The sequence below is a fragment of the Thermomonas sp. XSG genome, from assembly GCF_014678725.1.
Taxonomy (GTDB): Bacteria; Pseudomonadota; Gammaproteobacteria; order Xanthomonadales; family Xanthomonadaceae; genus Thermomonas.
The window spans coordinates 1,750,286-1,859,554 of sequence record NZ_CP061497.1; the positions used below are offsets into that span (position 1 = coordinate 1,750,286).

Below are 109,269 nucleotides of genomic sequence, written 5' to 3' on the forward strand. Positions count from 1 at the left end.
CGTTTCCCGCCCGGCTTCGCAGTGGGGCGGGTGGGCGCGCTGCGGGCAGACGACAGACGTGCCTTCCTCGAGGCGGAAGTGAAGCCGGCCGCGCAGCTGGACCGCGGTCGCGACGTGCTGTTGCTGCGCGGCTACCGCCCGGCCCTGGCCGCATCCGCCGGGGCGCCCGGCGCCGCCGCTGCCGTCCCGGTGCCGCCGCCAGCCGCGCAGCCCGTGGAGCCGGCCCGATGAGCCGCGCGCGCAACGGCTGGGTGCTGCCGGTCAGCCTGCTGCTGGCGCTGTTGCTGGGTCTGGTGCCCCTGCCCGGCGCGCTGCAGGCGCTGCGGCCGTACTGGCTGGCGCTGGTGCTGGCGTACTGGCTGCTGGAAACCCCGGACCGGGTTGGGCTGGGCACGGCGTTCGTGCTGGGCCTGCTGGCCGATCTCGCGTTCGGCGGGTTGCTGGGCGAACAGTCGCTGCGGCTGGTGGTGCTGGCGTTCATCCTCGAGCGCTTCCGCGCACGGCTGCGCTTCTTCCCGGTTTCGCAGCAGGCGCTGACCATCGGCGTGCTGTTGCTCAACGACCGCGTCATCAGCGCCGGCCTGCACCTGCTGACCGGCGTGCCGCAGCTGCCGTGGCTGTACTGGGCGGCGCCGCTGGCCGGGATGTTGCTGTGGCCGCCGCTGCACCTGCTGCTCGATTTCCTGCGGCTGCGCCGGCCCGGCTGAGCGATGATGCGCCGCGCCCGCCAGATCAAGGACCATGCCGCCGAAGCCGCGCTGTTCCGCCGCCGCGCGCTGGCCGGCTTCCTGGTCGCGCTGGCCGGGCTGGGCGGGCTGGCCGGCTGGTATTTCCGGCTGCAGGTGCTCCGCCACGACGAGTTCGCCACCCGCTCCGAGGCCAACCGCCTGCGGTTGGTGCCGGTGGCGCCGGCGCGCGGGCTGATCTACGACCGCAAGGGCCGCATCCTCGCCGACAACGTGGCGGCATGGCGGCTGGAGGCGGTGCCGGAGCGGGCCGGCGACCCTGCAAAGCTGCTGGCAAGTCTGCAAGACGTAGTCGCCCTGGACGACGAGCAGAAGGCGCAGTTCCTGCGCGACTACAGGGCGGCCCGGCCGTTCAAGCCGGTGACCATCAAGCTGCGGGTGCCGGACGAGGAAGTCGCGCGTTTCGCGGTCGACCGCTGGCGCTTCCCGGGCGTGGAGCTGGTGCCTTACCTCGGCCGCGTCTACCCCTATGGCGACCTGTTCGCGCACGTGGTCGGTTACGTCGGTCGCATCGACGACAAGGACCTGGCCGCGCTGGGCGATGCCGGCGGCGCCTACACCCACACCGGCAAGACCGGGCTGGAGCGCTACTACGAGGCGCAGCTGCGCGGCCGGCCCGGTTACCGGCGGCTGGAAACCAACGTCGCCGGGCGCACCGTGCGCGCGCTCGACACCGTGCCGGCGGTGCCCGGCACCGACCTCAAGCTGTCGATCGACACTGAGCTGCAGCAGGCGATGGTGGATGCGTTCGGCGAACTGGAAGGCACCGCGGTGGCGCTGGACCCGCGCACCGGCGAGATCCTGGCGATGGTCAGCCTGCCGTCCTACGACACCAACCTGTTCGTCAACGGCATCAGCCATGCCGACTACCGGGCGCTGAACGACAACCCCTCGCGGCCGCAGTTCAACCGCCTGGTCCTGGGCGGCGTGGCGCCCGGCTCGACGATCAAGCCGCTGACCACGCTGGCCGGGCTGGACAGCGGACTGCGCAGGCCCGAGGACAAGGTCCTGTCCACCGGCGTGTTCCGCCTGCCGGGAATGAGCGGCCGCGGCTGGCTGGATGGCGTCCACGGCTGGACCGATGCCCGCAAGGCGATCTACGAATCGGTCAACACCTACTACTACAGGCTCGCGATGGACCTGGGCGAGAAGCGCTACGGCGAATACATGGCGAAGTACGGCTTTGGCCAGCCGACCGGCATCGACCTGTCTGGCGAAATCGCCGGCATCGTGCCGTCGCCGGCATCGAAACGGCAGTACGCGAAGGACCGCTGGTATCCCGGCGACATGGTTAACGCCTCCATTGGCCAGGGCTTGTGGAAGGTTACGCCGCTGCAACTCGCGCGCGGCACGGCGGCAATTGCCGACGACGGCCGGTTGCGCCGGCCGCACCTGGCGGCGCAACAGCGCGCGCGCTTCGATGCGGCCTGGCATTCGATCCCGCAGCCGGCACCGTCGCGGATCAGCGAGGATGCCGGGCATCTGCGGGTGGTCCAAGAAGGCATGGCGCTGACCACCACCCACGGTACCGCGGCCAGCGTGTTCCGCGGCGCGCCGTATCGTTCAGCCGGCAAGACCGGCACCGCGCAGGTCGTCAATCGCGGCGCGCGCGCGGTCGATCCGCGGTCGTTGCCGCTGTGGAAACGCCATCGCGCGCTCTACATCGGCTACGCGCCGGTCGAAAGCCCGAGCATCGTGATTGCGGTGGCGGTCGAGGGCGGCGGCTTCGGCGCGTCCAGCGCCGCGCCGATCGCGCGCAAGGTGTTCGACGCCTGGCTGCTGGGCAAGCAGCCGTTGCCCGCCGCCGCGACCGTCGGCGTCGCCGCCCGGTCGGTCCTGCCGGATTTCTCCGACGTGCGCGGCAGCCCGGACGCGGTGCCGGTCGCGCCTGCGTCGGCGCGGGAGGCGCGATGAAGGGCCTGTTGCGGATCCTGCTGGAGCTGCTGCAGCGCTTCGCGCGCACGCTCGACCTGCCGCTGCTGGCGGGGCTGCTGGCCCTGATGGGGATCGGCCTGGCCACCCAGTTCAGCGCCGGCAACGAATCCCTGCGCGGGGTTGCGATGCAGGGCGCGTTCTACTGCGTCGGCCTGGGCGCGCTGTGGGTGGCCTCGCGGCTGCCGGCGCACCTGCTCAAGCAGGCGACCCCGGCGATCTTCCTGCTGTCGCTGGTGCCGCTGGTGCTGGTGCTGTTCATCGGCAGCGGCAAGTACGGCAACCACTGGATCAACCTCGGCTTCTTCAACTTCCAGCCGTCGGAGCTGGCCAAGCTGACCCTGCCGATGATGCTGGCTTGGCATTTCGACCGCCAGCGGCTGCCGCCGCGCTTCGGCGTCCTGCTGGGCGGGGTGGCGATCATCGCGATGCCGGTGGGCCTGACCCTGCTCCAGCACGACCTCGGCACCGCCGCGCTGGTGTTGGCCGCCGGCGTGTTCGTGCTGTTCCTGGCCGGCACCTCGTGGTGGTGGTGGAGCGCCGCCGCGGTGATCGGCGGCACCGGCTTCGCGCTGGCGATGTTCGCGCCGATCGAATGGCTGGGCTTCCTGCGGCCCTACCAGCAGGATCGCATCCTGACCTTCCGCAACCCCGAGAACGACCCGATGGGTGCGGGCTGGAACATCCTGCAGTCGCAGATCGCCATCGGCGGCGGTGGGATGACCGGCAAGGGCTGGGGCCAGGGCACCCAGTCGCACCTGAACTACCTGCCCGAGCACACCACCGATTTCGCGTTTTCGGTGCTGGCCGAGGACTTCGGCTGGATCGGCGTGGCGCTGACGCTGGCGCTGTACCTGTTCGTGGTCGCGCGCTGCCTGTGGATCGCCGCCGACTCGCGCGACGGCTACGCGCGCCTGCTGGCCGGCGCCATCGGCCTGTCGCTGTTCGTCTACGTGCTGGTCAACGGCGCGATGATTTCGGGAGTGCTGCCGGTGGTTGGCGTGCCGATGCCGCTGCTGAGCTACGGCGGCACCTCGGCGGCCACCCTGCTGCTGGGTTTCGGCGTGGTGATGGCGCTGAAATCGCGTCGCCAGGTACACCGCTGAGCCGCATCGCGGCTGCGTTTGCGGCTGCGGCGCGGGCGGGGTTTTGCGCCGCTTAACCTGAATGCGACGTTCCGATTTTGCCGGGAGCGCGTGCTACCCTCCGCGCCGATGATCCGACGCATCCTGACCAGCCTCGCCGTGCTCGCGCTTGCCGCCTGCGCGGGAACGCCCCGGAAGCCGACGCCAGCACTGGTGCCGGAACCCCTGCCACCCCCCGCGGCACCGGCACCGGCCGAAACGCCGCGCGACATCGCCGCCGCCCGCGCCGAATTCGTGCGCAGCACCGCGCAGCGGTTTGCCATTCCGGCTGCCGACATCGAAGCCGTGCTGGCACGTGCGCAGATCCGCGATGCCATCATCAAGGCGATGTCGCGCCCTGCCGAAGCCAAGCCGTGGCGCGACTACCGGCCGATCTTCATCCAACCGGCACGCATCGACGGCGGCCGCGCCTTCCTCGAAGCCAACCGCAGCGCCCTGCAGCGCGCCGAGGACAGCTACGGCGTGCCGAAGGAAATCGTGACCGCGATCCTCGGCGTGGAAACCAGCTATGGCGGCAACAAGGGCAGCTGGCCGGTGGTCGATGCGCTCTACACGCTGGCATTCGCCTACCCGCGCAGCGGCGACCCGGCGCGGGTGGCCTACGAGGACAGGCGCGAGGCCTTCTTCCGCGACGAACTGGCGCAGCTGTTCGCGCTGGGCAAGGAAGAGGGGCTGGACATCACCACCCTCAAGGGCAGCTATGCCGGTGCGATGGGCTGGGGCCAGTTCATGCCGTCCAGCTATCGCCAGTACGCGGTGGACGGCGATGGCGACGGCCGTCGCGACCTGTTCAATGATCTTGATGACGTGTTCGCTTCGGTCGCGAACTACTTCGCGAAGAAGGGCAATTGGCAGCCCAAGGGGCCGGTGATGGAGCGCGCGGTGCGCGATCCGGCCGCCGCCGATTTCGTCAACCCGGGCAACGCGGTCACCCTGGACCAGCGGGTGGACGCGCTGGCCGCGCTCGGTTACCGCGCCGCCGACCCAGTGGCCGTGCTGCACATGGACGGCGGCCAGCCGGTGACGCTGATCACGCTCGAGGGTGTTGCCGGTCCGGAGTACTGGATCGTCTACAACAACTTCAAGGCGATCACCACCTACAACATCTCGCGGCTGTACGCGACCGCGGTGTACCAGCTCGCCCAGGCCATCGCCGGGCGCGAGGTGGACGGCGCATGACGCCGCCGCTGCGCCTGCTGGTGGCGCTGCTGCCGCTGGCGCTGGCGGCCTGCGCGACCACCGGTGGCAGCGCCTCCCGCGGCGCCCCGGCGGACGCCGCGGCACGCAGGCCGGTCGATGCCACGCCCGCGGAGGGCATCGCGCCCACCCCGCGCCGGGTGTCGCCCTACGCGCCGGCGCAGGAGGATCCGAGCAAGCGCGGCGATTACGTCGCCGGCGGCCTGTTCCGTCCCGGCGTCGCCGACACCGTGCCCGACGAGATTCCCGACGTCGACTTGATTCCCGAGCCGGAAGTGCGTGACGAGCCGCGCGCGCGCACCGGCAACCGCGACTATGCGGTGCTCGGCCAGAAGTACCGGGTGTTGGACGACCACGAGGGCTATGCCGAGGAAGGCGGCGCGTCCTATTACGGCAAGAAGTTCCACGGCCGCCGCACCTCCAGCGGCGAGGTGTACGACATGTACGCCTTCAGTGCCGCCCACAAGAGCCTGCCGCTGCCCAGCTTCGCCCGCGTCACCAACCTCGACAACGGCAAGTCGGTGGTGGTGCGGGTCAACGACCGCGGCCCGTTCCACAAGGGCCGGATCATCGATCTCAGCTACGCCGCCGCGGTCAAGCTGGGCTACCGCGAGCGCGGCACCGCGCGGGTGCGGGTGGAGGCGCTGTCGCCGGACGCCGTTGCGACCGCTGCTGCCGCCCCCGCCGCGCCATCGGCGATGGACAAACTGGTGCAGGCGCTACCCGAGCAGAAGCCGGTTGCCGACAACGGCAATCGCTTCGACATGCACCAGGACGGCCGCACCATGAGCGCCGACGAGTTCGATGCCTGGATGCGCGCCCGCCAGATCCGCGTGGCGACCGGCAAGCCGACCCCGGTCGCCGCAAGCGCCGCCCGCGCGCCGGCCCCGGCCGCGCCGGTGGCAGCCGCTGGCGCGCCGGTGGCAATCGCCGCGCAGGCCACCCCGACCGCCGAAGGCATCACCCTGCAGGTTGCCAGCTTCAGCAACCAGCGCAACGCCGAGCAGGCGCTGTCGCTGCTGCGGGGCGCGGCGATCGCGCAGGCCCAGCTGCAGGATGCCGACATCAACGGTCGCAAGGTCTGGCGGCTGCGGATCGGGCCGGTCAGCGAAGCGGCAACCCCGGAACTTGCAGCGCGCATCGTGGGTCTGGGTTTCGGGCAGCCGCAGCGCATCCGCAACTGACGCCCGCCATTCGCAGGCATGGCCTGCATTCCCGGGCGGGCATCCTGTTGTCGCTAGAATGACCGCCAGCATGTTTTTGCGTCGCGCCTGCGCGACCCTCAGGAGTATTGATCGATGCGTTCCCTGTTTTCCGTCGTCCTCGTTTCCGCCGCACTGGCCGCCGGTTCCGGCTTCGCCATCGCCCAGACGCCGGCGCCCGCCCGCCCGGCCGCGCTGAGCGACAACCTGCCGGTGCCGGACGCGCCCGCGCCCAAGGTCAGCAAGGCCTGGCTGGTGATGGACTACGCCACCGGCCAGGTGCTGGCCGGCGAGAACGTGGATACCCCGGTGGAGCCGGCCAGCATCACCAAGGTGATGACCAGCTACGTGATCGCCGCAGAAATGGCCGCCGGCAAGATCAAGGCCACCGACCAGGTGATGATGAGCGAGAACGCCTGGCGCAGCGGTGGCGCCGGTACCGACGGCAGCTACAGCGGCTTCGAGGTCAACAAGACCGCGCCGCTGGAGCAGATGGAAAAGGGCATGGTGGTGCAGTCCGGCAACGATGCCGCGATCGCGCTGGCCGAACACGTTGCCGGCAGCGAGCAGGCGTTCGCCCAGCTGATGAATGCCTACGCCAAGAAGATCGGCATGAAGGCGTCCCACTTCGTCAACCCGCACGGGCTGACCGCCGAGGGCCATGTCACCACCGCGCACGACCTGGCGCTGCTGGGGCGCGCGCTGATCCGCGACTTCCCCGAGGCGTATTCGTACAACAAGATCAAGGAATTCACGGTTGGCCCGATCACCCAGCCCAACCGCAACCTGCTGCTGTGGCGCGATGCGTCGGTCGACGGCATCAAGACCGGCCACACCTCCAGCGCCGGCTATTGCCTGATGGCCTCGGCCAAGCGCGGCGACCAGCGCCTGATCACCGTGGTGATGGGCGACACCAGCGAGAACCAGCGCGCGGTGGACTCGCAGGCGCTGCTCAACTGGGGCTTCCGCTTCCACGAGACCCATCGCCTGTACGAGGCCGGCAAGGCGCTGGCCTCGCCGAAGGTGTGGAAGGGCGAGGAGGACGTGGTGCAGGTGGGCGTGGCGCAGCCGCTGCTGGTCACCACCGCACGCGGCAAGTACGACCGCCTGAAGGCCACCATGGACCTGCCGAAGTCGCTGGTGGCGCCGATCGCCAAGGGCCAGAAGATCGGCACTGTGAAGGTGACCCTGGATGGCAAGCTGGTGGCGCAGGCGCCGCTGGTGGCGGTGAGCGCGGTGGAGGAGGGCGGCTTCTTCAAGCGCCTGTGGCACGAGTTGCTGATGTGGTGGCAGAGCTGAGCCAGCCCCGGCTTGCCCGCGCGCGGCGGCTCCGCGCAGGGTTGGGGATGTCCCGCGGCGTCCCCATAATGCGTGTATGAACACGATCCATTCCGACAATCCCGAGCACGGCTTCCAGTTCCCCGGCACCTTCGAGCTGTCGGCGATGGGTCCCGCCGACAAGCATCTGGAATCCGACCTGCCGCAGCACCTGCTGGCCGCCGGCATCGACGTGCTGCACGAAGACGTGACCTGGCGGCACTCGACCAACGGCAAGTACGTGTCGGTGCGGATTTCGTTCCGTGCCCGCTCGCGCGAGGAATACGACCGCGCCCACGCCGCCCTGCGCGACCACCCTGAAGTGAAGTGGACGCTCTGAGTCCCGCTGTGCTCCCCGCCTGTGGGGAGAAGCGGCCGCAGGCAGATGCGGGGCGCCCCGCCATCGTCCGCGACCTTGGCCGCCGCCCCTACGAGCCGGTCTGGCGCGCCATGCAGGCGTTCACCGACGCACGCACCGAGGACAGCGCCGACGAACTGTGGCTGGTCGAGCACGAGCCGGTGTTCACCCTCGGCCAGGCCGGCAAGCCCGAACACGTGCTGATGCCCGGTGACATCCCGGTACTCCATGTCGACCGCGGCGGCCAGGTGACCTATCACGGGCCCGGCCAGATCGTCGCTTATCCACTGCTCGACCTGAAGCGGCTGAAGATCGGCGTGCGCGATTACGTCTGCCGGATTGAACAGGCCATCATCGACACCCTCGACGAATGGAACATCGGCGCCGCCCGCAAGGACGGCGCGCCCGGCGTGTACGTGGGCGGCGCCAAGATCGCCTCGCTGGGCATCCGCGTGCGCCGCGGCTGCACCTTCCACGGGCTGGCCTTCAACATCGAAGGTGGCAGCACCGCCGCGTTCGCGCGGATCAACCCATGCGGTTACGCCGGCCTGCAGGTGGTGGCGCTGTCCGACCTCGGTGGGCCGTCGTCGCTGGACGCGGTGAAACCGGTCCTGCTGGAACAGCTGGGCCGGCAGTTCGGCCTGGCATGGCGACATGAGGCCGCGCCGCCGGCCTGAGCCTGCCCGCCAGCCCGATGTGCGCGATAATCGCGCCATGAGTACTCCCCCCCGCAGCATCCCGCTCGCCGTCGTCGACGGTGCGGCCTCCCTCGAGCCCGGCGTGCGCCAGGTTGCCGACCAGAAGATCGCCCGCTCGCCGGTGCAGTTCGCCGACGCGCCGACCCTGCGCAAGCCCAGCTGGATCCGCGTGCGCATCCCCAGCGGCAACGCGGTGCAGACGCTCAAGGCCAAGCTGCGCGAGAACCGGCTGGTGACGGTCTGCGAGGAGGCCAGCTGCCCCAACATCCACGAGTGCTTCAGCCACGGCACCGCCACCTTCATGATCCTCGGCGAGGTCTGCACCCGCCGCTGCAGCTTCTGCGACGTGGCCCATGGCAGGCCCAAGCCGCCGGACCCGGTGGAGCCGCTGCGGCTGGCGCAGACGGTCAAGGACATGGGCCTGCGCTACGTGGTGGTCACCAGCGTCGACCGCGACGACCTGCGCGATGGCGGCGCCGGCCACTTCGTGGACTGCATCGCCGCCATCCGCGAAATCGCGCCGGGCACGAAGATCGAGATCCTGACCCCGGACTTCCGCGGCAAGGGCCGGATGGAGCGCGCGCTGGAGATCCTCGCGCTCAACCCGCCGGACGTGTTCAACCACAACGTCGAAACCGTGCCGGACCTGTACCGCAACGTGCGCCCGGGGGCCGACTACCAGTGGTCGCTAACCCTGCTGCAGAAGTTCAAGCAGCAGCATCCGGCCATCCCGACCAAGTCCGGCATCATGCTGGGTCTGGGCGAGACGATGGAGCAGGTGCAGGCCACCCTGCGCGACCTGCGCGCGCATGACGTCGAGATGGTCACCATCGGCCAGTACCTGCAGCCCAGCGCCCATCACCACCCGGTGCTCCGCTACTGGACCCCGGACGAATACCAGCAGCTGGCCGATTACGGCAATGCGTTGGGCTTTGCCCACGTCGCCTCCGGGCCGATGGTGCGCTCCAGCTATCACGCCGATCGCCAGGCCGCCGCCCGTTTGGGCACCGGCGAGGGCCGCGCGTCGGATTGAGGCGCGGGCGTGGAGGTGGCGTTCACCCAGGGCGCAGCCGGGCAGGTACAGTGGGATGGAACGCAGTAGTGCAACTTCCAGCACTGTTGCGGGGTCGAAACCTTCGCCATCCTGCCCGTGTACCTCCCACAGCGGCCCCACGCCGCGGAATCCAGATGATCCGCAACCGCCCCCTGATCTTTCTGTCCATCGCCGTGGCGCTGGCCACGCCGCTGGCCCTGCTGGCCGGCAGCAGCGACATCGCGCTGTCGTCCGGCCCCACCCAGGACCAGTCCACCACCGCGCGCATGGTCCACGGGCTGCTGTCCGACAGCCGCTACGCCTACCGGCCGCGCGCGCTGGACGACGCGCTCTCGCGCGAGATCCTCACCGAATACCTGAAGACGCTCGACCCCGGCAAGGTGTTCCTGACCGCGCAGGACGTGGCCGGCTTCCAGCGCTACGCCACCACCCTGGACGATGCGATCAAGAGCGGCCAGGTGGACCCTGCGTGGACGATCTTCGGCACCTACCGGCGCCGCGTCGAGGACCGCATCGCTTATGCGCGCGGGCTGCTCAAGGGCGAGTTCGATTTCACGAAGGACGAGCGCTACCAGTACGACCGCGAGGACGCGCCGTGGGCGGAACCGGCGGCGCTGGACACGCTGTGGCGGCAGTCGGTGAAGAATGACTGGCTGCGACTGAAGCTGGCCGGCAAGCCCGCCGACGAGATCCGCAAGACGCTGGACAAGCGCTACGCCAACCTGCTGACCAGCGTGAACGAACTGAAGGGCGAGGAAGTGTTCCAGAGCTTCCTCAACGCCTATGCCGGCAGCATCGATCCGCATACCGACTACATGACCCCGCGCAGCGCGGAGAACTTCAACCTGTCGATGTCCAATTCGCTGGAAGGCATTGGCGCGGTGCTGTTCCGCCAGGACGATGTGGTGGTGGTGCGTGAGATCGTTCCCGGTGGGCCGGCGGCGCGCAGTGGCCGGCTCAAGCCCGGCGACCGCATCGTCGGCGTCGGTCAGGGCAGCGCAGGCGAGATGAAGGACGTGATCGGCTGGCGCATCGATGACGTGGTGGCGCTGATCCGCGGCGCGGCCGACACGCAGGTGCGGCTGGACACGGTGCCGGCGGAGGCGCCGCTGGACAGCAAGCCGCAGACGCTGCGGCTGACCCGCGCCAAGGTGCGGCTGGAGGACGCCCGCGCCAAGGCAGAAACCATCGTGGTGCCTGCCGACGCCGGCGCGCCAGCACGCCGGATCGGCGTGATCAAGCTGCCGGGCTTCTACCAGGATTTCGAGGCGCGGCGCCGCAACGAGGCCAACTACGCTTCGGCCACCCGCGACGTGGCGAAGATGCTGGTCGACTTCCGTGCGCAGAAGGTCGATGGCGTGGTGCTGGACCTGCGCGGCAACGGCGGCGGTTCGCTGACCGAGGCGGTGGAGCTGACCGGCCTGTTCATCGACAAGGGTCCGGTGGTGCAGGTGCGCGAGTCCGGCGGCCGGGTCAACGTGCAGTACGACCAGGACGCGGGCGTGGCTTGGGACGGCCCGCTGGCGGTGCTGATCAACCGCGGTTCGGCTTCGGCTTCGGAAATCGTGGCCGGTGCGATCAAGGACTACGGGCGCGGGCTGGTGATCGGCGAGACCACCTTCGGCAAGGGCACCGTGCAGACCATGGTCGACCTGGACCGCTGGCCGGCCAACGAGAAGCCGCGCTTCGGCGAGGTCAAGCTGACCGTGGCGCAGTTCTTCCGCCCCGACGGCAGCAGCACCCAGAACAAGGGCGTGGCGCCGGACGTCGCGTTCCCGGCCAGCGTGGATGCCGCGGAGTTCGGCGAGAGCACCTATCCCAACGCGCTGCCGTGGACCCGCATCGCCGCTGCGCCGCACGCCCGTTACGGCAATTTCGCGCCGTTGCTGGGCCAGCTGCAGGCGCGCCACCAGGCGCGTTCGGCCAAGGACGTGGAGTTCCAGTGGTGGGCCGAGGACGTGCGCCGCTTCCGCGAGGAGCAGGCGAAGAAGTCGATCTCGCTCAACGAGGCCGAGCGCCGCGCCGAGCGTGACCGTTTCGATGCGCAGCGCAAGCAGCGTGCCGAAGCGCGCAAGCGCCTGGGCATCGAGCTGGACCCGCTGCTGGATGCGCGCGCGGACGACGGCCTGGCGGCCGACGAGCGCAACGTCGCCGAATCGGTGGCGCGCGAAGAGGCGGCGAAGAAGGCGACCGATCCGCTGCTGCGCGAGTCCGCGGCGATCCTGGCCGATGCGGTGGCGCTGCTAGGCAAGGACGCGGCGCTGGCGGCGCAGGTGCTGCCGGTCACCCGCAACGGTGCGGGGCACTGGGCCGACTGACCCGGCGCGCACGCGTTTCTCCTGTGGTTCCTGGCGGGCACCTTCGGGTGCCCGCCGCTGTCTGAAGGTCCAGCCGATGCCTGCTTCCCCCGTTCCCGCGGCGCCCGCCGCCCGCGTCGCGCTGGCGCTGGCGGCGGTGTATGTCATTTGGGGTTCCACCTACCTTGCCATCCGCTTCGCACTGGAGGGCGGCTTCCCGCCGTTCCTGCTGGGCGGCGTCCGCTTCCTGATCGCAGGCGGGCTGATGTTCGCTTTCCTGCGCTGGCGCGGCGTGCCCGCGCCCACCCGCGCGCAGTGGCGCAACCTGGCGGTGATGGGCGTGCTGCTGCTGCTGATGGGCAACGGGCTGGTGAACTTCGGCGAGCAGAGCGTCTCGTCGGGGATGACCGCGGTGATCGTGTCCTCGTCGGCGCTGTGGATGGGCGTGTTCTCGGCGGTGCGCGGGCACCGGCCCAACGCGATGGAGTGGACCGGGCTGTGCATCGGTTTCCTCGGCGTGCTGTGGCTGAGCGCCGGCGGCAGCCTGTCCGCCACCCCGGCGGGGCTGGTCGCGCTGCTGCTCGCGTCGGTGGCGTGGTCGTACGGTTCGATCTGGAGCAAGGGCCGCGACCTGCCGTCGCCGTTCATGACCTCGGCCGGTCAGATGCTGTGCGGCGGCGTGGCGATGTGCCTGCTCGGCGGTGCGCTGGGCGAGCGCTTCCACGGCCTGCCAACCACGCATGCGATCGGTGCGTTCTGGTACCTGGTGGTGATGGGCTCGCTGGTCGGCTTCTCGGCCTATATCTGGCTGCTGCACCACGTGCGGCCGGCGCTGGCGACCAGCTATGCCTACGTCAATCCGGCGATTGCCGTGGTGCTGGGCGCGCTGCTGGCGCACGAGCGCTTCGGCATGCGCGAGTCGGTGGCGATGGGAGTGATCCTGCTCGGCGTGGTCACCATCACCTTCGCGCGCACGGCCAAGCCGCGGCCGGCGGTCGGGGACGCGGCGTGAGCGCGGCCGGGAGGGCCGATGCCGCGCGCGGCACCTGGGTGGCGGTGGGCACCTTCGTCCTGTGGGGCCTGGCGCCGCTGTACTGGCACCTGCTGAAGGCGGTGCCGTCGCTGCAGATCGTGCTGCATCGGGTGGTGTGGAGCGCGCTGATGGTGGGGGCGTTCCTGTTCTGGCGCGATGGCCGCCACTGGTTCCGCGCGGTGCTGGCCGGGCATCCGCGGCTGTGGTGGATGCTGCTGCTGAGCGGCGTGCTGATTTCCTGCAACTGGGGCCTGTACATCTGGGCGGTCAATGCCGGCCACGTGGTCGAGACCGCGCTGGGCTATTTCATCAACCCGTTGCTCAACGTGTTGATCGGCGTGCTATTCCTGCGCGAACGGCTGCGCCCGCTGCAGTGGGCGTCGGTGGCGATCGCCTTCGCCGGGGTGCTGTGGCTCACCGTCCAGTACGGCAGCTTCCCGTGGATCGCGCTGACCCTGGCGCTGTCGTTCGGCATCTACGGCGTGCTGCGCAAGCTGGCGCATGTGGATTCGGTGGCCGGGCTGGGAGTGGAGAGCGCCTACCTGTTCCTGCCGGTGCTGGGCTGGCTGCTGTGGAGCGAATTCCACGGCACCGGCGGCTTCCTCGCGCTTGGCGACGGGCCCGGCTACGGCATGACTGCCAACCTGCTGCTGGTGCTGTCGGGGCTGGTCACCGCCCTGCCGCTGGTCGGCTTCGCCTACGCGGTGCGCAGGATCTCGCTGACCAGCGTCGGCATCCTGCAATACATCGCGCCGACCCTGCAGTTCCTGATCGGCGTGTTCGTGTTCGCCGAGCCGTTCGACCGCGCCCGCCTGGTCGGCTTCGCCTGCATCTGGCTGGCGCTGGCGGTGTTCGTGGTCGACGGCCTGCGCAACAGCCGGCGCATGCGCGAGGCGGCGCTGGCCGAACTGGCCTGAAGCGCCGCGGTCAGGCCGACCGCAGCGCTTCCGTGACCGGCAGCCGCGCGGCGCGCAGCGCCGGGAACAGGCCGCCGACCAGACCGATCCCCAGCGCCCACTTCAGCCCGGTCCACGCCAGTTCCGGACTGACCTTGAACTGGAACACCACCTGGCTGAAGTTCTGCCCCAGCGTGCTGACCGTGTAGCCGTTGAACACGATCCACGCGATGGCCGCGCCCAGCAACCCGCCCAGCAGCGCCAGCAGCATGGTTTCCAGCATCACCGCCGTCACCACCGGCACGCTGCGGAAGCCCAGCGCGCGCAGGGTGGCGATCTCGCGGGCGCGCCCGGCCACCGCCGCGTACATGCTGTTGAGCGCGCCGAATACCGCGCCGATCGCCATGATCGCGCCGATCACCGAGCCGAGGATGCGGATCAGCTTGGTCAGTCCTTCCGACTGCTTGCCGTAGTAGTTGCGCGTGGTGTCCACGTCCAGCTTCAGCCGCGGGTCGCCGGCCAGCGCGGCCTTGAGCTGCTTGAAGCCGGACTTGCCGTCCAGCTTCACCGTCATCGACTGGAACGCGCTGCGCTGGTAGGCCGGGCCGAGCACGTCGGCGTCGGTCCACAGTTCGGATTCGTGCGAATCCTTCGACTCGAACACGCCCACTACCGTCCACATCTGGTTGGCCAGCTTCAGCTGGCGGCCCACTTGCAGGCCGCGGAACTGCCGCTGCGCGCCCTTGCCGATGACGATTTCACGCAGGCCGGGATTGAACCTGCGGCCCTCGACGATCTTCAGCTGCGGGCGGATCGCCCAGCCGGCCGGGCCGACGCCGCGGAACTGCACGTTGGCGTCGGTGCCGTCGGCCATGGTCGGCAGGTTGACCACCTGCGACAGCTCGGGCGAGGCCAGCGGCTTGCCATCGGCGCCGCGGGCGATGCCGGGCAGGGCGGACACCAGCGGCGCCTGGTCGCGGGTGATGACCGAGTTGGTCTCGGCCTGCGAGCCGGCGCGCAGCAGGATCGCGGTGGTGTCGTCGCCGGTGCGATCGAGCGTGGCCTTGAAGCCCTCGCCCATCGCCAGCATCGCCACCAGCACGCCGACCACGCCGGCAATGCCGATGACAATCACGCTGGAGGCGCCCCAGCGCTGCGGCAGCCCGGCCAGGCCTATCTTCGTGGCCTCGCGCGCCAGCCGGCCGCTGCGGGTGGTGTACAGCCACAGCGCGATGGCGGCGGCGATCGCCAGTACCGCAAACCACGGCAGCGCGATCCAGATGCCCAGCCCGATGGCCAGCAGCAGCACGATGGCGAGGCTGGAGAAGAATCCCTTGAGTCGTTTCATGTCGTGATCCCGTTATCGACCGGCCAGCGCATCGACGATGTTCAAGCGCATGCCGCGCAGCGCCGGCAGCAATCCCACCAGCAGGCCGATGCCGAGCATCAGCGCCAGCCCCGTGCCCCAGGTCTGCGCCAGCAGGCCCGGCAGCTGCACCATTCCGCCGCTGGCGGCGCCCACCGCCGGCACGATGGCGGCGGCCAGGCCCATGCCCAGCAGCCCGCCCAGCACCACCAGCAGCACGGATTCGCCCAGCACCAGCCACAGCACGCTGCGGTTGGAGAAGCCGATGGTCTTCAGCACCGCCAGCTCGGGGATGCGCTCGCGCACCGCCTGCGCCATGGTGTTGCCGGTCAGCAGCAGCAGGGTGAAGAACACCGCGCCCATGATCGCGGTGACGATCAGGCCGATGTCGGCGAACTGCTTGGCGAAGCTCTGGTTGAACGCGGCCTCGCTCTGGGTCTTGGTCTCGTGGTCGGAGTTCTCGCTGAGCCGGTCGATGGCCTTGGCCACGCGGTCGGCGGCATCGGCGCCGGCTGGCTCCACGATCCACCAGCCCACCCGGCCCTTCACGTAGTCATTGGCTTCGTCGAAGTACTTCCAGTGGAAGAACATCGCCTGTTCCTGGCCCTTCAGCTTGGGGTCTTCGATGCGGTAGATCCCGCGCAGGGTGAACGACCAGTCGTTGCTGCCGCGGGTCGGAAAGATGGTCGCCTGCAGCGGGATGGTGTCGCCAACCTTCCAGCCGAAGCGGTCGGCTAGCGCCTTGCCCACCACCGCGCCGCGGCGGTCGGCCAGCCACGCCTGCTTCTGCGCGGGCGGGAGCTTGAACTCCGGGTACAGGTCCAGGTATTCCGGGCTGACGCTGAAGTTGGCGAAGAAATTCTTCGGGTCGCGGTAGATGCCGCCGAACCAGGCCGCGTACGCGGCGTTCCTGACCCCGGGCACCGCGCGGATCTGCGCATCCAGGCTGTACGGCAGCATCTGCGTGATCGACAGCCGCGACATCGTCACCATGCGGTTGGCGCCGGCCACGCTGCCGCCGGAATTGAACGCCACGCGCACCGAATCCAGCATCCCGAACAGCAGGAACGCCGCCACCACCGACAGCAGGGTGAGCAGGGTACGGGTCTTGCTGCGTGAGAGCGCGGCCCAGACGAGATGGAAATACTTCATGGCTGGCCTCCGGCTCAGGCGTGCACGGTCTGCTCGACCAGGTTGCCCTTGTCGAGGTGCAGCGTATGCGTGGCGTACTCGGCGGCCTTGGGGTCGTGGGTGACCATCACGATGGTCTTGCCGTGGCTGCGGTTGAGCTCCTGCAACAGGCCGAGGATCTCTTCCGCCGAAGCGCGGTCGAGGTCGCCGGTGGGCTCGTCGCAGATCAGCAGGGTGGGGTCGGAGACGATCGCGCGGGCGATCGCCACGCGCTGCTGCTGGCCGCCGGAGAGTTCGTTCGGACGGTGCTTGCCGCGGTCCTTCAGCCCCACCAGCTCCAGTGCGATGGCGGCGTTCTGGCGGCGCTGCGCGGCCGACAGCCGGGTCAGCAGCAGCGGCAGCTCCACGTTCTTCTGCGCGGTCAGCGTGGGCATCAGGTTGTAGAACTGGAACACGAAGCCGACGTGGTTGCTGCGCCACTGCGCCAGCTGCCCGGAGCCCAGCTTCTCGATGTGCTGGCCGGCGATCTCGATGCTGCCGGAGGTGGGCGAATCCAGCCCGCCGATCAGGTTGAGCAGCGTGGTCTTGCCGGAGCCGGACGGGCCCATCAGCGCCACGAAGTCGCCGCCGGCGATGTCGAGGTCGATGCCGCGCAGCACGTCCACCGTTTCCGGGCCGCGCTGGTAGGTCTTGTGCAGGTTGCGGGTGCTGACGAGGATCGACATCGAGGGTTCTCCGTTTGTCTGTTGCGCCGGTCCCGCACCTGCGGGAGCGACCGCGCTTCGCATGGGTTATTCGTCGCTGGCTGCGGCAGGCGCCACCGTCACCCGCGCGCCGTCCGCCAGCGTTTCCGGCGGGTCCAGCACGACCTGCTCGCCGCCGGCCACGCCGGCCAGCACCTCGCGGTCCTCGCCTAGGGTGCGGCCCAGGGTCAGCTTGCGCAGGCTGGCCATGCCGCCGTTGACCACGAACGCCACGTCCCTGTCGCCGCGCTGGGCGATGGCGGCGGCCGGCACCAGCACGCCGGGCTTGGCATCGGCCTGCGCGGGTTTCGCGTCCTCCAGGAAGCCGACCCGCGCGCCCATGTCGGGCACGATCCGCGGATCGCCCTTGGCATCCAGCCCCACGCGCACCTTCACCGTGGCCTTGCCGCGGTCGGCGGCGGGGATGATGGCGATCACCCGGCCGGGGATCTTCCAGTCCTGGTAGGCGTTGAGGATGGTCTCGGTGCGCATGCCCGGCTTGACCCGGCCGATGAAGGCCTCGCCGACTTCCACCTCCACTTCCAGCGAGGCCATGTCGACGATGGTGCCGATGCCGGTGCGGGTGAAGCCGCCGCCGGCCGACAGCGGCGAGACGATCTCGCCCGGCTGCGCCGACTTGGCGATCACCACCCCCGCGAACGGCGCGCGCACGATGGTGTTGTCCACGCCGTTGTCGGCGATGCGCAGCCCGTCGCGCGCCACCTGCGCGTTGCGCTGGGTGGTGGCCAGCTGCGCGCGCAGGGCATCGCGCGTGGCCACCGCCTGCTCGAACTGCGCGCGCGACACCAGCTTCTGCGCCACCAGCGTGGACAGCCGCGCGGCGTTGGCTTCGGCTTCCTTCAGCTGCGCCTGTACGCTGGCGATCTGGCTTTGCGAAGCGGCCAGCTGCGATTCCGACAGCGCGCGCTGCGCCTGCGCATCCACCGGGTCCAGCCGCGCCAGCACCTGGCCTTCCTCGACCTTCTGGCCTTCCTCGATCAGCACCTCGCGCACGCGTCCGGTGACCTTGGCGGAGACCGTGGCCATCCGCCGCGCCACCACGTAGCCGGTGGCATCCAGCACCGAGGCGTTGCCCGCGCCGGCGCCGCCGATCGCGGTGGCCTCGGCCACGCTGACTTCCACGCCCTTGCCGCCGCGCAGCGCGAACACGCCCGCTGCCGCCAGCACCGCCACGCCGACCACCGCCAGCCCGATCCACAACCCCTTGCGCGAGGGCGGCGGGGGTGGCGCGCTGCGGTCGATCTTCAGGGAATTGAGCAGGTCGGCGGAAGTATTCATGGGCACGGGAGGGGAAGGGGATGGGTGGCGGACGGACGCGGCACAGCCGCAATGGGATCCTGGCCGCCACCTTCATACATGCGATCTATCGTGTCAAGTTTCCTTTACAGGCGGTTTGTCCGCCGGTGCCGGGCCTGCCGCCGGCGCGTTGCATGCGCCGATCCAGCGAAGCGCAGGCTACCGGGCGCGGCGGTGCCGGTCAGGTGATGGTTGTCATGTGATTCGGCTGACGGCTGCGGATGTCACGCGCCGCGCCGACGTCGGAGCATGCCGCCATCGAACACGGAGGAATCCCGATGCCGGATGGACAAGCGGTGGTGGCGCGGTTGCGCGGCGCGAGCAAGCGATACGGCGGCACGCAGGCGCTGGATGGACTGGACCTGTCGCTGCACGCGGGCCAGGTGACGTCGTTGCTGGGTGCCAACGGCGCTGGCAAGAGCACCGCGGTGAACCTGCTGTTGGGGCTGCTCGCCGCGGACGCGGGCGAAGTCTCGGTGTTCGGCCGTCCGCCCAGCTCGCGCGCGGCGCGCCTGGGCACCGGCGCGATGCTGCAGGGCGCCGGCATTCCCGACCGCCTGCGCGTGGGCGAGGTGCTGGCGCTGGTGCGCAGTTACTACCGCGACCCGCGCAGCGTGGCCGACTGCGTGGCGCTGGCGGGACTGGACGGGCTGATGGAGCGTCCGTACCGGCAGTTGTCCGGCGGCCAGCAGCGGCGCGTGCAGTTCGCTCTGGCGATCTGCGGGCGCCCGCGCCTGCTGTGCCTGGACGAGCCGACCACAGGCCTCGACATCGACGCGCGGCAGGGCATCTGGCGCGCGGTCCGCGAGTTGGTCGCCGGCGGCAGCGCGGTGCTGCTGACCACGCACTACCTCGAGGAAGCCGAAGCGCTGGCCGACAATGTCGCGGTGATCGACCGCGGCCGCATGCTGGCGCAGGGCAGCGTGGCGGCGATCCGAGCACACGTGGCCCAGCGCCGCATCCGCTGCGTGTCGGCGCTGGATGCCGACGCGGTGGCACGCTGGCCGGGCGTGCGCCAGGCCGAGCGCGATGGCGAGCTGCTGCGCATCGTCGCCGATGCCGCGGAACCGGTGGTGCGCCGGCTGCTGGCCGCCGACGACCGCCTGCACGACCTCGAGGTGCAGCGCGCCGGCCTGGCCGATGCCTTCCTCGAACTCACCCGTACCCCGCAACAGGAGGCCGCGTGATGGCTGCCGTGCTCCCCACCCTGCATCGCGCCGCGCTGCGCAGCTACCTGCTGGAAGCGCGCTGCGAATGCCTGCGCATGCTGCGCGACCCCGGCTTCTGCATCCCGGTCACCGCCTTCCCGCTGATGTTCTATGTGCTGTTCGCGGTGGTGTTGAACAGGCAGCACAGCGCGGCGACCGCGCAGTACCTGCTGGCCACCTACGGCGTTTTCGGCGTGGCCGGCGCGGGCCTGTTCGGTTTCGGCGTCACCATCGCGCTGGATCGCGAGCGCGGCTTCCTGCGGCTCAAGCGCGTGCTGCCCGCGCCGCCCGGCGCGCTGCTGCTGGCGCGGATGGCGATGGCGATGCTGTTTGCCGCGCTCATCTCGCTTCTGATGGCGCTGCTGGCCGCGCTGGTGGCGGGGGTGTCCTTGGCGCCGCTGCAATGGCTGGCGCTGGCGGCGGTGAATGTCGCCGGCGTGCTGCCGTTTGCGGCGATCGGCCTGTACGTGGGCACGCGGATGAGCGGCAGCGCCGCGCCGGCGCTGCTCAACGGGCTGTACCTGCCGATGTCGTTCCTGTCCGGGCTGTGGCTGCCGCTGACCATGCTGCCGCCGCTGCTGGCCAAGCTGGCGGTGGTCTGGCCGGCCTACCACCTCGGCCAGCTGGCGCTGAAGGTGGTCGGTTTCGATGCCGGCCAGCCGGTCTGGTTGCACCTGCTGGCGCTGGCGGGTTTCACCGCGGCGTTCTTCGCGCTGGCGCAGCGCCGGCTGGCGCTGGCGGAATGACGCCGCCGGGGCATGCCATGATCCGCGCACCGCGTCCACGGAGCCGCCCATGAAGTTCGCCCTGCCCGCGCGCTGGCCGCAGCCCGCGCCGGATTCGCTGGTGGCGCAGGACCTGCGCCTGGGCCGGTCGGCGTGGACCCATCACATCCACCTGGTGTGGACGATCTGGGTGTTCATCACCCCGGCGTTCTCCGGCGGCGTCTACGGCTACACCCTGCGCTGGCTGCTGCTGACACTGCTTTCGTTCCCGCTGTTCCTGCTGCTGTTCCATGTCAGCGTGACCGCGTCCGAGCGGCGCGCCCAGCTGGCTGCGCTGGGCATGCTGGGGCTGTGTTTCGCGCTGCTGCGCTGGTATCCATCGGGGCTCAGCTACTTCGTGTTCGGCTGCGTGATGCTGCAGCCGCGCTGCAAGGGATCGCTGCTGCGCTACATGGTCTGGCTCGCGGCCTGCAATGCCGCGCTGATCGTCTATGCGCGCTACATCGGCTACCCGTGGATCTCGCTGATATGGATGCCGGCGGTCACCGCGATCATCGGCGTCATCACCCTGGTGGAGCGGATCAACCGCCAGCGCGATGCCGCGCTCAAGCTCTCGCACGAGGAGGTGCGGCGGCTGGCGGCGCTGGCCGAACGCGAGCGCATCGGTCGCGACCTGCACGACCTGCTGGGCCACACCCTGTCGATGGTGGCGTTGAAATCGGACCTGGCCGGCCGCCTGCTGGCGCGCGACCCGGCGGCAGCGCAGGTGGAGATCGCCGAAGTCAGCCGGGTTGCGCGCGAGGCGCTGGCGCAGGTGCGCGGCGCGGTCAGCGGGATCCGCGCGGCCGGCATCGCCGCCGAGCTGGCCTCGGCCAAGCTGCTGCTGGAAACCGACGGGGTGGCCTTCGAGTACCGCCTCGACGACGGCTTCTCCGGCGCCGGGCTGCCGGCCGCGGTGGAGTCGGCGTTGGCGATGACCGTGCGCGAGGCCGCCACCAACATCCAGCGCCACGCGCGCGCGCGCCGCGCGCAGGTGCGTTTCGGCGTGGAGGCGGGCGAGGCGGTGCTGCGGGTCGAGGACGACGGCCGCGGCGGCGCACTGGTGCCGGGCAACGGCCTGGCCGGCATGCGTGAACGCATCGAGGCGCTGCGCGGGCGCCTGCGCGTCGACGCCGGTGCCAGGCAGGGCACCTGTATCGAAGCGCGGGTGCCGCTGGCGGCGAACGACGACCTGCCAGCCGCGCCCTGAGGCTGCGCCTGCAGGGGCGCACTGAAAGGGCGCGATTGCTGTTCGCAGGTTGCCGCGACAGCGTTCGCGCCCCTGCGGTGTGCGCCTACAAGGGAGGATGGCGCCGCGGCCGGGCTCGGCGCGATCTGCTAAGGTCCCGCGCCATGATCCGAGTCCTCCTCGCCGAAGACCAGGCCCTGCTGCGCGGAGCGCTGACCGCGCTGCTGGGCATGGAGTCCGATATCGAAGTGGTGGCCAGCGCCGCCGACGGCGAGTCGGCCTGGCGCGAGCTGCAGCGGCTCAAGCCCGACGTGCTGCTCACCGACATCGAGATGCCCGGCCTGACCGGGCTGGAGCTGGCGCAGCGGATCCAGCGCCACGCGCTGCCGGTGCAGGTGGTGGTCATCACCACCTTCGCCCGCGCCGGCTTCCTGCGCCGCGCGCTGGATGCCGGCGTGCGCGGCTACCTGCTCAAGGACGCCCAGGCCGAACAGCTGGCCGAGGCGCTGCGCCAGGTCCACCGCGGCGGCCGCGCCATCGACCCGCAGCTGGCGCTGGAGGCTTGGGGCGAAGCCGATCCGCTCAGCGACCGCGAGCGCCAGGCGCTGCGGCTGGCCGGCGAGGGCCTGTCCGCCGGCGAAATCGCGCAGCGCCTGAACCTCTCGCACGGCACCGTGCGCAACTACCTGTCCGAGGCGATCGGCAAGCTCGGCGTCGGCAACCGCATCGAGGCCTACCGGCTGGCGCGCCAGAAAGGCTGGCTGTAGCCCCCGCTCAGCCCCGGCGCGGCTGCCGCCGGTGCGCGCTGACCCATGCCACGAGTGCCTCCGGCGGCAGCGCCCGGGCGTAGTGGAAGCCTTGCGCCAGGGTGCAGCCGCCCTCGCGCAGGAACGCCGCCTCGTGCGCGTGCTCCACGCCTTCGGCCAGTGTTTCCAGACCGAGGTTGCGGGCCAGCGCGATCACCGTGCGGCAGATCTCCTCGTCGCCGGGATCGTTGCCGATGCCGCTGACGAAGGCGCGGTCGATCTTCAGCCGGGTCAGCGGCAGCCGGCGCAGGTAGGCGAGGCTGGAATAGCCGGTGCCGAAATCGTCGATCGCCAGCCGCACGCCCTGCGCCTTCAGCGCCTGCAGCACCACGATGGCGTGTTCGGGGTCGCGCATCAGCACCGACTCGGTGATCTCCAGTTCCAGCCGGTCCGCGGCGATCCCGGTCGCGGCCAGGATCGCCGCCACCTGCGCCGGCAGCCGGTCGGCGTCGAGCTGCTGCACCGAGCAGTTGACCGACATCCCGTGGATGCCCAGCCCGGCGTCGTCCCAGGCGCGCAGCTGGCGGCAGGCTTCCAGCAGCACCCATTGGCCGATCTCCTCGATCTGCCCGGTTTCCTCGGCCACCGGGATGAACTGCACCGGCGGGATCGTGCCGAGCTCCGGATGCTCCCAGCGCAACAGCGCCTCCACCCCGGCCAGCGCGCCGTCGTGCAGGTCCAGCTGCGGCTGGTAGTGCAGGCGGAACTGCTGGCGCGGCAGCGCCATGCGCAGGCCCGTCTCCAGCGCCAGCCGTTGCGCCGCGCCGGTGGACAGCGCCGGCTGGAAGAACTGGCGGCGTCCGGTGCCCAGCCGCTTGGCCTCGTAGAGCGCCAGCTCGGCGTGGCGCAGCAGAGTATCGGCGTTGTCGCCGTCGGTCGGCGCCAGTGCGATGCCCACGCTGATGGTCAGCACGGTCGGCGTGGTCCCGCCCAGCAGCGGACGGGTGAACGCTTCCAGCACGTCGAGCGCGAAAGCGTCGGCATCATCCGCGGTCGCGCCCGGCAGCACCGCGGCGAACTCGTCGCCACCCAGCCGCGCGAGGAAACCTCCCGCGGGCAGCCGCGCCTGCAGCCGCTGGGTGGCGGCGCGCAGCGCCTGGTCGCCCAGCGAGTGGCCGAGGGTGTCGTTGACGCCGCGCAGCCGGTCCAGGTCCAGCGCCACCACCGCGAAGCGCCGACCCGCCTGCGTCGCATCCTCCAGGAACAACTGCAGCAGGCGCCGGTTGGGTAGCCCGGTCAGGCTGTCGTGGTGGGCCAGGTGGCTGAGCTCGGCGGCGTGCGCCTTCGCTTCCGATACATCGGTCCAGGTGGAGAGCGCGCGCAGCGGTTGTCCGGCCGGGACGGGCAGCGTACGCAGCACTTCATGCACGTGGTGGATGACGCCGGTGTTGTCGACCACGCGGTACTCGCGGGTCAGCGTCGGGTGGCGGCGCAGGTGGTCGAGGGCCGGCTCCAGCGTGGGCAGGTCGTCCGGGTGCACGTGTTGCCTCCAGCGGCCCGGGGCCAGCACTTCCTCCGCGAGCATCCCATACAGCCGCGGCACGTTCGGACTGGCCCATTCCACCGCCAGTTCGCCATCCGCTTCGCGCAGCAGGAACAGCGCCACCGGGCTGACCTCCAGCACCAGCTCCAGCCGGTTGCGCGCCGCGGTGGCGTCCACGGTCGCGGCACGCACCCGCCAGCGAAGGATCAGGCTGAACGCCAGCAGCGCCAGCACCAGCGCAGCGGCAACGGCCAGCGCAGCCGGCAGCCAGCGCGGTGTCACCGTCAGTGGCGGCGGCATCATCGCGTGGCGCATCGCTTCGAAATACACCGAGTCCGGCGACTGCTGCCAGGCCCGCAGCCAGTGGTCGATGCGCGCCAGCTCCGCGGCGTGCCGGCCTTTGGGCGCCGCGAAATAGAGCGTGGCGGGATTGAACAGGATCGCGGTTTCCTCGAGCCCGAAGCTGCGTGCCGCGCGTGCACCGAAGAAGTTGTTGGCGATCGCCACGTCGGCGCGTCCGTCGCGGACCGCGGCGAACGCCTGCCCGTAGCTGTCGGCTTCCACCATGCTCCAGCGGACCCCGAGTTCGCGCAGCAGGTGGCGCAGCTCTTCTTCCTGCACGCTGCCGCGCAGCAGCGCCACCCGCAGGTCGGCCAGGTCGGGGAACGCCCGCACCACCAGTCCGCGATGCTTGTAGACCTGCGACCAGGAATGCGCCACCGGCACGGCGTGGAACTCGAACAGGCGCCCGCGTTCGGGCGTGTAGGCCACGTCGGGCATCAGGTCCAGCTCGCCCGCTTCCAGCCGCGCAAGGCAGTCCGACCATTCACAGGGCACGTACTGCACGCGCCAGCCCTGTTTGCGGGCGATCGCATCGAGCAGTTCCACGAACAGCCCGGCCGGGTGGCCGTCCTTGTCGCGATAGACCTTCGGCGCGTTCTCGTACAGCCCCACCCGCAGCGTCTGCGCGGCGTTGGCATCGTCACCGCGCAGGAAGCTGACGCCCCACCATGCGCAGGCGGTGATCAGCAGTGCAGACAGGACGAACCAGGCGGTGCGTGCGCGCATCGTCGCGATCCCCGGAAGACGGCCGCAGGATAGCGCGCCGGTCCGCCAATGCCGCGTGAGTCAGCCGGTCCCCGGCGGCGGCCGGCGCCCCCACGTCATGGCCTCGAACACGCCGTCGCGGCGGATCCACGCGTGGTGCAGCGCGGCCGCCACGTGGCCCAGCACGGTCGCCAGCAGCAGCCAAGCCAGCAGGCCGTGGGCAGCGCGCAGCCACGCGTACAGTACGGGGTCGTGCGGCGCGATCGCCGGCAGCGCGACGTCGCCGGGCACCACCACCACATTGCCCGCGGCCGAGCTCAGCGCCCAGCCCAGCAGTGGCAGCACCAGCATCAGCGCGTACAGCAGCAGGTGCGAGGCGCGTGCGGCGGCGGCCTGCCAGCGGGGCAGGTCGGCCGGCAGCGCCGGCGGCGGATGGCGGCGGCGCACCCACAGCCGCACCAGCACCAGCACCAGCAGGGCCAGGCCCAGCGGACGGTGCAGCGCGATCAGCGGCGGCCGCAGGACCAGCGAGGCCATCATCGCCACGCCGATCAGCAGCTGGGACAGCAGCAGCGCCGCCATCAGCCAGTGCAGCAGGCGGGCGAGCGGAACGAAGCGCGCGGCGGGGTTCATCGCGGGCCTTCCTGGCCGGTGGCCTCCGGCGCCTGGCCGCGGGCGATCTCGCGCTCGCGGCGGTTGAACGAGTGCGCATACACCGCCGCGCGCGCGGCCAGGATGGGATCGTCGGAGCGCTCGATGCCGGGCGGCAGCACGGTGGGATCGAAGTTGACGTCGCGGCAGACGCCTTGTGCCTGCGCCGCCATCGTGTCCAGCCACAGCGTGCCCAGCGTGCGGGTGGGACGCGCCGCCGGCCACAGCTGCGAGGGGTCGTCCAGCGCGTCGCCGGGTGCCGGCAGCGTCGCCACCAGGTCCCAGGCCACCGGGCCGGCGGCCAGCCGGCGCGCGAACTCCGCGGCCAGGTAGTCCGGCGTGGCCGCGGCGCGCGCGGCGGCGTCCATCGCCACCAGCGGCACGCGCGGGCGCAGCGACCAGCGCAGCGGCTGGCGGCGGCCGTCGGGCGCGACGAACACGAAGGTGTGGATGCCGTTGTAGGTCGTATTGGCCCAGCTGTTCGGCCACGGCGCGCTGGCCGCCCAGTCGCGGAAGGCGCGCGCGCTGGGATATTTCGCCAGCACCGCGGCCATCCGCGCCGGGTCCGGCTTGCCGGTGGCCGGGTCGGGGATCTGCGCGCGGGTCTGCTCGAGGAAGGCCTCGGCGCTGGGTACGGCGAAGAACGGGAAGCTGTTCATCGCCAGCCGCCAGTCCGCGCCGTCGTCGCTGCGCAGCTGCAGGGCCAGGCTGCGCACGCGTGCGCCGGCCTCGGCGCCATGCGGATCGCCGCCGCCGATCGACAGCCGGCCCAGCACCGGCACGCGGTCCTGCGCGAACACCCGCGCCGACGAGAGCGCGGCGCCGTCGGCCGTGCCCTCGAACCAGCCGCCGACGCAGACGCCGCGGCTGTGCGCGCGGCGGTAGCCGGGGTGCGGGCCGGCGGCGGCCTCGATCGCGCCGACCAGCGTGCGCGCGGAGGGCGGGGTGTCGCCCAGGCGGCCGGCGACGTACAGGAAGCCGATGCCGGCCAAGGCCACCACCGCGGCGATGGCGGCCAGCGGCGCCAGCGGCAGGCGTTTGCGGGGCGTGGCAGGGGGTGTGGACATCGCGACTCCGGAACGTCGCACGTCCTACGCAGCGAACGCCGGAACGGATGCATGCCGCACGCCGCCGGCACGACAACGGCGATCCGCCAACGCTTTGCGGCGGGCGATGCGATGGCGCCGCCCGATCAGCCCGTGGCGCGCGCCTTCAGCATCGCGTAGGCGGCGCGCAGGCCCTGCGCCTCGCCACCGGCCGGCTTGCCGGGGCGGTCGCCATCATTCCACGCGTACACGTCGACGTGGCCCCAGCGCACGCCCTCGTCGACGAAGCGCTCCAGGTACAGTGCCGCGGTCACGCTGCCGGCCATGGTGGTGTTGCTGGCGTTGGCCAGGTCGGCGATGCCGCTGGTGAGGTAGCGCAGGTAGGGGCGCCACAGCGGCATCCGCCACAGCGGATCGCGCGCCATCACGCCGGCGTTGAGCCAGTCGTTGGCCAGCGCCTCGTCGTTGGCGTACAGCGCCGGCAGGTCCGGGCCCAGCGCGATGCGCGCGGCGCCGGTCAGAGTGGCGAAGTCCAGCAGCAGGTCGGGTTGCAGTTCGCAGGCGCGGGTCAGCGCATCGCACAGCACCAGTCGGCCTTCGGCATCGGTGTTGTCGATCTCCACGCTCACGCCCTTGCGGGTGGCGATCACTTCGCCGGGCCGGAACGCATTCGGTCCTACCGCATTTTCCACCGCGGCCACCAGCAGGGTGATCCGCAGCGGCAGCTTGCGCGCCATCACCAGTTCGGCCAGCGCCAGTGCGTGCGCGGCGCCGCCCATGTCCTTCTTCATGTTGCGCATGCCGGCGGCGGCCTTGAGGTCCAGCCCGCCGGTGTCGAAGCACACGCCCTTGCCGCAGATCACCACGTGCGGACGCGACGCGTCGCCCCAGGTCAGTTCGATGATGCGCGGCGCGCGATGCGACGCGCGGCCCACCGCGTGGATGGCCGGGTAGTTCTGCGCCAGCAGGTCATCGCCGGCAATGGCCGCGATGCTGGCGCCGTGCGCCTGCGCGATCGCGCGCGCGGTGGCTTCCAGTTCGTCCGGGCCCATGTGCTCGGTGGGCGTGTTGACCAGATCGCGCACGCGCACGCAGGCGGCCAGCAGGTCGAAGGTTTCCGCGTCGAACTTGCCGACCAGCCGGCTGCCGTTGGCCGGCCCCTGCTTGTAGCGGCTGAAGCGGTACAGGCCCAGGCCCCAGCCCAGCTGCAGGGCGCGGCGCGCTCCGGCATCGAACTCGCCGGCCAGCTGCCAGTCGCCGGCCGGCAGCGCGCGCGGCGCGTGCGCCCACGCCAGCGGGTCGTGCGCATCCTCGAGGCCCAGCACCGCGCCGGCCACGCGGCCATCGGCATCCGCCCAGGCCTGCGCGCCGCCGGCGCTGCCGTCGAAGCGCTGCGCGGCCAGCCACGCCTGCACCGGCGCGGGCTGCGCCGCGCACCAGCTGGCGAAGTCGGCCTTGCGCACGGCGTGCAGCGGCAGCGGGGCATCGGCGGTGGCGGTGAAGCCGGCGGGCAGGCTCATGCGGCGTTCTCGAACAGGGCGCCCGCGTCCAGCCAGTCGGCCAGCGCGGTCAGGGTGGGAATGTGCAGGTCGGCGCGCGCCAGCGGTTCCGGCCAGGCGTGGTCGCCGCGGTCGATCCAGCAGCTGCGCAGGCCGGCGTTGGCGGCGCCGGCCACGTCCATGTGCGGATGGTCGCCGACGTGCAGGACTTCGCCGGGCGCGCAGCCCAGCCGGCGGCAGGCTTCATGGAACAGGCCGGCATCCGGCTTGGCCGCGCCGTATTCGCGCGCGCCCAGCTGGAAGCGGAACAGGCTGGCGATGCCGATCGCGGCCAGGTCGGCGTTGCCGTTGGTCAACGCGGCAATCGGCAGGTGCGCGGCGATGCGCTGCAGGCCCTCGTGCGCGTCGGGGTAGAAGTCCACCCGGTTGCGCTCCTGGAAGAAGATCGCGTACGCCGCACTGGCCAGCGCCGGGTCGTCGCCGCTCTCGTGCAGTGCGCGCTCGATGGTCAGCCGGCGCAGCAGGCCGAGGTCGTGCGCGTGCTGCGGGAACTCGCTGAACACCCGCTCGCGCAACGCGCGCATTTCGCTGATCGGGAAACGCTCGGCGGTGCGCGGGCTGTGCTCGGCGAACCAGGCGTGCAGGGCGGTTTCGATGCGCTCCCCGATCGGGGCGAACGGCCACAGGGTGTCGTCGAGATCGAAGGTGATGGCGCGGATAGGGAGGTTCACGCCGCCATTGTAGGCCGGCCGGTCAGCGCGCGCGTCCTGCGTGGCCCTGCGTGGCGCCGGCCTACTCGAGCAGCCGGGCCCAGCCGTCCATGCCCTCCACGCGCGCCAGCAGGATCTTCACGCAGACCAGCATCGGCACCGCCAGCAGCAGGCCGATGATGCCCCACAGCCAGCCGAACACCATCAGCGCCAGGATCAGCACCAGCGGCGACAGCGCCATCCGCCGGCCCAGGATGATCGGGGTGACGATCTGCCCTTCCAGCGTGTGCAGGCCCAGGTAGATCGCCGCCGGCAGCAGCGCGCGCAGCGGTTCTTCGTAGCTGGAGAAGCCCATCAGCAGCATCAGCACGATGCCGATCAGCGGGCCGACGTAGGGCGCGAAATTGAGCAGCATCGCCATCGTGCCCCACAGCAGCGCCTCGTCCAGCGGCATGTCGAGGAAGAACGCCAGGCAGCCGGCGAAGGCCAGGCCCACCACCGCATTGATCGCGCTGATGGTGAGCACGTAGCGGCTGATCTCGATCTCGATCGCGTGCAGGATCTCCACTGTCAGTTTCTTCTTCTGCCGGTCCGGCAGCAGCGCGATCGCATGGCGCTGCAGGTCCTGGCCGTAGACCATGAAGAAGAAGGTCAGCAGCACCACCGCCAGTACCGAGGCCACCATCATCGGCGTCGCGGTCAGCGACTTGTACGGGTCGTTGACCTCGGTGCGCACCACCTGCACCGGCTTGGCGGTGCTTTCGCCGCCGGCCACACGGGCGATGTTCTCGGCGGCCTTGTTGGCTTCCTGCACCGGCTTGGTGAGCTTCTGCAGCTTCGGCGTCAGCGTGCGCAGCTCGCGCGGGGCCTCGCGCACCCAGTCGCTGGCCGGCTGCACCAGCTGCAACCCCAGCAGGATGGTCAGCGCGATGCCGCCGCACAGGACCGCCAGCGCGGCCAGGAAGCGCGGCACCCGCATGCGCTGCAGCAGGCGGATGATGGGGTTGCCGATGAGGGCGAAAAACATCGCCAGCAGCACCGGCAGCACCAGGTCTTGGGTGGCCCACAGCGTGTAACCCACCGCCAGGATCGCCAGCACCACCAGCGACAGCGGGCCGCGCGGCCTGGGCGCAATCGGGGTGGGTTCGGCGGTTGCCGCAGGCGGCGTGGCCGCTGCGGGATCGGCCACGCTCATGGCAGCCCCTGCGGCGGCGCGGCGGTGGCCTGGCGCACGGCGTCATGCACTTCCTCGTGTACCTCTTCCTTCGCCGCCTCGGCGGTCTGGGCGCCTGCCTGCAGGCCGGCCAGCAGCGGAGCGAACGTGCGCACCAGCGCCAGCAGGCCGCCGCCGCCACCGACCACCATGGGTTGGGTCCGCCCGGCGACGAAACCGCTGACCAGGCCCACCACCACGATCCGGCCCGGCGTCCAGGCCGCGCGCCAGCTGTGGCTGAACTGCTGCCAGCGACCCACGGCCTCGCGTTCGCGGGCCTCCAGCGCTTCTTCCGCCTGTTTGACCTTGGTGAGCAGGGCGTCGAATCCCATCGCGGTTCCCTTATGGTGGCGTGACGTCGATGCCCAGGCCCTTCTTGGGCGGAGCGCCGGTCTGTGCTTCGGCTTCGGCCACCCGTTCGGCGGCGGCCTCGCTGGACTGCACGCCACCGGCATCGGGCATGAAGTCCGCCAGTTCGCCAATGCCGAGCCTTGCCAGCTGGCGGCGCGTGGCCTTCATGCGGGTGTGTTCGAAATAGTGGATGGCCGCCCAGGTCGCCGCCACGGTTGCGCCGATGCTGAGCGCGGCCGCGATCAGCAGCGCCAGCATCCATGACAGGCCGGCCACCTGCATCGCTGCCACCATCGCCGCCATCAGCAGCAGCCAGGCGGAGGCGCCAAAGGCGATCGCGACGCCGGTGAAGGCCAGGGTGCGGCCGAATGCGCTGCGCGCCAGCGAGATGTCCGCGGCCAGCAGGATGCGCAGCGCCTTGGCGGCATCGCCGGCCGCCTTCAGCCCGGCACGCCCCTCGTCACGCAGGCCGCGCAGGGTCTCTTCGATGCCGGGTGCGTCCGCAGCCGGCGCGTCACTCGCCGGCGCGCCCCGCGGCGGGGCCTGCGGGGCGTCCTCGTTGGCATGCATGGTTGCTTACTTGTCGCTGCGGCCGAGCCTGGAAATGATCCAGCCGGCAGCGAATGCCGCGCCGAACGCCACCAGCGGGCGCTCGCGGATCAGTTCGGCGGCGCTGTCCAGCAGGTCGCGGCCCTTGTCCATCAGCGCGCCGGCCTGCTCGCCGGCCGCAGCGCCCAGGTGCTCGGCGGCGCCCAGGCCGGACAGCGCGCCGTCGGCGAGTTCCGCCTTCATCTGCGCCTTGCCCAACCGCAGTTCGTCCCCGGCCACGGCCGCCGCGCTGCGGACCGCACCGCCGGCGGCGGTGGCCGCCTGCTTGATGTGCGTGCCCGCTTCGCCCAGGCCGCTCTTGACCGCATCGGTGTGTTCGCTCATCTGACGCATCCTCGCGTTGGGAGTGGGAAGAGGCAGTGTCGCACCGTTCCGGTGAGGGAAGTGTCAGCGCATCGGCACGTTGTAGGCGCGGCCGTTGCGCAGCACCTGCAGCACCAGCTGGTCGCTGCCGCGGGACAGGCTGGCGCGGAAGCCGGTGAGGTCGCTGAAGTCGCCGCTGCTGGCGGTGAGGATCACGTCGCCGGGCTGCAGGTAGTTCTGCTGCGCGCGGCTGCCGCGCTCCACCTTCTCCACCAGCACGCCGGCCAGGCCCTGGCGGCGCAGCGATTCCGGCAGTTCGGCGAAGCTGGCGCCGGCCAGGCGCGCGTCCAGCTGGCCGCCATCCAGCGCCTTCGGCGCCTCGCGCAGGCCGCTGGCGATCTTGAGCGGCTTGCCTTCGCGCAGCACGTCCAGGGTCACCCGCGCGTCCGGTGCCTGCAGGCCCTGGAAGTTGCGCAGCGCCTCGGCGTTGTCCACCGGCTGGCCGTTGGCGGCCACCACCACGTCGCCCACCTTCAGTCCGGCCGCGCCGCCGGCCGAGCCGGGATAGACGCGGGTGACCACCGCGCCGCGCGCCTCGGCCAGGCCCAGGCCCTTGGCGATGCGCGCGTCCACGTCCTGGGTGTCGATGCCCAGGGTGCCGCGGCGGACCACGCCGCCGACCAGCAGCTGGTCCTTGATCCGGCTCGCCAGGTTGGAGGGAATGGCGAAGCCCAGGCCGATGTTGCCGGCCATCGACCCGCGCGGGTTGAAGCTGGCGGTGTTGATGCCCACCAGCTCGCCGTTGAGGTTGACCAGCGCGCCACCGGAATTGCCGGGATTGATGCTGGCGTCGGTCTGGATGAAGTTCTGGTAGCCCGCGCCGGGCAGGTTGTTGCGGCCCACCGCGGAGACGATGCCGCTGGTCACGGTCTGGCCGACGCCGAAGGGGTTGCCGATGGCGACCACGAAGTCGCCGATCTGCAGCGCATCGCTGTTCGCCACCGGGATCGCGGTGAGGTTCTGCGCCGGGATGCGCATCAGCGCGATGTCGGTGTCGGCGTCGTTGCCCACGAACTCCGCCTTCAGGCTGCGCCCGTCGGCCAGCGTGACCTGCACCTCGTCGGCGTCCTCGACCACGTGGTTGTTGGTCAGCACCAGCCCGCGCTGCGCATCGATGATCACGCCCGACCCCAGCGACTGCGCGATGCGCTCCTGCGGGATGCCGAAGATGCGGCGGAACACCGGGTCATCGCCGAACGGCGTGTTCACCCGCACCCGCTGCTTGGTGTTCACGCTGACCACCGCCGGCAGCACCTTCTTCAGCATCGGTGCCAGTGACGGCAGCGGCGTGCCGTTGACGGCGGTCGGCAGCGCGGCGGCTGCCGGCACCGCCGCGCTTGCGGTCGGGGCGGCGGCAGCCGGCTGCTCCAGCATCAGGTTCAGGCCGGTGGCGGCAAAGCCGCCGAACGCGGCGGCGGCGGTCAGGGCGAGCAGGGTCTTGGTGGCGGTCTTCATGCGGTGATACGTGGGGCAAGGCTGGTGACGGGACAAGTATTGCCGAGTCTCGTGATGGCACGCGCAATCCTGGCTGAAGGCGGCCCGGGCGGGGGGGGCGGCAGGGAGGCATTGCCGGCGCTGCCCATGCACCGCGCTGCAACATTTCCGCATTCAGTTCCACGGCTGGAAACCGTGGCTTGCCGTGGAACCCGCATTGCCGGGCGATCTCAGCTAGGCGCCCGGAAACGCAAGCCTCCGGGCGCAAATTTTGGCGTTGACTTGGCCCGGGGGCGTGGCTATCGTCCATCGGGTTGGGCCACTAGATCTAGTGGTTCGTGATTGCAGGAAAACCCAAGGCTAGTGGCGCAGGGGCGCCGCCGGATACGGGGCAACGACGTCGGCAGGGGAGCGGCGCGTGACGAAGCAAGAACCGGCGGCAACGCCATCACATTGAGAAAGCTGCAGGCTGCGCGCCCCGCGCGGCCTGCATCGTCGCCCCCGTCGGAAGCCGGGGGCGGGGCACGGGCAACGGATCCGCCAGCTGGCGGGTCTATAAAGACAGGAGAGTCGAAGGGCATGAGCACGGCGAGGCTTGAAGCGGTGACCACGGACGCAAATCAGGACATTCCGATGCAGCCGGCGTCGGTGGACATCTGGGACAAGAAGTACCGCCTGAAGACCAAGCAGGGGGCGCCGCTGGATGCCGACATCGACGGCACCTACAAACGCGTCGCCAAGGCGCTGTCCGAAGCCGAGCCCACCGCCGAGCTGCAGCAGTACTGGCAGGAGCGTTTCACTTGGGCGCTGCGCCGCGGCGCGATCCCGGCCGGCCGCATCACCTCCAACGCCGGCGCGCAGGAACACAAGCCCGCCACCTCGACGATCAACTGCACCGTCTCCGGCACCATCGAAGACTCGATGGACGGCATCCTGGACAAGGTCCACGAAGCCGGCCTGACCCTGAAGGCCGGCTGCGGCATCGGCTACGAATTCAGCACGCTGCGTCCGCGCGGCGCGTTCGTCGCCGGCGCCGGCGCCTACACCTCCGGCCCGATGTCCTTCATGGATATCTACGACAAGATGTGCTTCACCGTGTCCTCCGCCGGCGGCCGCCGTGGCGCGCAGATGGGCACGTTCGACGTCAGCCATCCGGACGTGAAGGACTTCATCCGCGCCAAGCGCGAGGACGGCCGGCTGCGCCAGTTCAACCTGTCCCTGCTGATCACCGACGGCTTCATGCAGGCGGTGGAGAACGACGCCGACTGGCCGCTGGTGTTCCCGGTGAACATCAAGGAAAAGGGCGAGATCGACCTGGACGATCCGGAGCAGGTGGTCTGGCGCGAATGGCCCACCCACCGCAACTACATCGCCCGCGAGGACGGGCTGGTGGCCTGCAAGATCTACGGCCACATCCGCGCCCGCCACCTGTGGGACATGATCATGGTCTCGACGTACGACTACGCCGAGCCGGGGTTCATCCTGATCGACAAGGTCAACGAGATGAACAACAACTGGTGGTGCGAGACCATCCGCGCCACCAACCCCTGCGGCGAGCAGCCGCTGCCGCCCTACGGCGCCTGCCTGCTGGGTTCGGTCAACCTGACCAAGTTCGTCAAGCATCCCTTCACCGACCAGGCCACGTTCGACTGGGAGGAATACAAGGAAGTGGTGCGCGTGTTCACCCGCATGCTGGACAACGTGGTCGAGGTCAACGGCCTGCCGCTGCAGCAGCAGCGTGACGAGATCATGCGCAAGCGCCGCCACGGCATGGGCTTCCTGGGCCTGGGCAGCACCATGACCATGCTGAAGATGAAGTACGGCAGCAAGGAGTCCTGCGAGTTCACCGAGCGCATCGCCCGCGACATGGCCGTGGCCGGCTGGGAAACCGGTCTGGCGCTGGCCAAGGAAAAGGGCCCGGCGCCGATCATGGAGGAGACCTTCGACGTCACCGCCGAGATGCTGCGCAAGCGCCCGGAGATGAAGAAGGACGGCTGGAAGGTCGGCCAGAAGATCGCCGGCAAGGCCCTGCACGCGCGCTATTCGCGCTACATGCAGAAGGTCGCCGAGGTGGCGCCGGAACTGGTGGCGGAACTGGCCGAAACCGGCGCCCGCTTCACCCACCACAGCTCCATCGCGCCCACCGGCACCATCTCGCTGAGCCTGGCCAACAACGCCTCCAACGGCATCGAGCCCAGCTTCGCCCACCACTACAGCCGCAACGTGATCCGCGAAGGCAAGAAGACCAAGGAAAAGGTCGACGTGTTCTCCTTCGAGCTGCTGGCCTACCGCGAGCTGGTCAACCCGAAGGCCATGCCCTACGCCGAGGACGCCGCCGCCAAGCTGCCGGATTACTTCATCGCCGCCGACGACATCAGCCCGAAGGAGCACGTGGACGTGCAGGCAGCGGCGCAGAAGTGGGTGGACAGCTCGATCTCCAAGACCGCGAACGTCCCCACGGATTACCCGTACGAGGACTTCAAGGACATCTACCGCTACGCCTACCAGCAGGGCCTGAAGGGCTGCACCACCTTCCGCTTCAACCCCGCCGCCTTCCAGGGCGTGCTGGTGAAGGAAGCCGACCTGGAGAACACCACCTACCGCTTCGAACTGGAAGACGGCCAGGTGGTGGAGGTGAAGGGCAACGAGCAGATCGAATACGACGGCGAAATCCACACCGCGGCCAACCTCTTCGACGCCCTCAAGGAAGGGTATTACGGCAAGTTCTGACGGGCCGGCCAACGGCGCGCGCGGCAATCACTGCACGCGCGCGCGGCCGGGTATAGGATCGCGCTGTTGTACCCACCAACCCACGCCCCGGAGGGCACATGAGCAATGGAGATGGAGTGACGGCGACGCTGTCGGATGCCGTTGAAACTGCGAAAGAGAAGGTTGTCGAAGTCGGCGGCGCAGTCGCCAGCACTGCCAGCGCCACCGTGGCCAAGGCGAAGAAAGCCGCCAAGTCCGCGGAGAAGAAAGTGAAGACCGAAGTGGCCAAGGCGAAGAAGGCGGTCACCAAGACCGTGGCCGTGGCCAAGAAGAAGCTCGAAGCCGCCAGCAAGGATGCCAAGAAGGAAGTGGCCAGCCTGAAGAAGAAGGTGGCCGGCAAGAAGCCTGCGGCGAAGAAGGCCGCGAACAAGGCGGTTGCCAAGAAGCCCGCGGCGAAGAAGGCCGCTGCCAAGAAGGCGCCCGCTAAGAAGGCACCGGCAAAGAAGGCGGCCGCGAAGAAGGCGGTAGCCCGGAAGCCGGCGGCGAAGAAGGCCGTCGCGAAGAAGGCTCCGGCCAAGAAGGCACCGGCAAAGAAGGTGGCCAAGAAGGCGCCTGCGAAGAAGGCCGTTGCCAAGAAGGCCGTCGCCAAGAAGGCACCTGCGAAGAAGGCGGTCGCCAAGAAAGCGCCTGCCAAGAAAGCAATGAAGAAAGCGGCCAAGAAGACCGCCCGGAAGTAAGCCTGTCCTGCGCCCGCCCGGCACGCCGGGCGTGGCGCGCATCCCGCACGCAACGCACGCAGACAACCAGAGTCAGGACCATGACCGTCAGGATCGAAAAGAAAATCAAGGGCTACGCCGTCGTCACCCCGGACGACAAGGCAAAGGAAAGCGCTAGGGCCGCGGAACCCGCGCCGGCCGCCGCCGCGCCCGAAGACAACGTCATCCAGATGCACGAGCGCATCGAGCGCCCGGAAGTCCTGATCGGCAGCACCTACAAGATCAAGTCGCCGCTGGTGGAGCACGCCATGTACGTGACCATCAACGACATCGTGCTCAACGCCGGCAACGAGCACGAACACCGCCGCCCGTTCGAGATCTTCATCAACTCCAAGTCGATGGAGCATTTCCAGTGGATCGTGGCGCTTACCCGCATCATGTCCGCCGTGTTCCGCAAGGGCGGCGACGTCACCTTCATCGTCGACGAGATGAAGGCCGTGTTCGACCCGCGCGGCGGCTACTTCAAGGCCGGCGGCGTGTACATGCCGTCGCTGGTAGCGGAGCTGGGCAGCATCGTCGAAGACCACCTGAAGTCCATCGGCATGCTGCACGACCCGGAGATGAGCGACCACCAGCGCGCGCTGATCGCCGAGAAGCGCAAGCAGTTCGAAGAGCGCTCAAAAAAAAACGCTGACGGCGGCGCCGCCGCGCTGACCAGCAGCGCAGCAGACCACCCGGAAGACATCGAAGTCACCGGCGAGGGCGCCACCTTCCCGCCCACCGCGACCATGTGCCACAAGTGCAGCACCAAGGCGCTGGTGCTGATGGATGGGTGTGCGACTTGTTTGAATTGTGGGTATTCGAAGTGCGGGTGATGGAGTCCTGACTCGAAGTGTGAGCCGGGCAGCAATTTTGGAAACGGGGGGGAGATGGCTGACTCGACAAAGCTTCGGGCGTCAATTACCAAAGTTCTTGGATATGACAAGAGCCGCCTAGTGTCTCGGTCTGACTGGGGCGCTATTAATTTCAGCACTGCGGCGACCGACATCGATGCGATCTTCGAAATCGCTTCACTACTCAACGACCTGCCGATAGAAAGACTCCCTGCCAACGCAATTTCAACCATTGCAAGCGCATTGGACTCGGCTGCAACATGGCTTGAGCGTAATAATCAATTTGATCTCACTAATGGCGGAACGCCTGGATCGCGCGACGAGATCGTCAATAATTTGAAGGCGCAGCACGAAAATCTATATTCGACCGCTCACAACTGGATCCCGTTTCTTGCGTATCTGAAAGGGGACATCCCAGAGCAGCTAGCTAAGATCACTGGATCGGTTGCCAGCGCAGAGACGACGAGAGATGGCTTCGTAGGCTATGCCGAGGAACAGAGGAAAGAAATCGCAGCAATCGTCAAAGCCACCAGAGATGCCGCCGCGGAAGCGGGCGTTGCTTCTTTTACTGAAGACTTCCTCAGTGACTCCACTGCGCGAGAAGCCGAAGCGGGTGTGTGGCTGACGAGGGCGACGTGGTCTGCGGTAATCACGCTTCTTGTCGCTGCATTGTTCTTATTTTTTAGGCCAAATCTTGACGAGATTGGGCTGGTCCAGTTTGCAATCTCGAAGATCGTAATACTGGCCATCTTCGCAGCAGCAACTGCTTGGTGCGCTGGAAATTACAAAGCCAGTAAGCATCAGGCAGCAGTTAGCCGTTTTAAGGCTCACGCGCTGAAAACATTCCAAGCCTTTACTGCTGCCACAGAAAACGAAACCGTGCGCGATGCTGTGTTGATCGAGACCACTCGTTCAATATTTAATCAGCCTCAGAGTGGGTACTTGCGAAACGAATCTAGTGGGGATTCTGATTCAAAAGTGCTTGAGATTATCAAGACGACAACGGGAATAAAGGGCGGTACGGGGTAGAGAAAACTCGGGTCGAAAAACGCAGGAAACGGGGTCAGGTTCACTTCCCTGCAAAGCGGCACACCACGCCACGTCAACGCCCGCGTCCGTAGGCTGCACGAACGCCAATCCCTGGGAGTTCGTTGTGAAGGCACTTCCCCTGCTGTTCGTCGTGGCGGCGCTGGCTGCCTGTTCTGATCGCGCGCCCGCAGTCGATGCCCCCGCGCCGGCTGAAGACCATGCGGCCACCACGCCGCCGGCAACCGGAACCGTACCTGCGCACAACGATGCCGGTGCCAACGCCGACTTCCGCCGCGCCGTCCAACGCTTGATCTCTTCTTCCATCACTTGGCTCATCGTGCTCTCCGTGAAAAGGTAGCACCTGAGCAGGAAATCACTGGGTCATTACATCGCGGGCAAGCAGGACTGCCTGACGGTCAAGCCGGGCGAGGGCTACTGCAGGGATTGAGGGGCACGGATCAGGCTCTGGGAAACTGGGCCAGGTTCACGTCACCCAACGCGTTGACGACCTCACGCCGCGGAGCGGCGCTCGGCGTGATTGCCCTCGGCGAACTCCTCCACGATCTTGCGGCAGAACGCCGGCAGGTCGTCGGGCTTGCGGCTGGAGACGATGCCGCGGTCGGTGACCACCTCGGCGTCCATGTAATGACCCAGTGATTTCCTGCTCAGGTGCTACCTTTTCACGGAGAGCACGATGAGCCAAGTGATGGAAGAAGAGATCAAGCGTTGGACGGCGCGGCGGAAGTCGGCGTTGGTGCTGGAGATCATCCAAGGGAAGACGACGGTGGCCGAGTCGAGCCGGCAGTTCGATCTAACGCCGTCGGAGATCGAGAGCTGGGTTGATGACGCCAAGCGCGGCATGGAGAACGCCCTGCGAGCGAAGCCCGAGGATGTGCGGGAGCAGTACGAGCGGCAGCTCAAGGAGCTTCAGGAAGCCTATGGCGAGGCGATGCTGGAGCTGCGCGCCAGAAAAAAATTGGCGTCCCTGTTGGGCAAGGACGAGAGCTGATGCTATCGATCCAGCAGGGACTGCGTGCGGAGGGCTTTGAGGTCTCGATGGTGAAGTTGTGCCGGTGGTTCGGGGTGGCGCGGCGTACGGTGTATTACCGGCCGACGAAGGCGCCGCCGACGGTCAAACCGGCGCTGGCGGATCCCATCAAGGCGCTGATCGAAGAGGAGCCATCGTTCGGCTACCGCACGGTGGCCGGACTTCTGGGCATGAACAAGAACACGGTGCAACGGATCTTCCAGCTCAAGGGTTGGCAGGTCCGCAAGCGTGCGGTGGGTCGGCGGCCCCGCATCCAAGCCTTGCCATCGGTCGCGCAGGGGCCCGATGAGCGTTGGGCCACCGATCTGTGCCGCATCTGGGGCGGCCGGGATGGGTGGCTGACGCTGGCCCTCGTCATCGATTGCCACACCCGTCAGTTGCTGGGCTGGCAGCTCTCGCGGAGCGGCAAGGCCAGCACGGCCGCTGTGGCCCTGGAGCAAGCCTTGATCACCCGCTACGGCACGCTCGGGCGCGTCCCCGTGCCGTTCCTGCTGCGCTCGGACAATGGATTGGTGTTCACCAGCCGCCACTACACGCGGCTGGTGCGCAGCTATGGCTTGCAGCAGGAGTTCATCACGCCGCATTGCCCGCAGCAAAACGGCATGGTCGAGCGTGTCATCCGCACGCTGAAGGAGCAGTGTGCACACCGCCATCGCTTCGAGAGCCAGCAGCACGCGATCCGGGTGATCGGCGACTGGATCCAGTTCTACAACCACCGGCGTCCGCATCAGGCGCTGGGCATGAAGACGCCTGCTGAGGCCTATGCTTTAGCAGCCTGACCTGTGCAGAAACCGCTGGGTCATTACACGCCTGCGTTGCGCAGGTCGGTGCGCACGCTGGGCCAGGACGTCATCCTGCGGCCGCGCACCACATCGGCTTCGACCATTACCCAAGGGCCGTGGCAGATCACGCCGATCGGCTTGCCGCTGTTGGCGAAGTCGCGCACGAAGTCCACCGCGGCCTTGTCCATGCGCAGCGCGTCCGGGTTGGCGACGCCGCCGGGCAGGAGCAGGCCGTCGAATTCGTCGATGCGGGCATCGGCCACGCGGCCGTCCACCTTGAAGGTGTCGCCCTTCTTGTCGTGGTGCATGCCCTGAATCTCGCCGGTCTTCAGCGAGAGCAGGCGCGTGGTGGCGCCCGCCTCCTCGACGGCGCGTTTGGGCTCGGTCATTTCGACCTGCTCGAAGCCGTCGGTGGCGAGGATGGCGATGGTCTTGCCGCGCAAGGTGTTGGCCATGGGAACTCCTGCTTGGGGGAGGGGAAGGAGGGCCAGCTTGCCGCAGGCGCAGTAGCCGCCTGGTGACCATCACGTTAGAAAAACGGCAAACAGGGCGCGCTCAGGCGCGCTGATGCAAAGGCAATAACGGGGTCAGGTTCGCTTAACCCAACGCAAGAGGCCGTCAGGTCGCTTCCCTGTAGACGTGCACAACCACGCCACCTCAACGCCCGCATCCGTAGGCTGCAAGCACGCCAGTTCCTGGCGCAGCCAACGGAGTCCATCGTGAAGGCACTTCCCCTGCTGTTCGTCGTTGCGGCGCTTGCTGCCTGTTCCGATCGCCAGCCGGCAGGCGATGCGCCTGCGCCGGCGGAGCAACCCGCTGCGGTCACTGCGCCGTCCGCCGATCCGATGCCTGCCCACGACGACGCGGATGCCACGCCTGCGCCCGCCGCGCCGCCGGCATCGGATGGCGCGCAGGCGGAGGCGAGCTACCTCGGCCGCTGGACCGGGGTGGAGGGCATGTATCTGGTGGTGGCGTCGAAGCCGGGTGGCGGCGTCACCCTCGACATGCAGTGGGACCTCGACAACAAGGGCAGGTTCGATGGCTCGGTGACTGCCGAAGGCCTGCGCTTCATGCGCAACGGTGTTGCCGAAAGCGCCGTGCATACCGATGGCGAGGCGACCGGGCTGAAGTATCTGGCGGGCAAGCAGGACTGCCTGACGGTCAAGCCGGGCGAGGGCTACTGCAGGGATTGAGCGGCGCAGGTCGGGTTGGTTTTCCGGCAGGCGGCTTGCCCCGCCCTTGTGCCCGTCGCAGGCAAAAGAAGCCTGAAATGGATGTGTGGAACCCGGGTCAGGGTCGGCTTTTCATGCACGGCGGGACAGCCCGCCCTGCCTGTGTTCGGGCAGGGCGTCCGCCCACTTACTTCACCCGGAACGCCTGCCCCAGCAGCTGCGCATCGAAGCCTTGGCTGCTGCCCGCGCCGGTGACGTATCGATACAGCGCCGCCGAGTAGATGCCCGACAGGGCCGCCTGGATCAGTGCGGCCAGCAGCAGCACGGAGATGACGGCAGCCACGGCCAGTCCGATCAGCACGCCATTGCCGGTCGTCGCGGCGGCGACGATGGTCACCACGCCCGCGATGGCCAGCCCCACGTAGAGCAGGCCGAACACTAGGCCCACGCCGCCTTGGCCGATCAGGTTCTCGCCCCAGGTCTTCTTCAGCAGCTGCGCGCTTTCCTTCACCGCCTCGATGGGGCCGATGTTGCGCGTCACCAGCACCGGCACGACGAGGAAGCTGGCCAGCGTCCAGGCCACGCCCAGCGCGCCGGAGACCAGCTTGCCGATGAGGCCCGAGCGTTCCTGCAGCGCGCGCAGCACCATGCCCACGGTCGCGGCGATGGCGGCATAGCCCAGGATCGGCAGGGCCTTGCCGGCGGCGATGCGCAGGCCGTCGCGCAGGGTCGGGTCGCCGCCGTCCAGCCGGATCATCGCCGCGCCCACCAGCGCGGAGTTGAAGAAGAAGATCACGAAGTACTGGGCCAGGTAGAACAGGAACGCCAGCAGGTAGGTGGCCAGCGGCACGCCGCCGTTGCCCAGGCCGTCCAGCGCGCCCAGGCCGAGCGCCGGCAGCACGAACGCCGCCGCCACGACCAGCGCGCAGATCGCGGACAGCAGCGGGAACACCAGCAGCTCCTTGTCCTGGGCCAGCACGCCGGCACTGGCCTTGATGAGGCCCCAACTGCGGGAAAAGCGTTCGAACACGGCCGTCTCCGGATGCAGGGATAGAGGCGCGCAGTATGCGGTATGCGCCCGGAAAAACCGGGTGCCGGACCTCCCGCGGCAGCGCGGAGGTCTTGCAGGTGGGCAAGTCCCGCCGTTTCCCTGCGCATCCCGCGCCCTGCCGCCACGCCGTACCCTAGGGCGCCACGCCTCGCCCGATTCCCTGCATGTCCCTGCGCGCTCTCATGCACCTGCTGCTGCACGCCGCCGTTCCCGCGCTGGTGGCGTGGGCGGTCTATCGCGGCTCGGGCAAGACCATCGGCTTCCGCCGCGCCTGGGGCTTGCTGCTGCTGGGCTGGCTGATCGACATCGACCACCTGCTGGCCGACCCCATCTACGCGCCGGGGCGGTGCAGCATCGGCTTCCACCCGCTGCACACCGCGCCGGCCATCGCCGTGTACGGTGCGCTGGCGGTGCCGCGCGCCACCCGGCTGGTGGGCATCGGCCTGCTGATCCATATCGCGCTGGATGCGCTGGACTGCCTGCTGATGCGGTGAGCGCAAACCGCACGGTTTCCGCCGCTTCCAGGCGCGCCAGCCGCGGGCTCATCGATCGCGCCGCGCGGGCTCACCCGTGGCTTGCCGCCCGCTACACTGCCGCCTGGCTCAACACCACTGAAAGGAATCACCATGGCTTTCACCACCACCGCCTCCGGGCTGCAGTTCGAAGACACCGTTGTTGGCAGCGGCGCCGAGGCCAGGCCCGGCCGCAATGTCACCGTGCACTACACCGGCTGGCTGTACGAGAACGGCGAGCAGGGTGCCAAGTTCGACTCCAGCAAGGACCGCGGCGAGCCCTTCATCTTCCCGCTCGGTGGTGGCATGGTCATCAGCGGCTGGGACGAAGGCGTGCAGGGCATGAAGGAAGGCGGCACCCGCACCCTGATCATCCCGCCCAACCTGGGCTACGGCGCGCGCGGCGCCGGCGGCGTGATTCCGCCGAACGCCACGCTGAAGTTCGAGGTGGAACTGCTGGGCGCGTAAGCGCCACGGGGCGGTCTGATCCCGTGCGCCGCCTGCCTTCGCGGGCGGCGCCATTCCGGGGAGAGTGCAAATGCGGATGAAACTGTGCGCCGCGCTGGTGGGCGGCATCGTGGGGTGGACGGGTATGGCGCAGGCGGCGAAGCCACCGGCCAAGCCGCAGCTGGTGCGGTTCGACTTCAGCGCCACGGTGCAGGCCGACGGCACGCTGGCCGACATCCAGCCGGATGCGGCACTGGCGGAAAACCTGCAGGCAATGATCCGGCGCCGGGTCGCAACGTGGCGCTACACGCCCCTGCAATGGCAGGGCAAGGCGGTGGCGGCGCCGGTGTCGCAGTCGATCAAGCTGGAAATCGTGCCGGTGGCAGAAAGCAGCTTCGCCTTCCGCATCCTCGGGGTGGGCAAGCAGGAGAAACCCGCCCTGATCGTACGGCGGACGGAAAAAACGCCGATGTCGCCGCCGCGCTTCCCGCCCGAGCTGATGCGCAGCGGCGTCAATGCAGTGCTGGTGTATGCGGTGCTGTACGACGCGGCGGGCAAGCCAATCGAGGTCGAGCTGGTGTATCCCGGCAAGGTCGACCGGGTTTATGAGCGCCTGGATGTCGCCTCGCGCGAAGCGATGGCGAAGTGGTCGGTGCCGCACACGTTCGAGGGCGCGCCGATTGCGTGCCGCGACAACGTGCCGATCACTTTCCAGACGGGTGACCTATCAGGTCAGCTGCAAGCGCCGCCGGAGGTTGCGGAGCTGTTCGACCGCTACACCGACATGTGTCCCGAAGCGAAGCTGGAAACGCCGGTAGCCGGCACGTTCCTCTGACCTTCGATCGTGTTGCCCTCAGCGGGTCTTTGCCTCCGGGACACCCATCGCCGGCAGCGCCGGGAACTGCCCGGTCACGCGTGCGCCCGGGACCATGCCCCAGCGGATTCCCATGCGGCGCAGGCGCGCCTCGACCACGCCCAGCGAGGCCGCGGGCGTGGCCGCGATGATGGCGTCGTGGCGCTCGGCCCACGCGGTGGCCAGCGCAAACAGGTTGTTGGCACGCGCCTGCAGTGCGGGCATGTCCAGTTCCAGCGCGTCCAGTGCGGTCAGGTCGGCGTCCATGCCGGTGTCTTCGATGCAGCGGGTGCCGTGGTCCATCTGCGCGGCTCCGGTGGGGTCATGCGCCAAGTGTCCGTGCGCCCGTTGTGCACGCGGCGTGAGCAAGTCCGCGCGCCGGACAGCTGCGGTTGGGATTGCGCGACAGGCTGAATGCTTTGCAGCCAGCGCGCCGATGTTTCACCGCCTGCTCACGACGGCGCCGTTATCGCTGGCCTCCATCCCCCCGGAAAGGAGCAACCCATGCGTCGATGGATCCTTGCAACCAGCCTGGCGCTGTCTGCCTGCGCGGCCCATGCCGATGGCCTGCAGAACAAGTGGCGGCTGGAGATCAGCGGCAATGCCGAAAGCGCCGGCCAGATCGTGGTGCAGGTGGCGCCGGAGAAGGGCGAGCCGATCCGCGCCACCACCCAGGTCGCCGCCGGCCGCGCCGAGAACGCCGTGGCGCGCGACATCGGCACCGCGCTGCAGATGGTGGCCAGCAACCGCTACAGCGTGGAAGTGGACGACGGCGAGGATGTACTGGTGAAGAAGCGCGAGGGCGAGCGCGATTTCGCGGTGACCGTGATCGAGAACACCGTGCAGGGCGTGCGCGTCGACATCGACGCCGAATAAGCCGCGCCTGCCGCGCGGCTGCTGTCAGCGGAGGCCGCCTGCGGGCGCCTCCGTTGCCTCCGTCAGCAACAGGGGGGCAGGCGGGTCCGCACGCATGCCTCAGCGACCGGCCTCCAGGTGCACCTGCCCGCTCTGCTGCGGGTAGATCAGGTCGTCCAGCGTGTAGCCCTGCGCCCGCGCGACGTCCAGCCAGGCTGCCTTGGTGGCGTCGTCCATCTTCGGCTGGCGGTGCAGCAGCCACAGGTACTTGCGGTCCGGGTCGCCGACCAGCGCGGTCTGGTAGTCGGCATCCACGCGCAGGATCCAGTAGTCGCCCTTGGCGAACGGGATCCAGCGCAGGCCCTCCGGCAGGAAGCTCACTTCCAGCCGCGCATTGCTGGCATCGGTGGGCGTGGCCAGGCCCGTCGACACTTCCACTTCGCCCTCCGCGTTGATGCAGGCGTTGATCACGCACACCGCGCCGGTTTCATCCAGCGAGTAGGTGGCGGTGACGTCACGGGCGGTGGCGTCCTCGTGGCGCATCGGCTTGCGCGCGATCTCGTACCAGTTGCCCAGGTAGCGTTGCAGGTCGACGAAGGTCTGGGTGCTCGGGGTAGGCGTCATGCGGGTGTCCGGCGTTGGGGGAAGCCGGAGCATGGCCGCGCGCAGGCGGGCATCACGTGAAGAGGGCGGCGCGCACGGCGTCGACCGGCGCCTGCCGCCGCGCGCGTCGCAACCCTTGTTGCGCCGGTCTGCGGCTCAGTGCGCCTGCAGCTGCGCGGTGATCGCGCAGTGGTCGCTGAGCGCGGGACCGGCGTAGGTCTTTTCCTCGAACCGGACGAGGCCGCCGCTGGCGCGGCGGTCCAGCACGATGTAGTCGATGAAGTCGCGATAGCGCGGGTTGCAGCGCGCGCCCTGGTCGCCGGAGGCGCGCGCGAGATCGGCGTTGGCAGGGCTGGCATCGTCCCAGTCCGCCCACACCGCGTCGCCGGGCAACGCAAGGCGACGGTTGAAGTCGCCCAGCACCGCGAAGCGCAGGCGCTCGCTGGCGCGCTGGTCGATCCAGCGTTCCACCACCGGCACCTGCTGGAACAGCACCGGGCAAGCCTCCCGCTGGTCGCCGCTGTTGCACCCGGCCTTCAGGTGCACCGACAGCAGCCGGATCGGCGCGGCGCCCGCCGGCCGCACCACCAGGTCCACGCCGGAGCGCAGGTCGGGATTGCCGAGTTGCAGGTCGGTGAGGTCGGGCTGGCGCTCGAAGACCACGCCCTTGCGGATGGCGAAGCCGGTGCGCTGCGGGTTGATGGTCAGGCCGGGCTGGCCGCCGCATTCGCCTTTGCGGCCGCTGCCCACGCGCTGTTCGATTTCGATGGTGTAGCGCGCCGGGTCGAACACACGCTCGGCGGCGGCGCGCGATTCCACTTCCTGGAACGCGATCACGTCCGCATCCAGCGCCTCGGCATAGGCGCGCATCGCCGCGTAGTCGGCATCGCTGCGCGGGCGGCAGCCGCTGCCGTTGCGCTCGGCCAGGTGTTCCATGTTCCAGCTCGCCAGGGTGAGTGTGGCGGCAGGAGTGGCGGGGCGCTCGCGCGGGGCGGTGCAGGCGCCGGCAAGCAGGCAGAGGGCGATGATCAGGGCGGGGCGTGTCATCCGCGTAGTAGACCATGCGCGTCAGATTCGCTCCATCGCAATGCGCACCGTGTGGCGCGCACCGCCTGCATCGGGTCGGGGCGGTTGGCGCGTAGCCTGGCGTGCAAGGACGCCGCGGCCGCGCCGTTCACCTGGACCTGCCGCGCCGCCGCGGACAATCCCTTCCTCCCCAATCCGAGATGCCGCCATGCCGCGTTCCCTGTTGTTGCCCCTGCTGCTGGCCACCGGGCTTGCCTGCGCACAGGAAGCGCCGCTGCCGAATGCGGCGGTGCCGGCGCTGGACCTGCAGCGCTACGCCGGCCAGTGGCACGAGATCGCGCACCTGCCGATGTTCTTCCAGCGCAACTGCACGGCTGCGATCACCGCGACCTACACGCCGCAGCCGGACGGCAGGATGGCGGTGCGCAACGCCTGCGAGCGGCGCGACGGCAAGCGGCTGGTGTCGGAGGCCATCGCGCGGCCGGTGGCCGGGCAGCCGGGGCAGCTGCAGGTACGCTTCGCGCCGGCGTGGCTGGGCTGGTTGCCGATGGTCTGGGCCGACTACTGGGTGGTCGAGCTGGACCCCGACTACCGCTGGGCGGTGGTGGGTGGGCCATCGCGCAAGTACCTGTGGATCCTGTCGCGCACGCCGGTGATGCCGCGCGCGCAGTTCGACGCGATCCGCGCGCGTGCGGCGCAGCGTGGTTATCCGGTCGAGCGCCTGATCCAGGCGGGACGCACGGTGGAGTGAGGTGATGGCCCTGCTGGAGTTCCGGGACATCGAATGCCCCTGCTGCGGCGAGCCGATCACCCTGGCGCTGGATGCCAGCGCCGGTAGCCAGCGCTACATCGAGGACTGCCCGGTCTGCTGCCGGCCGATCATGGTGGTGCTGGAGGTGGATGACAACGGTGCCACCTCTGTCGCGGGATATGCGCAGGACGACGCTTGAGCACCACCGGCGTCGGTCACCTGGATGGTGTTGCGAAACAAGCGAAAAAAAGGGCGGCCGAAGCCGCCCGGGGATTGCCGGTGGAAGCCCGGATTACTGCGGCATCAGCACGCCGTCGATGACGTGCACAACGCCATTGCGCTGGCGCAGGTCGGCCGCGACCACGCGCGCGCTGCCGCCCTTGGCATCGGTCAGCACGATGCCACCCTTGCCGTCGGCGCTGGCGGTGAGGGTGCCGCCCTGCACGGTGGTGAGGGTGGCGCTGCCGCCGTTGGCCTGGATCTGCTTCGCCAGTGCCGCGGCATCCACGTTGCCGGCCACCACGTGGTAGGTCAGCACGCCGGCCAGCGCGGACTTGGCCTCCGGCTTCAGCAGTCCTTCCACCGCACCGGCGGGCAATTTGCCGAAGGCGTCGTTGGTGGGCGCGAACACGGTGAACGGACCGGCGCCCTGCAGCGTGCCGACCAGGTCCGCGGCCTTCACCGCGGCCACCAGCGTGCTCAGGCTGGGGGTGGCAACAGCGGCGGCCACGATGTCCGTACTGGCCTTCGCGTCACCGCTGGCGGCAACGGGCGACGCGGTATGACCGGGGGCGCTGCAGAGGGCCAGCGCCAGCGCGCCGGCAACGGCAAAAGGCAGGGTCGACTTCATCGGGGTTCTCCAGGGGGGTTGGGGGAATGCAGGCCGCAGGCCGCAGGCGCGGATGCGTTGCAGGCCCTGATACGCGGGGTGCGCGCGGATGGATGCAGCAGGCGTGGTGCAACGGCCGCAAACGTCGCGGTGGCGCGCTTAGCGCGCTTGCGGCCGGCTTGGGTTAAGCCGCTGTCGACGTTCATCTTGCATGGCCGGAGGTATTCAGCGTGCCTGCGTAAGGTGGGGCATGTCCGTCGCGCCAGGCGCTTCGGCATCGATCCGTTTTGATCCCCCGCAAAACAGAGGACTGCATCATGAGCAAGCACAACAAGACCAATCTGCTGTTCCCGCTCGCCGCCGCGTTCGCGCTGGCGTCGCCGGCCGTATTCGCCCAGAGCCATGGCGTCGGTGCCGGCGCCGGCGTGAATGCTTCAGCCGCCGCGCGTGTTCCCACCCAGATGCCGGCGCAGGCCTCGGCCGGTAGGGAAATGCGTGGCATGCAGCGCGCGGAGCCGCAGCAGAAGGCCACGCCGGCGGTGCCGGCGACCCCTGCCACCCCCGCGGTGCCGGCCTCGCAGTCCGAGGATGGCCAGACCCGGCGTGCCGAACCGGCCACGCCGGCAACGCCCGCCCAGCCGGCGGCGAACGAAGCCAATGGAAAGGAAGGCAAGAAGGACTGGAAGGCGCTGGACACCGACGGCAACGGCAGCCTCAGCGTGTCTGAAGCGGCGTCCTTGGACAGCCTGGCCAAGGTGTTTGGTCAGGCCGATGCCGACGGCAACGGCGAGTTGACCGGCGAGGAGTACAAGACCTGGTGGGCCGCCAACGCCGGCGCCAAGGCCGACAAGCACTGAGTTGGGCGGCGGTCTGTCCGGTGTTGCAGGCGCAGGCACGCGCCGGACAGCTGCCGCAAACAATGGAGCGGGCCGGTGGCTCCCCGGCCTGCTCCGTCTTCTTTCCGGGACGCATCTACCCGTACGCATGTACCGCTTGGGTACCCGGGTCGCGCATAACGGGCGCCCCGGCCAACTGGTGACCGGGGCGCCCGCCCCCGTTCCACGCCAGATGGTTCAGTCTTCGCGCGGCAGCACGGTGAGTACGCGCTCCACGAACGCCGCATATTCCTGCATGTACTTGCGCAGGAAATCGGCGGTGCCCGCGTTGCTCACGTTGCCGTCGTCATCGATCAGGTCGGGGGTGAACTGGATATAGGCTTCCATGGTGTTCATCAGCGGCGAATTGCAGAAGCACAGCACCCCGCGCAACTGCTGCTGCGCCACCGCGGTGCCGATGGAGCCGGGCGAGGTGCCCACTACGCCGGAAGGCTTGCGCCTGAACGAGTTCTCCCCCCACGGCCGGCTGGCCCAGTCGATCGCGTTCTTCAGCGCGCCCGGGATCGAACGGTTGTATTCCGGGGTGACGAACAGCACCGCGTCCACCTCGGCGAGCGCCCGCTTGAAGCGGCGCGCCACCTCCGGGTAGTCGGCGTCATAGTCGTAGCTGTACAGCGGCAGCTCGCCGATGGCGATCTCCTGCAGCACCAGTTCCGGCGGCGCCAGCTTCACCAGCGCCTTCGCCAGCTTGCGGTTGATCGATGCCTTCGCCAGGCTGCCGATCAGGTAACCGACCTTGTACGTCTTCATCGCACCACTCCCGCGGGACGGAGTGCGCACGTTGGCACCCGGTCCGTTACGCGCCGGTCATGGCGCCGGCCGGGCCTGGCGCTGCGCCGACGGCGCTCAGTGCGCGCCGAAGAACGCCGCGAATGCCTCCACGGTGCGGCCGATGTCATCGTCGTCCACGTCGAGGTGGGTGACCAGCCGCAGGGTCGGCAGGTAGCCGATGCTGATGCGGATGCCGGCCTCGCGCAGGTGGACGTCGAGCGCGCGCAGGCGCTCTGCCGGCACGTCGATGAAGACCATGTTGGTGTGCTGGCCCAGCAGGGTGATGCCGCTGATGGCGCCGAGCGCGTTGGCCAGCCGGGCGGCGCGCGCGTGGTCGTCCGCAAGGCGTTCGACGTGGTGGTCCAGTGCGTGCAGGCAGGCCGCCGCCAGCATGCCGGCCTGGCGCCAGCCGCCGCCGCAGACCTTGCGCCAGCGCCGCGCCTTGTCGATCAGCGCCTGCGTGCCGACCAGCACCGAACCCACCGGCGCGCCCAGACCCTTCGACAGGCACACCGACACGCTGTCGAAATGCCGCGCGATCTCCCGCGCCGGCACGCTGCAGGCGACCGCCGCATTGAACAGGCGCGCACCGTCGAGGTGGTAGCCCAGGCCATGCGCGCGGGCCAGCTCGCCGGCCTCTCGCAGGTAGTCCAGCGGCAGGGTACGGCCGTGCCAGGTGTTCTCCAGCGCCAGCAGGCGGGTGCGGGCGAAGTGCGGGTCCACCGGCTTGATCGCCGCGGCCACGCGGTCCAGCGGCAGGCTGCCATCCTCCGCCTGCACGATGGGCTGTGGCTGGATCGAGCCCAGCACCGCGGCGCCGCCGCCCTCGAACTTGTAGGTATGCGCGTCCATGCCGACGAGGTACTCGTCGCCGCGTTCGCAGTGCGCCAGCAGGGCCAGCAGGTTCGACTGGGTGCCGCTGGGTACGAACAGCCCCGCCTCGAACCCCAGGTCGTCGGCCAGTCGCCGCTGCAGGGCGTTGACCGTGGGGTCTTCGCCGTAGACATCGTCGCCCACCGATGCGGCGTACATCGCATCGCGCATCGCCTCGCCGGGCCTGGTCACCGTATCGCTGCGCAGGTCGATCACCTTCATGTGCATTCCTTTACCGCGGTGGGTGGCGATCGCGGGATCGCATGGGTCTCCATCGTAGAAGCAAAACCGGCGGGTGTCGGCTAGACCGCTTCGGCGATGGCGTGGTTAAGCCGGCGTGGAGATTCAGGTTCCGCGCAGGAATGCGTTCAGACCGCGCCCGTAAGGTGGCGTGGCGGCTGCAGGAATGCCGCGGCAACCCGTCCGTTTTGATCCCCCGCAGAACGAGGAAATACGCATGATGCACACGTCCAGGATCTCCCTGCTGTTGTCCACCGCGCTGGTCGCGGCCTTTGCCGCACCGGCGGCATTCGCCCAGGACGCGAAGGCGCAGCAGGCGCCGCCGCAGGAGACAACCCAGGCACCGGCGCAGTCCGCGCAGGACGCCGAGCCGGCGAAGAAGGGCTGGAGCGAGCTGGATGCCGATGGCAACGGCAGCCTCAACGTCGGCGAGGCTGCTGCGCTGCAGAGCCTGGCCAAGGCGTTCGCGCAGGCCGATGCCGACGGCAATGGCGAGCTGACCCAGGAGGAGTACCGGGCCTGGCTGTCCAGCAATGGCAACAAGGATGTGCCCAAGCAGTAACCCTGCTTGGCAACAGGCAACGGCGCGTCCTGATCGTCCGCCGGCACGCTTCCCCCACGGCGCTGCACGGCACACCAGGAACAACAAGAACGCACGCACGGATGCGTCGGGCAGGACGCGGTTGTGGCACGGAGGGCGGCGCAAGCCGCCCTTCGTTTTTGCGCGTTCGGGATCCGATCGCGAATGCAATTCGCATTGGACGCTCTGCGAAGGCAGTGGGCCAGCCTCGGCCTCGCAAATCACTCCCCGATACTCGCTTGGTTGCGAGGCGAGGCTGGCCCGCTGCCTGCGTGTGGTGTCGCTTCGGTGGGAAGCAGATGTGCAGTCGTGGTGCCACGGCTGATGCACCAGACATCACGTGCGTGGAACCATTCGCATCCGGCCGGAGCGCCTGCGCCGCGGCGTAAAATCGTGTGCTCCGCCGCTATCGAACCTGCCCCATGACCACGCTGCCGCCCTGCCCGAAGTGCAATTCCGAATACAGCTACCAGGACGGCGCGCAGCTGGTGTGCCCGGAGTGCGGGCACGAGTGGGTGCCCGGCGAGATCGAGGCTGGTGACGAGGCCAAGGTGATCAAGGACGCGGTCGGCAATGTGCTTGCCGATGGCGACACCGTCACCGTCATCAAGGACCTGAAGGTGAAGGGTTCGTCGCTGGTGGTGAAGGTGGGCACCAAGGTGCGCAACATCCGCCTGGTCGATGGCGACCACGACATCGACTGCAAGATCGACGGCATCGGCCAGATGGGCCTGAAGTCGGAGTTCGTGAAGAAGGCCTGAGCCGCAGCCGCGGGATTGACCTGGGTCAGGCGCAGCCCCATTCGCCGCCAGCCCGCGTTGTCCGCATCGGATAATCGGTACCGGAAAGGTACTGATTGAGCCGAGGCAACGCAGATGGACATCCAGCGCTACTACCACGACCACACGCAGATCTTCCACCAGATCGACACCCTGCGCGAGCTGTCGCGCGCCGGCGTGCGCGAGAACGCGGTGCGGATCAGCGAGATCATCACCGGCACCGCCAGCCACATCAAATTCCACCTGGCGGCGGAAGACCGCGTGCTGTACCCCGCGCTGGCGCGTTCGGGCGACGCACAGGTGGCGGCAATGAGCGCGCGCTACCGCGGCGAGATGCAGGGCATCGCCAGCGCCTTCGCGGCGTTCGTCGCGCAGTGGCGGGTACCGTCGCGGCTGGTGGCGGACCCGGATGGCTTCCGCCGCGATGCCAATACCGTGCTGCGCGCGCTGTTCGACCGCCTGCAGCGCGAGAGCGTCGAACTCTACCCGGCCGCCGAAGCGGTCTGAGTGCCACGCACAGCGCAGTCAGGCCGCGCGCATCACACCGCCAGTGCGGCCCGAAGCGGCGTGCCGTCCCAGCGCGTGCGTCCGCCCAGCGCGGTCAGTTCCATCATCACGCTGGCGCCGACGATCTCGACCTGCAGCTGCAGCGCCAGTTCCCGTGCGGCCAGCAGCGTGCCACCGGTGGCCAGCACGTCATCCACCAGCAGCACGCGTGCGCCCGCCGCCACCACGCCGGCCTGTACCTGCAGCGTGTCCTGCCCGTACTCCAGCGCATAGCTGGCCTCCAGCACCGGACCGGGCAGCTTGCCCGGCTTGCGCAGCGGCACCAGCCCGGTGCCAAGGGCGCGTGCCAGCGGCGCACCGAACAGGAAGCCACGCGACTCGATCGCCATCACCGCATCGATGGGCACGTCGCGCCAGGGCGCGGCCAGCGCGTCGATCACCGCGGCGAAGGCATCGGCATCGGCCAGCATCGGCATGATGTCCTTGAACAGCACGCCGGGGCGGGGGAAGTCGTGGATGTCGCGGATCAGGCGGGTCCAGTCGGTCATGGCATGGATGCGGAAACGGGAGGTGCGTCATTCTGCATGCCTTGGCGGGTCCGTAGAATGCCGCGATGGAAAACGCATCCCGCGGCGGCATCGCCCTGGTCGGCTTCGACGCCGACGACACCCTCTGGCGGAGCCAGGACTATTTCGACGAAGCGCAGGCGCAGTTCGAACGGATCATCTCCCGCTACGTCGACCTGGCCGACGTGGGCCGCCGCCTGTACGGGTACGAGGCGCGCAACATCGCGTTCTTCGGCTACGGCGTGAAAGGCATGGCGCTGTCGATGGTGGAGGCCGCGGTGGAGATCACCGACGAGCGCATCGCCGCCACCGACATCAAGCGCATCGTCGCGCTGGCCAAGGAGCTGCTGCGGCATCCGGTGGAGCTGCTGGACGGCGTGCGCGAAGCGGTGGAAGCGGTGGCGGCGCGGCATCCGGTGGTGCTGATCACCAAGGGCGACCTGTTCCACCAGGAAGCCAAGGTCCGGCAGTCGGGCCTGGCCGACCTGTTCCGGCGCATCGAGATCGTCAGCGAGAAGGACCCGGCCACCTATGCGCGGCTGCTGGAGGAGTTCGGCGTGCCCGCGCGCAACTTCCTGATGGTGGGCAATTCGCTGCGCTCGGACATCGCGCCGGTACTGGAGCTGGGCGGTTGGGGCGTGCACGTGCCCTATCATCGGACCTGGGTGCATGAGGCCGAAGTACCGCCCATCCCCGGGCGCGTGCGGATGCGTGAAGTCGCCGCCATCGACCGGCTGGCGCAGGCTGTGACGGAGCTCGACGCGCTGGCGTCGACGGGAGAACAAACCAAGGGAGTGGATGCATGATCGATTTGACTGGCCGCACCGCCATCGTGACCGGTGCGGGCGGCGGCCTGGGGCGCGCGCATGCGCTGCTGCTGGCGCAGCGCGGGGCGAAGGTGGTGGTGAACGATCTTGGCGATGGCGCCGACGCGGTGGTGGAGGAAATCCGCGCCGCCGGCGGACAGGCGCGCGCGGCGAAGTGTTCGGTGGTCGATGCCGAGGCGGTGCAGGCGATGGCGGATGCGGTGCTGGCCGACTGGGGCGGCATCGACATCCTGGTCAACAACGCCGGCATCCTGCGCGACAAGAGTTTCGCCAAGATGGAACTGGCCGATTTCCGGCTGGTGCTGGAAGTGCACCTGATGGGGGCGGCCAACTGCACCAAGGCGGTGTGGAACGCGATGCGCGAACGCAATTACGGCCGCATCGTGATGACCACCTCGTGCAGCGGGTTGTACGGCAATTTCGGTCAGGCCAACTACGCGGCAGCCAAGATGGGGCTGGTGGGGCTGATGCAGACGCTCGGCATCGAAGGCGCCAAGCACGACATCCGGGTCAACTGCCTGGCGCCCACCGGCGCCACCCGGATGATGGAAGGGATCCTGCCGCCCGACCAGCTGGCGCAGTTCAAGCCGGAACTGGTCAGTCCCGCGGTGCTGGCGCTGGTCGCCGAGAACGCGCCCAACCGCGCCATCCTCAGTGCCGGTGCCGGCGGCTTCGAACTGGCCTATGTCGCGCTGACCCAGGGTATCCATCTGGGGGAGGCGGCCAGCGCGGAGGCGATCCTCGAACGCTGGGTCGAGCTGAGCAGTCGTGATCGCGACTTCGTGCCGGCGCAGGGTTTCGACCAGGCCAGGCACGAACTGCACAAGGCCGGCTTCGGCGGCGATTCCTGAACGGCGCCGGCGCGTGCTGGCGCGTTTTCATAGCGCGTTCACCGCCAGGGTAGAGACTTGAACCACGCCGGCACGACCGGCATCGCAAAGGAGTTTCCCCATGCGACGCATTCGTCTGATGTCTTCGCTCACGCTGGCCGTGGTGCTTGCGGCAGGTGCCGGCAGCGTGGGCGCGCAGAACCTCAGCCTGAACTGGAATCCGCGCAGCGGCGATGTCTGGGTGGACACGCAGCTGGCGGACGTCAACCGGTATGGCTACAGCTACCGCGATCCCTTCATCGACGAGATGGTGCGCTACCACGGCGCGCCGCGTGACCTCGTGACCGACCTGCTGGTCAACCGCCGCTGGGCGCCCGGCGACGTGTACTACGCCTGCGCCATCGCCCAGGTCATCAACCGCCCGTGCCGCTACGTCGCCGACCAGTGGCAGGCCAACCGCGGCCTGGGCTGGGGCGTGGTGGCGCAGCGGATGGGCATCAGGCCGGGGTCGCCCGAGTTCCACCGGCTGAAGCGCGGCTTCGTGCCGACCTACGACCGCTGGTCGCGTCCGATCGTGCTGGACGCCGATCTGCGGCGTGCCTATCCGGACCGCGGCAAGCATCATGGCAAGCCCGCCAAGCCCCACTATCGCGTGGATGACCGTCATCGCGGGCACGAACGCGGTAATGGCAACGGCAAGGGCAATGGCAACGGCAAGGGCAAGGGCCGCGATCACCATTAAGGCGGTGCCGGCCAAGTCGCTTGCGCCGGCCGGCTGCCCCTGCAGCGAATATCCCCCGGCAAGCGGCCAGAACGCCGCTGCCTCCTCCTTGATTTCGCTACAGGAGCAACCGGCCGGCGCTCCGTGACTGTCTCGCGGGTGCCGTCAGTCCTGCGGCACCCGCACCCAGCCTTCCATCAGCACACGCGCGCTGCGGCTCATCACGGCGCGCGTCACCGCCCACTGCCCGTTGACCTGATCGACGGATGCGCCCACCCTGAGCGTGCCGGAGGGGTGGCCGAAGTTCAAGGCATCGCGGGTGCCGCCGCCTGCGGCGATGTTCACCAGCGTGCCCGGCACTGCCGCCGCGGTGGCGATGGCGACCGAGGCGGTGCCCATCATTGCGTGGTGCAGCTTGCCCATCGACATCGCACGCACGTTGAGGTCGATGCTGCCGGCCTCGATGCGCTTGCCGCTGGATGCGACGTAGTCCTGCGCCGGCGCAACGAACGCCACCTTCGGCGTGTGCTGGCGGGTGGCCGCTTCTTCCGGCGCCTGGATCAACCCCATGCGCAGCGCGCCGGCCACGCGGATTGCTTCCAGCTTCGCCAGCGCGGCCTTGTCCTCGTTGATCGCCGGCTGCAGCTCGGTACCGGCAAAGCCGATGTCGGCGGCATTGACGAACACGGTGGGTATGCCGGCGGTGATCATCGTTGCCTTGAGCGTTCCCACGCCCGGCACGTCGAGGTCATCGATCAGATTGCCGGTGGGGAACATCGAGCCGCCTTCCGCTTCGTCGTCGGAAGGATCGACAAACTCCAGCACGATCTCGGCGGCAGGAAAGGTCACGCCGTCCAGTTCGAAATCGCCGGTTTCCTGCACCTGCCCGCCGCGTACCGGCACGTGCACCAGGATGGTCTTGCCGATGTTGGCCTGCCACACCCGCACGGTGACGGTGCCGTCCTGCGGGATGCGCTCGGCAGGGATGAAGCCGTTGGCGATCGCGAACGGGCCGACCGCGGTGCTGAGGTTGCCGCAGTTGCCCGACCAGTCCACGAAGGCGGTGTCGATGCTGACCTGCCCGTACAGGTAGTCGACGTCGTGGTCGGGCACGCTGGCGGCGGCGATGATCACCGTCTTGGACGTGGACGAGGTGGCCCCGCCCATCCCGTCGGTGTGCTTGCCATAGGGGTCGGGCGAGCCGATCACCCGCAGCAGCAGCGCATCGCGCGCCGGGCCCGGCACCCGCGCCGCTTCCGGCAGGTCATCGCGCCTGAAGAACACGCCCTTGGAGGTGCCACCGCGCATGTAGGTGGCGGGGATGCGCAGTTGCGGAAGCGATGACATGGCGGAGCCTGCAGTGGGTGCGGGTGTCCATTTTCGCGCCTTGCCGGCGTCGGTGCGAGTTCAGGCCGCCAGCAGGTCCATGAAATCGCGCACCGGCATGGCTTCCAGCCGCGCCTGGTCCAGCGCCACCTCGAGGATGCGCTGCTGGCGACCCGCATCGAAACGCCGGGCCAGGTTGCGGCGGAATTTCTGCTCCAGCAGCGGCAGGCCCTCGTCGCGGCGGCGCGGATGGCCGATGGGGTATTCCACCAGCACCTCGTCCAGCGTGCTGCCGTCCTTGAAGTGGACGGTCAGGCCGTTGGCAATGCTGCGTTTGCCGGGATCGTGATAGTCGGCGGTGAAGTCTCGTTCCTCCACGCAGCCGATGCGCGCGCGCAGGGCGTCGATGCGCGGGTCGGCGGCGACGTCATCGTCGTAGTCGGCAGCGGTCAGGCGGCCGAACAGCAGCGGCACCGCGACCATGTACTGGATGCAGTGGTCGCGGTCGGCGGGATTGTCCAGCGGGCCGTGCTTGTCGATGATGCGCATGCACGCGGCCTGGGTGCGGATGACGATCTTTTCGATGTCGTCGCTGCTGCGGCCAAGCGCGCGCAACTGCTGGTGCAGGGTCATCGCCGCCTCCACCGCGCTCTGCGCGTGGAATTCGGCCGGGTAGCTGATCTTGAACAGCACGTTTTCGATCACGTAGCTGCCGAAGTCACGCTCGAAGCGGAATGGACGCCCCTGGAAGCTGACGTCGTAGAAGCCCCAGGCCGGCGCGGTGAGCGCGGCGGGATAGCCCATCTCGCCGGTTTGCGCGATCAGCGCCAGCCGCACCGCGCGCGAACAGGCATCGCCGGCGGCCCAGCTCTTGCGCGAGCCGGTATTGGGCGCGTGCCGGTACGTGCGCAGGCTCTGGCCATCCACGAACACTTGCGACAGCGCCGCCAGCGCCTGCGCGCGGTCCAGCCCGAGCAGGGACGACACCACCGCCGTCGAGGCCAGCTTCACCAGCGCCACGTGGTCCAGCCCGACCTGGTTGAAGGAGTTCTTCAGCGCCATCACGCCCTGGATCTCGTGTGCCTTGATCGCGCAGGCCAGCACCTCGCGCATGCTCAGCGGCGCGCCGCCGCGGCTGCGCCAGTCGGCCACGGCGAGAATGGCGCCGAGGTTGTCGGACGGGTGGCCCCATTCGGCGGCCAGCCAGGTGTCGTTGAAGTCCAGCCAGCGGATCGCCGCGCCGATGTCGAACGCGGCCTTGACGGGATCCAGCTGGAAGCTGGTGCCGGGCACGCGCGCGCCGTTGTCGAGCGTCGCGCCGGGCACCAGCGGGCCCAGCAGCCTGGTGCAGGCGGGATGTTCCAGCGCTTCCAGCGCGCAGCCCAGCGAGTCGATCAGCACCAGCCGGGCGCTGCGCCAGGCCAGGTCGGAGACCGGTTGGAAGTCGCGCACGTAGTCGACGATGTCGACCAGCACCTGGTCCCATTCGGTTCGGGAAGACGCCACAGGCGAAGACATGACTGCACTCCCGTTTGAATAAGTACCGTAATGGTACTCTTTCGCGGGCGTCGGTGATGGGGCGCCTGCAGCCGGTGCAGGCAACCGCAAGGCGGTCGCTGCGACCACATGCCCATTGCAAGGGCATGTGGCCCGGCCTGCTGCGCGCGGCCAGGGACTCAGCCGGCGCTGTTGGCGGCGATGAAATCCTGTGCGAACCGCTGCAGCACGCCGCCGGCGGCGTAGATGTGCACGTCCTCGTCGGAATCCAGCCGGCAGGTGACCGGCACCTCGACGGTTTCGCCATCGCGGCGGTGGATGCGCAGGGTCAGCGTCGCGCCCGGCGCCGGCGTTCCCGCCACGTCGAAGCTCTCGGTGCCGTCGATGCCCAGCGTCAGCCGGGTCGTACCGGGCTGGAACTGCAGCGGCAGCACGCCCATGCCGACGAGGTTGGTGCGGTGGATGCGCTCGAAGCCTTCGGCCACGATCGCCTCCACGCCCGCCAGCCGCACGCCCTTGGCCGCCCAGTCGCGTGAGCTGCCCTGGCCGTAGTCGGCGCCGGCGATGATGACCAGCGGCTGGCGACGCGCCATGTAGGTCTCGATCGCCTCCCACATCCGCACCACCTTGCCTTCCGGCTCGATCCGCGCCAGCGAACCTTGGCGCACGCTGCCGTCGTCGTTGCGCACCATCTCGTTGAGCAGCTTCGGGTTGGCGAAGGTGGCGCGCTGCGCGGTGAGGTGGTCGCCGCGGTGGGTGGCGTAGGAATTGAAGTCCTCTTCCGGCAGGCCCATCTTCGCCAGGTACTCGCCGGCGGCGCTGGAAGCCAGGATCGCGTTGGACGGCGACAGGTGGTCGGTGGTGATGTTGTCGCCCAGCACCGCCAGCGCGCGCATGCCGGCCAGCGTGCGCTCGCCCGCCAGCGCGCCTTCCCAATAGGGCGGGCAGCGGATGTAGGTGCTCTGCGGGCGCCAGTCGTACAGCGGCTTTGCCTGCTGGCCGCGCGCGCGCGGCGCGAACATCGGCTCGTACACCCGGCGAAACTGCTCCGGCTTGACGCTGGCGTTCACCACCGCGTCGATCTCGGCGTCGCTCGGCCAGATGTCCTTGAGCCGCACTGCGTTGCCATCGCGGTCGATGCCCAGCACATCCTTCTCGATGTCGAAGCGCACGGTGCCGGCAATGGCGTAGGCGATCACCAGCGGCGGCGAGGCCAGGAACGCCTGCTTCGCATACGGATGGATGCGGCCGTCGAAGTTGCGGTTGCCGGACAGCACCGCGGTGACGTACAGGTCGCGCTCGATCACTTCCTTCTGGATGGCCGGGTCCAGCGCGCCGCTCATGCCGTTGCAGGTGGTGCAGGCGAAGCCGACGATGCCGAAGCCCAGCTGTTCCAGTTCGGGCAGCAGCCTGGCTTCTTCGAGATACAGCTGCACCGCCTTCGAGCCGGGCGCCAGCGAGCTCTTCACCCACGGCTTGCGGGTCAGCCCGCGCGCGTTGGCATTGCGCGCCAGCAGGCCGGCGGCGATCACGTTGCGCGGGTTGGAGGTATTGGTGCAACTGGTGATGGCCGCGATGATCACCGCGCCGTCGGGGATCAGGCCGCGGGCCTCTTCCTCGCGCGCGGCCTCCAACTTGGTTTCGTCGGCGATGCCACGCTCGGCCAGCGCCGTCACCGGCAGCCTGCGGTGCGGGTTGCTGGGCCCCGCCAGCGTGCGGGTCACGCTGGACAGGTCGAAATGCAGGGTGCGCTCGTAGCGCGCGTGCAACAGGTCGTCGGCCCAGAAGCCGGCGGTCTTGGCATAGGTTTCCACCAGCGCCACCTGGGCATCGTCGCGGCCGGTCAGGCGCAGGTAGTCGAGGGTGTTGCCGTCGATGAAGAACATCGCGGCGGTGGCGCCGTACTCCGGGGCCATATTCGAAATCGTGGCGCGGTCGCCGATGGTCAGCGCCGAAGCGCCTTCGCCGCGGAACTCCAGGTACGCGCCCACCACCTTCTGCTGGCGCAGGAACTCGGTCAGCGCCAGCACCACGTCGGTGGCGGTGATGCCGGGGCCCGGGCGGCCACTGAGCTCCACCGCCACGATGTCGGGCAGGCGCATCATCGAGGCGCGGCCCAGCATCACGCTTTCCGCTTCCAGCCCGCCCACGCCCACGGCGATCACGCCCAGTGCGTCCACGTGCGGGGTGTGTGAATCGGTGCCCACGCAGGTATCCGGGAAGGCCACGCCGTCGCGGGTATAGATCACCGGCGACATTTTCTCCAGGTTGATCTGGTGCATGATCCCGTTGCCCGCAGGGATCACGTCAACGTTGTCGAAGGCCAGCCGGCACCACTCGATGAAATCGAAGCGGTCGGCGTTGCGACGGTCCTCGATGGCGCGGTTCCTGGCGAACGCCTGCGGGTCGAAACCCGGCGCTTCCACCGCCAGCGAGTGGTCCACGATCAGCTGCACCGGCACCACCGGGTTGACCTGCGCCGGGTCGCCGCCGGCCGCGGCGATGGCTTCGCGCAGGCCGGCCAGGTCGACCAGCGCGGTCTGGCCGAGGATGTCGTGGCAGACCACCCGCGCCGGGAACCACGGGAAGTCGAGGTCGCGGCGGCGTTCGACCAGCTGCAGCAGGTAGTCGTTGATGCGGGTCGGCTCGGCCTTGCGCACGATGTTCTCGGCGTGCACCCGCGCGGTGTACGGCAGCTCGGCCCACGCGCCCGGCTTGAGTGCTTCCACCGCCTCGCGCGCGTCGAAATAATCCAGGGCGGTGCCGGGCAGGTATTTGCGGTAGCTGGTGTTCATCATGGCGGGCAGGCAGTGGTCGAACGGACCGCCTATTCTCGCGCATCGCGGCGGGGCCTGCCCCGGCCTCCGTACAATGCGCGGCGTGAACGCCTCCCCCGCCATTCCCGCCGACCAGTTGCGCCTGTCCGTCGCCCCGATGATGGATTGGACGGATTCGCACTGCCGCGTGTTCCACCGGCTGCTGGCGCCCGGCGCGCGGCTGTATTCGGAAATGGTGCATGCCAACGCGGTGGTGCTGGGCGACCGCGCGCGTCTGCTGGCGATGGATCCGTGCGAGCACCCGGTGGCGCTGCAGCTGGGCGGCAGTGAGCCGGCGCTGCTGGCGCAGGCGGCGCGGATCGGCGCCGACTGGGGCTATGACGAGATCAACCTCAACTGCGGCTGCCCGTCCGATCGCGTGCAGGCCGGGCGTTTCGGCGCCTGCCTGATGCGCGAGCCGGGGCTGGTGGCCGACAGCGTGGCGGCGATGATCGCCGCGGTGCCGGGCGTGCCGGTCACGGTGAAGTGCCGGCTGGGCGTCGACGACGACCACGAGTGGGAGCGTTTCATCGCCTTCATCGACACCATTGCCGACGCCGGCTGCCGGATGTTCGTGGTGCACGCGCGCAACGCCTGGCTGAAGGGGCTGAGCCCGAAGGAAAACCGCGAGGTGCCGCCACTGCGCTACGACTGGGCCTACCGGCTCAAGCGCGAACGGCCACGGCTGCAGGTGGTCGTCAACGGCGGCATCGCCGATGCGGACGAGGCCACCGCGCACCTGGACCATGTCGATGGCGCGATGCTCGGCCGCGCCGCCTATCACACGCCCTACCTGCTGCATCAGCTCGACGCGCGCTGCTCCGGCGGTGCGCTGCGCACCCGCACCGAGCTGCTGCGGGCCTATCGCCCCTACGTCGAGGCGCAGCTCGCCAAGGGCGTGTTCCTCAAGCACATCACCCGTCACCTGCTGGGGCTGTTCGCCGGCCAGCCTGGTGGACGCGCTTTCCGGCAGGTCCTCAGCGAAGGCGCGCACCGGCCCGGTGCCGACTGGTCGCTGGTCGAACAGGCCCTGTCACAGACCGAACGCGAGCCCTTGCCGACATGATCACCCGCGATGCCGACGCGTTCCTCGCGCTTGCCCGTGCCGCTGCGCCCGACTTCGGCCCGGCCACCGCGCGCGCCGCTTTCCTGGTCGCGCCGGATGGTTTCCGCCTGGCCGAGCAGTCGGCGCGTGACAACGCCTACATGGCCGATGCCGCGGCGTTCGACGCCGCCCGCGCCTCGGCCCAGCACCGCGAACTGCAGCGCGCGCTGTCGGCGGTGCTGCCGACGGTCTGCTTCGCCGGCAGTCCCGACACCCCCGATGCGCTGTTCCCCAACAACGTGTTCGGCACCGCGCCCGGACGCTATGTCGTCGGCCGCATGCGCCACGAAGTGCGCCAGCGCGAAGCCGCGCGCAGCGACATCCGCGCGTTCTTCCGCGACGTGCTGGGCCGGCAGGAAATCGACCTCTCCACCCAGCCGCATGCCTGCGAGCTGACCGGTGCGCTGGTGATCGACCGCGCCCGCGGGCTGGGCTTCTGCGGCCTGTCCGAGCGCTGCGACGAGGCCGGCGCAAAGCTGATGCACGAGGCGTTCGGCCTGCGCGCCACCCTGTTGTTCGACCTTGCCCCCGGCGAATACCACACCAACGTGGTGCTGGCGGTGCTGGCCGGGCGCGCGGCGGTGGTCTGTCCGGCAGGTTTCGCCGAGCCGGCGGTAGCCGACGCCATCGCCGCCCTGTACGCGCCCCACGCGGTGGCCTGCAACGCCGCCGAACACGCCGCCTTCGTCGCCAACTGCATCGCCCTGTCTGCGGATACGGTGTGGATGAGCGCGGCGGCGGAGAGGGCGCTGTCGCCGGCGCACCGAGCCTTGCTGGCCGCGGCCGGATTCCGCGTCGAGGCGGTCGAGCTGGAGGCGATCGAGGCGGCCGGTGGTTCCCTGCGCTGCTGCATCGGCGAGCTGTTCTGACCAGGGGCAGGCAGGAGTCTGAACGCCGCGCTATCCTGTTCAGGAAACTTCAGGGCTGATTCACCCCCTGGTTCCAAGAATGCACCCGTACCTGCCTTCCACTGCCAGTCACGCCATGCCCCGCATTCCGACCGCACTGCCCAACCTGTTCGCCGCTGTCCTGCTGACCGCGTCGTCGCTGGCGATGGCACAGCAGGCGCCGCCGTCGCCGCGTGATCGCGACCGCGATCGCGGGCCGGAGCGCGAGCTGCAACAGGCGCCGCGCGTCAGCCTGTCGGACGCCGTGCGGCGGGTCGAGCGCAATACCCGTGGCGAAGTCCTGTCGGCCGAGCGCATCCAGTTCGACGGCCGCGACATGCACCGGGTCAAAGTGGTGGACGACCAGGGCCGGGTGCGGGTGTTCATGCAGGACCCGGCGCGTCGCGATCGTCCTTCACCGCCGCGTCCGCAGAATGACGACGAGTAAGCCCAAGCCGCCCCTTTCGACCATTCCCAAGGAGTGACCATGCGTATCCTGCTCGTCGAAGACGAAGCTCCGCTCCGTGAAACCCTGGCAGCGCGCCTGAAGCGCGAGGGCTATGCCGTGGATGCCGCGCAGGATGGCGAGGAAGGCCTGTACATGGGCCGCGAGGTGCCGTTCGACGTCGGCATCATCGACCTCGGCCTGCCGAAGATGAGTGGCATGGAGCTGATCCGCGCGCTGCGCGACGAAGGCAAGAAGTTTCCGATGCTGATCCTGACCGCTCGTTCCAGCTGGCAGGACAAGGTCGATGGGCTCAAGCAGGGCGCCGACGACTATCTGGTCAAGCCGTTCCACGTCGAGGAGCTGCTGGCGCGCATCAACGCGCTGGTGCGCCGCGCCGCCGGCTGGAGCAAGCCGACGCTGGAGTGCGGGCCGGTGGTGCTGGACCTGGCCGCGCAGACGGTCAGCGTCAACGGCAGCAACGTCGACCTGACCAGCTACGAATACAAGGTGCTCGAGTACCTGATGATGCATGCTGGCGAGCTGGTCTCGAAGGCCGATCTCACCGAGCACATCTACCAGCAGGATTTCGACCGCGATTCCAACGTGCTGGAAGTCTTCATCGGCCGCCTGCGCAAGAAGCTGGACCCGGACGGTGAACTGAAGCCGATCGAGACCGTCCGCGGCCGCGGTTACCGCTTCGCCATCGCGCGCAGCGGCGAGTGACCCCGCGCGCAGGCGCATGACCCCCGCACCCGCCGAGCCCGACTCCGCCGCGCCGCGGCGCGTGCGGCGCCTGCGCATCGCCCAGCCGCGCTCGCTGCAGTCGCGGCAGCTGTGGGCGGCCAGCCTCGGCGTGATCGCCTTCCTGGCACTGGCCGGCTACGCCCTCGACCGCGCATTCCAGAGCACCGCCCAGAGCGGCATGCGCGAGCGCCTGCACAGCTACGCGCTGGCCTACGCGGGCAGCGATTTCGCCCGCGACGGCACCGTGATCCCCCCCTGGGATCCGCCTGATTCGCGATTCAAGCGTCCGGGCAGCGGTCTGTACGCGCAGATCGTGCTGGCGACCGGCCGCTGGGAATCGGATTCGGCGCAGGGTCCGCGTCTGCCCGGTGGCGCCCTGCTGGAGCCCGGCCGGCAGGTCTTCGAAGGGCCGCTGCCGTTCACCCGCATCAGCGGCGCGCCGGGCGAGGTCTACCGCTACGGTTACGGCCTGGCCTTCAGCGATGAAGCCGGCGAACGCGAGATTCCCTACACCGTCTACATCCTCGAGGACACCACCGCGCTGGGCCGGCAAGTGTCTGCGTTCCGTGCCGCGCTGTGGTGGTACCTGGGCGGCGCCGGCGTGGTCCTGTTGCTGCTGCAGATGCTGGTCCTGCGCTGGAGCCTGCGCCCGTTGCGCGACGTGATCGGCGAGCTCAAGCGGGTGCAGGCGGGTGCGGCCGCCGGCATGAGCGAGGCGCATCCGCGCGAACTCGAGCCGCTGACCGACAGCATCAATGCCTTCATCCAGAGCGAGCGCGAGAACCTGGAACGTCAGCGCAACACGCTGGCCGACCTGGCGCACAGCCTGAAGACGCCCCTGGCGGTGCTGCGCTCGCGGCTGGACGCGGACACCGGCGAGGCCGAGCTGCGCAGCGAGGTGGATGCGCAGCTGCGCCGCATGAACGACCTGGTGGGCTACCAGCTGGCGCGCGCGGCGCGCTCCGGTCACCAGCTGTTCTCCGCACCGATCGAGGTCGAGCCGCAGGCCGAGCAGATCGTGGTCGGCCTGGAAAAGGTCTATGCGGCCAAGGGCGTGCTGTGCGAGTTCGAGATCGCGCCGGAGGCCCGCTTCCATGGCGAGACCGGCGACCTGCAGGAGCTGTTGGGCAACCTGCTGGAGAACGCCTTCAAGTGGGCGAAATCCCGCGTGCTGCTGACCGTGGCGGAAGGCCCGCAGGTGCCCGGCCGCCGCGCCGGGCTGCTGATCGCGGTGGAGGACGACGGCCCCGGCATCGCCGAAGACCGCATCGCCTACGTCCTGCAGCGCGGCGTGCGCGGCGACGAGCGCGTGCAGGGCCACGGCATCGGCCTGTCGATCGTGCAGGACATCCTCAAGAGCTACCGCGGCCAGCTGCGCGTGGGGCGCTCGCAGGAGCTGGGCGGCGCGCGCTTCGAGGCCGAGTTGCCCGGCGGGCTGTAACCGCGCCGGGACCGCTGGTTCAGTCGATGCTGATGCCGGCGAGTTTCTGCAGCGCTTCGGCGTACTTGGCGCGGGTTTTTCCGATGACCTCGGCGGGCAGCTTCGGCCCGGGCGCGGTCTTGTTCCAGTCCAGCGTTTCCAGATAGTCGCGCACGAACTGCTTGTCGTAGCTGGGCGGGCTGGTGCCGACGGCGTACTCGTCGGCGGGCCAGTAGCGGCTGGAATCCGGGGTCAGCATCTCGTCCATCACGTACAGCTTGCCGTCCTCGTCGGTACCGAACTCGAACTTGGTGTCGGCCAGGATGATCCCGCGCTGCGCGGCGTAGTCGCGGGCGAAGGCGTAGATCGCGAGCGTGGCGCCGCGCACCGCTTCGGCCTGTTCGCGGCCGACCAGGTTGACCGCGGCGGCGAAATCGATGTTCTCGTCGTGGTCCCCCACCGCCGCCTTGGTGGACGGGGTGAAGATCGGCTCGGCCAGCTGCTGCGCCTGCTGCAGGCCGGCAGGCAGGGCGATGCCGCTGATCGCGCCGGTGCGCTGGTAGTCCTTCCAGCCGCTGCCGATGATGTAGCCGCGGGCGATGCATTCCACAGGGACGGGCTTGAGCTTCTTGGTCACCACTGCGCGGCTGGCGTACAGCGCGGCGTCCACGCCGGCCGGCAGCACGCTGGCGACGTCGATCCCGGTCAGGTGGTTGGCGATGATGTGGCGGGTCTTGTCGAACCAGAAATTGCTGATCTGGCAGAGCATCTCGCCCTTGCCGGGGATCGGATCGGGGAGCACCACGTCGAACGCGCTCAGGCGGTCGGTGGCCACCATCAGCAGGTGGCCATCGCCGAGGTCGAACACGTCGCGGACCTTGCCGCGGTGGATCAGGTTCAGGCCGGGCAGGTCGGACTGGAGCAGGGTGGTGGCCATGGCGATGCGCGCTGCGGTGGGGCGCCTAGTTTAAGGCCGGCGCCGCCCCGCGGCCCTGTAAACTGCGCGGATGCGACGCTGGTACGGACAATTCCTGGGCTTCATCGCCGGCTGGCTGCTGCTGCGCCACCCGGTGGGCGGCCTGCTGGGCCTGCTGGTGGGCTATGCCTTCGACCACGACTGGTTCACGCCGCCGCGGCGCGGAGAAAAGCGCCGGCCGCGCCAGGAGCAGCAGGCCGCCAGCGGCGGCAACGCCGACGTGGACTGGGCCTACCGGGTGTTCGACCTGCCCGAAACCGCCAGCGACGCCGAGATCGACCGCGCCTACCGCCGGATGATGGGCCAGTACCACCCCGACCGCGTGGCCGGCGCCGCGCCCGACCTGCAGAAGCTCGCCGAGACCAAGTCACGCGAGATCAACGCCGCCTACGACCGCATCCAGAAGCTGAGAAAGAAATGAGCACGCAATCCACCGTCATTGCCCCGTCCATCCTGTCCGCCAATTTCGCCAGGCTGGGCGAGGAAGTGGACAACGTGCTGGCCGCCGGCGCCGACTGGGTGCACTTCGACGTGATGGACAACCATTACGTGCCCAACCTGACCATCGGCCCGCTGGTCTGCGAGGCGCTGCGCAAGCACGGCGTGACCGCCCCGATCGACGTGCACCTGATGGTGGAGCCGGTCGACGGCCTGATCCCGATGTTCGCCGACGCCGGTGCCAGCCACATCAGCTTCCACCCCGAGGCCAGCAAGCACGTCCACCGCAGCGTGCAGCTGATCAAGTCGAAGGGCTGCCAGGCCGGGCTGGTGTTCAATCCGGCCAGCTCGCTGGACGTGCTGGACACGATGCTGGACGAGATCGACTACGTGTTGCTGATGTCGGTGAACCCCGGCTTCGGCGGGCAATCGTTCATCCCCTCCGCGCTCAAGCAGCTGCGCAAGGTGCGGGACATGATCGATGCCAGCGGCCGACCGGTCCGCCTCGAGATCGACGGCGGGGTGAAGCCGGACAACATCGGCGAGATCGCGAAAGCCGGCGCCGACACTTTCGTCGCCGGCAGCGCGATCTTCGGCAAGCCGGACTATGCCGCGACGATCGCGGCGATGAAGCAGGCGGTGGTTGCCGCGCGTTGAGCCCGGCGCGGCACGGGCGAAGCCTGGGTTTGCAGCCGCCGTTGAGACTGGTGGAACTGCCGGCGCCGCGGCTGCGGCACCGGCGGAATGCGTGGGCGTCCTGCCCGTCCTTCGTCCCTGCGATGGCCTTCAATGCTGACGCCAGGCTGTGACATGGACATGACGGAAAGTGGTTTGCATGGCGCGCCGGGTTGCGGCTAAAGTTGCCCGATGAACCGGGCGAACCCGTCTTTCGAGCACAGCTGGCGATGGTGGCGTGGCAATGCCGCCCCGTTCGCCTGCACGCATCTTTCGAAGGACGTCCTCCGTGACCACGCACGCCCAGTTCGACCAGTACGCTTCTGACGGCTACACCCTTGTCCCGGTGGTGCGCGAGGTGCTGTCCGACCTCGATACCCCGCTGTCCGTCTACCTGAAGCTGGCCGACGGCCCGCATACCTACCTGTTCGAATCGGTGGAGGGCGGCGAGCGCTTCGGCCGCTATTCGATCATCGGCCTGCCCGCGCGCAGGGTCTACGAGTTCCGCGGCCATGGGCTTGCCGTGCGCGAACACGGCGAGGTGGTGGAAACCCGCACCGTTGCCGACCCGCTGGCGGAAGTCGAGCGCCTGCGCGCGATGCACAAGGTGCCGGAGATCGCCGGCCTGCCCGGTTTCACCGGCGGGCTGGTGGGGTGGTTCGGCTTCGAGTGCATCGAATACATCGAGCCGCGGCTGGCGGCCAATGCGAAACCCGACGAGCTGGGTACGCCCGACATCCTGCTGATGCTCAGCGACGAGCTGGCGGTGTTCGACAACCTCAAGGGCCGGCTGTACCTGATCGTGCACGCCGACCCGCGCGAGCCGCAGGCGTGGGCGCGCGCCAACCGCAGGCTGGACGCATTTGCCCACCGCCTGCGCCACGGCGGCGCCCCGTATCCGGAAACCCTGCAGCCGGCGGCGCTGGACGAAGCCGATTTCGTCAGCGGCTTCACCCGCGAGGGCTTCATCGATGCGGTGGCGCAGGTGCAGGACTACATCCGTGCCGGCGACGCCTTCCAGGTGGTGCTGAGCCAGCGCATGAGCGTGCCATTCCATGCGCGCCCGGTGGATGTATACCGCGCGCTGCGCGCGCTGAACCCGTCGCCGTACATGTATTTCCTCGACGTCGGCGGCACCCAGGTGGTGGGCTCGTCGCCGGAGATCCTGGCGCGCCTGCAGGATGGCAAGGTGACGGTGCGCCCGATCGCCGGCACACGTCCGCGCGGCCGCACGGTGGAGGAAGACCTGGCGCTGGAAGCCGAGCTGCTCGCCGATCCGAAGGAGCGCGCCGAGCACCTGATGCTGATCGATCTCGGCCGCAACGATGTCGGCCATGTCGCCCGGCCGGGCAGCGTGGAAGTAGGCGAGCGCTTCGTGATCGAGCGCTACAGCCACGTCATGCACATCGTCAGCGAAGTGACCGGCCGCCTGCAGGAGGGGCTGAGTTACGCCGACGTGCTGCGTGCCACCTTCCCCGCCGGCACCGTGTCCGGCGCGCCCAAGATCCGCGCGCTGGAAATCATCCGCGCGCTGGAGCCGGTCAAGCGCAACGTCTATGCCGGCGCGATCGGCTACATCGGCTGGCATGGAGACGCCGATACCGCGATCGCCATCCGCACAGCGGTGATCCAGGACGGCCGCCTGCACGTGCAGGCCGGCGCCGGCATCGTGTTCGATTCCGACCCGCAGAAGGAATGGGACGAAACCATGAACAAGGGCCGCGCGCTGTTCCGCGCGGTCGCGCAGGCGGCGAAGGGGCTCTGACATGCTGCTGATGATCGACAACTACGACAGCTTCACCTTCAACCTCGTGCAGTACCTGCAGGAGCTGGGCGCGGAGGTGCGGGTGGAGCGCAACGACGCGCTCAGCGTGGCGGAGATCGAGGCGCTTGCGCCCGACAGGATCGTGATTTCGCCGGGGCCGTGCACGCCGAATGAAGCCGGTGTCTCGCTGGACGTGCTGCGCGAGCTGGGCCCGCGCATCCCGGTGTTCGGCGTGTGCCTGGGCTACCAGGCGCTGGGGCAGGTGTATGGCGGCAGGGTGGTGCGCGCGGGGCGGATCATGCACGGCAAGACCTCGCCCATCCACCATGAAGGAAAAGGCGTGTTCGCCGGCCTGCCGACGCCGTTCGAGGCCACCCGCTACCACTCGCTGGTGGTGGAAAAGACCAGCGTGCCCGACTGCCTGGAAGTGACCGCCTGGACCGAGAACGACGACGGCAGCGTGGAGGAGCTGATGGGCCTGCGCCACCGCGAACATCCGGTGGAAGGCGTGCAGTTCCATCCCGAATCCATCCTCACCCAGCACGGCCACGCGCTGCTGAAGAACTTCCTGGAGCGTTGACCATGCCCATCACCCCGCAGGAAGCCCTGCAGCGCACCATCGAACACCGCGAGATCTTCTTCGACGAAATGGTCGACCTGATGCGCCAGATCATGCGTGGCGAAGTGTCGCCGGCGCTGACCTCGGCCATCCTCACCGGGCTTCGGGTGAAGAAGGAAACGGTCGGCGAAATCGCCGGCGCCGCCACCGTCATGCGCGAGTTCGCTCGGCCGGTGGAGGTGGCCGACAAGACCCGGCTGGTCGACATCGTCGGCACCGGTGGCGATGGTTCGCACACGTTCAACATCTCCACCTGCGCGATGTTCGTGGTCGCCGCGGCCGGCGCGCGGGTGGCCAAGCACGGCAACCGCAGCGTGTCGTCGAAGTCCGGCAGCGCCGATGCACTGGAGGCGCTGGGCGCGGCGATCGAACTGCAGCCGGCGCAGGTCGCGCGCGCGATCGAGGAGGTCGGCATCGGCTTCATGTTCGCGCCGATCCACCACCCGGCGATGAAGGTGGTGGCGCCGGTCCGTCGCGAGATGGGCGTGCGCACGATCTTCAACATCCTCGGGCCGCTGACCAACCCGGTGGGCGCCACCAGCATCCTGATGGGCGTGTTCCACCCGGACCTGGTCGGCATCCAGGCGCGTGTGCTGCACGAGCTGGGCGCCGAGCGCGCGCTGGTGGTGTGGGGGCGCGACAACATGGACGAGATCTCGCTGGGCGCCGGCACGCTGGTGGGCGAACTGCGCGACGGCAAGGTGCGCGAATACGAGATCCATCCCGAGGATTTCGGCATAGCGATGTCGGCCAGCCGCAACCTGAAGGTGGCCGACCCGGCCGAATCCATCGCCATGCTGCGCGCGGTGCTGGACAACCAGCCCGGCCCGGCGCACGACATCGTCGCGCTCAACGCCGGCGCGGCGCTGTACGTGGCCGGCGTGGCCGACAGCATCGCCGATGGCCTGGCCCGCGCCCGCGCGGCCATCGCCGACGGCAGCGCGCGCGCGCGCATGCAGCAGTACGTCGCCACCAGCCGCGCGCTGGCCGCGACGGATTGACGCCACGCACCCCTCCATCCGGAAGACCGTCCTTGAGCACCATCCTCGACACCATCCTGCGCCGCAAGCACGAAGAAGTGGCCGCCCGCCGCGAACAGGTCTCGCTGTTCGAACTGAAGACCCGCGCCGCGAGCGCGCCGCCGCTGCGCGGCTTTGCCGACGCCGTCGCCGCGAAAATCGCGGCCGGACAGGCGGCGGTGATCGCCGAGGTGAAGAAGGCCAGTCCGTCGAAGGGCGTGATCCGCGCCGATTTCGATCCGGTCGCGATCGCCCGCAGCTACGAGGTAGGTGGCGCGGCCTGCCTGTCGGTGCTGACCGACGTCGACTTCTTCCAGGGCAGCGATGCCTACCTGCAGCAGGCGCGCGCCGCCTGCGCGCTGCCGGTGCTGCGCAAGGACTTCATCGTTGATCCCTGGCAGCTGTACGAGGCGCGTGTGCTGGGTGCCGACTGCGTGCTGCTGATCGCCGCCGCGCTGGATGATGCACAGCTGTCCGAGTTCGCCTTCGCCGCGGCGGAGCTGGGCATGGACGTGCTGCTGGAGGTGCATGACCTGGACGAGTTGGAGCGCGCGCTGCCGGTGCCGGCGCGGCTGCTTGGCATCAACAACCGCAACCTCAAGACGTTCGAGGTGTCGCTGCAGACCACGCTGGATCTCAAGGCGATGGTGCCAGCGGATCGCCTGCTGGTCACCGAGAGCGGCATCCTTGCCCCCCCCGACGTGGCGCTGATGCGCGACGCCGGCGTGCATGCGTTCCTGGTCGGCGAGGCATTCATGCGCCAGCCCGATCCGGGCGTGGCGCTGCGCGGGCTGTTCGATGGCGGGGCGAGCGCATGAGCCAGCGCTATCCGCTGCCGCAAGACGATGCGCCGCTGGTGGTGTTCGATTTCGACCACACCCTCTACGACGGCGACTCCGGCAGCCACCTGTTCAAGTGGCTGATCGAGCGCCACTGGTGGCGGGTGCTGCTGGCGCTGCTGGTCGCGCCGGTCGCCGGGCCGATGGTGGCGTGGCTTCCGACGCGTCGCGCCGGCATCTCGGTGTTCGTGTGGGTCGGCACGCTGGGCGTGCGCGATCGCGCCGCGCTGGATGCGTTGATCGACCGCTATATCGTCATCCACGCGGAGGCGATCAAGGCGCGGCTGCTGCCGCTGGCGCTGGACGTGTTCCACCAGCACCGCGCGCGTGGCGACATGGTGCTGGTGGCGACTGGCGCGCCGCCGGAGCTGGCGCGGGCGATCCTGGCCTTTGTCGCGCACGAGGACGTGCCGGTGATCGGCACCCTGCTGGGGCCGAAGTTGGGCGGGATGGGCGCACTGCGCCACTGCCACTTCGCGATGAAGATGACCATGATCCGCGCCGCCGGCTATGCGGGACCGGTGGCCAGCGCCTATTCGGACAGCAGTGCCGACCTGCCGTTGCTGCAGGCGGCCGAAAAGCCGGTGGTGGTGAACCCGAAGGCGGCGCGGGTGGCGATGTTCCGGCGGGTGCTGCCGCCCGGCACGCCGATCCTCAACTGGGGCTGCCCCGGTCGCGCCGGCGACCCTGCGCGCTAGCCGCAGTGGCGGCTGCGCTCAGGCCGAGCCCAGGGCTTTGACGAAACGCACCGAGCTGCCGCTGTAGCCGCAGGCCTGGTAGAACGCGTGCGCCTCGGTGCGCTGCGCGCCCGAGGTCAGCTCGATGCGCGCGGCGCCGCCGGCGCGGGCGCGGCGCTCGGCCTCCTTCAGCAGGTGGCGGCCGATGCCCATGCCCTGCGCGCTGGTGGTCACGACCAGTGCGGTCACGCGGCAGGTGGTGGTGCCCAGCGGCAGGTAATACATGAAGTCCAGCGCCACCAACCCGCATACCGCGCCGTTGCGGCGCGCCAGCACCAGTGCCTGGCGGTCGTTCGCAAGGATCGCGCTGACCCGCTCGGAAGCGTCGGCGAGGTCGCAGGGATAGCCCAGTTCTGCCAGCAGGTGCGCGACGTCGTCGGCATCGGCCGGCACCACGTTGCGCAGATCGACGTCCAGGGCATGGTGGCCGGGGGAGAATGCGTGGCTCATGCGCGGACTGCTCCTTGGTTCTAGCGGGTGCCGTAGACCACCACGGTCTTGCCGCGGGCGTGCAGCTTGCCGTCGGCCTGCAGCTTCTTCAGCACGCGCCCGGCCATCTCGCGCGAGCAGCCCACCAGCCGTGCCAGCTCCTGCCGCGACACGCGCAGCTGGGTACCCAGCGGATGGGTCATCGCCTCGGGCTCGCGCGACAGGTCGAACAGGGTGCGATAGATGCGGTCGGTGACGTCGAGGAAGGCCAGCCGGCCTGCCTTGCGGCTGGTGTCGAGCAGGCGCTGGCTGATCTGCGCGCCGATCGAATACAGCAGCCGGGTGGCGTCGTTGGCCTGCGCCGCCAGCAGCGCCTGCAGGCGCTCGTAGCTGATCTCCGCCAGCTCGCAGGGGGTGCGCGTGCGCAGCGCCACAAACCGCTGTTCGGTCTCCACGAACAGGCCCATTTCGCCGACGAATTCGCCCGGCCCCACGTAGCCCAGCACCAGCTCCCGGTCATCATCCTCGCGGGTGGTGATGCTCACCGAGCCGGAGATGATGTAGTAGAGCGTGCTCGCGGGATCGCCCGGGTGGAACACCTCCGTGCGCGCCGGGTACTTGCGCCGATGGCAGCTGGCAATGAAGCGCTCGATCGTCTCGACGTCGGCGCCAAGCGGGTTGAATGCGCGCGGCATGGCGGTCTTGGGGGCTTTGCTGCTCATTCAGGCGGACATTCTGGAATAGCCAAGCTTAGGCCGAACCGTGACGGCGGGCAAACTATGGAGCCGCTTCGGGGCTGCCGGCCGCCGGGCCACGCGGGCGCGCCTGCACGCGCGGTTGCGCGCTTTGCCGCATAATCGCCGCCCTGTCCCCGTTCCCGCCGGATGCAAATGCCGTGGTCAAACCGCTGCCGCGCCTGAAGCTGCAAGGCTTCAACAACCTCACCAAGTCGCTCAGCTTCAACATCTACGACGTCTGCTATGCGGCGTCGGAAGACGAGCGCAGGCGCTACATCGAGTACATCGACGAGGAATACAACGCCGACCGCCTCACCCAGATCCTCACCGACGTGGCGGAGATCATCGGCGCGAACATCCTGAACATCGCCCGCCAGGACTACGACCCGCAGGGTGCTTCGGTGACGATCCTGATCTCCGAGCAGCCGGTCATCGACAAGGCCGACGCCAAGGGCGTGATCTCCGACGCGGTGGTCGCGCACCTCGACAAGTCGCACATCACCGTGCACACCTACCCGGAGACGCACCCGGACAACGGCATCGCCACCTTCCGCGCCGACATCGACGTGTCCACCTGCGGCGTGATCTCGCCGCTGAAGGCGCTGAACTACCTGATCGAGTCGCTGGAATCCGACATCGTGGTGATGGACTACCGCGTGCGCGGCTTCACCCGCGACGTGAAGGGCCGCAAGCACTTCATCGACCACAAGATCAATTCGATCCAGGACTACCTGGCCAAGAACATCCGCGCGCGCTACGAAATGCTCGACGTGAATGTCTACCAGGAGAACATGTTCCACACCAAGATGCACCTGAAGGACTTCGACCTCGACCAGTACCTGTTCGAGGAGAAGGCGCGCAACCTGTCGTTCAAGGAGCGCATGAAGATCGAGGCGCGGCTCAAGCGCGAGATCGAGGAGCTCTACCACGGCCGCAACCTGGTCGACTGAAGCCGATCGGTTTGGCGGGTCTGCAAAAGCCGGCGCAAGCCGGCTTTTGCGTTGCCGGGCCTCAGCCGATGCCGGGCCTTGCGGACAGTCCCAGTGCGCCGGCGACCAGCTGCATCGCCTCCTCGTCGCGCTCGTGGGTGATCCAGCCGGACAGGGTGGCCTCGCCGGTTTCGGCCGTCCACAGGCTGTAGTGGCGTTCGCGCAGCTGGACGAAGGCCGTCTGCAGCACGGCGTCGGTATCGGGCACTGCGTCCGCGTCGTCGTCCAGCCCCCAGTCGATCCGCTGGCGCCAGCGCGAGGCCAGTTCGTCCAGCGCGTCCATCAGGCCCGCCGCGTCGTCCTCGCCGACGTGGAAGCCGGCCTTCCAGTCGATCACGTCGCGTAGCAGTGCCGCCGGATCGGCGTCCCCGCCGGCCTCCTCCAGCGCGGCGCGGAACGCGGCGAACTGCTGCAGCGCCGCGTCCTCGTCGTTCGGATTGACCAGCAGCAGGAACTGCCACGCGACCACGTCCAGCGCGTCGTCGTCGTCCGTTTCGACATGGCGGGGGAAGGCGTGGCCGAAATTGTCGTCGGGATCGTAGTCGTGGCTGGCCATCGCGCCGCTCCTGTCTGCGTTCAGTCTCGCAGCATACGTCGCATCGGCGGGCCCGCGACGGGGTGCCCGTAGAATGGCGCACCCCAAACCGGCCGAGTGGCCCGAGGACGCGCCATGGCCGCCAACGCCACCATCTACAAGGTCGAGCTGCAGGTCACCGACCTCGACCGCCACTACTACGCCAGCCATGCGCTCACGCTGGCCCAGCACCCGTCGGAAACCGAAACCCGGCTGCTGGTGCGGCTGCTGGCCTTCGCACTGCATGCCGACGAGCGCCTGGAGTTCGGGCGCGGGCTCAGCGACGAGGACGAGCCGGCGCTGTGGCGACGCGACTACACCGGCGACATCCAGCAGTGGATCGAGCTCGGCCAGCCGGACGAGAGCCGTCTGCGCAAGGCCAGTGGGCGCGCGGCCCAGGTGGTCGTGGTGGGTTATGGCGGGCAGGCGGCCGAGGCCTGGTGGAAGCGCAATGCGCCTGCGTTGGCGCGCCTGCGCAACCTCACCGTGATGGAGCTGGATGACGCGGCGGTGGAGGCGGCGACCACGTTCCTCGAGCGCGGAATGCGGGTGACCGCGATGATCCAGGATGGCGAGCTGCAGTTGATGGATGCCGCGCGCAGTATTTCGATGCGTCCGCGCATGCGGATGGTGGACGGGCTCGCCCTCCCCGACTGAGTCGGCGGGCGGGCGTGGTTCCGCAACCGCGGGCTCAGAGCCGGTAGGCCGTCGCTTTCATCAGTTTCGATGCGGTTGCCATCAACGTCGGGATTGGCTGCGGCAGCAGGCGCGCGCCGGCTGCCAGCGCGTTGTCCGCATGGCGGGCTTCGTCGTCCTTCATCACCGACAGGATCGCGCGGCTGCGCGCGTCGGCTTCCGGCAGGGTCTGCAGATGTTCGGCAAGGTGCGCCTCGACCTGGCGCTCGGTTTCGACCACGAAGCCCAGATTCCAGCCATCGCCGCGCAGCCCGGCCGCCGCGCCGATCGCCCAGCTGCCGGCGTACCAGAGCGGATTGAGCAGGCTGGGCCGGCTGTCCAACTCGCGCAGGCGGTCGGCGCACCAGGCCAGGTGGTCGGTTTCCTCCTGCGCGGCTTCCAGCAGGTGGGCGCGGGTGGCGGGATTGCGCGCCACCGCGGCCTGGCCGATGTACAGCGCCTGCGCGCAGACTTCGCCGGTATGGTTGATGCGCATCAATCCGGCGGAGTGGCGCCGCTGGTCCGCATCCAGCGGGGCTTCCGGGGCGCCGGCGCCTGGGTTGCGGCGCTCCGCGCGCGGCGCGCCCAGTACGGTGGCGAGGGCGTTCTGGGCGGAATCCAGCAGCCGGTCCAGTGGGCCGAGGTGGCGTAGCGTGTCCATCCGCGCATTCTAGGCCGTGTGCGTACGGGACAGGGATCGACTTGCCTTGCGGCGGGGCGGCATGTATGATTCCGCTTCTTTCGTGCCCGGGCCTGTCCCTTCGGCGCGGAAAACAACGCGAGGCGCCGTTCCTTGAACCGGAACCAGCCCGACCAGGTACCCCTGAAAAAGAGTTCCCAATGAAGACTTTCATCGCCAAGAACGAGACCGTCCAGCGTGACTGGTACGTCGTCGACGCCGAGGGCAAGACCCTGGGCCGTCTGGCCGCAGCACTGGCCTATCGCCTGCGCGGCAAGCACAAGCCCGTTTTCACCCCGCACGTCGACACCGGCGACTATCTGGTCGTGATCAATGCCGACAAGATCGTGGCGACCGGCAACAAGATGCGGGACAAGATGTACCACCGGTTCACCGGCTACATCGGCAACCTGAAGACGGAGTCGCTGGGCCAGGCGCTGGAGCGCCACCCGGAGCGCGTCATCGAAATCGCGGTCAAGGGCATGCTGCCGAAGGGCCCGCTGGGCCGCGCCATGTACCGCAAGCTCAAGGTCTATGCTGGTGCCGAGCACCCGCATGCCGCCCAGCAGCCGCAGCCGCTCGACATCTAAGGTCCGATCATCATGGCTATTTCCCAGAATTACGGCACCGGCCGCCGCAAGTCCTCCACCGCCCGCGTGTTCCTGCGCAAGGGCAGCGGCAACATCACCGTCAACGACCGTCCGCTGGACGAGTTCTTCGGCCGCGAGACCGCGCGCATGATCGTGCGCCAGCCGCTCGAGCTGACCAAGAACACCGAGAGCTTCGACATCGTGGTCACGACCACCGGCGGCGGCATCACCGGCCAGGCCGGCGCGATCCGCCTCGGCATCGCCCGCGCGCTGGTCGAGTACGACGAAACCCTGAAGACCGAGCTGCGCAAGGCCGGCTTCATGACCCGTGACGCCCGCGAAGTCGAGCGCAAGAAGGTCGGTCTGCACAAGGCCCGTCGCGCCACCCAGTTCTCCAAGCGCTGATCCTGGCGTGCATGGCGCCGGTTCGCCGGCGCCACGGCGTGTTCCACTTCACGCCGAACGCGGTACAATTTGCTCCATAGCCCCGTCGCCAAGCGGTAAGGCACCTGACTCTGACTCAGGCATTCGGTGGTTCGAATCCATCCGGGGCTGCCACATTCGAAGTCGCGATACCAACAGAACCCGCCCGCAAGGCGGGTTTTGTTTTGCCCGTGGAGGCGCGATGCGACAATCGCGTCTCCCGCCCGGAATGCCGCCATGCCTGTCGCCCACTTCGCCCCGCCTGCCGTGCCGCTGCCGTCACTGGACGACGTGCTGCGCGCGCGTGGCTATGTGGTGCTGGGCGCGGCCGACGTGGCGGCGCTGGCCGGCGTTGCACCCGCAGCGCTGCAGGCGCTGGTGCCCAGCTGGGACGACTTGCGCCTCGACGAATACCTGAAGGACGGCGGCCGCTACCGCCGGCGCCGCCATGCCTGCTTCGTGGTCGAAGGCGATGCACTGCGGCAGGTGCCGCACCGCATGCACTGGCAGCCGGTGGAATACAACGCGCTGCACGGTGGCATGGAGCGCTGGTTCGAGCCGGTGGCGCCGGCCACGGTGGCGCAGCCGGCGTGGCCCGCACTGGTGCATGCCTTGGCCCGTGCCTGTTCGCGCCAGCGGCCCGCGGTGGCGCGCTGGCACGTGGAGGCGCACCAGTTCCGCATCGACACCAGCGATGGCCTGGGCCGACCCACGCCGGAAGGCGCGCACCGCGACGGCGTGGATTTCGTGGCGGTGCTGCTGGTGGCGCGGCATGCGATCAAGGGTGGCGAAACCCGCGTGTTCGCCGCCAACGGCCCCGACGGCCAGCGCTTCACCCTGGACGAGCCGTGGTCGCTGTTGCTGATGGACGACGCGCGCGTGATTCACGAGTCCACGCCGATCCAGCCCCTCGACGCCAGTGGCGGCCACCGCGACACCCTGGTGCTGACGTTCCGGGCGAGCGGCTTTCTGGGTGATGCCTGATCGACCGCCGACCCGGCCGGCACTGGCTGGCCTGTTCGATGGCGGGGTTGTCGTTACAATTGCAACTAATGAACTGACGCACGAGGTCACCATGAAGCTGGGTTCTCTCAAGGAAGGTGGGCGCGACGGCACCCTGATCGTGGTGTCGCGGGATCTGGCGCGCGCCGTACGCGCCATCGCCATTGCGCCGACCCTGCAGCGGGCGCTGGAAGACTGGGAGAACGCCGCGCCGCGCCTGAACGCGCTGTACGAGGACCTCAATGCCGGCAACGCAGCCGGCGCGTTCGACCTCGACGTGCAGGCGCTGGCCGCGCCGCTGCCGCGCGCCTACGAATTCGTCGACGGCAGCGCCTACCTGCCGCACGTGGAGCGCGTGCGCCGCGCGCGCGGTGCGGAGGTGCCGGAGAGCTTCTACGTGGATCCGCTGATGTACCAGGCGGTCAGCGCCGGCTTCCTCGGCCCGCGCGACCCGATCAAGGTGGTCAGCGAGGACTACGGCATCGACCTCGAGGCCGAGGTCGTCATCGTTACCGACGACGTGCCGATGGCGGTGACGCCCGGGCAGGCCGCCGGCCACATCCAGCTGGTCGGGATCGTCAACGACGTTTCGCTGCGCAACCTGATCCCGTCGGAACTCGCCAAGGGCTTCGGCTTCCTGCAGTCAAAGCCGCGCAGCGCGCTGGGCCCGGTGTTCGTGACCCCGGACGAACTGGGCGAGGCCTGGCAGGACAACAAGCTGCACCTGCCGATGCTCACCCATGTCAACGGTGAGTGGTTCGGTGCGCCGGAAGCCGGCGTGGACATGCAGTTCGACTTCGCCCAGCTGGTCGCGCACGCGGCGAAGACGCGGCCACTGTCGGCTGGCACCATCGTGGGTTCCGGCACGGTGGCGAACGAGGACACCGCGCTGGGCGCGTCCTGTTTCGCCGAGCGGCGCACCGTCGAAACCCTGCGCGACGGCAAACCCAGCACGCCGTTCATGTCGTTTGGTGACACCGTCCGCATCGAGGTGCTGGATCGCGAAGGCGGCAGCATCTTCGGCGCCATCGAGCAGCGCATCGAGCCCCAGCCGCTGCCCTGAGGTGCGTATGGGCGGACGGCCGAAGTGGCGGCACCAGCGGTCTTGCACCGCGCTGCCGCCGCGCTAAGGTGTCGGGCATGAGTGAGCCGCTGCAGCTGTATTCCTACTGGCGTTCCAGTGCCGCCTACCGGGTGCGCATCGGCCTGAACCTCAAGGGCCTGCCCTACGAGATCGTGCCGGTGCATCTGGTGCAGGACGGCGGCCAGCAGCATTCAGAGGCTTACCGCGCGATCAACCCGCAGGAACTGGTGCCGACGCTGGGCCATGGCCAGCGCCGGCTGGGCCAGTCGCTGGCGATCCTGGAGTACCTGGACGAAGTCTGGCCCGACCGGCCGCTGCTGCCGGCCACCGCGCGCGCGCGCCAACGTGTTCGCGCGCTGTCGCTGCTGGTGGCCTGCGACGTGCATCCGCTCAACAACCTGCGCGTGCTGCAGTATTTCGAGCGCGAGTGGAACGTGCCGCAGCCCGAGCGCGATGCGTGGGTGAAGCACTGGATCACTGAGGGTTTTACCGCCGCCGAGGCGCTGCTGGCGGAACATCCGTCCACCGGCGATTTCTGCGAAGGCGAAACGCCCACCCTGGCGGACTGCTGCCTGGTGCCGCAGATCTACAACGCGCGCCGTTTCGGCGTGGACATGGCGGTTTATCCCACGCTCGCCCGGATCGAGGCTTCCTGCCTGGCGCTGCCGGCGTTCGACGCGGCGCGACCGGAAAACCAGCCGGACGCACCCGTCACAAGATAACGGGCCGGGGGCGTGCCCCTTGGCTCAGTGCGTTGCGAACACGTCCGCGTAGGGGTCGTGTTCGCCGCTGGCGCCCTCGGACAATCGGAACTTGAGGGCCAAGCCGTCGCGGGAGTCGGCCGCCTTCAGCGCCTCCTCCAGTTCGATCCGGCCGTCCTTGTGCAGGCGGAACAGACACTGGTCGAAGCTCTGCATGCCATCCTGCAGCGACTCCTCCATCGCGGCCTTGATCTCGTGGACCTGCCCGCGCCGCAGCAGGTCGCGGATCAGCGGTGTATTGATCAGCACCTCGGTCGCCGGCATGCGGCGGCCGTCCACGCCCAGCACCAGGCGCTGGCTGACGATCGCCTTCATGTTCAACGCCAGGTTCATCAACACGTTCTTGTGCGCACCCTCGGGGAAGAAGTTGAGGATGCGTTCGATGGTCTGGTCGGCGTTGTTGGAGTGCAGCGTGGCCAGGCAGATATGGCCGGTCTCGGCGAACGCGATCGCCGCTTCCATCGTCTCGGCGTCGCGGATCTCGCCGATCAGGATCACGTCCGGCGCTTCGCGCATCGCGTTCTTCAGGGCGGCGTGGAAGCTGTGCGTGTCGAGCCCGACCTCGCGCTGGTTGACCACCGAGAGCTTGTGGCGGTGCAGGTACTCGATCGGGTCCTCGATGGTAAGGATGTGGCCGGTGCTGGTGCTGTTGCGATGGTCGATCATCGATGCCAGCGTGGTGGACTTGCCGGAGCCGGTGGAACCCACGATCAGCACCAGCCCGCGCGGCGCCATGATGATGTCCTTGAGCACCGTCGGCAGCTGCAGTTCCTCGATGCTGGGGATGATGCTGCGGATGGCGCGGATCACCATGCCCACTTCGCCGCGCTGCTGGAACACGTTGACGCGGAAGCGGCCGCAGCCGGGCACCGAGATCGCCATGTTGAGTTCCTTCTCGCGCTCGAACTCGGCGATCTGGGCGGCGTCCATCAGGCCATAGGCGATGTCGCGGCATTCGCCGGCGGTGAGCGGGTTGTCGCTCATCGGCTGCAGCATGCCCTCGATCTTGATGTTCACAGGCGCGCCGGTGGACAGGAACATGTCCGAGGCGTCCTTCTCCGCCATCAGCTTGAAGTAATGGCTGATATCCATGAGGCTCCCTTGCTGCGCGTCGGCCGGGGTTTGCATCGCCGGCGATGGCTTCCCACAATGGCCGCGACGTAACAACGAGCCGCGACCTCCCATGCGCCAAAGCTTCGCACACTTCCGCATCGCGCTGTATGCCCCGATCCTTGCCGGCACGCTGCTTGCCAGCGGCTGCGCCAGCCTGCCTCCGCCCACTGCCGAGCTGGATGCCGCGCGGCAGGCGGTGCTGCGCGCCGAGTCGGTCGATGCCGACCAATACGCGGCGGAGGCCCTGCAGGCGTCCCGCGCCAGCCTGCAGCGCGCGCAGGACGCGATGGCCCGCGGCCGCGATGACGAGGCGCGCGCCGCGGCGCTGGCGGCCACGGCCGAAGCCGACCAGGCTCGGGTGCGCAGCAACGCTGCGCGGACCCGGGCGGAGCTGCTGCAGAAGCGGGCGGAAATCGCCGAACTGCGTGCGCGCCTGCAGATCGGGGACGTGCCGCCGGCCGATGACCCGTTGGATCTGCCGGTGCCCGCCGGCAGCGTCGAACAGCGCGCACAAGCGCTCGACGCCGATCCGCGGCTGGGGTCGTTCGCCCAGTACGAGCGCCTGCAGGCGCGACAGGCGCTGGCGGCACTGGCCACGGTGCCGCGCCGCGATCTGCCGGCTGCGCTGGCACAGGCGGAACGGCGGGTCGGCATTGCCGAACAGGCGGCGCGCATCGAAGCCGCGCAACGCGAGATCGAACGGTTGGAGCGCGAGCGCAGCGAGCTGCTGATCGAGGCAAGCCGCCGCGACGCCGAAACCGCGCGCGCGGAAGCGGAGCGCATGCGCCTGCAAGCCCAGCTGCAGGCGGAGGAAGCAGCGCGCCTGCGCGCGCAGGCGGAGCAGGTCGAGGCGGTGCTGGGCGGTGCCCAGGCCGCGCAGCAGGACAAGCTGGACGCCGCCCGCGAAAAAGAGGCGGCGCTGGCACGCAAGGAAGCCGAACTGGTCGCTGGCGCCAAGCTGCCGTCGCTGCGTCATGACGCGCGCGGCGAGGTCTTCACCCTGGCCGGCGATGCCTTCGCGTCCGGGCAGGCCAAGCTGACCAGTTCCGCCGCCGCCAGCGTCAAGGCGTTGGGGATCTACCTCGCGGCGTTGCCGGGCGGCGCGGTGCAGGTGATCGGGCACACCGACAGCCAGGGCGACGCGGCGGCCAACCGGACGCTGTCCGAGCAGCGCGCCCAGCAGGTGCGTGCCAGCCTGGTGGCCGCCGGACTGGCGCGCGACCGGGTCAGTGCACAGGGCCGTGGCGCCGCAGAGCCGGTGGCCGACAACGGCAGTGCCGCGGGGCGGGCGAAGAACCGTCGCGTGGACATTGTTGTCGCTACGAAACCCTGAAAAAACAACAGCTTGCTTGTGATTCAGACGGTCCGGGCACGGCCGGCGCGGACACTTGCCAAGCCGTTCCGGCAGGCGTAGGGTCGGATACCCGGACGACCCGAATTTCAACGGGTCGTCCGGCCGGAGGCCGGCCTGTGCATGACCCGTTCGACAACCCGGAGATCGCCGCCGCAAGCCACCAGCGCGGCGGAGGCGGGTGGGTGGTGAATGCCCGTCCCGTTCCGGCCGCTCCCGTGATTCCGCAACGCCCTGTGCCTGCCGGCCGGGGCGTTTCCGTTTGCGGCCCCGCCATTCGCACCGGCATCGCGCAGCGCATGCCTGCCAGCTCCGCAGCCCGGCCCGCCGCCGGCTGCGTTTCACCCGGTGGCGCAAGCCGCCGTTCCCCCCGCGCCACCGGGCTGCCAGCCGGGTGGCGCATTGCCGATCAGGAGGCTTTCATGTTCGAAGCGCAACCCCAGGCTGAGATCGAAGCGATGATGAAGGCGAACAGCGAGTTCAGGCAGCTGTACTTCCGCCACCGGGAACTCGACAAGCAGGTCCTCGATGCCGAGCTCGGCGTGCTGCCCATCGATGACGCCACGCTGGGCCAGATGAAGCGCGAGAAGCTGGCCGCGAAGCAACGCCTGCTGCAGATGTACGAACGCGCCAACTGAAGGCGCGCGAACGACCCCGTGACGGGCGTTCGCGACGCGGGATGGCGGCGGCCGTGTTCCGCTGCCGCCGTCCCGCCATAGGCCATCCGGGATGGCCCGACGCGGCAGCGCCGCAACCACCCACCGCTTGCAAGGCGGGGTCAATGGCGTTGCCCCGGATGCTACCCTTTGCGCGTAGTTTCCCGGGCGCAGCGATGAACGACGCAATTTCCCACTGGACCGCGCAGCGCAAGGCGGCGCTGGTGCTGGATCTCCTGCAGGGTGGAACCACCGTGGCGGGTGCCGCTGCGCACTTCCAGCTGCCGCCGGAGCGGATCCAGGCCTGGCTCGAGGCCGGCCGGCAGGGCATCGTGCAGGCGTTGCAGGCCACGAGCGAGCCAGCCGACACCACGTACGGCGACCTGCGCGATCTCATCCCCCGACCCTTCGCCGACCACGGCACCGTGACGGTCGCGCCGGACGAGTTGCTGAGCACCGCCTGGCAGCGGATGCGCGCGCATGACGTCAGCCAGCTGCCGGTGATGGAGGGCGAGCACATCGTCGGCATGCTGGACGAATCCGACGTGCTGCTGCATGTCTATGGCGATGAAGCCCGCTTCACCGATCCGGTGTCGGCGGCGATGGTCAGCAGGCTGGACAAGGTCGACGTGCGCGCGCCTGTGGAAGCGCTGCTTCCGGTGTTCGACCGCGGACACGTCGCCATCGTGATGGACGCGGGCCGTTTCCTGGGCCTGATCACCCGAATCGACCTGCTGAACCACCTGCGGCGGCGGGTGGGGTGAAGCGTCAGCCAGCCAGAAACGAAAAAGGGGCTTGCGCCCCTTTTTCACTTCCTTCCGGGCAAGCAGCCTGGCAGTTTATTCCTTGACCTCGTCGAACGTCGTACAGGCGATCTTGACCTGCTCCCTGCCTGCCTCTGCTAGGGTCTTCCAATAAAACGGGCAAGCGAGCAGGTTCTGCGACGCAGCTGTCTTGGCCGAAGTCACATTGATGGTCAGCTGGACCTCGCCGACGATCGCGTCCAGCTTTGCCTTGTCAATGACATCGTCCTCGAAGACCACCTTGCCGGCGCCATCAAGCGTCTGCGTATTCTCGCCGAGCTTGATCATGCCGGATACCGGGTCAGCCATCTTCTGTGCCTGCTCCGAGGCGCGAGGGTCTCCGGCATAGGTGGCGGTCACCAGGACCTTCTCCCCCTTGGACTTCAGCAGCGTCTCCGCCTGCGGCGAAAGCGTGATCTCTGCGTAGACAGGGGCGATGGTGGCCTTGGGCACAAGCTTTTCTGCTTCGGCTTCGGAGGCCGCGGCGGGCGCAACCCGTTCGGTTGCCGCTACCGGTTCCGCCTCCTCGCGACGGGCACAGCCGGTAAAGGCAATGGTGGCGAGCAGGGCGAGGGTGAGGATTTTCTTATTCATCTTGGAAGATCAAGGGCGGGTGGTGGGGGAAGGCGGCAACTTCGCAGGGGCTGCCTGCGGTTGTCGCGGATACTGCTGGAGGTCAAGTAACTCGGCCTGATCCACAATAGCGCGGCTGACAGCCGAGGCGTGCTCGTCGTTTTCGATAATGTAGGGCACGATCAGTACAATCAGTTCCGTCTTGTTCTTCTTGCGGCTCTTGCTTTTGAACAGGTTGCCAAGGACCGGCACGTCCTTGACCAGCGGAATGCCGGAGTCGCTGTCAGTCTGGCGTGAAGACATCAGTCCGCCCAGTACCACCGAGCCGCCGTCGCGCAGGCTCAGCGACGTGGTCACAGAGCGGTTGAAGATTGAAGGCGAATTTGCGGTGGCGTTATCGCCCAGCGGCATCGCCTCGCTGACTTCCTGGGTAATGTCCAGATCGATCCGGTCATCCGAATAGACGGTCGGCTTGATCTGCAGGATCACGCCAGTCTTGCGGTATTGGATGGATTGCAGCAGGTTGGTGTTCCCATCGCTCTGCTGATTTGAAGTTGTGGACATCGTCACGGTGGGAACTTCGGTGCCGACGTCGAAGTTGGCTTCGCTGCCGCTCTTCACCAGAAGGCGCGGAGTAGACAGGATGCTGACCCGGTTGTCGTCCGCGAACGCGGTGAGCGCCGCTCGGTTCTGCCCAGCCACGTCCAGCAGGTAGGTGAGCCCGTTGCTGGCCGCTGCTCCGGCTGCCGTGCCTCCCGAGCCCTTGCCCATCCAGGTGCTGCCATCGAAGCGCCCGAACCCGTTCTTGGCGAACCAGCTCAGGCCAAAGGAGTTGTCATCATTCAGGGTGACCTCGGCAATGGTCACCTCCACCATTACCTGGCGGGGTGCCTTGTCCATCTGCCGGATCAGCGAGAGCATCCGCTCCCACTGGGCGGGATCGCCCTGGTAAATCAATGCATTGCGGGGTTCGTCCACCTGCAGGGAGCCGTTGGTCAGGCTTGAGCCGCCGGAGCCAGAGTTTGCCGGTGGGGCAGCGCCAGAATTTGCCCCGGGGCGCGCCGCACTGGAAGCAGCGGCCGTGGGAGCGCCGATGTTCCCGCCTGAAAGTACGCTGGCGATATCGGCAGCCTTGGTGTTCTTGACTTGATAGTAGAACAGCGATTGCGAGCCTGCTTGCTTGCTTGGCTTGTCCAATTCGCGTGCCCAGGAAACCGCGTAATTCAAAGCTTCCTGCGTATTGGCGAAGATCAGAACGGAATTGGCGACGGTGATCGGCAGGACGATCACGCTGGAGGGCGAGCCTACGGTGCGGTTGGCGCCGTAGCCCTGCACGTTCATGACATCCACGAGCCGGTCGGCCAGCTGGTCGGCGCTCATGAAGGCCGGTTCCAGCCGGGTGCTTACCCGTCCGCGCATCAGCGGGCGGTCGAATACACGCAGTGCGTCAACGGCCTGTCGCACCATGGTCGGCTTGCCGCTGATGATGATGGAGTTGCGGCCACTTTCTTCCAGTACCTTGATGTCCTGACCGAACAGGGTGGAGAGCCAGCGCGCGGCGTCGCCACTGCGCACCACGTCCAGCTCAATCAACTGGAATACCGGGCGGTGCGACATCGGAACCTGCGGAAGGGCTCGGCCGCTGATGATCAAGGGTGGCACCAGCGAAGAATCCTTCGGGGCGATGGCGAGCTTGACCAGTTTGCCCTCTACGCTCACCGCCACGCCGTATTCGGCAAGCAGCTGTCGCGATAGCAGGAAAAGATCACGCGGTTGCTGGCGCGTTTCGGTACGCAGGGTGACCAGCTCTTGGAGCTTCGCCACTTCCGGCGACATCGTCATGTTCAGGCCGAGCATGTTGCCGAATACTTCGTTGGCGAAGACCGGTACCGGTACATTTTGGACATTGACGCTTACCGGACCGGCCGACATCGGCGGCAGTTCATCCCTGATGTGGGTGCCCGCTGTGATGGGCCCGCTGCCGTCCACACTCGGTGTTGGCGTCTGGGTGAGGCGTTGTGGCCCCTCGCTGGCGCGATTGAGCTCCTGCTCGCTGTTGGTCTGCGGTTTCTCAGGCAGTTGCAGCGCCCCCGGCACCTGCAGCGGTGGCGTACTGCTGCAGCCTGCCAGCAGCACTGCGCCGAACGCAGCAAAGGCAATTAGGGTGCGGTGTCGGAAAATCATTGAATTGTTCCTTGGACAGGTGCTTCCGGCGCTTCGCAACCGGCGGATTTTTCGACGGCCTCGGGCAGGTACGGCTGATAGGTCATAAGGCAGCTGTCATGCTTGGTGGTCGCAAGATCGCCTCGCACTGACTGCAGCACACTGCCGTCCGGCAAGGCTTCGCCAATTGCGATGCGCTTGACGTCATCGGGTTTGCTGGGGGTGACGATAAGAATGGCGATGACGCCACCCTTGTCGACAATTCCGGTCAGGCGCCACGCGCCGCGCTCGCCTGCACCAGCGCTCTGGCTGCCCTTCCAGCGCATGCCATTTGTCACCGCGGCCATGTCCTGGGGGCTATGGCGCAGAAGATCTTTGGTGGTGGGTAGGCTCCATGACGTCGTGTCCGCCTTGACTTTGGGAAGAGGCGGCGGCGGCCACGCGGCGCCGGCGGCTATCCCGACCGTCAAGGCGGCGATGAGGATCAGGCTGCGGCGGTGGGCGATCACGGAGTGGTACCTGCAGCGATGCGGTAGTAGGCATTGACCGTCAGATGCAGCGTGCTGCTACTGTCGCTCTGTAGCGCTACGGTTTCCACCACGACAAGATTGGGCGCGCTTTCGATCTGGCGTATCAGCGCCAGTGCCTGCCTTGGGTTGAGGGCGCCATTCAGCGCGGCATTGACCCGCAGTACATCGGGCATGTTCTCGAGCGGGGCGGAGCGATTCAGGCGAATAACGACGTTCTGGGTGTCGAAATTTGCGGTGATGTTGCGCAGCCAGTTCTGCAGGGAGGCCTGCGCCATGCCCGGCGTCGCGACCTGCGGCAGCTGGGCCTTGAGCGAATCACAAAGTTGCCGCGCACTCTTTTCCCGTGTGAGCCATACGTCCTGTCCCTTGAGCGCGAGGATCCTGCGCAGGGCTTGTTCGGACTCGATGCTGGCTTTCTGCCGTTCGACACGCCAAGCGTCCAGCGTCTGCAGCGCAAGTGCCGCAAGCAGCAGAGCAATCGCCAGTCCCGCCCAGCGCAGCCAGGGGGCGGCGTCCACCTGCCCCTTCAGGCTCTGCAAGGTCGCGTCTAGCGCCTTCATGGAGTCGCCTGCTCGGGCACGCCGGGAGCCGCGACGATGCTCGCTTTCACGATCAATTCGTTTTCGTCGCCGAGTTCGGTGGTGACGTTCTTGAACATCGGTGACTCTTCCCAAGCCGATACCAGTTGCTCCGGATTGCTGCCGGGCGCAACCAAACCAATTTCGACCGTGTCTGGCGTCGGTTGGTTCCATCGCTGGACCTGCCAGTCCGCACTCGGCATGAGCCGGGCGACTTCGGCCATCAGTGAAGTGGTCGGGCGCAGCCCATGGAGCGATAGCAGGCTTGCGATTTCCTCGCTTGCCCGGTCAGTGGCATCGCGCGCATCCAGAATGCGCTGGAGCGGTGCATCCAGGCGCGTTGCGGCTGACTGCGCGCGCCAGATATCCGCCTGCGCGCGGGCGATGCAGCCAAGTTCTATACCTGCGATCAGCAGAACCAACCCGCCAAGCCCGAGGGCCGCCTTGGGCAGGTACTGATCCAATCCCGACAATTGCAGCGTGCCGCTACTGGTCGCCTGGCGGCTCCATGGGGAGTTGGCCAACGTTACGTCCCGCGCCTCCGGGAGAGGGACAACGTCTCCGACAGCAAGACTGGAGCCTCGAAGAAACTCCCGCCATTGCGCAGGCATCGGCAATCCGGGCCAGTGGCGACTGGCTACCAGCTGGTTGTCCTTCCAGATACGCCCCTCGAACCCTGTGCGGTAATGCAGCAGTTCAACGCTCCGCGCCTGTGGCGTGCCTGCGTACAGTGCCTCTGCGGCGAAACGCTTGCGGCGCCCCGGCTCCCCTGTGGCCAGGGCATCAACGCGCGAGCGCGACCAGTACCAGATCGCCGCTGTTCCGGTCGGACTCCAGGCTACATCGAATTCGGGATCGGGAAACGGCGCAGCACGGCGAACTGCCAGGGTAGCAAAAGCCTGGCGCTGCTTGAGTGGCACCTTGCCCGCATCCAGCGCAATGAACAGACACAGCTCGCGGCCAACGAGGAAAAGCGTGGAATCGCCTTGGCCTCCGCCCAGCGGCTGGTTACCGTCGCTCCCCAGCCGTATCCGGCGAGGTGAAAAGCGGTGTTGGAGGCGTGCCAACCACGGCCTGATCGGGTTCGTTGCCACGTGGGAGGGTGACCTCGTAGTCAATACGCCAGGGAGGTCCGTCGATCTCTAGCGGCGTAAGCGTCCAGTGCAGGAGCCGGCGCGCACCTGAGCGTTCATCCCATAGGATAAGGTTGCCGGAGGGAATTGCAAATAGTGACAGGTTTTCTTCCGGGACCGCACCGATGCCGAAGGTCTCCTGCGCCCGGCGAACGGAAAGAAATGGTGCCGCCCGGCGCAACTCGACCATGCGCTCCGCGGTGCGGCGGGGCAGGCCCGGCAACAGTTGCAGGACGGTAGCAGGAGCGGTGTTGATGTTCATGTCCACGCTGCGGGACAGTGTCAGCATGGATAGCAGCTGTGCGTCGTCCACACCTGCAAGCATTTCCCGCCACCCGGGGATCCGGCGTAGCTCCAGCGGCGTGGCCAGAGTCCGGTTGCTTGGTGGAGGCAGATTTTCCCTGCGGTACTGGTCTTTCTCCGCCCCGTTCAGACGGTGCAGGTCGTCGGGGTCCTGGTAGTCCAACCGCTTGGCATCGAGGCCGTCCCATTCGGTTTCCCGCACGTTAAGAGAGTCATAGAGCGCATAGCGCAGAGCGGGCCCGGCCCAATTGGCGCTCAGCAGGCCGCGGTCGTCCTGCAGGGCGAAGCGGGCGGTCTCCAAGCCTTGATACTCGGTGCCGTCGAGACGGATTTCATTGCCAACCGGGAGGACAGTCAGTCCGTCAGGGTCCTCGGCCATTTGGGCGGTGGACGCGGAGGCATCGGATTCGTTGACGGTCAATCCGGCAAGCGTTTGGCGCTGCGTGGCCAGCATGAACAGCAGCGTCTCGCGGGTGCCGGTCATGGCCAGCTCCCCCTCGAAGCGATCGGCGTCCTCCTGCGCGGCGCGGATCGCGCGTTCTGCCGAGGTGGCGACCGCGGTGGCCAGCAGCGTCAGCACTACCAGTGTCGCCAATACGATCACCAGCACGAAGCCACCCGCGTTGCCGCGGCCCGGCCTACTCATAATCGTCCTCGAAGGGGTTGGTGTAGGGGTTGCGCGATCCGGAGATGGTGGCGGCCCAGACCCGACGACTGCCGTCGTCCATTTCCTGACTCAGCAGGACGACGGCTGGAAGGTGATCGTGCAGGCCGAGTTTCGGCGGCCACTGCGCATGCAGCTTCCCCTCCTTGTCCATATAGGCGAAACGGGCACGGCTCACGCCAGATAGCGGCAGGTCCAGGCGTCTGTCCGTGCCCTCCTTCAGCAGTAGATGCGGAAGCCCCGCTTCACTGCGGATGGACCATTCGATATCGGTGGCGCCGCCCTGGTGGGATTGAACCGGCAGCGTCGTCACCCCCAGCAATTTGTCCTCACTGCCCTCGAAGGTCTGTTCGGGCACGGGGATCAAGCCGCGCAGCGAATCCGCCAGCCAGCTTTCGGTCAGCGTGGTCTGCTGGATGGTGCCGCTGATGCTCGAGATCGCGGCGTTCGCCCGGCGCCATTGCCCGAGTGACTGGAAGCCAAGGGCTACTGCCATGCCTGCAATCAGCAGTACCACCATCATCTCCAGCAGCGTCAGCCCCCGCTGCTGCATGGGCCGCGGATCAGAAATCATCGGCGGCAACCGGGCGCGAGGCGGCCCAACCGGTCTTTCGAATGCGGAAATCGCGCACCGGCCGGCTATCCCGCAGCACTTCTACGTCCAGTGCATACAGTCGGAAGTCGAACTGCGTGGCGCCCCCAGCCGGGCTCATCCCCAACCGCAAGTCGGTCAATGGCTCGGACTTCCAGCGGACCTCCAGGGGGGGCAATCGCCGTGTTCCGCTGGGTTCGGCCATCGGATTCACGGTTTCGATTACCGCCATTGCCGCGCGGGCGTCGGCTAGCGCAGCGGCGTTGTTCCGCACCCGGTTCAGCGCCAGGGTGCTGGTGGACAGCCACGCGTAGAGGGCCAGCAGGCAGGTCGCCATGATGGTCAAGGCAACGATGGCCTCCAGGAGCGAGAAGCCGCGCTGCCGATGTGGCCTGCCCCATCGCATCGGGATCAGAGCCGCTCGACCCGGCAGAAGGGCGCCAGGATCCTGAAATCAATTGTTTGCTGCGTGGTCGTCAATACCCCGCGTGCATCCGAACAGGAGCCGTTGGCCAGTACCCGCAATGGAGTCGTCATGCGCAGTGACCAGCCTTCGGGAAGCGTGATCGGCGGTATCCCGCCGTTGGCTTTTCCTTCCAGCGGGGTGCCGCTGGCACGAACGGTGCCGGGCAGATGCTCGACCTGCTGCAGCACGTCATCAACTTGGGTGGCTTCCTGCCACGAGCGGATCATCCGGTAGCTGGGAGGCGCGGCGATGGCGGTGGCCATTGCAAGGATTGCCATCACCACAACCAGCTCAAGCAGCGTGTAGCCCGGCGTACGCCGACTCATTGCTGCGGCAGCATCCCGACGTCGGCGTCGTATCCGTCACCGCCATTCTTGCCATCGGCGCCAAGGGAATACAGCGCGAAGGCGTGTGTCCCCGTGGATTTGGGGGCGTACTGGTATGCATTGCCCCACGGGTCCTGGGGTACGCCATCTTCCAGATACGGGCCCTTCCATCGCTGCGCGAGCTTGGCATCTGCGGGTTGCTCGACCAGCGATGCCAGCCCTTCTTCCTGGGTGGGGTAGCGGCCTGTATCCAGGCGCATAGTTTCCAGTGCGCCCTTTAGCATTTTCACTTGGGTCTCGGCAGTCTGCACCTTGGCTTTGTCGGCCTGGCCGAACAGGCGAGGCCCCACGAGACCCATGATGAGGCCGATGATGACCAGCACCACGATCATTTCCAACAGGGTGAAGCCCTGCGCGGTGGCGCGGCGGAAACGGGGGGAACGGCCGGTACTGGGATGGGCGGCGATCATGGCGGTCTTTCGTGCAGAAAAGCGGCAGGAAGTCTAGCAGTTTGGCTGGAGGCGGGGCGCGCCGCCTCCGCGGCTGTTAACCTATCGTCAGAACCGCATACCGCGTGCCCGCCGATGATGTCCCAGCTCTTTTCCCGCAGTGCCGGGCACTTCGCTTTGTGGCGAACCTTGGTGCAGCAGGACCTCGCGGTGAAATACCGGGGTACGTTGCTGGGCCGGGCATGGCCCTTGTTGATGCCACTGATGATGCTGGCGATCTATGGCTTCGTGTTCGGTGCGGTGTTCCGTGCACGTTGGCCGGGGCTTGCCTCGGACGACCACTTGGGTTTCGCCCTTAATCTTTTCCTGGGCCTGCTGGTACACGGGCTGTTGGCGGAAGCGGTGGGGCAGGCGCCCTCATTGTTCCACCGCAACAGCAATTTTGTGCGCAAGATCGTGTTCCCGTTGCCGGTGCTGGTGGCGGTGCCACTGGGTGCGGCGCTAGTGCACATGGTGGTGGGCGTGCTGCTGGTTTGCGCCGTCAATGCCATCTGGGGAAGCGGGTGGCAGTGGCAAACGCTGGCGCTACCCTTGGTTCTGACGCCTTACCTGCTGATGCTGTACGGAATCTCGCTTGCTTTCGCGGCACTGGGCGTGTACTTGCGCGATCTGGCCCAGATCGTGTCGGTGCTGGTCATGCTGGTGCTGTTCACCGGCACGGTGTTCTATCCGCGCGCGATGGTGCCGTCGGTGTTCGCGGGTGTCGTCGACGCCAACCCTATTAGTTGGCCAACCGATGCGCTGCGCGCGTTGGTCTTGTCGGGCCAGCTTCCAGAAGCGATGCCGTTGGCCGGCTACACGCTGACTGCCGCCGTGGTGCTGCTGCTCGGCGCCTTCCTGTTCCGGGCGCTGCGCCCGGGTTTTGCCGATGTGCTTTGATGGTTCAAGACCCTCTAGATGATGCGCCGACACCCATGACCGCTGCCCCCGCCATCGCAACACCTTCGGAAGTCGCTGGTCCGGACGCGAGCCTGATCGGGCAGATGCTCATTGCCCGGCAGTTAGTCGGCACGGCCGACTTGGAGCGCGCGCTGGAGCTTCAGGCGGGCATGGGCGGGCGCATCGGTAGCCTGCTGGTGCGGATCGGCGCGCTGTCCGAGGAGCAATTGCTGGCAGTTCTCTCGGAGCAGCTCGGCTTTGCGCTGGCAGGACGCGACGTGGCGCTGCCGGAACTGGACGCCTGGGTCGTTCCGGGCGAGGAGCCGGTGCCGGTGGACTGGATGCAGGATCGCGGGGTGTTACTGTGGCAGGATCCGGAAGGCGGCGTGATCTGCGCCAGCCGCGACCCGCTGGACCCGGCGCTGCGCGAAGCTATCGACTACCTATTCCCGCAGTTGCCGGTGCGCCATGTGCTGGCGCCAGCGCAGCTGATGGAAAACACGCTGGACAAGCTGGCTAATGGCCTGCTTGCCGCAACGCAAGGTGGTGACGACGTCCGCCATCTGCGAGAGCTGGCGGAGGAAGCGCCGGTGGTCGAGCTGGTCAACAGCCTGCTGGCGCAAGCGGTGGAGCAGCGCGCCTCGGATATTCATCTCGAGCCGGGCGAACACGAATTTGTCGTGCGTTTCCGCATCGATGGCGTGTTGTACACGCGTCTGCAGCTTCCGCGCGAACGCTTCAACGCTGTCGCCTCGCGGCTGAAGCTGATCTCCGGCATGGACATTGCCGAGCGCCGACTGCCGCAGGATGGTCGTTTAAGTGTGCGTGCCAGCGGCCAAGCGATGGATATCCGCGCCTCGGCGCTGCCGGGCGTGCATGGGGAGTCCATCGTGCTGCGCCTGCTGCCCAAGGAGCGCAAGGACCTGGGTCTGGAGCGGCTGGGTATGGAGCCGGACCACTTGGCGCTTCTGAGCGCGTGGAGTCGGGAGGCACACGGCATCCTCCTGGTCACCGGCCCTACCGGCTCGGGCAAGTCCACCACGCTCTACGCAACGTTGGCGGCAGCTGACGACGGGATGAAGAAAATCATCACCGTCGAAGACCCGGTGGAGTTCCAGCTGCCGCGGATCACCCAGATCCAGACCCATGCCGATATCGGCCTGACCTTCGCCGGCGCGCTGCGCTCGATCCTGCGCCAGGACCCGGACGTCATCATGGTCGGCGAAATCCGCGACCGCGAAACCGCGGAGATCGCCATCCAGTCCGCGCTGACCGGCCACTTGGTGCTCTCCACCGTGCACACCAACGACGCCATCGGTGCGTTCACGCGCCTGATCGACATGGGCGTGGAGCCGTTCCTGGTGGCCACGCCGGTCAAGGGCCTGCAGGCGCAGCGCCTGGTGCGCCGGCTGTGCCCGCATTGCGCCCGCCCTGCGGCCCACGTACTGCCGGCCATCGCCGAGGAAGCCGCGCGCTGGGCCGGCAAGGTGCTGGGCGATGCGCCGGCGCGCTGGCATGAGGCGGTGGGCTGCGAACGCTGCCAGCATTCCGGATATCGCGGACGCGTGGGCATCTACGAACTGATCCCGGTGGACGAAGACATGCAGCAGGCGGTGGTGGCGGGTGCCGGCCATGCAGAGCTGAAGGCGATGGCGCGGGCGCGCGGCGCGCGATTCCTGCGCGAGGACGGCTTGCTGAAGGCATGGCAGGGCCTGACCTCGGTGGATGAGGTCCTGCGCGTGACCGCGGTTTGATCCCCGTGAGCCAGTTCCGCTACAAGGCGTTCTCCGCAGAAGGCGCCATCCTGGAGGGTGTCGTCAGCGCGCAGTCGGAACGTGAGGCCGCCCGCCAGCTCGAACGGCGCGGCCTGTCCGTGGTGTCCGTGCAGTCAGTGGCTGCGTCCGCGCGTGGTCGGCCGGCCCGGGGTGCAGTGCGGCTTCGCCAGCGCGACCTTATCCTGGCCTTCCATGAACTGGCCACGCTGCTGGGGGCGGGCGTCGGGTTGGCCGAAGCGGTCGCAGCGCAGGGCCGGTCGGCCCATCATCCGCAACTGGTGGCTGCGTTCGACGGTATCGCCGCCGGCCTGCGCCGGGGCCAGGCATTCTCGGCGGCGCTGGAGGTGGCGGGGTTGCCGCTTCCGCGCTACGTGCCCACCCTGGTGCGCAGCGGCGAGAAGTCCGGCCTACTGGGAAGGGCATTGCAGGACGCGGTCGCGCAGATGGAGTACGACCAGACCGTCCGGTCGGAAATTCGCCAGGCCCTGACCTATCCGGCGGTGCTGATCTGCGCCGGTCTCGGCGCGGTGGTAATGATGTTCACCTTCGTGGTGCCGAAGTTCGCCGGCCTGCTCAAGCGCGCTGATGACCTGCCGCTGCTTGCTTCGGCCGTGCTCAACACGGGCATGTTCCTGCGCCAGTGGTATTGGGTGGTCCTGCTGCTGCTGGCAGGGGGGGCGGTGGCGGTCGCGCGGATCCTGCGTGATCCCGGCAAGCGTGCGCGTTGGCTGGAGGCTCTCGAGCGGCTGCCGGTGTTGGGAGTCTGGCGGGTGGAATCCGAAACCGCCACCTGGGCCCGGGTGCTGGCCACCCTGCTGTCCAACCGGGTGCCGCTGATGGAGGCGCTGGGTCTGGCGCAGGAGAGCGTGGGGGCGCCGGGGCGACGCGCGCGGCTGGACGAGGTGGCGCGCAACGTCCGCAGCGGTGTGCCGCTGGCGGACGCGCTGGAAGAGCAGCAGACCCTCACCGCAACCGGCTACAACCTGGTGCGTGTGGGTGAGCGCTCGGGCGAGCTGCCCGCAATGCTGCAGTCGCTCGCGCGGCTGTGTCAGGAGGCGGGGCGCGCCCGCATGAAGCAGTTTCTGGCATTGCTGGAACCGGCGGCCATCCTGCTGATTGGCGGTGCGATAGGTGTCATCATGATCGGCATCATTCTGGCTATCACTAGCGCCAATGATGTGGTGGTATAAAAGTGAATGGGGCCTGCCCGAGACTCTTTCTATCTCGGCAGGAAAATACTGCGCGGTACAGGCCTGGGGGCATCCGTCACAATTCGAGACCGTTGCCAACAGTTTGTTCCCGTGGGCTTGACGCACCGGTAATGCTTGGTTAACGTTCTGCGGGTAGCTTGCTCTACGGGGGAGGATGGGAGAGGAATCTTTCCCGGATGCTTGCCTGAAAGCGGCCGGATGCCATCGGGCTGGCCCGTACGGTACCGGGGTAGGTCTGGCGACCGGTAACGCTACAGCGGTACCTTTTAGTTAACTAAAAAACCTTCAATGGAGTTGATTCACATGATGAAGTTCAACAAGAGCCTCCTGACCGCTGCAGTGGTCGGTGCCCTGGCCCTGCCGGGCCTGGCTTCGGCCGCGTCGCTGTCCTACCCGGCCGGCAAGCAGATCACGTTCGCCAAGGACCTGATCGTCAACAACGGCACCACCATCTACACCCCGTCCGAGCTGACCCTGCGTGCCACCACCGATGACGCAGCCCGCATTGCCACCGTCGCCGGCGATAACGTCACCGTCAAGGTCACCCTGACCGACGGCGCCAAGTTCGACGCCACCGCTGACGCCACCACGCTGGTGAATGGCTTCAAGATCGGCGCCGAACTCGGCGGCACCGGCCTGACCGTCGCCGCTTCGCCGGCTGGCACTCTGGTGGGTACTCCGTACTACTCGGCCAGCGGCCAGGAGCTGAACTTCACCATCAAGGCTCCGGGTAACGGTGCCGATGCTGTTGATCCGGCCTATGCGGTTCAGCTGAACAGCATGCAGATCACCAACCTGGTGCAGGGTCTGTTCACCGGCTCCAAGGTCGGTGTGGAAATCACCGCGCAGAACCAGTCCGGTCAGCAGATCCTGGCGTCGAAGGCCGATCTGGCCAAGTCGGTGTGGGGTCTGACCGCTGCGGCCGACCTGACCGGCAGCGACTCCACCGGCACCAAGAAGATCGACGTTGGCAGCACCAACGCGGACGGCAGCCCCGATCCGCGCACTTGGTTCTCGGCCAGCGGTACGGTGGGTGGCAGCGGCCTGAACGGCGCGGCTGCTGGTTCGGGTTACTTCAACCTGGGCGCGGTGGTGATCGACATCGCCGAAGCGGCTCTGATCGGTGGCGGTAGCGGTTATGTCAACAACTACAGCGCCGTGCTGCCGAACCCGGAATACAACGTGGTCAGCACCGCCAAGTTCGACCTGTCGCTGACTGCCGAAGGCTTCTCCGCCTACAACGGCGCGATTGCTTTCTCGGCCTCGCCGACCTGCTCGGCGACCGTGGGTAGCACCACCCAGTCGGGTGACACCGTGACCCTCAGCCTGCTGGCTTCCAGCCCGCTGCTGGCCAACGTCACCGCGGCTTCGCCGTCGGCTTCGACCCTGTACGTTTGCGCCATCGCCAACGGCACCCGCGAACTGGTCAAGGTTGATTCGGTGCGTGCGTCCGTGGCCGTTGACTACCAGCTGTCCACCCAGCGCGTCAACCCGACCCTGGATCCGTTCAGCTTCGGCAGCATCGGCTTCAACGGCACCGATCTGGTGTTCCAGAACGTGAACCCGGCCGGTAACGCCACCGCCCAGTCCTTCCTGCGTCTGACCAACAACAACGCCGCGGCGTGCCTGGTCGAGATCGAGGGCAAGGATGACGCTGGCAAGTACAGCCGCAACCCGGTCAAGCTGACCATCCCGGCGCACGCGTCGGCCACGGTCAACTCGGATGACCTGGAGAATGGCAACGCTGGCAAGGGCATCACCGGTGGCTTCACCGATGGCTCGGGCAAGTGGTATGTCCGCGTCAATGCCCAGTGCTCCAACTTCAAGGCTTCGGCTCTGAACCGCAACTCGCAGACCGGCACCGTGACCGATCTGACCCCGGAAAAGACCCAGGGTCTGGTTGAGTGGTCGGTGAACAAGGCCAACAAGCTGTAATGCATCCGGAATGGCCGGCTTGCCGGCCATTCCGAGCAGAACGCTTGAGCTAGCAAGACGGATGGCAGCAATGCCATCCGTCTTTTTTTGTTGGTTGTGGCGGGAAGGTGATGCGGCAACACGTGGCCGGCGCTATCCTGTCGGGCTAGCCTTTTCCTGCATCGAGATGACCGAGGCACCCGCACTGGAGCTGAAGGGGATCGCCAAGACCTATCGGCTATGGGCAACGCCCGGCAGCCGGTTGTGGGTGCCCCTGCTGTACCGCCTGTCCGCGTGGCTGGCCCCGCTGCCCGCCCTCGCGCGCTGGCTGCGCGCCAGTGCGGAGGCGCGGCTGCATCATCACCACGCGCTGCATGACGTGGGGTTCACCCTGCAACGCGGCGAGGCGCTGGGCATCATCGGCCATAACGGCAGCGGCAAGAGCACGCTGCTGCAGATCGTCGCCGGTGTGCTGGAACCGAGTGCGGGCAGCGTGCAGGTCAACGGCCGGGTGGCGGCGCTGCTGGAACTGGGTTCGGGCTTCAACCCCGAGCTGACCGGCCGCGAGAACGTCAAGGTCAATGCCGCCATCCTGGGGTTGACGCCTGCGCAGATCCGCGAGCGGATGGACGCCATCCTCGCCTTTGCCGACATCGGCGACTACATCGACGAGCCGGTCAAGACCTACAGCTCGGGCATGGCGCTGCGGCTGGCGTTCGCGGTGCAGGTACATACCGACCCGGACATCCTGATCGTGGATGAGGCGTTGGCGGTGGGCGACGCCGCGTTCCAGGCCAAGGCGATGGCACGCATCGACGAGATCCTGCGGCGCGGGACCACGCTGTTGTTCGTCGGCCACGACCTCAATGCGGTGAAAGCGTTCTGCCATCGCGCGATGCTGCTGGAGAAGGGCCGCATCGTGCTTGAGGGCCTGCCGGACGAGGTCATCACCGAATACCTTCATCGCACCCACAAGCGCGCGCTGGCCGCGCAGCAGGATGCGCGTGCGGATGCGCTGGAGCGACTCGACGGCGGCTACGGTTTGCAGGATGCCTGCGTAGCGCGTGCCAGCGTCAACGGCGTGCGGCATGCGTCGCTGGCGCATGGCGATGCTCTGTGTTTCGAACTGGCGGTGCGCCGCAACGCCGGCATCGAAGCGCCTTGCCTGATCTTCGACATCCTCGATGGACGCGGCCTGCAGCTGACCGGACGACGCATCGCGCTGGGTCGGGGCGCGGGCGAGGCCACTGTGCGGATCAGGCTGGACGCCGCATTCCAGCAGGGCATCTACCGGGTGCGCACGCGGGTCGTGGATGCCCCTTCGCTGGACCGCACCATGGTGCTGGCGCGGCAGGAGGGTTGGCTGTCGTTCGAGGTGGTGGACGACAGCCGACACTTGTTCACTGGCCTGTTCCCGGTGCCGATGGCGATCGAGGTCGGCAGCTGAACATGCCCCGGATGCTGTTCCACCGCGACTTCGCCGGCTATACCGGCGGCCATGGCAAGGTCTGGGATTATTTCCGCCATGCGCTGGCGCTGGGCTGGGATGCGTGGGTGTATTTCACCCCGGACTCGAAGCGTGACGCCAGCAATCCCTGGATGGCGATGCCGGAGCGGGTTGTTGCCGATTGGCATCCACAGGACTTCGATGTGATGTTCCTTGCCGGTATGGACTGGAACGCACTGGAGGACATCCGCGAACCACCGCGTCCCGTGGTCAACCTGTTGCAACATGTGCGTCACGCATCGCCGGAGTTGCCCTTGCGCGGCTTCCTGCGCGCCCCGGCGCAGCGGATCTGCGTGAGCCAGCCGGTGGCTGACGCGGTGCTGGCGACCGGTGAGGTGAACGGTCCGGTGGCCGTGATCCCGGCCGCGCTGGACCTGCCTCACGACGCGATGCCACGCACGCCTGCGGCTGATGGGCCGGTGCTCATCGCCGGCCTGAAGGCACCGGCGCTGGCGCATGCGCTGGCGGAAGAACTGCGCGCCCGCGGTATCAGCGTCGAACTGCTGGATCGGTGGCTGCCGCGCGCGGACTATCTGGACCGGGTCGCGCGCGCGCCGGTGGCGGTGACCTTGCCGCATCCGACCGAAGGCTTCTATCTGCCTGCGCTGGAGGCGATGGCGCTGGGTGTGCCGGTGGTGCTGGGCGATTGCGTGGGCTCGCGCGAGTACACGCGCGATGGCGAAAACTGCTTGCTGGCGGCGCTGGCGCCGGCGCCACTGGCTGAGGCCGCGCAGCGCGCAATGCAGCCGATGCAGGCTGCGCGCCTGCGGGCTGGCGGTCTGGCGACGGCAGGGCGTTTTGGCCAGGCCGCAGAGCGCGCTGCCTTTGCGCAGCTGCTGCGCGATATTGGGATGGCGGCACCGTGAAGCCCCGCGATCTCATCCTGACCGGCGTCCCGCGCAGCGGCACGACCCTGTGCTGCGACCTGCTGGGGCGGGCCGGCGATACCGTGGCGCTGGTGGAGCCGATGCCGGTGCATGCATTGCCGCTGGATCACGCCGAGGCGGTTGGCTCCATCCGCGGATTCTTCCGCGACTCGCGCGACAGCCTGCTGCGTGCGGGCGAGGCGATCGGCCAGCAGGTCGGTGGACGCGGCCCGGACAACTTCTTCGACGACCAGCGTGACGCGCGCGGCCTGCGTGTGCGCAAGGTGGGGCTGGGCGCGGTCCGCGTCGACAAGCCGCTGTCCCCCTGCTTCACCCTGGTGGTCAAGCACAACGCCGCCTTCGCCGCGTTGCTGCCCACGTTGGCCGAATCCTTCGAATGCCTGGCGCTGGTGCGTAACCCGTTGGCGGTGCTGGCGTCGTGGAACTCGGTGGACCTGCCGGTCGCGCGTGGTCGCCTGCCTGCCGGCGAGCGCCTGGAACCGGCGCTGGCAACCGCGCTGGATGCGCAGCCCGACTTGCTGACGCGCCAGCTGTTGTTGCTGGACTGGCTGTTCGCGCGCTTCGCACGGGTGCTGCCGCGCGCTCGCATCCTGCGCTATGAGGATGTGGTGGGCAGCAACGGCGCGGCCCTGGCGCAAGCCAGCGGCATCGCATTGCCAGCCGCCACGCTGGCCAGTCGCAATGCCAGCCGGCTGTATGACGCCGACGCCTGCGCGGCGTTTGCCGCGCGCTTGCGGGCGGATAGGGGGGCATGGCGCGGGTTCTATGGCGAGGACGAGATCATGGCGGCGCTGGCCGCGCTGACGGCGCCGACATGAGCGCGCCTCGCATCGGCTTCCTGATTGGCGGCGTGCAGAAGGGCGGCACCACCGCCTTGGCGCAGTACCTTGCAGCGCACCCAGGCATCGCCCTGCCGCGTGGCAAGGAGGCGCATGTCTTCGATGCGCCGGATTACGACGATCGGTGGACATCGGCCGACATCGACGCGCGTTATGCCGCGCATTTCGAGCCGGACGCGCAAGGGCTGCATGGCGATGCCACGCCCATCTACTGCTTCCATCCCGCCTTCGTGCGCCGCATCGCCGCCTACAACCCGGCGATGCGCTGGGTCCTTTTGCTGCGCCATCCGGTGGAGCGCGCGGTGTCGCACTACCACATGGAACGGGCGCGCGGCGACGAGTCCTGGCCGTTCTGGCCGGCGATGCTGCTGGAGCGTTGGCGGCTCGCAGGACATCTTGATGATTTCGCCCAAGGCTCGCCGCTGAGGCATTTCAGTTACCGTGCCCGCGGCGACTATGCGCGCCAGCTGGACGTGCTGCTGGCGCACTTCCCGCGCAGGCAGGTGCTGCTGTTGCGCAATGAACAGCTGGCGGCGCGGCCCGCAGAGGCCCTGGCGCAGACACTGGAATTCCTTGGCCTGCCGGCAATGAAACGCGACGACGCTGATTATGTCCGCGTTTTCAAGGGACAATATCCGCCGCTGTCGCGCGATGGGCTCCGGTTCCGGGTATTGCAGCGGCTGATGGGCAGGCCGATGCGGCGTGCACGGGAACGGTTCGGGCTGGAGTGGACATGATGGGCAGCGACGTCGGTGGGCAGGCGTGCAGCAGGTGCGCACGATGATGCAAGCGAAATCCCAGGCATTGCTGGTGCTGGGCATGCACCGCAGCGGCACCTCGGCATTGACCGGATTGCTGGGGCTGCATGGCGTCGAGCTGGGCAGCAACCTGAGCGGGGCGGCGGCTGACAACCAGGCCGGGTTCTGGGAGAGCCATCGCGTAGTGGACTTGCACGAGCGTCTGTTCGCCGCGCTGGGCACCAGTTGGGACGACCCACGGGAACTGCCCGTCGGGTGGCTGGAAACCGCCACCCGGCAGGGGTTCGTGGACGACCTGGTGGGACTGCTGCGCGGGGAGTTCGGCGCAGCTGCGCTATGGGGCGTGAAAGATCCCCGCCTGTGCCGAGTGTTGCCTTTGTGGCGGCAGGCGCTGGCGCGGATGAGCGTGGAGCCGAAATTGGTGTTCGCGTTGCGCGATCCCGGCGAGGTCGCCGGCTCGCTGATGCGTCGCAACGGGCTGTCGTCTGCGACGTCTGCGCTGCTGTGGCTACGCCATCTGGTGGAACCGGTACAGGCGGCAGAGGGCTTGCGTTATTGCGCGATTGACTACCACGCCTTGCTGCAGGACTGGCGTGGTTGCATGGCGCGCGCTGCCGCAGCGCTGGGGCTGATCTGGCCGGTGTCGTCCGATGCCTGCGCAGGCGCGGTATCCGCGTATCTGCGTGCGGATCTGCGCCATCAGCGCGCCGCGGACACCCGCGCGCTGCTGCCTGGCGAATGGCGGGAATGGCTGCTGGAGGCCCATGCGGATGCGCTGGCGGTTGCCGACGGCGTGTTGGATCGGCCGGCCTGGGAAGCGTCGCTGTTGCGCACGATGGCGCGTCTGGCTCCAGCGCAGCCGCTGATACCGGACCTGCAGCCGGCATCCCTGATCGACGCATCGCGCAGGATGCTGGCCGAGGCGGAGCACGCACGCGACGATTACCGCGGAGAAGCTGCGAGGCTGTTCGAGGAAAGTGCACGCGCGCAACGGCTGGTCGTCGAGACTGAAGCAAGATGGCAGGCGGCACAACAGGACCTGCTGGCGGCGTGGGAAAAGGAAAAAGAAATCCGCGCTGCCGCGGAGCAGCAGGCGCAGGCGCACGCCCTGGCGGAGCGAGAGGCGCTGGCGGCGTGGGAAAAGGAAAAAGAAGTCCGCGCTGCCGCGGAGCAGCAGGCGCAGGCGGCATGGGAAGCCGAGAAGCGGGCAAGGGCGGAGGCGGATGCGCAGCTGTCCAGCGCGCGCCAAGGCCTGCTGGAGGCGCATGGTGAGTTGCTCAAGCGCAATGCGCGCATCGAGCGGATCCAGTCGGAGCTGGAGGCGATCAAGGGCAGCCGTTCCTGGCGCTGGACCAGGCCGCTGCGATTCGTGCTGCGTACCTTGCGCCACCGTGGACTGACCCCGGAAGACCGGCGCCTTCTGGGCTGGGGGCCGCACAGTCAGGAGCGTGCGGGCGCATCCCCCGCGCTGGAGGCTGTCACCGCGGCCTCGGTGTCCGCCGTCGCGGTGCCTGCCGCGCTCGCGCCGCGGCCGTCGCAACGGGATGTCTTCGTCTGGGCGGTGATCGACTGGCATTTCCGCATCCAGCGTCCGCAGCATCTGGCGCGTGAGCTTGCCGCCGCAGGCCATCGCGTCTTCTACGTCTCCAACAATTTCATCGACGCCGCGCAGCCGGGATTCTCGGTGGAGGCGCTGGATGCCGACGGTCGATTGTTCCAGGTGAACCTGCACCTTGCCGGGCGGCCTGCGATCTACCACGCCGCACCCGACGCGGCGCAGCGTGAGCAGTTGCGCGCCAGCGTCGGCATGTTGCTGGCATGGACGCGCAGCCACGCCTGCGCATCGCTGGTGCAGCACCCGTTCTGGTTGGAGACGGCGCAGGTCCTGCCCAACCAGCGGCTGGTGTACGACTGCATGGATCACCATGCGGGGTTCGCCGACAACACGGATGACGTGCTCGCCCGCGAGCATGAGCTGATGCGGGCTGCGGATCTGCTGGTGGTGACTTCGGACTGGCTGCACGAAGAGACGCGCCGGCACAACCCGAATTGCCTGACCATCCGCAATGCCAGCCAGTACGAACACTTCTGCGAGCCGCCGGCGGAGGTGTTCCGGGACCCGCATGGGCGCCGGGTGATCGGGTACTACGGCGCGATCGCCGAGTGGTTCGACGTCGAACTGGTGGAGCAGGTGGCGCGCAGGCACCCGGATTGCCTCGTGTTGCTGGTGGGTGCGGACACTGCGGGTGCGCAGCGGCGCCTTGGGCATCTGGACAACGTGCAGTTCACCGGAGAGGTGCCTTACGCACGCTTGCCGTTCTACCTGCACGCCTTCGACGTCTGCCTGCTGCCTTTCCATGTGGTGCCGCTGACGTTGGCGACCAACCCGGTGAAGATCTACGAATACCTGAGCGCCGGCAGGGAGGTGGTGTCGGTGGCGCTGCCCGAGATGCGGCAGTTCGGCGACCTGGTGCGTACCGGCGGCGATGGGCCGGCATTCCTCGCCGCGCTGGACGCCGCACTGCAGGCGCCGGGTGATGCGGCCATGGTGGCGCGCCGCCGCGCGTTTGCCGCCGGCCAGACCTGGAGGCACCGCGCGACCGATCTGATGGAGGCGGTGGAGGCATTGCCGCAGCCGCGGGTCAGCGTGGTGGTGCTTTGCTACAACAATGCCAGCTTCACCCGTGCCTGCCTGGACAGCCTGGAGAAGTACAGCGACTACCCGAATCTCGAGCTGATCGCGGTGGACAACGCGTCCTCGGATGAGACGCCGGCACTGCTGTCGGCATGGGCCGCGGCCGCCCCTGGTCGCCGGCACATCGCCAACGGCTCCAACCTCGGGTTTGCGGGCGGCAACAACGTGGGCCTGGCCGCCGCGACCGGCGAGTACCTGGTCATCCTCAACAACGACACCTTCGTCACGCCGGGCTGGGTGTCGACCCTGGTCCGGCATTTCCGGAGCGATCCCTCGCTCGGGGTCCTGGGCCCGGTCACGAACAACATCGGCAACGAAGCGCGTATCGAAATCGGTTACACCGACATGGCGCAGATGCTGGACGCGTCAGGCGACTACACCGCCCGCCATGCCGGCCTGCGGTTGCCGCTGCAAACGGCCGCGTTCTTCTGCGTGATGCTGCCGCGGCGGGTATACGAGGCAGTCGGCGGACTGGACGAGGCCTTCGGCATCGGCATGTTCGAGGACGACGACTATTGCCGGCGCGTCGAGCAGGCCGGCTGGACGGTGGCCTGCGCCGAGGACGTGTTCGTGCACCATCACCTCTCCGCTTCGTTCGACCAGATCAAGCAGGAGCGCCGGCAGCAGATGTTCGAGCAGAACAAGGCAATCTACGAGGCGAAGTGGGGCCCATGGGTGCCGCACAGGTATCGGGAACAGGACGCAGGAAAGTTGGCAGGATGAACATGTTGGATGGGCGATTGAAGGCCGTGAAGCACATACTCTGCATCGTTGGCACCCGCCCGGAAGGGATCAAGATGGCCCCACTCATTCGGGCCCTGAAGCGTGAGCCTTGGGCCAAGGTCACGGTGCTCTCGACGGCACAGCACCGCGATCTGCTCGACCAGGTGCTGGTCCTGTTCGACATCAAGCCGGACGTGGACCTGGACATCATGCGGGAGAACCAGCAGCTGCCCGAGCTGACTGCACGCCTGATCACCGCGCTCGATGCGAAGTTCGCCGATCTTTCCCCGGACATCGTGCTGGCCCAGGGCGATACCACCACGGTGATGACCGCCGCGCTGGTCGCGTTCTACCGGCGCATCCCGTTCGGCCATGTGGAAGCGGGCCTGCGCACGCATGACCTCGACAATCCCTTCCCTGAGGAGATGAACCGGGTCGTGGCTGGCCACTTGGCGCGCTGGCATTTCGTGCCAACCGAGCGGTCCCGCGCCAACCTGCTGCGCGAGGGCATTCCGGCCGACAGGATCCACGTCACCGGCAATACGGTGATTGATGCGCTGCTCGACGTGGCCGCCAAGGAGTGGCCGCTGGATGTACCGCTTGATCCGTCGAAGCGGCTGTTGCTGGTGACCGCGCACAGGCGGGAAAACTTCGGCGAGCCGTTGCGTGCGATGTGCCGCGCGATCCTGGCTCTGGTCGAGCGTCATCCGGATGTGGAGGTGCTGTATCCGGTGCACCCGAACCCGAACGTCAAGGCGGTGGCAAACGAGCTGCTGGGAAACCATCCGCGGATCCGCCTGTGCGCGCCGCTGGACTATGCCCCGTTCGTGGAGGCGCAGAAACGGGCCTACCTGATCCTGACGGATTCGGGGGGCGTGCAGGAGGAGGCGCCCGCGCTCGGCAAGCCGGTGCTGGTGATGCGCGTGGAAACCGAGCGGCCGGAAGCCGTGGATGAGGGGGTGGTGAAGCTGGTGGGGATGGACGAGGCACGAATCGTGGCCGAAGCGTCGCGCCTGCTCGATGACCCGCAGGCCTGGCGTGCTATGGCGCGCGGCGTGTCGCCCTATGGCGACGGCAAGGCGTCGCAGCGCATTGTCCAGGTACTGGGTGATGCATAGGCGCGCGCAGTCCTGGGTGAAGTGGTCTCCGCTGCGGGGTGGGTGCACGGCAGCAGTGCTGGGCATGGTGCTTGCGGGGGGGTGCCAGCGTCCGCCGGCTGACGTGTCCGCTGTGGCCTATCGCGTCGTGGACGAAGGGCGCGCGACGGGAGATTGCACGGCCTGCATCATCACGATGAACGAAAGCGCCTGTATGGCCGGCGGACAGGCCGCAGCGCTGGCCTGGCACCTTCCGTCCGGGATGCAGGCAACCGCCGTGCGCATCGAGGCCGAACGCATGGACGGGAGCCGGATATCGCTGGCGCAGGGCGGCAAGGAAGGACGGGCGCAGATTCCAGTCGTCCTGCAGCCGGAAGAACGCGTGTATCTGCTCGACGCGGATAGCGGGAAGCCGCTGGCGTTTATTCGAGTGGAAACGCCTTTGGGCTGCGCGCCTGGCGGCCCACAGGCGGGTCGCTGATTCTCAGGGCGGCGATACCAGTTCCATCGGCCCCGGCGGGGCGGCCAGTGGCTGCATGGAGTAGCGGGCCAGCAACTGCTCCGAGAATGCATTCAGATGGTGGTCCCGCAGCAGGGTGATGGAACGCATCTGTTCCTCGCGGGGCGCTTGGCAGATCACCAGCATGGGGACGCAGGAGGCCAGCTTGGCCGCAGGATTGACGCCGAGCAGGATGATCTCGCGCCCCTGGTTATTGGCATAGGCGCGGACATAAGGCGCCGCCTTCCATGTGGCTTGCGACAACGGATATTGCATGGCCAGTAGCAGGGCCAGTCCGAGGGCAACGCTCCAGCGCTGCGGACGCCGCCACCTGCTCCAGTCAGAACCTGCTGCCAATAGCGCCAGCGCGACGATGCATAGCTGGTAGGTCATCAGGTACCGTTGCTGGAAAACGTAATCCGGTCCAAACAAGGGGACGCGGACCAGGACGATGCCTGCCATCCCGCCATAGGCGAACAGCATCAACGCGGCCGCCACGAACACGGTCCGATTCCATCGATCCCTGAGCACGCGCCACCAGAACCAGAGATGGGCGGCGATTACCAGCAGGCCAATGAGGGCATGCACCCTTTCGTCGAACCAGGGAAGGTTCTGCTGCAGCGTGGCCCGGTCTGCCACAGAGAGTGCCGCAAGCGACAGCAGCATCTGCAGCAGGCGTTCCCAGCCGAAGCCCGCCAGTACGGCCAGCGCGTGCGTGGCGGGCTCCTCCGGCATGCCTGCGTGAAGGTAGTAGCTGCTGGCCATCCGGTAAGCGATGACGGTACCGACGACCACCGCCAGTGCCAGCGCGATGGACTTCCGGCTGGCCTCACGATGCTTGGATGCCAGCAACGCCAGACACAGCGCGATGCTGATGCTGGAGATGACCGCAAGGTTGTCCAGGGTGAATGCAACGAAGGGAGCCAGCAGGAGCAGCGGCAACCACTGTCGAAACATCACGGCCTGCCAGACCGCCATCGCCGTCGCGACCAGGGCCAGCGGTCCGAGGTAGCCGAGCGTGACCAGCGACCAGTTGAACGCCATCCCCCCATTGAGGGAGACCAGGCTGGCAGCGGCTGTCACCATCGCCAGGAGCCAGCTCCAGGTCGCACCCCCTGCCTCGGGCCGGTCTTGGCGCGCTATTTGGAGCATCAACAGCCAGGTGACGGCAGCAAATCCCAGACCGAGGTAGGCCTCGATCACGAAGTCCAGATCGAAGGTCTCCGCGTTCCACAAGAGCAGGAGCTTGTGGATGGGTTGTGCATGATCGCCACCGGGCCGCTTCATGTAGAGGTCAAGGAGGCTGACGCCGCCGTTGTAGTACTTCTGCAGGAAGGCGTCGACGAAGTACCAGCCGTCCGACGTAACGAATGGATTGCCGGCATGCGCGATGTACAGCGCGGCATTGGCGAAGGCGGTGACCGCCAGTGCGACGGCTGCCGCGGTGCGCCAGTCAGGCAGGGTTTGCTGCAGGGACGGGACTTTCATGCGTCAGGCGAGGTGGTGCAGGGCATCGTCGGCGGCTTCGAGGATGGCGGGTATGTGCTCTTCCACGCCGACCCACAACGGTAGGCGGACCAGCCGCTCGCTGATGTCGTCGGTGATCGCCATGCTGGCGGGTGTACGTCCGAGCGTGCGGCCCGCGGGCGACGAATGCAGCGGAATGTAGTGGAAGACGGTCTGCACGCCCGCTTCCTTGAGTCGGTGGATGAAGTGGGTACGTGCTTCCAGCGATGGCAGCAGCAAGTAGTACATGTGCGCGTTATGGGTGCAGTGGGCGGGCACCACCGGCCGTCGCAG

The 109,269-nt window shown here is 68.4% G+C and carries 113 protein-coding genes, 1 tRNA gene and 3 pseudogenes (2 of these 117 only partly in view); 72 read left to right on the forward strand and 45 right to left on the reverse strand.

Annotated features, from left to right (window positions below):
- The 13 genes and pseudogenes from mreC to rarD all read left to right on the forward strand — a co-directional run.
- Positions 1 to 141 (forward strand): annotated as a pseudogene (mreC, locus tag ICG51_RS08185) (rod shape-determining protein MreC) (its annotated part extends 696 nt beyond the left edge of the window); the annotation flags it as partial.
- 86 nt (positions 142 to 227) lie between these two features.
- Positions 228 to 707, forward strand: coding sequence for a rod shape-determining protein MreD (gene mreD / locus ICG51_RS08190; protein ID WP_190279905.1), 480 nt, complete (start codon positions 228 to 230; stop codon positions 705 to 707).
- 6 nt (positions 708 to 713) lie between these two features.
- Positions 714 to 2,540: pseudogene (mrdA, locus tag ICG51_RS08195) on the forward strand (penicillin-binding protein 2); the annotation flags it as partial.
- Between the two features lie 116 nt (positions 2,541 to 2,656).
- Positions 2,657 to 3,784 (forward strand): rod shape-determining protein RodA, encoded by a 1,128-nt coding sequence (gene rodA, locus ICG51_RS08200; protein ID WP_190279906.1) that lies wholly within the window; start codon positions 2,657 to 2,659, stop codon positions 3,782 to 3,784.
- A 108-nt stretch (positions 3,785 to 3,892) separates the two neighbouring features.
- A complete protein-coding gene (mltB, locus tag ICG51_RS08205; RefSeq protein ID WP_190279907.1) occupies positions 3,893 to 5,002 on the forward strand; it encodes a lytic murein transglycosylase B in 1,110 nt (369 codons plus the stop codon).
- A complete protein-coding gene (locus ICG51_RS08210; RefSeq protein WP_190279908.1) occupies positions 4,999 to 6,204 on the forward strand; it encodes a septal ring lytic transglycosylase RlpA family protein in 1,206 nt (401 codons plus the stop codon). Before mltB ends, ICG51_RS08210 begins: the two co-directional genes overlap by 4 nt.
- Before the next feature lie 114 nt (positions 6,205 to 6,318).
- Entirely contained in the window at positions 6,319 to 7,521 is a 1,203-nt protein-coding gene (locus ICG51_RS08215; protein ID WP_190279909.1) for a D-alanyl-D-alanine carboxypeptidase family protein, read from the forward strand.
- Positions 7,522 to 7,597: 76 nt separating this feature from the next.
- Positions 7,598 to 7,879, forward strand: a complete 282-nt coding sequence (locus ICG51_RS08220) for a DUF493 family protein (RefSeq protein WP_190279910.1) — start codon at positions 7,598 to 7,600, stop codon at positions 7,877 to 7,879.
- A gap of 8 nt (positions 7,880 to 7,887) precedes the next feature.
- Positions 7,888 to 8,574, forward strand: coding sequence for a lipoyl(octanoyl) transferase LipB (lipB, locus tag ICG51_RS08225; protein WP_223809403.1), 687 nt, complete (start codon positions 7,888 to 7,890; stop codon positions 8,572 to 8,574).
- Between the two features lie 37 nt (positions 8,575 to 8,611).
- The gene (gene lipA / locus ICG51_RS08230) at positions 8,612 to 9,628 is read left to right on the forward strand and encodes a lipoyl synthase (protein WP_190279912.1); all 1,017 of its coding nucleotides are present in this window, start codon (positions 8,612 to 8,614) and stop codon (positions 9,626 to 9,628) included.
- Between the two features lie 155 nt (positions 9,629 to 9,783).
- Complete coding sequence (locus ICG51_RS08235) at positions 9,784 to 11,967, forward strand: carboxy terminal-processing peptidase (RefSeq protein ID WP_190279913.1); 2,184 nt, start codon at positions 9,784 to 9,786, stop codon at positions 11,965 to 11,967.
- Positions 11,968 to 12,043: 76 nt separating this feature from the next.
- A complete protein-coding gene (gene yedA / locus ICG51_RS08240; protein WP_190279914.1) occupies positions 12,044 to 12,958 on the forward strand; it encodes a drug/metabolite exporter YedA in 915 nt (304 codons plus the stop codon).
- Positions 12,955 to 13,896: an EamA family transporter RarD gene (rarD, locus tag ICG51_RS08245; protein ID WP_190279915.1), complete on the forward strand. Its 942-nt coding sequence runs from the start codon at positions 12,955 to 12,957 to the stop codon at positions 13,894 to 13,896. The genes yedA and rarD overlap by 4 nt, the downstream gene beginning before the upstream one ends.
- A gap of 10 nt (positions 13,897 to 13,906) precedes the next feature.
- Here the strand turns inward: rarD and ICG51_RS08250 are convergent, their stop codons facing one another.
- The 4 genes from ICG51_RS08250 to ICG51_RS08265 form a co-directional block, all read right to left on the reverse strand.
- Positions 13,907 to 15,223 (reverse strand): ABC transporter permease, encoded by a 1,317-nt coding sequence (locus ICG51_RS08250; protein ID WP_190279916.1) that lies wholly within the window; start codon positions 15,221 to 15,223, stop codon positions 13,907 to 13,909.
- A 12-nt stretch (positions 15,224 to 15,235) separates the two neighbouring features.
- The gene (locus ICG51_RS08255) at positions 15,236 to 16,393 is read right to left on the reverse strand and encodes an ABC transporter permease (RefSeq protein ID WP_190279917.1); all 1,158 of its coding nucleotides are present in this window, start codon (positions 16,391 to 16,393) and stop codon (positions 15,236 to 15,238) included.
- A gap of 14 nt (positions 16,394 to 16,407) precedes the next feature.
- Positions 16,408 to 17,097 (reverse strand): ABC transporter ATP-binding protein, encoded by a 690-nt coding sequence (locus tag ICG51_RS08260; RefSeq protein ID WP_190279918.1) that lies wholly within the window; start codon positions 17,095 to 17,097, stop codon positions 16,408 to 16,410.
- A gap of 66 nt (positions 17,098 to 17,163) precedes the next feature.
- Positions 17,164 to 18,414: an efflux RND transporter periplasmic adaptor subunit gene (locus ICG51_RS08265; RefSeq protein WP_190279919.1), complete on the reverse strand. Its 1,251-nt coding sequence runs from the start codon at positions 18,412 to 18,414 to the stop codon at positions 17,164 to 17,166.
- A 296-nt stretch (positions 18,415 to 18,710) separates the two neighbouring features.
- Between ICG51_RS08265 and ICG51_RS08270 the strand changes: the two genes are divergently transcribed.
- The 4 genes from ICG51_RS08270 (at position 18,711) to ICG51_RS08285 (ending at position 22,360) form a co-directional block, all read left to right on the forward strand.
- Positions 18,711 to 19,619: an ABC transporter ATP-binding protein gene (locus ICG51_RS08270; protein ID WP_190279920.1), complete on the forward strand. Its 909-nt coding sequence runs from the start codon at positions 18,711 to 18,713 to the stop codon at positions 19,617 to 19,619.
- Positions 19,619 to 20,386 carry an ABC transporter permease gene (locus ICG51_RS08275; protein ID WP_190279921.1) on the forward strand — a complete coding sequence of 256 codons (768 nt, stop codon included), beginning with the start codon at positions 19,619 to 19,621 and terminating at the stop codon, positions 20,384 to 20,386. The genes ICG51_RS08270 and ICG51_RS08275 overlap by 1 nt, the downstream gene beginning before the upstream one ends.
- Before the next feature lie 49 nt (positions 20,387 to 20,435).
- Entirely contained in the window at positions 20,436 to 21,614 is a 1,179-nt protein-coding gene (locus ICG51_RS08280; protein WP_190279922.1) for a sensor histidine kinase, read from the forward strand.
- Between the two features lie 143 nt (positions 21,615 to 21,757).
- A complete protein-coding gene (locus ICG51_RS08285; RefSeq protein WP_190279923.1) occupies positions 21,758 to 22,360 on the forward strand; it encodes a response regulator transcription factor in 603 nt (200 codons plus the stop codon).
- 7 nt (positions 22,361 to 22,367) lie between these two features.
- Here ICG51_RS08285 and ICG51_RS08290 read toward each other — a convergent pair whose 3' ends face one another.
- The 10 genes from ICG51_RS08290 to ICG51_RS08335 all read right to left on the reverse strand — a co-directional run bounded on the left by ICG51_RS08290 (position 22,368) and on the right by ICG51_RS08335 (position 32,826).
- A complete protein-coding gene (locus tag ICG51_RS08290) occupies positions 22,368 to 24,950 on the reverse strand; it encodes an EAL domain-containing protein (protein WP_190279924.1) in 2,583 nt (860 codons plus the stop codon).
- Positions 24,951 to 25,010: 60 nt separating this feature from the next.
- Entirely contained in the window at positions 25,011 to 25,562 is a 552-nt protein-coding gene (locus ICG51_RS08295; RefSeq protein ID WP_190279925.1) for a cytochrome b/b6 domain-containing protein, read from the reverse strand.
- Positions 25,559 to 26,647, reverse strand: a complete 1,089-nt coding sequence (locus tag ICG51_RS08300) for a catalase family peroxidase (protein ID WP_190279926.1) — start codon at positions 26,645 to 26,647, stop codon at positions 25,559 to 25,561. Before ICG51_RS08300 ends, ICG51_RS08295 begins: the two co-directional genes overlap by 4 nt.
- Before the next feature lie 125 nt (positions 26,648 to 26,772).
- A complete protein-coding gene (locus tag ICG51_RS08305) occupies positions 26,773 to 28,146 on the reverse strand; it encodes a leucyl aminopeptidase family protein (RefSeq protein WP_190279927.1) in 1,374 nt (457 codons plus the stop codon).
- Complete coding sequence (locus ICG51_RS08310; protein WP_190279928.1) at positions 28,143 to 28,856, reverse strand: HAD-IA family hydrolase; 714 nt, start codon at positions 28,854 to 28,856, stop codon at positions 28,143 to 28,145. The genes ICG51_RS08305 and ICG51_RS08310 overlap by 4 nt, the downstream gene beginning before the upstream one ends.
- A 61-nt stretch (positions 28,857 to 28,917) precedes the next feature.
- On the reverse strand, positions 28,918 to 30,030 hold the full coding sequence (locus ICG51_RS08315) for an AI-2E family transporter (RefSeq protein ID WP_190279929.1): 1,113 nt from the start codon (positions 30,028 to 30,030) through the stop codon (positions 28,918 to 28,920).
- On the reverse strand, positions 30,027 to 30,380 hold the full coding sequence (locus ICG51_RS08320) for a hypothetical protein (protein WP_190279930.1): 354 nt from the start codon (positions 30,378 to 30,380) through the stop codon (positions 30,027 to 30,029). Before ICG51_RS08320 ends, ICG51_RS08315 begins: the two co-directional genes overlap by 4 nt.
- A 10-nt stretch (positions 30,381 to 30,390) precedes the next feature.
- Positions 30,391 to 30,969 (reverse strand): phage holin family protein, encoded by a 579-nt coding sequence (locus ICG51_RS08325; RefSeq protein WP_223809404.1) that lies wholly within the window; start codon positions 30,967 to 30,969, stop codon positions 30,391 to 30,393.
- Positions 30,970 to 30,975: 6 nt separating this feature from the next.
- On the reverse strand, positions 30,976 to 31,332 hold the full coding sequence (locus tag ICG51_RS08330; protein ID WP_190279931.1) for a hypothetical protein: 357 nt from the start codon (positions 31,330 to 31,332) through the stop codon (positions 30,976 to 30,978).
- Between the two features lie 63 nt (positions 31,333 to 31,395).
- Positions 31,396 to 32,826 (reverse strand): Do family serine endopeptidase, encoded by a 1,431-nt coding sequence (locus tag ICG51_RS08335; protein ID WP_190279932.1) that lies wholly within the window; start codon positions 32,824 to 32,826, stop codon positions 31,396 to 31,398.
- Positions 32,827 to 33,384: 558 nt separating this feature from the next.
- Between ICG51_RS08335 and ICG51_RS08340 the strand changes: the two genes are divergently transcribed.
- The 5 genes from ICG51_RS08340 to ICG51_RS08360 all read left to right on the forward strand — a co-directional run bounded on the left by ICG51_RS08340 (position 33,385) and on the right by ICG51_RS08360 (position 38,510).
- Positions 33,385 to 35,535, forward strand: coding sequence for an adenosylcobalamin-dependent ribonucleoside-diphosphate reductase (locus ICG51_RS08340; RefSeq protein ID WP_190279933.1), 2,151 nt, complete (start codon positions 33,385 to 33,387; stop codon positions 35,533 to 35,535).
- Between the two features lie 98 nt (positions 35,536 to 35,633).
- Positions 35,634 to 36,251 (forward strand): histone H1-like repetitive region-containing protein, encoded by a 618-nt coding sequence (locus ICG51_RS08345; protein ID WP_190279934.1) that lies wholly within the window; start codon positions 35,634 to 35,636, stop codon positions 36,249 to 36,251.
- Between the two features lie 80 nt (positions 36,252 to 36,331).
- Positions 36,332 to 37,105, forward strand: coding sequence for an NrdJb (locus ICG51_RS08350; RefSeq protein WP_190279935.1), 774 nt, complete (start codon positions 36,332 to 36,334; stop codon positions 37,103 to 37,105).
- A 54-nt stretch (positions 37,106 to 37,159) separates the two neighbouring features.
- Positions 37,160 to 38,152 carry a hypothetical protein gene (locus ICG51_RS08355; RefSeq protein WP_190279936.1) on the forward strand — a complete coding sequence of 331 codons (993 nt, stop codon included), beginning with the start codon at positions 37,160 to 37,162 and terminating at the stop codon, positions 38,150 to 38,152.
- A 124-nt stretch (positions 38,153 to 38,276) separates the two neighbouring features.
- A complete protein-coding gene (locus tag ICG51_RS08360; protein WP_190279937.1) occupies positions 38,277 to 38,510 on the forward strand; it encodes a hypothetical protein in 234 nt (77 codons plus the stop codon).
- A gap of 152 nt (positions 38,511 to 38,662) precedes the next feature.
- On the opposite strand, the gene ICG51_RS08365 is transcribed toward ICG51_RS08360, so the two are convergent.
- Positions 38,663 to 38,794, reverse strand: a complete 132-nt coding sequence (locus ICG51_RS08365) for a hypothetical protein (RefSeq protein WP_223809405.1) — start codon at positions 38,792 to 38,794, stop codon at positions 38,663 to 38,665.
- Between the two features lie 52 nt (positions 38,795 to 38,846).
- On the opposite strand from ICG51_RS08365, the gene ICG51_RS08370 reads away from it, so the two are divergent.
- The gene (locus ICG51_RS08370; protein ID WP_180883440.1) at positions 38,847 to 39,161 is read left to right on the forward strand and encodes a DUF1153 domain-containing protein; all 315 of its coding nucleotides are present in this window, start codon (positions 38,847 to 38,849) and stop codon (positions 39,159 to 39,161) included.
- On the forward strand, positions 39,161 to 39,979 hold the full coding sequence (locus tag ICG51_RS08375; protein ID WP_223809406.1) for an IS3 family transposase: 819 nt from the start codon (positions 39,161 to 39,163) through the stop codon (positions 39,977 to 39,979). The genes ICG51_RS08370 and ICG51_RS08375 overlap by 1 nt, the downstream gene beginning before the upstream one ends.
- A 23-nt stretch (positions 39,980 to 40,002) precedes the next feature.
- Here the strand turns inward: ICG51_RS08375 and ICG51_RS08380 are convergent, their stop codons facing one another.
- A complete protein-coding gene (locus ICG51_RS08380; protein ID WP_190279938.1) occupies positions 40,003 to 40,437 on the reverse strand; it encodes a type 1 glutamine amidotransferase domain-containing protein in 435 nt (144 codons plus the stop codon).
- Between the two features lie 264 nt (positions 40,438 to 40,701).
- Between ICG51_RS08380 and ICG51_RS08385 the strand changes: the two genes are divergently transcribed.
- Positions 40,702 to 41,175 (forward strand): hypothetical protein, encoded by a 474-nt coding sequence (locus ICG51_RS08385; protein ID WP_190279939.1) that lies wholly within the window; start codon positions 40,702 to 40,704, stop codon positions 41,173 to 41,175.
- Positions 41,176 to 41,341: 166 nt separating this feature from the next.
- Here ICG51_RS08385 and ICG51_RS08390 read toward each other — a convergent pair whose 3' ends face one another.
- The gene (locus tag ICG51_RS08390; RefSeq protein ID WP_190279940.1) at positions 41,342 to 42,184 is read right to left on the reverse strand and encodes a DUF6159 family protein; all 843 of its coding nucleotides are present in this window, start codon (positions 42,182 to 42,184) and stop codon (positions 41,342 to 41,344) included.
- A gap of 185 nt (positions 42,185 to 42,369) precedes the next feature.
- Between ICG51_RS08390 and ICG51_RS08395 the strand changes: the two genes are divergently transcribed.
- The 3 genes from ICG51_RS08395 (at position 42,370) to ICG51_RS08405 (ending at position 43,999) form a co-directional block, all read left to right on the forward strand.
- Entirely contained in the window at positions 42,370 to 42,699 is a 330-nt protein-coding gene (locus ICG51_RS08395; protein WP_190279941.1) for a DUF6122 family protein, read from the forward strand.
- A 132-nt stretch (positions 42,700 to 42,831) separates the two neighbouring features.
- Positions 42,832 to 43,185, forward strand: a complete 354-nt coding sequence (locus tag ICG51_RS08400) for an FKBP-type peptidyl-prolyl cis-trans isomerase (RefSeq protein WP_190279942.1) — start codon at positions 42,832 to 42,834, stop codon at positions 43,183 to 43,185.
- Positions 43,186 to 43,261: 76 nt separating this feature from the next.
- The gene (locus ICG51_RS08405; protein ID WP_190279943.1) at positions 43,262 to 43,999 is read left to right on the forward strand and encodes a hypothetical protein; all 738 of its coding nucleotides are present in this window, start codon (positions 43,262 to 43,264) and stop codon (positions 43,997 to 43,999) included.
- Positions 44,000 to 44,017: 18 nt separating this feature from the next.
- On the opposite strand, the gene ICG51_RS08410 is transcribed toward ICG51_RS08405, so the two are convergent.
- Positions 44,018 to 44,320 (reverse strand): hypothetical protein, encoded by a 303-nt coding sequence (locus tag ICG51_RS08410; RefSeq protein ID WP_190279944.1) that lies wholly within the window; start codon positions 44,318 to 44,320, stop codon positions 44,018 to 44,020.
- Positions 44,321 to 44,521: 201 nt separating this feature from the next.
- Between ICG51_RS08410 and ICG51_RS08415 the strand changes: the two genes are divergently transcribed.
- Positions 44,522 to 44,893: a hypothetical protein gene (locus ICG51_RS08415; protein WP_190279945.1), complete on the forward strand. Its 372-nt coding sequence runs from the start codon at positions 44,522 to 44,524 to the stop codon at positions 44,891 to 44,893.
- Between the two features lie 99 nt (positions 44,894 to 44,992).
- Here ICG51_RS08415 and ICG51_RS08420 read toward each other — a convergent pair whose 3' ends face one another.
- Together ICG51_RS08420 and ICG51_RS08425 are read right to left on the reverse strand one after the other, a co-directional pair.
- Entirely contained in the window at positions 44,993 to 45,496 is a 504-nt protein-coding gene (locus ICG51_RS08420) for a lipocalin family protein (protein WP_190279946.1), read from the reverse strand.
- Positions 45,497 to 45,631: 135 nt separating this feature from the next.
- Positions 45,632 to 46,522, reverse strand: a complete 891-nt coding sequence (locus ICG51_RS08425) for an endonuclease/exonuclease/phosphatase family protein (RefSeq protein WP_190279947.1) — start codon at positions 46,520 to 46,522, stop codon at positions 45,632 to 45,634.
- Between the two features lie 187 nt (positions 46,523 to 46,709).
- Here ICG51_RS08425 and ICG51_RS08430 point away from each other — a divergent pair, with 187 nt between their 5' ends.
- Complete coding sequence (locus ICG51_RS08430; protein ID WP_190279948.1) at positions 46,710 to 47,252, forward strand: lipocalin family protein; 543 nt, start codon at positions 46,710 to 46,712, stop codon at positions 47,250 to 47,252.
- Positions 47,253 to 47,256: 4 nt separating this feature from the next.
- Positions 47,257 to 47,451 (forward strand): CPXCG motif-containing cysteine-rich protein, encoded by a 195-nt coding sequence (locus ICG51_RS08435; RefSeq protein WP_190279949.1) that lies wholly within the window; start codon positions 47,257 to 47,259, stop codon positions 47,449 to 47,451.
- A gap of 93 nt (positions 47,452 to 47,544) precedes the next feature.
- On the opposite strand, the gene ICG51_RS08440 is transcribed toward ICG51_RS08435, so the two are convergent.
- Positions 47,545 to 48,102 (reverse strand): fasciclin domain-containing protein, encoded by a 558-nt coding sequence (locus ICG51_RS08440; protein ID WP_190279950.1) that lies wholly within the window; start codon positions 48,100 to 48,102, stop codon positions 47,545 to 47,547.
- Positions 48,103 to 48,398: 296 nt separating this feature from the next.
- Here ICG51_RS08440 and ICG51_RS08445 point away from each other — a divergent pair, with 296 nt between their 5' ends.
- Entirely contained in the window at positions 48,399 to 48,938 is a 540-nt protein-coding gene (locus tag ICG51_RS08445; RefSeq protein WP_190279951.1) for a hypothetical protein, read from the forward strand.
- Positions 48,939 to 49,154: 216 nt separating this feature from the next.
- Here ICG51_RS08445 and ICG51_RS08450 read toward each other — a convergent pair whose 3' ends face one another.
- Positions 49,155 to 49,727, reverse strand: coding sequence for an NADPH-dependent FMN reductase (locus ICG51_RS08450; protein ID WP_190279952.1), 573 nt, complete (start codon positions 49,725 to 49,727; stop codon positions 49,155 to 49,157).
- A 96-nt stretch (positions 49,728 to 49,823) separates the two neighbouring features.
- On the reverse strand, positions 49,824 to 50,843 hold the full coding sequence (ltaE, locus tag ICG51_RS08455; protein WP_190279953.1) for a low-specificity L-threonine aldolase: 1,020 nt from the start codon (positions 50,841 to 50,843) through the stop codon (positions 49,824 to 49,826).
- A gap of 235 nt (positions 50,844 to 51,078) precedes the next feature.
- On the opposite strand from ltaE, the gene ICG51_RS08460 reads away from it, so the two are divergent.
- The 3 genes from ICG51_RS08460 to ICG51_RS08470 all read left to right on the forward strand — a co-directional run bounded on the left by ICG51_RS08460 (position 51,079) and on the right by ICG51_RS08470 (position 52,727).
- Complete coding sequence (locus ICG51_RS08460) at positions 51,079 to 51,423, forward strand: EF-hand domain-containing protein (RefSeq protein WP_190279954.1); 345 nt, start codon at positions 51,079 to 51,081, stop codon at positions 51,421 to 51,423.
- A 440-nt stretch (positions 51,424 to 51,863) separates the two neighbouring features.
- Positions 51,864 to 52,202 (forward strand): zinc ribbon domain-containing protein YjdM, encoded by a 339-nt coding sequence (locus tag ICG51_RS08465; protein ID WP_190279955.1) that lies wholly within the window; start codon positions 51,864 to 51,866, stop codon positions 52,200 to 52,202.
- Between the two features lie 114 nt (positions 52,203 to 52,316).
- A complete protein-coding gene (locus ICG51_RS08470) occupies positions 52,317 to 52,727 on the forward strand; it encodes a hemerythrin domain-containing protein (protein WP_190279956.1) in 411 nt (136 codons plus the stop codon).
- Positions 52,728 to 52,759: 32 nt separating this feature from the next.
- Here the strand turns inward: ICG51_RS08470 and ICG51_RS08475 are convergent, their stop codons facing one another.
- Complete coding sequence (locus ICG51_RS08475; RefSeq protein ID WP_190279957.1) at positions 52,760 to 53,275, reverse strand: adenine phosphoribosyltransferase; 516 nt, start codon at positions 53,273 to 53,275, stop codon at positions 52,760 to 52,762.
- Between the two features lie 65 nt (positions 53,276 to 53,340).
- Between ICG51_RS08475 and ICG51_RS08480 the strand changes: the two genes are divergently transcribed.
- The 3 genes from ICG51_RS08480 (at position 53,341) to ICG51_RS08490 (ending at position 55,692) form a co-directional block, all read left to right on the forward strand.
- Complete coding sequence (locus ICG51_RS08480; protein WP_190279958.1) at positions 53,341 to 54,099, forward strand: HAD family hydrolase; 759 nt, start codon at positions 53,341 to 53,343, stop codon at positions 54,097 to 54,099.
- Entirely contained in the window at positions 54,096 to 54,971 is an 876-nt protein-coding gene (locus ICG51_RS08485) for an SDR family NAD(P)-dependent oxidoreductase (protein ID WP_190279959.1), read from the forward strand. The genes ICG51_RS08480 and ICG51_RS08485 overlap by 4 nt, the downstream gene beginning before the upstream one ends.
- Positions 54,972 to 55,071: 100 nt before the next feature.
- Positions 55,072 to 55,692, forward strand: coding sequence for a hypothetical protein (locus ICG51_RS08490; RefSeq protein WP_190279960.1), 621 nt, complete (start codon positions 55,072 to 55,074; stop codon positions 55,690 to 55,692).
- 144 nt (positions 55,693 to 55,836) lie between these two features.
- Here the strand turns inward: ICG51_RS08490 and prpF are convergent, their stop codons facing one another.
- The 3 genes from prpF to acnD all read right to left on the reverse strand — a co-directional run bounded on the left by prpF (position 55,837) and on the right by acnD (position 61,289).
- Positions 55,837 to 57,018 (reverse strand): 2-methylaconitate cis-trans isomerase PrpF, encoded by a 1,182-nt coding sequence (gene prpF, locus ICG51_RS08495; protein ID WP_190279961.1) that lies wholly within the window; start codon positions 57,016 to 57,018, stop codon positions 55,837 to 55,839.
- Between the two features lie 60 nt (positions 57,019 to 57,078).
- Entirely contained in the window at positions 57,079 to 58,515 is a 1,437-nt protein-coding gene (locus tag ICG51_RS08500) for a bifunctional 2-methylcitrate dehydratase/aconitate hydratase (RefSeq protein WP_190279962.1), read from the reverse strand.
- A 158-nt stretch (positions 58,516 to 58,673) separates the two neighbouring features.
- Positions 58,674 to 61,289, reverse strand: coding sequence for a Fe/S-dependent 2-methylisocitrate dehydratase AcnD (gene acnD, locus ICG51_RS08505; RefSeq protein ID WP_190282421.1), 2,616 nt, complete (start codon positions 61,287 to 61,289; stop codon positions 58,674 to 58,676).
- 85 nt (positions 61,290 to 61,374) lie between these two features.
- Between acnD and dusA the strand changes: the two genes are divergently transcribed.
- From dusA to ICG51_RS08530, 5 genes are all read left to right on the forward strand, one after another.
- A complete protein-coding gene (gene dusA, locus ICG51_RS08510) occupies positions 61,375 to 62,376 on the forward strand; it encodes a tRNA dihydrouridine(20/20a) synthase DusA (protein ID WP_223809407.1) in 1,002 nt (333 codons plus the stop codon).
- Positions 62,373 to 63,284, forward strand: a complete 912-nt coding sequence (locus ICG51_RS08515) for an arginine deiminase-related protein (protein ID WP_190279964.1) — start codon at positions 62,373 to 62,375, stop codon at positions 63,282 to 63,284. The genes dusA and ICG51_RS08515 overlap by 4 nt, the downstream gene beginning before the upstream one ends.
- 184 nt (positions 63,285 to 63,468) lie before the next feature.
- The gene (locus ICG51_RS14365; RefSeq protein ID WP_345776125.1) at positions 63,469 to 63,750 is read left to right on the forward strand and encodes a hypothetical protein; all 282 of its coding nucleotides are present in this window, start codon (positions 63,469 to 63,471) and stop codon (positions 63,748 to 63,750) included.
- A 39-nt stretch (positions 63,751 to 63,789) separates the two neighbouring features.
- Positions 63,790 to 64,473 (forward strand): response regulator transcription factor, encoded by a 684-nt coding sequence (locus ICG51_RS08525; protein WP_190279965.1) that lies wholly within the window; start codon positions 63,790 to 63,792, stop codon positions 64,471 to 64,473.
- A 16-nt stretch (positions 64,474 to 64,489) separates the two neighbouring features.
- A complete protein-coding gene (locus ICG51_RS08530; RefSeq protein ID WP_190279966.1) occupies positions 64,490 to 65,935 on the forward strand; it encodes an ATP-binding protein in 1,446 nt (481 codons plus the stop codon).
- Positions 65,936 to 65,954: 19 nt separating this feature from the next.
- On the opposite strand, the gene ICG51_RS08535 is transcribed toward ICG51_RS08530, so the two are convergent.
- On the reverse strand, positions 65,955 to 66,851 hold the full coding sequence (locus ICG51_RS08535) for a phosphoribosylaminoimidazolesuccinocarboxamide synthase (RefSeq protein ID WP_190279967.1): 897 nt from the start codon (positions 66,849 to 66,851) through the stop codon (positions 65,955 to 65,957).
- A 70-nt stretch (positions 66,852 to 66,921) separates the two neighbouring features.
- On the opposite strand from ICG51_RS08535, the gene ICG51_RS08540 reads away from it, so the two are divergent.
- From ICG51_RS08540 to ICG51_RS08570, 7 genes are all read left to right on the forward strand, one after another.
- Complete coding sequence (locus ICG51_RS08540; RefSeq protein ID WP_190279968.1) at positions 66,922 to 67,311, forward strand: DnaJ domain-containing protein; 390 nt, start codon at positions 66,922 to 66,924, stop codon at positions 67,309 to 67,311.
- The gene (gene rpe, locus ICG51_RS08545) at positions 67,308 to 67,985 is read left to right on the forward strand and encodes a ribulose-phosphate 3-epimerase (RefSeq protein ID WP_190279969.1); all 678 of its coding nucleotides are present in this window, start codon (positions 67,308 to 67,310) and stop codon (positions 67,983 to 67,985) included. The genes ICG51_RS08540 and rpe overlap by 4 nt, the downstream gene beginning before the upstream one ends.
- 307 nt (positions 67,986 to 68,292) lie before the next feature.
- On the forward strand, positions 68,293 to 69,768 hold the full coding sequence (gene trpE, locus ICG51_RS08550) for an anthranilate synthase component I (RefSeq protein WP_190279970.1): 1,476 nt from the start codon (positions 68,293 to 68,295) through the stop codon (positions 69,766 to 69,768).
- Position 69,769: 1 nt separating this feature from the next.
- Entirely contained in the window at positions 69,770 to 70,348 is a 579-nt protein-coding gene (locus tag ICG51_RS08555; protein WP_190279971.1) for an aminodeoxychorismate/anthranilate synthase component II, read from the forward strand.
- Positions 70,349 to 70,350: 2 nt separating this feature from the next.
- Positions 70,351 to 71,388: an anthranilate phosphoribosyltransferase gene (gene trpD / locus ICG51_RS08560; protein WP_190279972.1), complete on the forward strand. Its 1,038-nt coding sequence runs from the start codon at positions 70,351 to 70,353 to the stop codon at positions 71,386 to 71,388.
- A 32-nt stretch (positions 71,389 to 71,420) separates the two neighbouring features.
- A complete protein-coding gene (trpC, locus tag ICG51_RS08565; RefSeq protein ID WP_190279973.1) occupies positions 71,421 to 72,224 on the forward strand; it encodes an indole-3-glycerol phosphate synthase TrpC in 804 nt (267 codons plus the stop codon).
- Complete coding sequence (locus ICG51_RS08570) at positions 72,221 to 72,943, forward strand: haloacid dehalogenase-like hydrolase (protein WP_190279974.1); 723 nt, start codon at positions 72,221 to 72,223, stop codon at positions 72,941 to 72,943. Before trpC ends, ICG51_RS08570 begins: the two co-directional genes overlap by 4 nt.
- An 18-nt stretch (positions 72,944 to 72,961) precedes the next feature.
- Here ICG51_RS08570 and ICG51_RS08575 read toward each other — a convergent pair whose 3' ends face one another.
- A complete protein-coding gene (locus ICG51_RS08575) occupies positions 72,962 to 73,432 on the reverse strand; it encodes a GNAT family N-acetyltransferase (RefSeq protein ID WP_190279975.1) in 471 nt (156 codons plus the stop codon).
- A 20-nt stretch (positions 73,433 to 73,452) separates the two neighbouring features.
- Positions 73,453 to 74,106 (reverse strand): cAMP-activated global transcriptional regulator CRP, encoded by a 654-nt coding sequence (gene crp / locus ICG51_RS08580; protein WP_190282423.1) that lies wholly within the window; start codon positions 74,104 to 74,106, stop codon positions 73,453 to 73,455.
- Between the two features lie 200 nt (positions 74,107 to 74,306).
- Here crp and speD point away from each other — a divergent pair, with 200 nt between their 5' ends.
- Complete coding sequence (speD, locus tag ICG51_RS08585; RefSeq protein ID WP_190279976.1) at positions 74,307 to 75,098, forward strand: adenosylmethionine decarboxylase; 792 nt, start codon at positions 74,307 to 74,309, stop codon at positions 75,096 to 75,098.
- Positions 75,099 to 75,159: 61 nt separating this feature from the next.
- On the opposite strand, the gene ICG51_RS08590 is transcribed toward speD, so the two are convergent.
- Positions 75,160 to 75,693: a hypothetical protein gene (locus tag ICG51_RS08590; RefSeq protein ID WP_223809409.1), complete on the reverse strand. Its 534-nt coding sequence runs from the start codon at positions 75,691 to 75,693 to the stop codon at positions 75,160 to 75,162.
- 114 nt (positions 75,694 to 75,807) lie between these two features.
- Here ICG51_RS08590 and ICG51_RS08595 point away from each other — a divergent pair, with 114 nt between their 5' ends.
- Positions 75,808 to 76,368 carry a YaeQ family protein gene (locus ICG51_RS08595; protein ID WP_190279977.1) on the forward strand — a complete coding sequence of 187 codons (561 nt, stop codon included), beginning with the start codon at positions 75,808 to 75,810 and terminating at the stop codon, positions 76,366 to 76,368.
- Positions 76,369 to 76,402: 34 nt separating this feature from the next.
- On the opposite strand, the gene coq7 is transcribed toward ICG51_RS08595, so the two are convergent.
- Positions 76,403 to 77,047, reverse strand: a complete 645-nt coding sequence (coq7, locus tag ICG51_RS08600) for a 2-polyprenyl-3-methyl-6-methoxy-1,4-benzoquinone monooxygenase (RefSeq protein ID WP_190279978.1) — start codon at positions 77,045 to 77,047, stop codon at positions 76,403 to 76,405.
- 179 nt (positions 77,048 to 77,226) lie between these two features.
- Between coq7 and rplM the strand changes: the two genes are divergently transcribed.
- The 6 genes from rplM to maiA all read left to right on the forward strand — a co-directional run bounded on the left by rplM (position 77,227) and on the right by maiA (position 80,886).
- Positions 77,227 to 77,655 (forward strand): 50S ribosomal protein L13, encoded by a 429-nt coding sequence (gene rplM / locus ICG51_RS08605; protein WP_190279979.1) that lies wholly within the window; start codon positions 77,227 to 77,229, stop codon positions 77,653 to 77,655.
- 12 nt (positions 77,656 to 77,667) lie between these two features.
- Complete coding sequence (gene rpsI / locus ICG51_RS08610) at positions 77,668 to 78,060, forward strand: 30S ribosomal protein S9 (protein ID WP_190279980.1); 393 nt, start codon at positions 77,668 to 77,670, stop codon at positions 78,058 to 78,060.
- A gap of 78 nt (positions 78,061 to 78,138) precedes the next feature.
- Positions 78,139 to 78,213: transfer RNA gene (locus tag ICG51_RS08615), tRNA-Gln, on the forward strand.
- 102 nt (positions 78,214 to 78,315) lie between these two features.
- Positions 78,316 to 79,062 (forward strand): 2OG-Fe dioxygenase family protein, encoded by a 747-nt coding sequence (locus ICG51_RS08620; protein WP_190279981.1) that lies wholly within the window; start codon positions 78,316 to 78,318, stop codon positions 79,060 to 79,062.
- Between the two features lie 91 nt (positions 79,063 to 79,153).
- Complete coding sequence (locus ICG51_RS08625; RefSeq protein WP_190279982.1) at positions 79,154 to 80,143, forward strand: fumarylacetoacetate hydrolase family protein; 990 nt, start codon at positions 79,154 to 79,156, stop codon at positions 80,141 to 80,143.
- Between the two features lie 77 nt (positions 80,144 to 80,220).
- Positions 80,221 to 80,886: a maleylacetoacetate isomerase gene (maiA, locus tag ICG51_RS08630; RefSeq protein ID WP_190279983.1), complete on the forward strand. Its 666-nt coding sequence runs from the start codon at positions 80,221 to 80,223 to the stop codon at positions 80,884 to 80,886.
- 24 nt (positions 80,887 to 80,910) lie between these two features.
- Here maiA and ICG51_RS08635 read toward each other — a convergent pair whose 3' ends face one another.
- On the reverse strand, positions 80,911 to 82,017 hold the full coding sequence (locus ICG51_RS08635) for a PilT/PilU family type 4a pilus ATPase (RefSeq protein WP_190279984.1): 1,107 nt from the start codon (positions 82,015 to 82,017) through the stop codon (positions 80,911 to 80,913).
- A 91-nt stretch (positions 82,018 to 82,108) separates the two neighbouring features.
- Here ICG51_RS08635 and ICG51_RS08640 point away from each other — a divergent pair, with 91 nt between their 5' ends.
- From ICG51_RS08640 to ICG51_RS14370, 3 genes and pseudogenes are all read left to right on the forward strand, one after another.
- Positions 82,109 to 83,371 (forward strand): OmpA family protein, encoded by a 1,263-nt coding sequence (locus ICG51_RS08640; RefSeq protein ID WP_190279985.1) that lies wholly within the window; start codon positions 82,109 to 82,111, stop codon positions 83,369 to 83,371.
- Between the two features lie 440 nt (positions 83,372 to 83,811).
- On the forward strand, positions 83,812 to 84,027 hold the full coding sequence (locus ICG51_RS08645) for a YdcH family protein (RefSeq protein ID WP_190279986.1): 216 nt from the start codon (positions 83,812 to 83,814) through the stop codon (positions 84,025 to 84,027).
- 392 nt (positions 84,028 to 84,419) lie between these two features.
- Positions 84,420 to 84,809 (forward strand): annotated as a pseudogene (locus ICG51_RS14370) (CBS domain-containing protein); the annotation flags it as partial.
- Positions 84,810 to 84,884: 75 nt separating this feature from the next.
- On the opposite strand, the gene ICG51_RS08655 reads toward ICG51_RS14370, so the two are convergent.
- The 10 genes from ICG51_RS08655 to gspG are packed head-to-tail and all read right to left on the reverse strand — an operon-like array spanning position 84,885 to position 92,646.
- Positions 84,885 to 85,442 (reverse strand): hypothetical protein, encoded by a 558-nt coding sequence (locus ICG51_RS08655; protein WP_190279988.1) that lies wholly within the window; start codon positions 85,440 to 85,442, stop codon positions 84,885 to 84,887.
- Positions 85,443 to 85,451: 9 nt separating this feature from the next.
- Positions 85,452 to 87,605 carry a secretin N-terminal domain-containing protein gene (locus ICG51_RS08660; protein WP_190279989.1) on the reverse strand — a complete coding sequence of 718 codons (2,154 nt, stop codon included), beginning with the start codon at positions 87,603 to 87,605 and terminating at the stop codon, positions 85,452 to 85,454.
- Complete coding sequence (locus ICG51_RS08665; RefSeq protein WP_190279990.1) at positions 87,602 to 88,093, reverse strand: hypothetical protein; 492 nt, start codon at positions 88,091 to 88,093, stop codon at positions 87,602 to 87,604. The genes ICG51_RS08660 and ICG51_RS08665 overlap by 4 nt, the downstream gene beginning before the upstream one ends.
- Complete coding sequence (locus tag ICG51_RS08670) at positions 88,090 to 88,674, reverse strand: hypothetical protein (protein ID WP_190279991.1); 585 nt, start codon at positions 88,672 to 88,674, stop codon at positions 88,090 to 88,092. Before ICG51_RS08670 ends, ICG51_RS08665 begins: the two co-directional genes overlap by 4 nt.
- Positions 88,671 to 89,759, reverse strand: coding sequence for a hypothetical protein (locus ICG51_RS08675; RefSeq protein WP_190279992.1), 1,089 nt, complete (start codon positions 89,757 to 89,759; stop codon positions 88,671 to 88,673). The genes ICG51_RS08670 and ICG51_RS08675 overlap by 4 nt, the downstream gene beginning before the upstream one ends.
- Complete coding sequence (locus ICG51_RS08680) at positions 89,701 to 90,738, reverse strand: type II secretion system protein GspK (RefSeq protein ID WP_190279993.1); 1,038 nt, start codon at positions 90,736 to 90,738, stop codon at positions 89,701 to 89,703. The genes ICG51_RS08675 and ICG51_RS08680 overlap by 59 nt, the downstream gene beginning before the upstream one ends.
- 28 nt (positions 90,739 to 90,766) lie before the next feature.
- Complete coding sequence (locus tag ICG51_RS08685; protein WP_190279994.1) at positions 90,767 to 91,366, reverse strand: prepilin-type N-terminal cleavage/methylation domain-containing protein; 600 nt, start codon at positions 91,364 to 91,366, stop codon at positions 90,767 to 90,769.
- On the reverse strand, positions 91,356 to 91,790 hold the full coding sequence (locus ICG51_RS08690) for a prepilin-type N-terminal cleavage/methylation domain-containing protein (RefSeq protein WP_190279995.1): 435 nt from the start codon (positions 91,788 to 91,790) through the stop codon (positions 91,356 to 91,358). The genes ICG51_RS08685 and ICG51_RS08690 overlap by 11 nt, the downstream gene beginning before the upstream one ends.
- A gap of 5 nt (positions 91,791 to 91,795) precedes the next feature.
- On the reverse strand, positions 91,796 to 92,176 hold the full coding sequence (locus tag ICG51_RS08695; RefSeq protein WP_190279996.1) for a type II secretion system protein: 381 nt from the start codon (positions 92,174 to 92,176) through the stop codon (positions 91,796 to 91,798).
- A complete protein-coding gene (gene gspG, locus ICG51_RS08700; RefSeq protein WP_190279997.1) occupies positions 92,173 to 92,646 on the reverse strand; it encodes a type II secretion system major pseudopilin GspG in 474 nt (157 codons plus the stop codon). Before gspG ends, ICG51_RS08695 begins: the two co-directional genes overlap by 4 nt.
- 114 nt (positions 92,647 to 92,760) lie before the next feature.
- Here gspG and ICG51_RS08705 point away from each other — a divergent pair, with 114 nt between their 5' ends.
- The 11 genes from ICG51_RS08705 (at position 92,761) to ICG51_RS08755 (ending at position 107,451) form a co-directional block, all read left to right on the forward strand.
- Entirely contained in the window at positions 92,761 to 93,564 is an 804-nt protein-coding gene (locus ICG51_RS08705) for an ABC transporter permease (protein ID WP_190279998.1), read from the forward strand.
- A gap of 35 nt (positions 93,565 to 93,599) precedes the next feature.
- The gene (locus tag ICG51_RS08710) at positions 93,600 to 95,318 is read left to right on the forward strand and encodes a GspE/PulE family protein (RefSeq protein ID WP_190279999.1); all 1,719 of its coding nucleotides are present in this window, start codon (positions 93,600 to 93,602) and stop codon (positions 95,316 to 95,318) included.
- A gap of 5 nt (positions 95,319 to 95,323) precedes the next feature.
- On the forward strand, positions 95,324 to 96,529 hold the full coding sequence (locus tag ICG51_RS08715; protein WP_223809410.1) for a type II secretion system F family protein: 1,206 nt from the start codon (positions 95,324 to 95,326) through the stop codon (positions 96,527 to 96,529).
- Between the two features lie 324 nt (positions 96,530 to 96,853).
- A complete protein-coding gene (locus ICG51_RS08720; protein WP_190280000.1) occupies positions 96,854 to 98,485 on the forward strand; it encodes a hypothetical protein in 1,632 nt (543 codons plus the stop codon).
- 166 nt (positions 98,486 to 98,651) lie between these two features.
- Positions 98,652 to 99,911 (forward strand): ABC transporter ATP-binding protein, encoded by a 1,260-nt coding sequence (locus ICG51_RS08725; protein WP_190280001.1) that lies wholly within the window; start codon positions 98,652 to 98,654, stop codon positions 99,909 to 99,911.
- A 2-nt stretch (positions 99,912 to 99,913) separates the two neighbouring features.
- Complete coding sequence (locus ICG51_RS08730) at positions 99,914 to 100,837, forward strand: glycosyltransferase (protein ID WP_190280002.1); 924 nt, start codon at positions 99,914 to 99,916, stop codon at positions 100,835 to 100,837.
- The gene (locus ICG51_RS08735; RefSeq protein WP_190280003.1) at positions 100,834 to 101,676 is read left to right on the forward strand and encodes a hypothetical protein; all 843 of its coding nucleotides are present in this window, start codon (positions 100,834 to 100,836) and stop codon (positions 101,674 to 101,676) included. The genes ICG51_RS08730 and ICG51_RS08735 overlap by 4 nt, the downstream gene beginning before the upstream one ends.
- The gene (locus tag ICG51_RS08740) at positions 101,673 to 102,434 is read left to right on the forward strand and encodes a sulfotransferase (RefSeq protein ID WP_190280004.1); all 762 of its coding nucleotides are present in this window, start codon (positions 101,673 to 101,675) and stop codon (positions 102,432 to 102,434) included. The genes ICG51_RS08735 and ICG51_RS08740 overlap by 4 nt, the downstream gene beginning before the upstream one ends.
- A 43-nt stretch (positions 102,435 to 102,477) precedes the next feature.
- Positions 102,478 to 105,873: a glycosyltransferase gene (locus ICG51_RS08745; RefSeq protein ID WP_190280005.1), complete on the forward strand. Its 3,396-nt coding sequence runs from the start codon at positions 102,478 to 102,480 to the stop codon at positions 105,871 to 105,873.
- Positions 105,870 to 106,991 (forward strand): UDP-N-acetylglucosamine 2-epimerase (non-hydrolyzing), encoded by a 1,122-nt coding sequence (gene wecB, locus ICG51_RS08750; RefSeq protein WP_304940985.1) that lies wholly within the window; start codon positions 105,870 to 105,872, stop codon positions 106,989 to 106,991. Before ICG51_RS08745 ends, wecB begins: the two co-directional genes overlap by 4 nt.
- Positions 106,992 to 107,055: 64 nt before the next feature.
- Complete coding sequence (locus ICG51_RS08755; protein ID WP_190280006.1) at positions 107,056 to 107,451, forward strand: hypothetical protein; 396 nt, start codon at positions 107,056 to 107,058, stop codon at positions 107,449 to 107,451.
- Positions 107,452 to 107,454: 3 nt separating this feature from the next.
- Here the strand turns inward: ICG51_RS08755 and ICG51_RS08760 are convergent, their stop codons facing one another.
- Positions 107,455 to 108,957 carry a hypothetical protein gene (locus tag ICG51_RS08760; protein WP_190280007.1) on the reverse strand — a complete coding sequence of 501 codons (1,503 nt, stop codon included), beginning with the start codon at positions 108,955 to 108,957 and terminating at the stop codon, positions 107,455 to 107,457.
- Positions 108,958 to 108,960: 3 nt separating this feature from the next.
- Positions 108,961 to 109,269, reverse strand: the 3' portion of a protein-coding gene (rffA, locus tag ICG51_RS08765) for a dTDP-4-amino-4,6-dideoxygalactose transaminase (RefSeq protein WP_190280008.1). The gene runs 825 nt beyond the window's last position; 309 of the gene's 1,134 nt are visible here — the last part of the coding sequence; its start codon lies beyond the right edge, outside the window; it ends in the stop codon at positions 108,961 to 108,963.

Excerpts from the sequence above, each read along its gene's own strand:
- mreD (WP_190279905.1), top strand. The coding sequence starts at position 228 with ATGAGCCGCGCGCGCAACGGCTGGGTGCTGCCGGTCAGCCTGCTGCTG.
- rodA (WP_190279906.1), top strand. The coding sequence starts at position 2,657 with ATGAAGGGCCTGTTGCGGATCCTGCTGGAGCTGCTGCAGCGCTTCGCG.
- mltB (WP_190279907.1), top strand. The coding sequence starts at position 3,893 with ATGATCCGACGCATCCTGACCAGCCTCGCCGTGCTCGCGCTTGCCGCC.
- ICG51_RS08210 (WP_190279908.1), top strand. The coding sequence starts at position 4,999 with ATGACGCCGCCGCTGCGCCTGCTGGTGGCGCTGCTGCCGCTGGCGCTG.
- ICG51_RS08215 (WP_190279909.1), top strand. The coding sequence starts at position 6,319 with ATGCGTTCCCTGTTTTCCGTCGTCCTCGTTTCCGCCGCACTGGCCGCC.
- ICG51_RS08220 (WP_190279910.1), top strand. The coding sequence starts at position 7,598 with ATGAACACGATCCATTCCGACAATCCCGAGCACGGCTTCCAGTTCCCC.
- lipA (WP_190279912.1), top strand. The coding sequence starts at position 8,612 with ATGAGTACTCCCCCCCGCAGCATCCCGCTCGCCGTCGTCGACGGTGCG.
- ICG51_RS08235 (WP_190279913.1), top strand. The coding sequence starts at position 9,784 with ATGATCCGCAACCGCCCCCTGATCTTTCTGTCCATCGCCGTGGCGCTG.
- yedA (WP_190279914.1), top strand. The coding sequence starts at position 12,044 with ATGCCTGCTTCCCCCGTTCCCGCGGCGCCCGCCGCCCGCGTCGCGCTG.
- ICG51_RS08250 (WP_190279916.1), bottom strand. The coding sequence starts at position 15,223 with ATGAAACGACTCAAGGGATTCTTCTCCAGCCTCGCCATCGTGCTGCTG.
- ICG51_RS08255 (WP_190279917.1), bottom strand. The coding sequence starts at position 16,393 with ATGAAGTATTTCCATCTCGTCTGGGCCGCGCTCTCACGCAGCAAGACC.
- ICG51_RS08260 (WP_190279918.1), bottom strand. The coding sequence starts at position 17,097 with ATGTCGATCCTCGTCAGCACCCGCAACCTGCACAAGACCTACCAGCGC.
- ICG51_RS08265 (WP_190279919.1), bottom strand. The coding sequence starts at position 18,414 with ATGAATACTTCCGCCGACCTGCTCAATTCCCTGAAGATCGACCGCAGC.
- ICG51_RS08270 (WP_190279920.1), top strand. The coding sequence starts at position 18,711 with ATGCCGGATGGACAAGCGGTGGTGGCGCGGTTGCGCGGCGCGAGCAAG.
- ICG51_RS08275 (WP_190279921.1), top strand. The coding sequence starts at position 19,619 with ATGGCTGCCGTGCTCCCCACCCTGCATCGCGCCGCGCTGCGCAGCTAC.
- ICG51_RS08280 (WP_190279922.1), top strand. The coding sequence starts at position 20,436 with ATGAAGTTCGCCCTGCCCGCGCGCTGGCCGCAGCCCGCGCCGGATTCG.
- ICG51_RS08285 (WP_190279923.1), top strand. The coding sequence starts at position 21,758 with ATGATCCGAGTCCTCCTCGCCGAAGACCAGGCCCTGCTGCGCGGAGCG.
- ICG51_RS08290 (WP_190279924.1), bottom strand. The coding sequence starts at position 24,950 with ATGCGCGCACGCACCGCCTGGTTCGTCCTGTCTGCACTGCTGATCACC.
- ICG51_RS08295 (WP_190279925.1), bottom strand. The coding sequence starts at position 25,562 with ATGAACCCCGCCGCGCGCTTCGTTCCGCTCGCCCGCCTGCTGCACTGG.
- ICG51_RS08300 (WP_190279926.1), bottom strand. The coding sequence starts at position 26,647 with ATGTCCACACCCCCTGCCACGCCCCGCAAACGCCTGCCGCTGGCGCCG.
- ICG51_RS08305 (WP_190279927.1), bottom strand. The coding sequence starts at position 28,146 with ATGAGCCTGCCCGCCGGCTTCACCGCCACCGCCGATGCCCCGCTGCCG.
- ICG51_RS08315 (WP_190279929.1), bottom strand. The coding sequence starts at position 30,030 with ATGAGCGTGGCCGATCCCGCAGCGGCCACGCCGCCTGCGGCAACCGCC.
- ICG51_RS08320 (WP_190279930.1), bottom strand. The coding sequence starts at position 30,380 with ATGGGATTCGACGCCCTGCTCACCAAGGTCAAACAGGCGGAAGAAGCG.
- ICG51_RS08325 (WP_223809404.1), bottom strand. The coding sequence starts at position 30,969 with ATGCATGCCAACGAGGACGCCCCGCAGGCCCCGCCGCGGGGCGCGCCG.
- ICG51_RS08330 (WP_190279931.1), bottom strand. The coding sequence starts at position 31,332 with ATGAGCGAACACACCGATGCGGTCAAGAGCGGCCTGGGCGAAGCGGGC.
- ICG51_RS08335 (WP_190279932.1), bottom strand. The coding sequence starts at position 32,826 with ATGAAGACCGCCACCAAGACCCTGCTCGCCCTGACCGCCGCCGCCGCG.
- ICG51_RS08340 (WP_190279933.1), top strand. The coding sequence starts at position 33,385 with ATGAGCACGGCGAGGCTTGAAGCGGTGACCACGGACGCAAATCAGGAC.
- ICG51_RS08345 (WP_190279934.1), top strand. The coding sequence starts at position 35,634 with ATGAGCAATGGAGATGGAGTGACGGCGACGCTGTCGGATGCCGTTGAA.
- ICG51_RS08350 (WP_190279935.1), top strand. The coding sequence starts at position 36,332 with ATGACCGTCAGGATCGAAAAGAAAATCAAGGGCTACGCCGTCGTCACC.
- ICG51_RS08355 (WP_190279936.1), top strand. The coding sequence starts at position 37,160 with ATGGCTGACTCGACAAAGCTTCGGGCGTCAATTACCAAAGTTCTTGGA.
- ICG51_RS08365 (WP_223809405.1), bottom strand. The coding sequence starts at position 38,794 with ATGGACGCCGAGGTGGTCACCGACCGCGGCATCGTCTCCAGCCGCAAG.
- ICG51_RS08370 (WP_180883440.1), top strand. The coding sequence starts at position 38,847 with ATGAGCCAAGTGATGGAAGAAGAGATCAAGCGTTGGACGGCGCGGCGG.
- ICG51_RS08375 (WP_223809406.1), top strand. The coding sequence starts at position 39,161 with ATGCTATCGATCCAGCAGGGACTGCGTGCGGAGGGCTTTGAGGTCTCG.
- ICG51_RS08380 (WP_190279938.1), bottom strand. The coding sequence starts at position 40,437 with ATGGCCAACACCTTGCGCGGCAAGACCATCGCCATCCTCGCCACCGAC.
- ICG51_RS08395 (WP_190279941.1), top strand. The coding sequence starts at position 42,370 with ATGTCCCTGCGCGCTCTCATGCACCTGCTGCTGCACGCCGCCGTTCCC.
- ICG51_RS08400 (WP_190279942.1), top strand. The coding sequence starts at position 42,832 with ATGGCTTTCACCACCACCGCCTCCGGGCTGCAGTTCGAAGACACCGTT.
- ICG51_RS08405 (WP_190279943.1), top strand. The coding sequence starts at position 43,262 with ATGAAACTGTGCGCCGCGCTGGTGGGCGGCATCGTGGGGTGGACGGGT.
- ICG51_RS08410 (WP_190279944.1), bottom strand. The coding sequence starts at position 44,320 with ATGGACCACGGCACCCGCTGCATCGAAGACACCGGCATGGACGCCGAC.
- ICG51_RS08415 (WP_190279945.1), top strand. The coding sequence starts at position 44,522 with ATGCGTCGATGGATCCTTGCAACCAGCCTGGCGCTGTCTGCCTGCGCG.
- ICG51_RS08420 (WP_190279946.1), bottom strand. The coding sequence starts at position 45,496 with ATGACGCCTACCCCGAGCACCCAGACCTTCGTCGACCTGCAACGCTAC.
- ICG51_RS08425 (WP_190279947.1), bottom strand. The coding sequence starts at position 46,522 with ATGACACGCCCCGCCCTGATCATCGCCCTCTGCCTGCTTGCCGGCGCC.
- ICG51_RS08430 (WP_190279948.1), top strand. The coding sequence starts at position 46,710 with ATGCCGCGTTCCCTGTTGTTGCCCCTGCTGCTGGCCACCGGGCTTGCC.
- ICG51_RS08435 (WP_190279949.1), top strand. The coding sequence starts at position 47,257 with ATGGCCCTGCTGGAGTTCCGGGACATCGAATGCCCCTGCTGCGGCGAG.
- ICG51_RS08440 (WP_190279950.1), bottom strand. The coding sequence starts at position 48,102 with ATGAAGTCGACCCTGCCTTTTGCCGTTGCCGGCGCGCTGGCGCTGGCC.
- ICG51_RS08445 (WP_190279951.1), top strand. The coding sequence starts at position 48,399 with ATGAGCAAGCACAACAAGACCAATCTGCTGTTCCCGCTCGCCGCCGCG.
- ICG51_RS08450 (WP_190279952.1), bottom strand. The coding sequence starts at position 49,727 with ATGAAGACGTACAAGGTCGGTTACCTGATCGGCAGCCTGGCGAAGGCA.
- ltaE (WP_190279953.1), bottom strand. The coding sequence starts at position 50,843 with ATGAAGGTGATCGACCTGCGCAGCGATACGGTGACCAGGCCCGGCGAG.
- ICG51_RS08460 (WP_190279954.1), top strand. The coding sequence starts at position 51,079 with ATGATGCACACGTCCAGGATCTCCCTGCTGTTGTCCACCGCGCTGGTC.
- ICG51_RS08465 (WP_190279955.1), top strand. The coding sequence starts at position 51,864 with ATGACCACGCTGCCGCCCTGCCCGAAGTGCAATTCCGAATACAGCTAC.
- ICG51_RS08470 (WP_190279956.1), top strand. The coding sequence starts at position 52,317 with ATGGACATCCAGCGCTACTACCACGACCACACGCAGATCTTCCACCAG.
- ICG51_RS08475 (WP_190279957.1), bottom strand. The coding sequence starts at position 53,275 with ATGACCGACTGGACCCGCCTGATCCGCGACATCCACGACTTCCCCCGC.
- ICG51_RS08480 (WP_190279958.1), top strand. The coding sequence starts at position 53,341 with ATGGAAAACGCATCCCGCGGCGGCATCGCCCTGGTCGGCTTCGACGCC.
- ICG51_RS08485 (WP_190279959.1), top strand. The coding sequence starts at position 54,096 with ATGATCGATTTGACTGGCCGCACCGCCATCGTGACCGGTGCGGGCGGC.
- ICG51_RS08490 (WP_190279960.1), top strand. The coding sequence starts at position 55,072 with ATGCGACGCATTCGTCTGATGTCTTCGCTCACGCTGGCCGTGGTGCTT.
- prpF (WP_190279961.1), bottom strand. The coding sequence starts at position 57,018 with ATGTCATCGCTTCCGCAACTGCGCATCCCCGCCACCTACATGCGCGGT.
- ICG51_RS08500 (WP_190279962.1), bottom strand. The coding sequence starts at position 58,515 with ATGTCTTCGCCTGTGGCGTCTTCCCGAACCGAATGGGACCAGGTGCTG.
- acnD (WP_190282421.1), bottom strand. The coding sequence starts at position 61,289 with ATGAACACCAGCTACCGCAAATACCTGCCCGGCACCGCCCTGGATTAT.
- ICG51_RS08515 (WP_190279964.1), top strand. The coding sequence starts at position 62,373 with ATGATCACCCGCGATGCCGACGCGTTCCTCGCGCTTGCCCGTGCCGCT.
- ICG51_RS14365 (WP_345776125.1), top strand. The coding sequence starts at position 63,469 with ATGGCACAGCAGGCGCCGCCGTCGCCGCGTGATCGCGACCGCGATCGC.
- ICG51_RS08525 (WP_190279965.1), top strand. The coding sequence starts at position 63,790 with ATGCGTATCCTGCTCGTCGAAGACGAAGCTCCGCTCCGTGAAACCCTG.
- ICG51_RS08530 (WP_190279966.1), top strand. The coding sequence starts at position 64,490 with ATGACCCCCGCACCCGCCGAGCCCGACTCCGCCGCGCCGCGGCGCGTG.
- ICG51_RS08535 (WP_190279967.1), bottom strand. The coding sequence starts at position 66,851 with ATGGCCACCACCCTGCTCCAGTCCGACCTGCCCGGCCTGAACCTGATC.
- ICG51_RS08540 (WP_190279968.1), top strand. The coding sequence starts at position 66,922 with ATGCGACGCTGGTACGGACAATTCCTGGGCTTCATCGCCGGCTGGCTG.
- rpe (WP_190279969.1), top strand. The coding sequence starts at position 67,308 with ATGAGCACGCAATCCACCGTCATTGCCCCGTCCATCCTGTCCGCCAAT.
- ICG51_RS08555 (WP_190279971.1), top strand. The coding sequence starts at position 69,770 with ATGCTGCTGATGATCGACAACTACGACAGCTTCACCTTCAACCTCGTG.
- trpD (WP_190279972.1), top strand. The coding sequence starts at position 70,351 with ATGCCCATCACCCCGCAGGAAGCCCTGCAGCGCACCATCGAACACCGC.
- ICG51_RS08570 (WP_190279974.1), top strand. The coding sequence starts at position 72,221 with ATGAGCCAGCGCTATCCGCTGCCGCAAGACGATGCGCCGCTGGTGGTG.
- ICG51_RS08575 (WP_190279975.1), bottom strand. The coding sequence starts at position 73,432 with ATGAGCCACGCATTCTCCCCCGGCCACCATGCCCTGGACGTCGATCTG.
- crp (WP_190282423.1), bottom strand. The coding sequence starts at position 74,106 with ATGCCGCGCGCATTCAACCCGCTTGGCGCCGACGTCGAGACGATCGAG.
- ICG51_RS08590 (WP_223809409.1), bottom strand. The coding sequence starts at position 75,693 with ATGGCCAGCCACGACTACGATCCCGACGACAATTTCGGCCACGCCTTC.
- ICG51_RS08595 (WP_190279977.1), top strand. The coding sequence starts at position 75,808 with ATGGCCGCCAACGCCACCATCTACAAGGTCGAGCTGCAGGTCACCGAC.
- coq7 (WP_190279978.1), bottom strand. The coding sequence starts at position 77,047 with ATGGACACGCTACGCCACCTCGGCCCACTGGACCGGCTGCTGGATTCC.
- rplM (WP_190279979.1), top strand. The coding sequence starts at position 77,227 with ATGAAGACTTTCATCGCCAAGAACGAGACCGTCCAGCGTGACTGGTAC.
- rpsI (WP_190279980.1), top strand. The coding sequence starts at position 77,668 with ATGGCTATTTCCCAGAATTACGGCACCGGCCGCCGCAAGTCCTCCACC.
- ICG51_RS08620 (WP_190279981.1), top strand. The coding sequence starts at position 78,316 with ATGCCTGTCGCCCACTTCGCCCCGCCTGCCGTGCCGCTGCCGTCACTG.
- ICG51_RS08625 (WP_190279982.1), top strand. The coding sequence starts at position 79,154 with ATGAAGCTGGGTTCTCTCAAGGAAGGTGGGCGCGACGGCACCCTGATC.
- maiA (WP_190279983.1), top strand. The coding sequence starts at position 80,221 with ATGAGTGAGCCGCTGCAGCTGTATTCCTACTGGCGTTCCAGTGCCGCC.
- ICG51_RS08635 (WP_190279984.1), bottom strand. The coding sequence starts at position 82,017 with ATGGATATCAGCCATTACTTCAAGCTGATGGCGGAGAAGGACGCCTCG.
- ICG51_RS08640 (WP_190279985.1), top strand. The coding sequence starts at position 82,109 with ATGCGCCAAAGCTTCGCACACTTCCGCATCGCGCTGTATGCCCCGATC.
- ICG51_RS08645 (WP_190279986.1), top strand. The coding sequence starts at position 83,812 with ATGTTCGAAGCGCAACCCCAGGCTGAGATCGAAGCGATGATGAAGGCG.
- ICG51_RS08655 (WP_190279988.1), bottom strand. The coding sequence starts at position 85,442 with ATGAATAAGAAAATCCTCACCCTCGCCCTGCTCGCCACCATTGCCTTT.
- ICG51_RS08660 (WP_190279989.1), bottom strand. The coding sequence starts at position 87,605 with ATGATTTTCCGACACCGCACCCTAATTGCCTTTGCTGCGTTCGGCGCA.
- ICG51_RS08670 (WP_190279991.1), bottom strand. The coding sequence starts at position 88,674 with ATGAAGGCGCTAGACGCGACCTTGCAGAGCCTGAAGGGGCAGGTGGAC.
- ICG51_RS08685 (WP_190279994.1), bottom strand. The coding sequence starts at position 91,366 with ATGATTTCTGATCCGCGGCCCATGCAGCAGCGGGGGCTGACGCTGCTG.
- ICG51_RS08690 (WP_190279995.1), bottom strand. The coding sequence starts at position 91,790 with ATGCGATGGGGCAGGCCACATCGGCAGCGCGGCTTCTCGCTCCTGGAG.
- ICG51_RS08695 (WP_190279996.1), bottom strand. The coding sequence starts at position 92,176 with ATGAGTCGGCGTACGCCGGGCTACACGCTGCTTGAGCTGGTTGTGGTG.
- gspG (WP_190279997.1), bottom strand. The coding sequence starts at position 92,646 with ATGATCGCCGCCCATCCCAGTACCGGCCGTTCCCCCCGTTTCCGCCGC.
- ICG51_RS08705 (WP_190279998.1), top strand. The coding sequence starts at position 92,761 with ATGATGTCCCAGCTCTTTTCCCGCAGTGCCGGGCACTTCGCTTTGTGG.
- ICG51_RS08710 (WP_190279999.1), top strand. The coding sequence starts at position 93,600 with ATGACCGCTGCCCCCGCCATCGCAACACCTTCGGAAGTCGCTGGTCCG.
- ICG51_RS08720 (WP_190280000.1), top strand. The coding sequence starts at position 96,854 with ATGATGAAGTTCAACAAGAGCCTCCTGACCGCTGCAGTGGTCGGTGCC.
- ICG51_RS08725 (WP_190280001.1), top strand. The coding sequence starts at position 98,652 with ATGACCGAGGCACCCGCACTGGAGCTGAAGGGGATCGCCAAGACCTAT.
- ICG51_RS08730 (WP_190280002.1), top strand. The coding sequence starts at position 99,914 with ATGCCCCGGATGCTGTTCCACCGCGACTTCGCCGGCTATACCGGCGGC.
- ICG51_RS08740 (WP_190280004.1), top strand. The coding sequence starts at position 101,673 with ATGAGCGCGCCTCGCATCGGCTTCCTGATTGGCGGCGTGCAGAAGGGC.
- ICG51_RS08745 (WP_190280005.1), top strand. The coding sequence starts at position 102,478 with ATGATGCAAGCGAAATCCCAGGCATTGCTGGTGCTGGGCATGCACCGC.
- wecB (WP_304940985.1), top strand. The coding sequence starts at position 105,870 with ATGAACATGTTGGATGGGCGATTGAAGGCCGTGAAGCACATACTCTGC.
- ICG51_RS08755 (WP_190280006.1), top strand. The coding sequence starts at position 107,056 with ATGGTGCTTGCGGGGGGGTGCCAGCGTCCGCCGGCTGACGTGTCCGCT.
- ICG51_RS08760 (WP_190280007.1), bottom strand. The coding sequence starts at position 108,957 with ATGAAAGTCCCGTCCCTGCAGCAAACCCTGCCTGACTGGCGCACCGCG.